The 112,168-nt window shown below is 65.5% G+C and carries 110 protein-coding genes, 1 tRNA gene and 1 riboswitch (2 of these 112 running past the window's edge); of the genes, 75 read left to right on the top strand and 36 right to left on the bottom strand.

Annotation, left to right across the window (positions count from 1 at the left end):
• The 5 genes from JLZ96_RS23385 to JLZ96_RS23365 all read left to right on the top strand — a co-directional run.
• Window positions 1-945 carry the 3' portion of an ABC transporter substrate-binding protein gene (locus tag JLZ96_RS23385; RefSeq protein ID WP_027494484.1) on the top strand. Its footprint begins 684 nt before the window's first position, so only the last 945 of its 1,629 coding nucleotides appear in the window; its start codon lies off the left edge, out of view; the stop codon is at window positions 943-945.
• Window positions 946-1,109: 164 nt separating this feature from the next.
• A complete protein-coding gene (locus tag JLZ96_RS23380; RefSeq protein WP_027494483.1) occupies window positions 1,110-2,036 on the top strand; it encodes an ABC transporter permease in 927 nt (308 codons plus the stop codon).
• The gene (locus tag JLZ96_RS23375; protein ID WP_032386012.1) at window positions 2,029-3,000 is read left to right on the top strand and encodes an ABC transporter permease; all 972 of its coding nucleotides are present in this window, start codon (window positions 2,029-2,031) and stop codon (window positions 2,998-3,000) included. The genes JLZ96_RS23380 and JLZ96_RS23375 overlap by 8 nt, the downstream gene beginning before the upstream one ends.
• Entirely contained in the window at window positions 2,997-4,718 is a 1,722-nt protein-coding gene (locus JLZ96_RS23370; protein ID WP_027494481.1) for an ABC transporter ATP-binding protein, read from the top strand. Before JLZ96_RS23375 ends, JLZ96_RS23370 begins: the two co-directional genes overlap by 4 nt.
• Before the next feature lie 31 nt (window positions 4,719-4,749).
• Window positions 4,750-5,496, top strand: coding sequence for an oxidoreductase (locus JLZ96_RS23365; protein WP_201011381.1), 747 nt, complete (start codon window positions 4,750-4,752; stop codon window positions 5,494-5,496).
• Between the two features lie 365 nt (window positions 5,497-5,861).
• On the opposite strand, the gene JLZ96_RS23360 is transcribed toward JLZ96_RS23365, so the two are convergent.
• Window positions 5,862-6,707: an HAD-IB family hydrolase gene (locus JLZ96_RS23360; RefSeq protein ID WP_205912680.1), complete on the bottom strand. Its 846-nt coding sequence runs from the start codon at window positions 6,705-6,707 to the stop codon at window positions 5,862-5,864.
• Window positions 6,708-7,042: 335 nt separating this feature from the next.
• Here JLZ96_RS23360 and ssd point away from each other — a divergent pair, with 335 nt between their 5' ends.
• From ssd to JLZ96_RS23325, 7 genes are all read left to right on the top strand, one after another.
• A complete protein-coding gene (gene ssd / locus JLZ96_RS23355; RefSeq protein ID WP_080736034.1) occupies window positions 7,043-8,158 on the top strand; it encodes a septum site-determining protein Ssd in 1,116 nt (371 codons plus the stop codon).
• Entirely contained in the window at window positions 8,155-9,339 is a 1,185-nt protein-coding gene (locus tag JLZ96_RS23350; RefSeq protein WP_174557198.1) for a TadA family conjugal transfer-associated ATPase, read from the top strand. The genes ssd and JLZ96_RS23350 overlap by 4 nt, the downstream gene beginning before the upstream one ends.
• Window positions 9,336-10,115 carry a type II secretion system F family protein gene (locus JLZ96_RS23345; RefSeq protein ID WP_201011380.1) on the top strand — a complete coding sequence of 260 codons (780 nt, stop codon included), beginning with the start codon at window positions 9,336-9,338 and terminating at the stop codon, window positions 10,113-10,115. The genes JLZ96_RS23350 and JLZ96_RS23345 overlap by 4 nt, the downstream gene beginning before the upstream one ends.
• Window positions 10,112-10,684, top strand: a complete 573-nt coding sequence (locus JLZ96_RS23340; protein ID WP_045841439.1) for a type II secretion system F family protein — start codon at window positions 10,112-10,114, stop codon at window positions 10,682-10,684. Before JLZ96_RS23345 ends, JLZ96_RS23340 begins: the two co-directional genes overlap by 4 nt.
• Window positions 10,685-10,747: 63 nt before the next feature.
• The gene (locus JLZ96_RS23335; protein WP_176456762.1) at window positions 10,748-10,951 is read left to right on the top strand and encodes a DUF4244 domain-containing protein; all 204 of its coding nucleotides are present in this window, start codon (window positions 10,748-10,750) and stop codon (window positions 10,949-10,951) included.
• 23 nt (window positions 10,952-10,974) lie between these two features.
• The gene (locus tag JLZ96_RS23330; RefSeq protein ID WP_032392769.1) at window positions 10,975-11,286 is read left to right on the top strand and encodes a TadE family type IV pilus minor pilin; all 312 of its coding nucleotides are present in this window, start codon (window positions 10,975-10,977) and stop codon (window positions 11,284-11,286) included.
• A complete protein-coding gene (locus tag JLZ96_RS23325) occupies window positions 11,283-11,636 on the top strand; it encodes an Rv3654c family TadE-like protein (RefSeq protein ID WP_201011379.1) in 354 nt (117 codons plus the stop codon). The genes JLZ96_RS23330 and JLZ96_RS23325 overlap by 4 nt, the downstream gene beginning before the upstream one ends.
• Before the next feature lie 227 nt (window positions 11,637-11,863).
• Here JLZ96_RS23325 and JLZ96_RS23320 read toward each other — a convergent pair whose 3' ends face one another.
• On the bottom strand, window positions 11,864-13,126 hold the full coding sequence (locus JLZ96_RS23320; RefSeq protein ID WP_037218820.1) for an alpha-hydroxy acid oxidase: 1,263 nt from the start codon (window positions 13,124-13,126) through the stop codon (window positions 11,864-11,866).
• 243 nt (window positions 13,127-13,369) lie between these two features.
• The gene (locus JLZ96_RS23315; protein WP_201011378.1) at window positions 13,370-15,739 is read right to left on the bottom strand and encodes a DEAD/DEAH box helicase; all 2,370 of its coding nucleotides are present in this window, start codon (window positions 15,737-15,739) and stop codon (window positions 13,370-13,372) included.
• Between the two features lie 436 nt (window positions 15,740-16,175).
• On the opposite strand from JLZ96_RS23315, the gene JLZ96_RS23310 reads away from it, so the two are divergent.
• From JLZ96_RS23310 to JLZ96_RS23295, 4 genes are all read left to right on the top strand, one after another.
• Window positions 16,176-16,379: a cold-shock protein gene (locus JLZ96_RS23310; protein WP_005248460.1), complete on the top strand. Its 204-nt coding sequence runs from the start codon at window positions 16,176-16,178 to the stop codon at window positions 16,377-16,379.
• Window positions 16,380-16,530: 151 nt separating this feature from the next.
• The gene (locus JLZ96_RS23305) at window positions 16,531-17,118 is read left to right on the top strand and encodes a hypothetical protein (protein WP_032364537.1); all 588 of its coding nucleotides are present in this window, start codon (window positions 16,531-16,533) and stop codon (window positions 17,116-17,118) included.
• A gap of 109 nt (window positions 17,119-17,227) precedes the next feature.
• The gene (gene topA / locus JLZ96_RS23300; RefSeq protein WP_027494469.1) at window positions 17,228-20,233 is read left to right on the top strand and encodes a type I DNA topoisomerase; all 3,006 of its coding nucleotides are present in this window, start codon (window positions 17,228-17,230) and stop codon (window positions 20,231-20,233) included.
• A 118-nt stretch (window positions 20,234-20,351) separates the two neighbouring features.
• A complete protein-coding gene (locus JLZ96_RS23295; protein ID WP_027494468.1) occupies window positions 20,352-21,539 on the top strand; it encodes a DNA polymerase III subunit delta' in 1,188 nt (395 codons plus the stop codon).
• On the opposite strand, the gene JLZ96_RS23290 is transcribed toward JLZ96_RS23295, so the two are convergent.
• Window positions 21,536-22,054 (bottom strand): CGNR zinc finger domain-containing protein, encoded by a 519-nt coding sequence (locus JLZ96_RS23290; RefSeq protein WP_201011377.1) that lies wholly within the window; start codon window positions 22,052-22,054, stop codon window positions 21,536-21,538. The genes JLZ96_RS23295 and JLZ96_RS23290 overlap by 4 nt on opposite strands.
• Before the next feature lie 87 nt (window positions 22,055-22,141).
• Between JLZ96_RS23290 and JLZ96_RS23285 the strand changes: the two genes are divergently transcribed.
• The 4 genes from JLZ96_RS23285 to JLZ96_RS23270 all read left to right on the top strand — a co-directional run bounded on the left by JLZ96_RS23285 (window position 22,142) and on the right by JLZ96_RS23270 (window position 24,184).
• Complete coding sequence (locus JLZ96_RS23285) at window positions 22,142-22,837, top strand: SDR family oxidoreductase (RefSeq protein WP_201011376.1); 696 nt, start codon at window positions 22,142-22,144, stop codon at window positions 22,835-22,837.
• 66 nt (window positions 22,838-22,903) lie between these two features.
• Window positions 22,904-22,976: transfer RNA gene (locus JLZ96_RS23280), tRNA-Thr, on the top strand.
• 127 nt (window positions 22,977-23,103) lie between these two features.
• Window positions 23,104-23,322 (top strand): hypothetical protein, encoded by a 219-nt coding sequence (locus tag JLZ96_RS23275; protein ID WP_032364533.1) that lies wholly within the window; start codon window positions 23,104-23,106, stop codon window positions 23,320-23,322.
• Window positions 23,323-23,374: 52 nt separating this feature from the next.
• Window positions 23,375-24,184, top strand: coding sequence for an alpha/beta fold hydrolase (locus tag JLZ96_RS23270; protein WP_201011375.1), 810 nt, complete (start codon window positions 23,375-23,377; stop codon window positions 24,182-24,184).
• On the opposite strand, the gene JLZ96_RS23265 is transcribed toward JLZ96_RS23270, so the two are convergent.
• From JLZ96_RS23265 to JLZ96_RS23250, 4 genes are read right to left on the bottom strand one after another with little or no spacing between them, the layout of a single operon-like run.
• Window positions 24,174-24,986 carry an ABC transporter permease gene (locus JLZ96_RS23265; RefSeq protein ID WP_201011374.1) on the bottom strand — a complete coding sequence of 271 codons (813 nt, stop codon included), beginning with the start codon at window positions 24,984-24,986 and terminating at the stop codon, window positions 24,174-24,176. The two genes, JLZ96_RS23270 and JLZ96_RS23265, sit on opposite strands and share 11 nt — an antisense overlap.
• Window positions 24,983-25,945, bottom strand: coding sequence for an ABC transporter ATP-binding protein (locus JLZ96_RS23260; RefSeq protein WP_201011373.1), 963 nt, complete (start codon window positions 25,943-25,945; stop codon window positions 24,983-24,985). The genes JLZ96_RS23265 and JLZ96_RS23260 overlap by 4 nt, the downstream gene beginning before the upstream one ends.
• Window positions 25,942-27,033 (bottom strand): hypothetical protein, encoded by a 1,092-nt coding sequence (locus JLZ96_RS23255; RefSeq protein WP_201011372.1) that lies wholly within the window; start codon window positions 27,031-27,033, stop codon window positions 25,942-25,944. Before JLZ96_RS23255 ends, JLZ96_RS23260 begins: the two co-directional genes overlap by 4 nt.
• A gap of 58 nt (window positions 27,034-27,091) precedes the next feature.
• The gene (locus JLZ96_RS23250; protein ID WP_201011371.1) at window positions 27,092-28,189 is read right to left on the bottom strand and encodes a DNA alkylation repair protein; all 1,098 of its coding nucleotides are present in this window, start codon (window positions 28,187-28,189) and stop codon (window positions 27,092-27,094) included.
• A gap of 303 nt (window positions 28,190-28,492) precedes the next feature.
• Between JLZ96_RS23250 and JLZ96_RS23245 the strand changes: the two genes are divergently transcribed.
• Together JLZ96_RS23245 and JLZ96_RS23240 are read left to right on the top strand one after the other, a co-directional pair.
• Window positions 28,493-30,979, top strand: a complete 2,487-nt coding sequence (locus JLZ96_RS23245) for a bifunctional diguanylate cyclase/phosphodiesterase (protein WP_201011370.1) — start codon at window positions 28,493-28,495, stop codon at window positions 30,977-30,979.
• Window positions 30,980-31,068: 89 nt separating this feature from the next.
• Window positions 31,069-32,160: a spore photoproduct lyase family protein gene (locus JLZ96_RS23240; RefSeq protein ID WP_201011369.1), complete on the top strand. Its 1,092-nt coding sequence runs from the start codon at window positions 31,069-31,071 to the stop codon at window positions 32,158-32,160.
• 4 nt (window positions 32,161-32,164) lie between these two features.
• On the opposite strand, the gene JLZ96_RS23235 is transcribed toward JLZ96_RS23240, so the two are convergent.
• On the bottom strand, window positions 32,165-32,533 hold the full coding sequence (locus tag JLZ96_RS23235; RefSeq protein ID WP_032364524.1) for a helix-turn-helix domain-containing protein: 369 nt from the start codon (window positions 32,531-32,533) through the stop codon (window positions 32,165-32,167).
• Between the two features lie 79 nt (window positions 32,534-32,612).
• Here JLZ96_RS23235 and JLZ96_RS23230 point away from each other — a divergent pair, with 79 nt between their 5' ends.
• From JLZ96_RS23230 to JLZ96_RS23210, 5 genes are all read left to right on the top strand, one after another.
• Entirely contained in the window at window positions 32,613-33,023 is a 411-nt protein-coding gene (locus JLZ96_RS23230) for a RidA family protein (RefSeq protein WP_201011368.1), read from the top strand.
• A gap of 75 nt (window positions 33,024-33,098) precedes the next feature.
• Window positions 33,099-33,656, top strand: coding sequence for a dihydrofolate reductase family protein (locus JLZ96_RS23225; protein WP_027494440.1), 558 nt, complete (start codon window positions 33,099-33,101; stop codon window positions 33,654-33,656).
• A gap of 39 nt (window positions 33,657-33,695) precedes the next feature.
• Window positions 33,696-34,931 carry an AGE family epimerase/isomerase gene (locus JLZ96_RS23220; protein WP_201011367.1) on the top strand — a complete coding sequence of 412 codons (1,236 nt, stop codon included), beginning with the start codon at window positions 33,696-33,698 and terminating at the stop codon, window positions 34,929-34,931.
• A gap of 48 nt (window positions 34,932-34,979) precedes the next feature.
• Window positions 34,980-36,335 carry a hypothetical protein gene (locus JLZ96_RS23215; RefSeq protein WP_201011366.1) on the top strand — a complete coding sequence of 452 codons (1,356 nt, stop codon included), beginning with the start codon at window positions 34,980-34,982 and terminating at the stop codon, window positions 36,333-36,335.
• On the top strand, window positions 36,332-37,441 hold the full coding sequence (locus JLZ96_RS23210; protein WP_201011365.1) for a hypothetical protein: 1,110 nt from the start codon (window positions 36,332-36,334) through the stop codon (window positions 37,439-37,441). Before JLZ96_RS23215 ends, JLZ96_RS23210 begins: the two co-directional genes overlap by 4 nt.
• Before the next feature lie 28 nt (window positions 37,442-37,469).
• Here the strand turns inward: JLZ96_RS23210 and JLZ96_RS23205 are convergent, their stop codons facing one another.
• A complete protein-coding gene (locus tag JLZ96_RS23205; protein ID WP_045841429.1) occupies window positions 37,470-37,781 on the bottom strand; it encodes a hypothetical protein in 312 nt (103 codons plus the stop codon).
• Window positions 37,782-37,848: 67 nt separating this feature from the next.
• Window positions 37,849-38,382, bottom strand: a complete 534-nt coding sequence (locus JLZ96_RS23200) for a CGNR zinc finger domain-containing protein (RefSeq protein WP_032386031.1) — start codon at window positions 38,380-38,382, stop codon at window positions 37,849-37,851.
• Between the two features lie 39 nt (window positions 38,383-38,421).
• Between JLZ96_RS23200 and JLZ96_RS23195 the strand changes: the two genes are divergently transcribed.
• Window positions 38,422-39,423, top strand: coding sequence for a DMT family transporter (locus JLZ96_RS23195; protein WP_032373824.1), 1,002 nt, complete (start codon window positions 38,422-38,424; stop codon window positions 39,421-39,423).
• 7 nt (window positions 39,424-39,430) lie between these two features.
• Here the strand turns inward: JLZ96_RS23195 and JLZ96_RS23190 are convergent, their stop codons facing one another.
• Window positions 39,431-40,075: a TetR/AcrR family transcriptional regulator gene (locus JLZ96_RS23190; RefSeq protein WP_201011364.1), complete on the bottom strand. Its 645-nt coding sequence runs from the start codon at window positions 40,073-40,075 to the stop codon at window positions 39,431-39,433.
• A gap of 72 nt (window positions 40,076-40,147) precedes the next feature.
• Here JLZ96_RS23190 and JLZ96_RS23185 point away from each other — a divergent pair, with 72 nt between their 5' ends.
• The 3 genes from JLZ96_RS23185 to JLZ96_RS23175 are packed head-to-tail and all read left to right on the top strand — an operon-like array spanning window position 40,148 to window position 43,260.
• Window positions 40,148-41,014 carry an SDR family oxidoreductase gene (locus JLZ96_RS23185; protein ID WP_032364730.1) on the top strand — a complete coding sequence of 289 codons (867 nt, stop codon included), beginning with the start codon at window positions 40,148-40,150 and terminating at the stop codon, window positions 41,012-41,014.
• Window positions 41,015-41,039: 25 nt separating this feature from the next.
• Window positions 41,040-42,563 (top strand): NAD(P)/FAD-dependent oxidoreductase, encoded by a 1,524-nt coding sequence (locus JLZ96_RS23180; RefSeq protein ID WP_201011363.1) that lies wholly within the window; start codon window positions 41,040-41,042, stop codon window positions 42,561-42,563.
• 37 nt (window positions 42,564-42,600) lie between these two features.
• A complete protein-coding gene (locus JLZ96_RS23175) occupies window positions 42,601-43,260 on the top strand; it encodes an NADPH-dependent F420 reductase (RefSeq protein WP_201011362.1) in 660 nt (219 codons plus the stop codon).
• A gap of 14 nt (window positions 43,261-43,274) precedes the next feature.
• Here the strand turns inward: JLZ96_RS23175 and JLZ96_RS23170 are convergent, their stop codons facing one another.
• The 5 genes from JLZ96_RS23170 to JLZ96_RS23150 all read right to left on the bottom strand — a co-directional run bounded on the left by JLZ96_RS23170 (window position 43,275) and on the right by JLZ96_RS23150 (window position 48,160).
• A complete protein-coding gene (locus tag JLZ96_RS23170) occupies window positions 43,275-43,556 on the bottom strand; it encodes a protealysin inhibitor emfourin (protein WP_027494430.1) in 282 nt (93 codons plus the stop codon).
• Window positions 43,557-43,565: 9 nt separating this feature from the next.
• On the bottom strand, window positions 43,566-44,639 hold the full coding sequence (locus JLZ96_RS23165) for a M4 family metallopeptidase (protein ID WP_048316658.1): 1,074 nt from the start codon (window positions 44,637-44,639) through the stop codon (window positions 43,566-43,568).
• 90 nt (window positions 44,640-44,729) lie between these two features.
• Window positions 44,730-45,479, bottom strand: coding sequence for a 5'/3'-nucleotidase SurE (gene surE / locus JLZ96_RS23160; protein ID WP_201011361.1), 750 nt, complete (start codon window positions 45,477-45,479; stop codon window positions 44,730-44,732).
• On the bottom strand, window positions 45,476-46,429 hold the full coding sequence (locus tag JLZ96_RS23155; protein WP_201011360.1) for a 1-phosphofructokinase family hexose kinase: 954 nt from the start codon (window positions 46,427-46,429) through the stop codon (window positions 45,476-45,478). The genes surE and JLZ96_RS23155 overlap by 4 nt, the downstream gene beginning before the upstream one ends.
• A gap of 57 nt (window positions 46,430-46,486) precedes the next feature.
• Complete coding sequence (locus tag JLZ96_RS23150; RefSeq protein ID WP_094715252.1) at window positions 46,487-48,160, bottom strand: phospholipase D-like domain-containing protein; 1,674 nt, start codon at window positions 48,158-48,160, stop codon at window positions 46,487-46,489.
• A gap of 54 nt (window positions 48,161-48,214) precedes the next feature.
• On the opposite strand from JLZ96_RS23150, the gene JLZ96_RS23145 reads away from it, so the two are divergent.
• Entirely contained in the window at window positions 48,215-49,063 is an 849-nt protein-coding gene (locus JLZ96_RS23145; RefSeq protein WP_201011359.1) for an aldo/keto reductase, read from the top strand.
• A gap of 72 nt (window positions 49,064-49,135) precedes the next feature.
• Here the strand turns inward: JLZ96_RS23145 and JLZ96_RS23140 are convergent, their stop codons facing one another.
• Together JLZ96_RS23140 and JLZ96_RS23135 are read right to left on the bottom strand one after the other, a co-directional pair.
• A complete protein-coding gene (locus JLZ96_RS23140; protein ID WP_032373830.1) occupies window positions 49,136-49,774 on the bottom strand; it encodes a 3-oxoacid CoA-transferase subunit B in 639 nt (212 codons plus the stop codon).
• Window positions 49,771-50,532, bottom strand: coding sequence for a CoA transferase subunit A (locus tag JLZ96_RS23135; RefSeq protein WP_032391321.1), 762 nt, complete (start codon window positions 50,530-50,532; stop codon window positions 49,771-49,773). The genes JLZ96_RS23140 and JLZ96_RS23135 overlap by 4 nt, the downstream gene beginning before the upstream one ends.
• 141 nt (window positions 50,533-50,673) lie before the next feature.
• On the opposite strand from JLZ96_RS23135, the gene JLZ96_RS23130 reads away from it, so the two are divergent.
• Window positions 50,674-51,456, top strand: a complete 783-nt coding sequence (locus JLZ96_RS23130) for an IclR family transcriptional regulator (RefSeq protein WP_032373878.1) — start codon at window positions 50,674-50,676, stop codon at window positions 51,454-51,456.
• Here JLZ96_RS23130 and JLZ96_RS23125 read toward each other — a convergent pair.
• Both JLZ96_RS23125 and JLZ96_RS23120 read right to left on the bottom strand, forming a co-directional pair.
• Window positions 51,453-51,707, bottom strand: a complete 255-nt coding sequence (locus tag JLZ96_RS23125) for a hypothetical protein (protein WP_032364511.1) — start codon at window positions 51,705-51,707, stop codon at window positions 51,453-51,455. The genes JLZ96_RS23130 and JLZ96_RS23125 overlap by 4 nt on opposite strands.
• Window positions 51,708-51,716: 9 nt before the next feature.
• The gene (locus JLZ96_RS23120; RefSeq protein ID WP_236254217.1) at window positions 51,717-52,682 is read right to left on the bottom strand and encodes an arsenic resistance protein; all 966 of its coding nucleotides are present in this window, start codon (window positions 52,680-52,682) and stop codon (window positions 51,717-51,719) included.
• A gap of 211 nt (window positions 52,683-52,893) precedes the next feature.
• Here JLZ96_RS23120 and JLZ96_RS23115 point away from each other — a divergent pair, with 211 nt between their 5' ends.
• A complete protein-coding gene (locus JLZ96_RS23115) occupies window positions 52,894-54,966 on the top strand; it encodes an HNH endonuclease signature motif containing protein (protein ID WP_201011358.1) in 2,073 nt (690 codons plus the stop codon).
• A 24-nt stretch (window positions 54,967-54,990) separates the two neighbouring features.
• Here JLZ96_RS23115 and JLZ96_RS23110 read toward each other — a convergent pair whose 3' ends face one another.
• Complete coding sequence (locus tag JLZ96_RS23110; protein ID WP_201011357.1) at window positions 54,991-56,811, bottom strand: pyridoxamine 5'-phosphate oxidase family protein; 1,821 nt, start codon at window positions 56,809-56,811, stop codon at window positions 54,991-54,993.
• Window positions 56,812-56,945: 134 nt separating this feature from the next.
• Window positions 56,946-57,827, bottom strand: a complete 882-nt coding sequence (locus JLZ96_RS23105; RefSeq protein WP_094664850.1) for an alpha/beta fold hydrolase — start codon at window positions 57,825-57,827, stop codon at window positions 56,946-56,948.
• A gap of 86 nt (window positions 57,828-57,913) precedes the next feature.
• On the opposite strand from JLZ96_RS23105, the gene JLZ96_RS23100 reads away from it, so the two are divergent.
• Window positions 57,914-58,429 carry a CGNR zinc finger domain-containing protein gene (locus JLZ96_RS23100; protein ID WP_094642896.1) on the top strand — a complete coding sequence of 172 codons (516 nt, stop codon included), beginning with the start codon at window positions 57,914-57,916 and terminating at the stop codon, window positions 58,427-58,429.
• A gap of 189 nt (window positions 58,430-58,618) precedes the next feature.
• Here the strand turns inward: JLZ96_RS23100 and JLZ96_RS23095 are convergent, their stop codons facing one another.
• The gene (locus tag JLZ96_RS23095) at window positions 58,619-59,764 is read right to left on the bottom strand and encodes an NADH:flavin oxidoreductase (protein WP_032388266.1); all 1,146 of its coding nucleotides are present in this window, start codon (window positions 59,762-59,764) and stop codon (window positions 58,619-58,621) included.
• Between the two features lie 65 nt (window positions 59,765-59,829).
• On the opposite strand from JLZ96_RS23095, the gene JLZ96_RS23090 reads away from it, so the two are divergent.
• From JLZ96_RS23090 to JLZ96_RS23075, 4 genes are all read left to right on the top strand, one after another.
• A complete protein-coding gene (locus tag JLZ96_RS23090) occupies window positions 59,830-60,651 on the top strand; it encodes a sulfurtransferase (protein WP_201011356.1) in 822 nt (273 codons plus the stop codon).
• 72 nt (window positions 60,652-60,723) lie between these two features.
• Window positions 60,724-61,551 carry an SDR family oxidoreductase gene (locus JLZ96_RS23085; RefSeq protein ID WP_032369358.1) on the top strand — a complete coding sequence of 276 codons (828 nt, stop codon included), beginning with the start codon at window positions 60,724-60,726 and terminating at the stop codon, window positions 61,549-61,551.
• A 62-nt stretch (window positions 61,552-61,613) separates the two neighbouring features.
• Complete coding sequence (locus tag JLZ96_RS23080) at window positions 61,614-62,759, top strand: acyl-CoA dehydrogenase family protein (RefSeq protein WP_239536539.1); 1,146 nt, start codon at window positions 61,614-61,616, stop codon at window positions 62,757-62,759.
• A gap of 44 nt (window positions 62,760-62,803) precedes the next feature.
• Entirely contained in the window at window positions 62,804-63,787 is a 984-nt protein-coding gene (locus JLZ96_RS23075; protein ID WP_201011355.1) for an ABC transporter substrate-binding protein, read from the top strand.
• On the opposite strand, the gene JLZ96_RS25175 is transcribed toward JLZ96_RS23075, so the two are convergent.
• On the bottom strand, window positions 63,784-64,812 hold the full coding sequence (locus tag JLZ96_RS25175; protein ID WP_201011354.1) for a TIGR03086 family metal-binding protein: 1,029 nt from the start codon (window positions 64,810-64,812) through the stop codon (window positions 63,784-63,786). The genes JLZ96_RS23075 and JLZ96_RS25175 overlap by 4 nt on opposite strands.
• Window positions 64,809-65,165: a helix-turn-helix transcriptional regulator gene (locus JLZ96_RS23065; RefSeq protein WP_032364507.1), complete on the bottom strand. Its 357-nt coding sequence runs from the start codon at window positions 65,163-65,165 to the stop codon at window positions 64,809-64,811. Before JLZ96_RS23065 ends, JLZ96_RS25175 begins: the two co-directional genes overlap by 4 nt.
• Before the next feature lie 149 nt (window positions 65,166-65,314).
• Between JLZ96_RS23065 and JLZ96_RS23060 the strand changes: the two genes are divergently transcribed.
• The 5 genes from JLZ96_RS23060 to JLZ96_RS23040 all read left to right on the top strand — a co-directional run bounded on the left by JLZ96_RS23060 (window position 65,315) and on the right by JLZ96_RS23040 (window position 70,088).
• Window positions 65,315-65,914 carry a DJ-1/PfpI family protein gene (locus tag JLZ96_RS23060; protein WP_201011353.1) on the top strand — a complete coding sequence of 200 codons (600 nt, stop codon included), beginning with the start codon at window positions 65,315-65,317 and terminating at the stop codon, window positions 65,912-65,914.
• Window positions 65,911-66,375 (top strand): MarR family winged helix-turn-helix transcriptional regulator, encoded by a 465-nt coding sequence (locus JLZ96_RS23055; RefSeq protein WP_201011352.1) that lies wholly within the window; start codon window positions 65,911-65,913, stop codon window positions 66,373-66,375. The genes JLZ96_RS23060 and JLZ96_RS23055 overlap by 4 nt, the downstream gene beginning before the upstream one ends.
• A 102-nt stretch (window positions 66,376-66,477) precedes the next feature.
• Window positions 66,478-67,635 carry a hypothetical protein gene (locus tag JLZ96_RS23050; protein ID WP_201011351.1) on the top strand — a complete coding sequence of 386 codons (1,158 nt, stop codon included), beginning with the start codon at window positions 66,478-66,480 and terminating at the stop codon, window positions 67,633-67,635.
• Between the two features lie 23 nt (window positions 67,636-67,658).
• Window positions 67,659-68,663, top strand: a complete 1,005-nt coding sequence (locus tag JLZ96_RS23045; protein WP_201011350.1) for an aldo/keto reductase family protein — start codon at window positions 67,659-67,661, stop codon at window positions 68,661-68,663.
• A gap of 63 nt (window positions 68,664-68,726) precedes the next feature.
• Complete coding sequence (locus tag JLZ96_RS23040) at window positions 68,727-70,088, top strand: NAD(P)/FAD-dependent oxidoreductase (protein WP_236254216.1); 1,362 nt, start codon at window positions 68,727-68,729, stop codon at window positions 70,086-70,088.
• 53 nt (window positions 70,089-70,141) lie between these two features.
• Here the strand turns inward: JLZ96_RS23040 and JLZ96_RS23035 are convergent, their stop codons facing one another.
• Both JLZ96_RS23035 and JLZ96_RS23030 read right to left on the bottom strand, forming a co-directional pair.
• On the bottom strand, window positions 70,142-71,983 hold the full coding sequence (locus JLZ96_RS23035; RefSeq protein WP_032382166.1) for an NAD(P)/FAD-dependent oxidoreductase: 1,842 nt from the start codon (window positions 71,981-71,983) through the stop codon (window positions 70,142-70,144).
• Between the two features lie 92 nt (window positions 71,984-72,075).
• Complete coding sequence (locus JLZ96_RS23030; RefSeq protein ID WP_201011349.1) at window positions 72,076-73,191, bottom strand: hypothetical protein; 1,116 nt, start codon at window positions 73,189-73,191, stop codon at window positions 72,076-72,078.
• A 180-nt stretch (window positions 73,192-73,371) separates the two neighbouring features.
• Between JLZ96_RS23030 and JLZ96_RS23025 the strand changes: the two genes are divergently transcribed.
• From JLZ96_RS23025 to JLZ96_RS22970, 12 genes are all read left to right on the top strand, one after another.
• Window positions 73,372-74,430, top strand: coding sequence for a 2,3-butanediol dehydrogenase (locus JLZ96_RS23025; protein WP_201011348.1), 1,059 nt, complete (start codon window positions 73,372-73,374; stop codon window positions 74,428-74,430).
• Window positions 74,427-75,194: an acetoin reductase gene (locus tag JLZ96_RS23020; RefSeq protein ID WP_201011347.1), complete on the top strand. Its 768-nt coding sequence runs from the start codon at window positions 74,427-74,429 to the stop codon at window positions 75,192-75,194. The genes JLZ96_RS23025 and JLZ96_RS23020 overlap by 4 nt, the downstream gene beginning before the upstream one ends.
• Before the next feature lie 44 nt (window positions 75,195-75,238).
• A complete protein-coding gene (locus tag JLZ96_RS23015; RefSeq protein ID WP_094693648.1) occupies window positions 75,239-76,567 on the top strand; it encodes a GAF domain-containing protein in 1,329 nt (442 codons plus the stop codon).
• A 21-nt stretch (window positions 76,568-76,588) separates the two neighbouring features.
• Window positions 76,589-78,646 carry an FUSC family protein gene (locus JLZ96_RS23010; RefSeq protein WP_201011346.1) on the top strand — a complete coding sequence of 686 codons (2,058 nt, stop codon included), beginning with the start codon at window positions 76,589-76,591 and terminating at the stop codon, window positions 78,644-78,646.
• Window positions 78,647-78,680: 34 nt separating this feature from the next.
• Entirely contained in the window at window positions 78,681-79,307 is a 627-nt protein-coding gene (locus JLZ96_RS23005; RefSeq protein WP_201011345.1) for a HEAT repeat domain-containing protein, read from the top strand.
• 9 nt (window positions 79,308-79,316) lie between these two features.
• A complete protein-coding gene (locus JLZ96_RS23000) occupies window positions 79,317-80,318 on the top strand; it encodes a HEAT repeat domain-containing protein (RefSeq protein WP_201011344.1) in 1,002 nt (333 codons plus the stop codon).
• Window positions 80,315-80,662 (top strand): plastocyanin/azurin family copper-binding protein, encoded by a 348-nt coding sequence (locus JLZ96_RS22995; RefSeq protein ID WP_027494396.1) that lies wholly within the window; start codon window positions 80,315-80,317, stop codon window positions 80,660-80,662. Before JLZ96_RS23000 ends, JLZ96_RS22995 begins: the two co-directional genes overlap by 4 nt.
• Window positions 80,663-80,675: 13 nt before the next feature.
• Entirely contained in the window at window positions 80,676-81,080 is a 405-nt protein-coding gene (locus tag JLZ96_RS22990) for a DUF2752 domain-containing protein (protein ID WP_201011343.1), read from the top strand.
• 113 nt (window positions 81,081-81,193) lie between these two features.
• A complete protein-coding gene (locus JLZ96_RS22985) occupies window positions 81,194-81,391 on the top strand; it encodes a hypothetical protein (protein WP_048316611.1) in 198 nt (65 codons plus the stop codon).
• A gap of 137 nt (window positions 81,392-81,528) precedes the next feature.
• Window positions 81,529-82,185, top strand: coding sequence for a GntR family transcriptional regulator (locus tag JLZ96_RS22980; protein WP_201011342.1), 657 nt, complete (start codon window positions 81,529-81,531; stop codon window positions 82,183-82,185).
• Entirely contained in the window at window positions 82,182-83,432 is a 1,251-nt protein-coding gene (locus JLZ96_RS22975) for an MFS transporter (protein WP_201011341.1), read from the top strand. Before JLZ96_RS22980 ends, JLZ96_RS22975 begins: the two co-directional genes overlap by 4 nt.
• 70 nt (window positions 83,433-83,502) lie before the next feature.
• Entirely contained in the window at window positions 83,503-84,222 is a 720-nt protein-coding gene (locus JLZ96_RS22970; protein ID WP_201011340.1) for a hypothetical protein, read from the top strand.
• Here JLZ96_RS22970 and JLZ96_RS22965 read toward each other — a convergent pair.
• Together JLZ96_RS22965 and JLZ96_RS22960 are read right to left on the bottom strand one after the other, a co-directional pair.
• Window positions 84,137-85,474, bottom strand: a complete 1,338-nt coding sequence (locus JLZ96_RS22965) for a M1 family metallopeptidase (RefSeq protein WP_032364488.1) — start codon at window positions 85,472-85,474, stop codon at window positions 84,137-84,139. The genes JLZ96_RS22970 and JLZ96_RS22965 overlap by 86 nt on opposite strands.
• A 6-nt stretch (window positions 85,475-85,480) precedes the next feature.
• Window positions 85,481-89,425: a Pls/PosA family non-ribosomal peptide synthetase gene (locus JLZ96_RS22960; RefSeq protein ID WP_236254220.1), complete on the bottom strand. Its 3,945-nt coding sequence runs from the start codon at window positions 89,423-89,425 to the stop codon at window positions 85,481-85,483.
• 195 nt (window positions 89,426-89,620) lie between these two features.
• Window positions 89,621-89,736: riboswitch (SAM riboswitch) on the top strand.
• 54 nt (window positions 89,737-89,790) lie between these two features.
• On the opposite strand from JLZ96_RS22960, the gene JLZ96_RS22955 reads away from it, so the two are divergent.
• Both JLZ96_RS22955 and JLZ96_RS22950 read left to right on the top strand, forming a co-directional pair.
• A complete protein-coding gene (locus JLZ96_RS22955) occupies window positions 89,791-91,122 on the top strand; it encodes an aminotransferase class V-fold PLP-dependent enzyme (RefSeq protein WP_201011339.1) in 1,332 nt (443 codons plus the stop codon).
• 154 nt (window positions 91,123-91,276) lie between these two features.
• The gene (locus tag JLZ96_RS22950) at window positions 91,277-91,780 is read left to right on the top strand and encodes a hypothetical protein (protein WP_201011338.1); all 504 of its coding nucleotides are present in this window, start codon (window positions 91,277-91,279) and stop codon (window positions 91,778-91,780) included.
• Between the two features lie 11 nt (window positions 91,781-91,791).
• Here the strand turns inward: JLZ96_RS22950 and JLZ96_RS22945 are convergent, their stop codons facing one another.
• The 3 genes from JLZ96_RS22945 to JLZ96_RS22935 are packed head-to-tail and all read right to left on the bottom strand — an operon-like array spanning window position 91,792 to window position 94,297.
• Window positions 91,792-92,265: a YbaK/EbsC family protein gene (locus tag JLZ96_RS22945; RefSeq protein ID WP_032364486.1), complete on the bottom strand. Its 474-nt coding sequence runs from the start codon at window positions 92,263-92,265 to the stop codon at window positions 91,792-91,794.
• 53 nt (window positions 92,266-92,318) lie between these two features.
• A complete protein-coding gene (gene alc / locus JLZ96_RS22940; RefSeq protein ID WP_201011337.1) occupies window positions 92,319-93,290 on the bottom strand; it encodes an allantoicase in 972 nt (323 codons plus the stop codon).
• Between the two features lie 11 nt (window positions 93,291-93,301).
• Window positions 93,302-94,297, bottom strand: a complete 996-nt coding sequence (locus tag JLZ96_RS22935) for a hypothetical protein (RefSeq protein ID WP_032373856.1) — start codon at window positions 94,295-94,297, stop codon at window positions 93,302-93,304.
• A 72-nt stretch (window positions 94,298-94,369) separates the two neighbouring features.
• On the opposite strand from JLZ96_RS22935, the gene JLZ96_RS22930 reads away from it, so the two are divergent.
• Both JLZ96_RS22930 and JLZ96_RS22925 read left to right on the top strand, forming a co-directional pair.
• Window positions 94,370-95,014, top strand: a complete 645-nt coding sequence (locus JLZ96_RS22930) for a TetR/AcrR family transcriptional regulator (RefSeq protein WP_179273890.1) — start codon at window positions 94,370-94,372, stop codon at window positions 95,012-95,014.
• A gap of 28 nt (window positions 95,015-95,042) precedes the next feature.
• Entirely contained in the window at window positions 95,043-95,267 is a 225-nt protein-coding gene (locus tag JLZ96_RS22925; RefSeq protein WP_027494384.1) for a DUF6480 family protein, read from the top strand.
• A gap of 10 nt (window positions 95,268-95,277) precedes the next feature.
• On the opposite strand, the gene JLZ96_RS22920 is transcribed toward JLZ96_RS22925, so the two are convergent.
• Complete coding sequence (locus JLZ96_RS22920) at window positions 95,278-95,775, bottom strand: 2-oxo-4-hydroxy-4-carboxy-5-ureidoimidazoline decarboxylase (protein WP_032386065.1); 498 nt, start codon at window positions 95,773-95,775, stop codon at window positions 95,278-95,280.
• 120 nt (window positions 95,776-95,895) lie between these two features.
• On the opposite strand from JLZ96_RS22920, the gene JLZ96_RS22915 reads away from it, so the two are divergent.
• The 3 genes from JLZ96_RS22915 (at window position 95,896) to JLZ96_RS22905 (ending at window position 98,396) form a co-directional block, all read left to right on the top strand.
• Window positions 95,896-96,723 carry a crotonase/enoyl-CoA hydratase family protein gene (locus tag JLZ96_RS22915; protein WP_032373857.1) on the top strand — a complete coding sequence of 276 codons (828 nt, stop codon included), beginning with the start codon at window positions 95,896-95,898 and terminating at the stop codon, window positions 96,721-96,723.
• Window position 96,724: 1 nt separating this feature from the next.
• Window positions 96,725-97,189 carry a MarR family winged helix-turn-helix transcriptional regulator gene (locus tag JLZ96_RS22910; RefSeq protein ID WP_032369382.1) on the top strand — a complete coding sequence of 155 codons (465 nt, stop codon included), beginning with the start codon at window positions 96,725-96,727 and terminating at the stop codon, window positions 97,187-97,189.
• 130 nt (window positions 97,190-97,319) lie between these two features.
• Window positions 97,320-98,396, top strand: a complete 1,077-nt coding sequence (locus JLZ96_RS22905) for a GGDEF domain-containing protein (RefSeq protein ID WP_032369418.1) — start codon at window positions 97,320-97,322, stop codon at window positions 98,394-98,396.
• 86 nt (window positions 98,397-98,482) lie between these two features.
• Here the strand turns inward: JLZ96_RS22905 and JLZ96_RS22900 are convergent, their stop codons facing one another.
• Together JLZ96_RS22900 and JLZ96_RS22895 are read right to left on the bottom strand one after the other, a co-directional pair.
• Window positions 98,483-98,941 (bottom strand): PAS domain-containing protein, encoded by a 459-nt coding sequence (locus JLZ96_RS22900; RefSeq protein WP_027494379.1) that lies wholly within the window; start codon window positions 98,939-98,941, stop codon window positions 98,483-98,485.
• A 64-nt stretch (window positions 98,942-99,005) separates the two neighbouring features.
• Window positions 99,006-99,497: an inorganic diphosphatase gene (locus tag JLZ96_RS22895; protein ID WP_201011335.1), complete on the bottom strand. Its 492-nt coding sequence runs from the start codon at window positions 99,495-99,497 to the stop codon at window positions 99,006-99,008.
• 178 nt (window positions 99,498-99,675) lie between these two features.
• On the opposite strand from JLZ96_RS22895, the gene dacB reads away from it, so the two are divergent.
• From dacB to JLZ96_RS22835, 12 genes are all read left to right on the top strand, one after another.
• Window positions 99,676-101,046, top strand: coding sequence for a D-alanyl-D-alanine carboxypeptidase/D-alanyl-D-alanine-endopeptidase (dacB, locus tag JLZ96_RS22890; protein ID WP_045841637.1), 1,371 nt, complete (start codon window positions 99,676-99,678; stop codon window positions 101,044-101,046).
• Window positions 101,043-102,119, top strand: a complete 1,077-nt coding sequence (locus tag JLZ96_RS22885; RefSeq protein WP_201011334.1) for a zinc-dependent metalloprotease — start codon at window positions 101,043-101,045, stop codon at window positions 102,117-102,119. The genes dacB and JLZ96_RS22885 overlap by 4 nt, the downstream gene beginning before the upstream one ends.
• A complete protein-coding gene (gene tilS / locus JLZ96_RS22880) occupies window positions 102,091-103,089 on the top strand; it encodes a tRNA lysidine(34) synthetase TilS (RefSeq protein ID WP_201011333.1) in 999 nt (332 codons plus the stop codon). Before JLZ96_RS22885 ends, tilS begins: the two co-directional genes overlap by 29 nt.
• Window positions 103,090-103,100: 11 nt before the next feature.
• Window positions 103,101-103,652, top strand: a complete 552-nt coding sequence (hpt, locus tag JLZ96_RS22875) for a hypoxanthine phosphoribosyltransferase (protein ID WP_027494374.1) — start codon at window positions 103,101-103,103, stop codon at window positions 103,650-103,652.
• Between the two features lie 307 nt (window positions 103,653-103,959).
• Window positions 103,960-106,800, top strand: a complete 2,841-nt coding sequence (gene ftsH / locus JLZ96_RS22870; RefSeq protein ID WP_236254214.1) for an ATP-dependent zinc metalloprotease FtsH — start codon at window positions 103,960-103,962, stop codon at window positions 106,798-106,800.
• Between the two features lie 207 nt (window positions 106,801-107,007).
• A complete protein-coding gene (gene folE / locus JLZ96_RS22865) occupies window positions 107,008-107,634 on the top strand; it encodes a GTP cyclohydrolase I FolE (protein WP_080735587.1) in 627 nt (208 codons plus the stop codon).
• A gap of 19 nt (window positions 107,635-107,653) precedes the next feature.
• Complete coding sequence (folP, locus tag JLZ96_RS22860) at window positions 107,654-108,502, top strand: dihydropteroate synthase (protein WP_230072956.1); 849 nt, start codon at window positions 107,654-107,656, stop codon at window positions 108,500-108,502.
• The gene (gene folB, locus JLZ96_RS22855; protein WP_045841635.1) at window positions 108,499-108,900 is read left to right on the top strand and encodes a dihydroneopterin aldolase; all 402 of its coding nucleotides are present in this window, start codon (window positions 108,499-108,501) and stop codon (window positions 108,898-108,900) included. The genes folP and folB overlap by 4 nt, the downstream gene beginning before the upstream one ends.
• Window positions 108,897-109,406, top strand: a complete 510-nt coding sequence (folK, locus tag JLZ96_RS22850) for a 2-amino-4-hydroxy-6-hydroxymethyldihydropteridine diphosphokinase (RefSeq protein WP_057472624.1) — start codon at window positions 108,897-108,899, stop codon at window positions 109,404-109,406. The genes folB and folK overlap by 4 nt, the downstream gene beginning before the upstream one ends.
• On the top strand, window positions 109,403-109,873 hold the full coding sequence (locus JLZ96_RS22845; RefSeq protein WP_156394446.1) for a DUF3180 domain-containing protein: 471 nt from the start codon (window positions 109,403-109,405) through the stop codon (window positions 109,871-109,873). The genes folK and JLZ96_RS22845 overlap by 4 nt, the downstream gene beginning before the upstream one ends.
• A 90-nt stretch (window positions 109,874-109,963) precedes the next feature.
• Complete coding sequence (locus JLZ96_RS22840) at window positions 109,964-111,196, top strand: DUF6779 domain-containing protein (protein WP_201011332.1); 1,233 nt, start codon at window positions 109,964-109,966, stop codon at window positions 111,194-111,196.
• Window positions 111,197-111,310: 114 nt separating this feature from the next.
• Window positions 111,311-112,168: the 5' portion of a Rossmann-like and DUF2520 domain-containing protein gene (locus tag JLZ96_RS22835; RefSeq protein ID WP_032391344.1), read on the top strand. Its footprint extends 57 nt past the window's final position; 858 of the gene's 915 nt are visible here — the first part of the coding sequence; its start codon is at window positions 111,311-111,313; its stop codon lies beyond the right edge, outside the window.

The raw sequence follows: 112,168 nt of genomic DNA, 5'->3' as shown, positions 1-112,168 counted from the left end.
CTGGTCACGAACCCCGACTACGCCGGTAACCGCAAGCCCGCCAACGGCGGCGTGAGCTTCATTCTGTACAGCAACCTCGACACCGCATACACGGACCTGCTGTCGAACAACGTCGACGTTCTCGACAACGTTCCGGCCTCGGCCGTCACCACCTTCGAGTCCGATCTTCCCGACCGCACGGTGAACCAGCCGTCCGCGTCGATCGAGACGTTCACGATTCCGGGCCGCCTCGCGCACTTCGGTGGCGAAGAGGGTGTGCTGCGTCGTCAGGCGATCTCCAAGGCGATCAACCGCGACCAGATCACCGAGCAGATCTTCAACAAGACCCGTACCCCGGCCAAGGACTTCACCAGCCCGGCCATCGACGGCTGGACCGGCGATCTCTCCGACGTCGGAAACGTCGAGTACGACCCCGAGGGTGCCAAGGCTCTGTGGGCCCAGGCCGATGCCATCGCGCCGTGGTCCGGAACGTTCTCCATCGCGTACAACTCCGACGGTGGACACCAGGAATGGGTGGATGCGGTCAGCAACAGCATCCGCAACACGCTCGGCATCGAGGCGCAGGGTGCGCCGTACCCGACGTTCGCTCAGCTGCGTACCGAAGCCACCAACCGCACCATCGCGACCGCCTTCCGGTCGGGCTGGCAGGGTGACTACCCGCAGCAGTACGGCTTCCTGGCACAGAACTACCAGACCGGTGGCAGCTCCAACGACGGTGAGTACTCCAACCCCGAGTTCGACCGCCTGCTCCGCGAGTCCGCAGGTGAGACCGACAAGACCAAGGCGCAGGAGCTGACCAACCAGGCTCAGGAAATCCTGCTCAACGACCTGCCCGCAGTGCCGACCTGGTACCGCAACGCAGCGAGTGGTTGGTCGGAGAACGTCACCAACGTCAAGATCGGTTGGGACGGAATCCCCATCTACAACCAGATCGAGAAGAACTGATCACGTTCGCTCCACTGCTGTAGAGACCGAGAAGGGCGGTAGGTCTTCCACCTACCGCCCTTCTCGTGTGCTCGCTCACTCCCGTATCTACGTTCGACGCCCCGCTGCAGCTGATCCTTGCGCCTCTGCGGTGACGTCCACCTTCCTCCAAAGGAGGTGATCCGATGCTCTGGTACATCGGACGCCGATTACTTCAGATGATCCCCGTGTTCATCGGGGCGACATTCTTGATCTATGCCATGGTCTTCTTGCTGCCAGGAGACCCCATCGCGGCATTGGCCGGAGACAAGGCGATCAGTCCCGCCGTCGCCGACCAACTGCGCGCCCGCTACAACCTCGACCAGCCGTTCATCGTGCAGTACCTGCTGTACCTCAAGGGCATTTTCACGTTCGACTTCGGCATGTCCTTCTCGGGCCGCCCGGTCAGTGAAGTTCTCGTACAAGCGTTTCCGATCACGGCCAAGCTCGCCTCGATGGCCCTCGTGATCGAGGCCGTGTTCGGTATCGGCTTCGGTCTCATCGCGGGTCTGCGCAAGGGCAAGCTGTTCGACTCGACGGTCCTCGTCGTCAGCCTCGTCATCATTGCCGTGCCGATCTTCGTCATCGGCTTTCTCGCGCAGTTCTTCATCGGTATCAAGTGGGGTTGGGTGCCGCCGACAGTGGGAGGCAACACCAGCTTCACCAACCTGTTGCTGCCGGCATTCGTACTCGGAGCCGTCTCGTTCGCCTACGTGGTGCGGTTGACGCGCACGTCGGTGGCCGAGAATCTCAGTGCGGACTTCGTGCGGACGGCGACGGCCAAGGGGCTCTCGCGTAACCGTGTCGTCAACGTGCACGTGTTGCGTAACTCGCTGATTCCCGTCGTGACGTTCCTCGGTGCAGATCTGGCCAGCCTCATGGGCGGCGCGATCATCACCGAAGGAATCTTCAACATCAACGGAGTCGGCGGCACCATCTACCAAGCCGTCATCCGCGGTGAGGCACCGACCGTCGTGTCTTTCGTGACCGTGCTGATCGTCGTCTATCTGGTCGCCAATCTCATTGTCGACCTTCTCTATGCCGCGCTCGACCCGAGGATTCGCTATGTCTGATCCCATCACCCCGAAGAGCGTCGACGCCGATCGCGCTACTCGCCAAGCACGTTTCGTCGAGGCCGACGAGGTCATCGACGTGTCGCAGACCGACGCTGTCGTCATCGACGACGCACCCGCCAGCATCTGGTCGGATGCGTGGCGGAACCTGCGCACGCGTCCGATGTTCATCGTCTCGGCCATCATCATCCTGGCCGTCATCGTGGTCGCAGCCGTGCCTGGCCTGTTCACCAGTACCGATCCGCGCTTCTGCGATCTGCAGTTCAGCATGCAGGGCCCGGGATCCGGACACTGGTTCGGTTACGACCGACAGGGCTGCGACATCTACTCCCGGGTGCTGTTCGGTGCTCGGGCGTCCGTGCTAACCGGAGTCGGGGTCACGTTCCTCGTGCTGGTCATCGGCGTCGTGTTCGGTGCTCTGGCCGGCTTCTACGGCGGCATCGCGGACTCGTTGCTCTCACGGATCACCGACATCTTCTTCGGCGTTCCGCTGATTCTGGCGGCCATCGTCCTCATGCAGCTGTTCACCGATCGCACGATCTTCACGGTGATTCTGGTGTTGGCGTTGTTCGGCTGGCCTCAGATGGCTCGCATCACTCGCGGTGCAGTGCTGTCGGCGAAGGGCAACGACTACGTAATGGCCTCGCAGGCTTTGGGTTTGACGCGACTGCGAACTCTGATGAGGCACGTACTGCCGAACGCGATGGCACCGATCATCGTCATCACGACGATTTCACTCGGTACGTTCATCGTGGCCGAGGCGACGCTGTCGTTCCTCGGCATCGGACTGCCTCCCACCGAGGTCTCCTGGGGCGGCGACATCAGTGCCGCTCAGGTCACCCTGCGACAGGGCTCGACCATTCTCTTCTATCCTGCTGCAGCGCTGGCAATCACGGTGCTCGGCTTCATCATGATGGGTGACGCCCTGCGCGACGCCCTCGACCCGAAGGCGAGGAAGCGATGACGGATCCAGCACGCATCGCAGTGGAGCAGCCCCTGCTCGACATCCAAGATCTTGAGGTCTCGTTCCGGTCCAACTCCGGTGCGGTCCCGGCTGTTCGCGGAGTATCGCTGACGGTCTACCCGGGGCAAACCGTTGCGATCGTGGGCGAATCCGGTTCCGGTAAGTCGACCACCGCGCACTCGATCATCAACCTGCTTCCCGGAACCGGCACGGTGACGGCGGGGCGCATCCTGTTCGAGGGCCGTGACTTGGCGCAGGCCAAGGAAAAGGACTTCGTCGACATCCGCGGCAGTCAGATCGGCCTGGTTCCGCAGGACCCGATGTCCAACTTGAACCCGGTGTGGAAGATCGGCTTCCAGATCGAGGAGGCCCTCGCTGCCAACGGCATCGCCAAGGGTAAGGCGGCGCGTGTTCGGGCAGCCGAGCTGCTCGAAGAAGCGGGCCTCAGCGATTCGGAGAAGCGGGTCAATCAGTACCCGCACGAGTTCTCGGGCGGTATGCGTCAGCGCGCGCTCATCGCGATCGGGCTTTCGGCACGACCGAAACTACTGATTGCCGACGAGCCGACGTCCGCTCTCGACGTGACCGTGCAGCGTCAGATTCTCGATCATCTCGAAGGTTTGACGAAGGAACTCGGCACCGCGGTTCTGCTGATCACCCACGATCTGGGCCTGGCTGCCGAACGAGCCGAGCACCTCGTCGTCATGAGCAAGGGACGGATCGTGGAATCCGGTCCGGCACTGGAGATCCTGCAGGACCCTCAGCATCCGTACACGCGCAAGCTCGTCTCCGCCGCGCCGTCTCTGGCGTCGCAGCGACTGAAGTCGTCGGTGGTGCGCAAGGACATCGTCGAGCATGCCAAGCAGGTGGCGGTCGAGGCCGTCACCGAGGAGACCGACTCGGCATTCGAGCCGGCCGCGGACACTGTGCTCGTGGTCGAGGGGCTGACCAAGGAATTCAAGCTCCGGGGCGGCAACCCGTTCAAGTCGTCCGTGTTCACGGCCGTCAAGGATGTGTCGTTCGGAGTCGCACGCGGTACCACCACTGCGATCGTCGGCGAATCGGGTTCTGGCAAGTCGACTGTGGCACAGATGGTTCTGGGACTTCTCGAGCCCACTGCGGGTTCGGTGAAGTTCGACGGGCGCGATGTGGCGGGGTTGAACAACAAGGACGCGTTCGCGTTTCGTCGTCGAGTGCAGCCGATCTTCCAGAATCCGTACGGGACGCTGGACCCGATGTATTCGATCTTCAGCACCATCGAGGAGCCTCTGCGCACCCACAAGGTGGGGTCGAAGTCCGAGCGGGAAGCCAGAGTCCGTGATCTGCTGGACAAGGTGGCACTGCCGTCGTCGGTGATGCGCAGGTTCCCCAACGAGCTGTCCGGCGGCCAGCGGCAACGTGTCGCAATCGCTCGTGCGTTGGCCCTCGAGCCCGAAATGGTCATCTGCGACGAGGCAGTGTCGGCTCTGGACGTGTTGGTGCAGGCGCAGATCCTGTCTCTGCTCAACGACCTGCAGGCCGAGCTCGGGTTGACGTACCTGTTCATCACGCACGACCTCGCGGTGGTCCGTCAGATTGCTGACGACGTGCTCGTGATGCGCAGCGGCGAGATCGTCGAGGCGGCGTCGACCGATGCCGTCTTCGACAACCCGCAGCAGGAGTACACCCAGAAGCTGCTCGCAGCAATTCCGGGTGGCTCGGTGCAGCTGGGCGCATAGCCGCGGTGGGTGAGGGGTACCGTCGTCTGTCGTGACGGACCCCCTCGCCCCGCTGCTGGAATTGCCCGGAGTTGTCGAATCCGCCGAACGGGCACGCGATGCCCTCGGTGCCGTGCATCGGCACAAGGCCAATCGTCGTGGGTGGCCGGCGACCGCGGCCGAGGCCGCTGTTCGGGCAGCTCGTTCGTCCTCCGCGCTCGAGGGCGGTTCGATGGATTTCCCTCGCGAAGGCGAGGAGGGTGACCCGATTCTGGCGGGTGCGCTGCGAGTGGCCGCTGCTCTCGACGGTGACGCCCTGCAGAACACGTTGTCGACGTGGAAGCGCGCACCACTGCAGACGCTGGCCCGCCTACATCTGTTGGCCGCCGCGGATCTCGTCGACGACGCGTCCTCGCTCGGTCGGCCGCGCGCGGACGCGGGCATCGGCGAGCGGCTCGATCTCCTTGCACAGTTGGTGACGGGTGGAACCTCCGCGCCGGCTCCGGTGATCGCGGCAGTCGTGCACGGTGAACTGGTGACGCTGCGGCCTTTCGGAACTGCCGACGGCATCGTCGCGCGTGCTGCATCGAGGTTGGTGGCTGCATCGTCGGGATTTGATCCGCACAACCTGGGCGTGCCCGAGGTGAGCTGGATGCGTCGAGCGAACGCGTACCGGGATGGAGCCGCCGGGTTCGCCGAGGGCACGGCAACGGGCGTCGGTAGTTGGGTGATCCTCTGCCTCGGAGCATTCGAAGCTGGTGCGGCAGAAGCGACTTCGATTGCCGAAGCTGCACAGTAGGAGTTGTGCACACGTAAAAGGGCGGCGATGCCGACTTGCGTCGACGTCGCCGCCCGTTAGCACGGAGCGCCTGGTTACCAAGCGTGCACAGGTGAGCTGTGATGGACTACCACGTGGCCTCGGCGAGAACTCGACGGTGATGAGGTCATCCCTGCAACCGGTGCAGGGTTCTTGCTGATCACCCACGAATATCGCAGGCCCACAGCGCTTCTGCCATTAGGTGGCAAGCTCCGCGTGGGTGCCGGTGTCCGTGCTGGGAATCGCGGTCGGGAGAAGCGAACCTTCTCTTCCGGTTCGTTCTTGGCCTTCCGTTCTTCCGTACGTCATTTGTACCCCGTGACGCCGCTCACATCAAGGGTTTGGGCTCATCGTTTTCTGCGGAGTAGTCCGTAGGTGATCGCGCCGGCCGCTATTGCGCTGAAACCTGCTGCAGCACTGGCTACTACGGTCTTCCCGGACGGATTCGGAATGCGGGAGCGCAGCGAAACGGGGTTCGAGAATGTCAGAATCGGCCAGCCGAGGGACGAGGCCTCTTTGCGGAGCGCGCGGTCTGGATTGACGGCGGTGGGGTGCCCGACCGCCCGCAGCATCGGCACGTCGGTGATCGAATCCGAGTAAGCGTAGCTCTTGGCCAGGTCGTAATCATGTTGTGCCGCCAGGGACTTCATGGCGTCGACCTTGCCTTCGCCGTAGCAGTAGAAGTCGACCTCGCCGATGTACTTGCCGTCGACAGTCACCATCGTCGTGGCCATGCTGTGGTCGGCACCCAGCAGTTCGGCGATGGGGTGCACGATCTCGTCACCCGACGCCGAGACGACCACCACGTCGTGTCCGCGGAGTTTGTGGTCCGCGATCAGATCGGCCGCTTCGGCGAAGACGAGGGGATCGACGATGTCGTGCAGGGTTTCGGCCACCACTGCTCGCACCTGTTCGACGTCCCACCCGGCGGTCATGCCGGCGATGTGCGCGCGCATGCGTTCCATCTGGTCGTGATCGGCACCGGAGAGCAGGAACAGGAACTGCGCATAGCTGCTCTTGAGTACCGCTCGCCGGTTGATCAGACCTTGGTCGAAGAACGGCTTGCTGAAGGCCAGAGTGCTGGACTTCGCGATGATCGTTTTGTCGAGGTCGAAGAAGGCGGCGACGCGCGCTGCGCGTCGGCCGGCGGGGGCGTCGTCGGTGTCTGCGCTGAGGGTCACGATTGTCACCATAGTGGCCGGTGGTGACCGTTGGATGTCGCGCAACTTCTCTTCTCGACTCGCTCCGAACAAGTCCACAAATTGAGACGGTTGAACTTGCAAACAAGGACGTCCACGGGTGTAGTATTTTCCACGAGCCCGGTTCATTCCGGGCGGTGTTCAGCCCGACCCCCCGGGGCTGAACCAGACGACCCTCGCCTCCTCCCCCCCTGGCGAGGGTCGTCCTCTTTTCCGGGGTAGGCCGAAAACTGGTACCGCGGTACCGGTATTCATCCACAGGGGCCGATTTATCCACATTTCCCCAAGTCGCGCGCCGCGCGAGCGGATTCTCGCGCACGCTTGGGTCCATGAAAACGGATTCGATTTCACGGCGGACGAACGCGAACGCGTCTATGTCGATCGAACATCACGGACTGCGTCAGGACGTGTATCGAATCGCCGCAGCCGCGGATTGTGTTGTGGAAGAGCAGAACTTACTGGTCGGTATCGGGTCGGCACGTCCGATTTGGGAATTCCCAGGAATGATTTTGATCGATTTTTCTTCTGCCGAGTCGGCGCTCGCAGCCGGATTTCCGCGACGGCCCGGCGTCGTTCTGGTCACGGCCGCGTCGCCGACACTCGACGATTGGCGGACGGCCACAGCGCTCGGTGCCGAACACGTGGTGTCGTTACCCTCGGACGAGGACACGCTCGTTCGCATCCTCGGTGAACCCGTCGTCACATCGCCGGGCGGCGGTGGCGTCATCGTGGTCGTCGGTGCCCGCGGAGGTGCGGGTGCGTCCACGTTCGCGGCGGCGCTGGGCCTGTGCAGCAGTCGCACGGGGCAACGCACGCTCGTAGTAGAAGCCGACCGGTACGGCAGCGGCCTCGATCTGCTGCTCGGCTGGGAGAACGCCCCAGGTTTGCGATGGTCCGGCCTCGTCGTCGAGGGCGGGCGAGTATCCGGGGACGCACTCCACGGCGCGCTGCCGTCGAAGAACGGATTGTCGGTACTGGCACTCGGGCGAACCGACGACCGGCGAACCGGACTCTCGGCCGTCGCCGCGGCGGCTGTGCTCGACGCAGGGCGCGCTGGAGGCGATCTCGTGGTGTGCGACGCCCCGCGCCAATCCGGTGACCTCTCGGACGCCCTGTACGCCGCAGCCGACCTCGTCGTACTGGTGCTGCCTGCGGAATTGCGGGCCGTGACGTCGGCAGAAGCAGTAGCGGACGAGATCTCGAGTCGCAATGCGAACGTCGGATTGGTCGTTCGTGGGCCGGCACCCGGGGGACTACGGGCCGCGGACATCGCCGCCGCCCTTGACCTGTCGCTGCTGACGTCCATGCGGGCCGAGCCTGGATTGGCCGAGCGTCTCGAGCGTGGCGGGCTTGCTCTCGGCCGCCGCTCACCGCTGGCGGCGGCGGCCACCGTGGTCCTCGATACCTTCGCGCACAAGCCCGGTGGTCAGCGGTGGGCCGCATGAACGCAGTCGTCACCGCCGAATTGCTCGACCGCGTACGAGAACGGCTCGCTGCTTCGGCACAGTCTCCGGTGCCCGCCACCGTTGCCGCGGCCATCCGCACCGAGGCAGGGGGAGTCATCGGTGACACCGATATGCTTGCGGCACTGCGTATTCTGCAGACAGAGCTCACCGGCGCAGGCCCGTTGGAGCCGCTTCTGTCCGAGCCAGGGGTGACCGATGTGCTGGTCACGGCGCCGGATCAGGTGTGGATCGATCGCGGTAGAGGCCTGGAACGCACCGGAGTCCAGTTCGCCGACGAAGCCGCGGTCAGGCGGCTGGCGCAACGGCTCGCTCTCTCGGCCGGTCGGCGATTGGACGATGCGCAGCCGTGGGTCGATGGCCGATTACCCGGCGTCGGACAGGGGGTCTTCGGGGTCCGTCTGCACGCGGTGCTGGCACCGGTGGCGAGCGGTGGAACCTGCCTGTCGTTGCGAGTGCTCCGCCCGGCCACCCAGGGACTCGCCGCGCTCCGGGCGTCCGGTGCGGTGACCGAGGAGGGCTACGATCTGCTCGCGCGGATTGTGCTCGCGCGCTTGGCGTTTCTGGTCGTCGGAGGTACCGGTGCCGGGAAGACCACTCTTCTGGCTGCTCTGCTGGGCGAGGTCGACCCAGCCGAACGAATCGTCTGTGTGGAGGATGCGGCCGAGTTGGCTCCGGCGCATCCCCATGTGGTGCGTCTGGTGGCCCGTGCTCCGAACGTCGAAGGTGTGGGCGAGGTGTCTGTTCGGCAATTGGTTCGCCAGGCACTACGGATGCGACCCGATCGGCTCGTCGTCGGTGAGGTGCGCGGGGCCGAGGTGATCGACCTGATGACGGCGCTCAACACCGGGCACGACGGCGGTGCCGGAACCATCCATGCCAATTCGCCCTCGGAAGTACCCGCTCGGCTCGAAGCCCTTGCCGCACTGGGCGGAATGGGTCGCGACGCCTTGCACAGTCAACTCGCGGCGGCCGTCCAGGTCGTCCTGCACGTCCACCGGAGCGCCGACGGCACGCGCAGATTGCGGGAGATCGGACTGGTGGAGGTGGATTCGACGGGTCGTGTTCATATCGTGCCGGCATGGTCCGCTGATTCCGACGCCGTGCCCGGGCAGCGCGGGCTGCACGAACTGCTCGCTCGGCGCTGTGGCGAGATGCGATGACGGCTGCACTGTGTGTCCTGGCCGCTGCATTTACGCTGTGGCCCAGACGCTCTCGCCGACTACCGCGCCGCGGTCGAGTTGCCGTCGGCGTTCCTGGGTGGGCGTTCCCTGTGGCTGTAGCGTCGGTGTTGGCCGTGGGCATGTTCTGGATCGGCGGTCCGTGGGGCGCGGCGGCTCTGTTCGTGGCGGGCGGTACCGGATGGTACCGACATGGCCGTCGCACCGTACGCGCCCGTCGGACGGCCGAATTGGATTGGTTGGCAACCGGAGTCGAAGTGGTCATCGGTGAACTGCGGGTCGGTGCGCACCCGGCGACGGCCGGCGAGGTGGCTGCGGACGAGTGCAGCGGGATCGCCTCGGAGGCGCTGCGCGGTGCTGCGTCCAGATCGCGACTCGGTGGACGCGCTGCCGACGGGATAGCCGCGTCGGATCCACTGTTGAACCCCGAACTGGACCGTTTGGCGGCGGCGTGGCGGGTGGCCGACGAACACGGCCTCGCACTCGCCGAGTTGCTCGACGCCGTGCGCGAGGACCTGCTCGGACGTCGGCGATTCCGGGAACGAACCGAGGCGTCGCTGGCAGGGGCCCGCGCTACTGCATTGGTGTTGGCTGGACTGCCCGTCCTCGGGGTCGCGCTCGGACAACTGATGGGGGCCGATCCGCTGCGCATACTGCTGGGCGGCGGGCTGGGCGGAATTCTGCTCCTCATCGGCACCGCTCTCGGCTGCGCAGGTCTGCTGTGGACCGATGCGATCACCGGCAAGGTGACGACATGACGTGGGCGATCGCACTATGTCTGGCAACGGCATTGGTCGTCGTCCCCGCTGCCCGTGGTGGTTTGTCGCGGGTGGAGGTTGCGGGGCTTTCGACGACCGATGCCGTCGACGACTCCGGACCCGATCCGCTCGCCGTGGCCACGACGTTCGACCTTCTCGCTGCGTGTCTGCGTTCCGGACTTCCGATCTCGACTGCCGCGGCGGCCGCAGCCCACTCCGCTCCGCCCGCATTCGGTATCGCTCTGCGCAAGGCCGCCGATCTACTCGAGCTGGGGGCCGATGCGGCTACGGCGTGGGACGCAGTGGCGAAGGATCCGGAGACCGAGGCGCTGTCACGGATGGCGCGACGATCCGCCCGGGCCGGGTCGTCCATGGCGTCGGCGATGACGGAACTGGCTGCCACCCAACGAACTCGGGCCGAGGACGCGTCGGCGGCTGCGGCCGAACGGGCCGGTGTGCTGATCAGCGGACCGCTGGGTCTGTGTTTTCTGCCCGCCTTCATTTGCCTGGGCATCGTCCCCGTGGTGATCGGCCTTGCGGGCAATGTTCTGGGCGGCGGTCTGATGTGACCGCCGAACAACGAATCGTCCGGTGCGGACACGCCGCGCCGGAATGCTGGGAGGGGAAGCGTCATGATGGGGAATGCACTGCAGGAGATCAAGACTCGAATCGCATTGTTCGGTGTGGAGGACGACGGTATGTCGACCGCGGAGTACGCGATCGGCACCATCGCCGCCGCGGCATTCGGCGCGGTGCTCTACACGGTGGTGACGGGGGACAGCATCGTGACCGCGCTGACGGGGATCATCGATCGAGCGCTCAACACAGCCGTCTGATTCCGGGCGGTGAGGACGGGGCTGTGACGGTGGAGGCGGCGATTGCCGTCGCGTCCATCGTCGCAGTGATCGTGGTGTGTATCGGTGCGATCGTGTCGGTGACGATGCACATCGGCTGTGTCGATGCTGCGCGGGAGGCGGCTCGGTTGGCGGCGAGAGGTGATGCGACCCGGGCGGTGTCGGTGGGGGAGCGGGTTGCGCCGGAGGGTGCTCGGATCACGGTGCGCGAAGACGGTGAATTCTTCGTTGCGCGGGTGGAGGTGGAGAGTCCGCTGCCTGGACTGACGTTGTCGGCGGAGGCCGTTGCTGCTGCGGAACCGGTTGCAGCGGAATGAAATCAGGTGTGCGCGATGACGAGGGCGGGGCGACGGTGTTGGCTGCGCTGGCGATGTCGGCGTTGATCGCCGTCGTGGTGATGGTGATGCACGTCGGGTCGGCGGTGGGTGCTCGTCATCAGGCGCAGTCGGCGGCAGATCTCGCTGCATTGGCCGGTGCGGGGGCCCTCGATCGTGGGGTGGCCGATGCGTGTGAGACGGCGCGGACATTGGCGGCGCGAATGGGAACGGAGTTGCGAGAGTGCATGATCGAGGAGTGGGATGTGATCGTGGCTGTGGGGCAGCCGGTGTTCCTCGGGCGCTTCGGGATGTCCGACGCCACCGCGACGGCGCGGGCGGGGCCGGAGTGACCGGACGCCCGCCCGCCGCCCGCCGCCCGCCGCCCGCCCGAATCCGCAAACGCGCGCGCGTTTGTCAGGTGCGAGCGGAATCGCCCCGTTCGAGCCGGCGAATTCGCGCGCGTTCAGCGAATGCGCGCGCGTTTGCGGTGAAACCCGGCCTCGACCCCCGCCCGAGGACCCGAACCCGTGGCCGAGAGTCTTGCCACGGCCTCGGCGGGTCGGGATGTCCGCAGCGGTCAGCGCGGCGTGAATGCGGCGGTACCGGACTGCAGAGGGGCCAACCGAGTGAGTTGCGTGACGTGTTCCGGGGTCAGTTCCGCGAGTGAATTGACCTGCAGCAGTTGCATGGTGCGGATGATCTCCTCCCTCAGAATTTCGATCATGCGGTCGACGCCCGCGCGGCCACCGGCCATCAGGCCGTACAGATACGCGCGGCCGACGAGCGTGAACGATGCTCCCATTGCGATGGAGGCGACGATGTCGGCACCGTGCATGATGCCGGTGTCGACGGCTACTTCGAAGTCGGAGCCGACTTCACGGACGACCTGCGGCAGCAGGTGGAAGGGAACGGGAGCCCGATCGAGTTGTCGGCCTCCGTGATTGGACAGAACGATGCCGTCCACACCCAGTTCGGCCAGGCGCGCCGAATCCGCCACCGACTGAACACCTTTGACGACCAACTTGCCGGGCCAGATCTCACGGATGACGTCGAGATCCTCGAACGAGATGGAGGGATCCATCGCTGAATCGACCAGCTCTCCGACCGTGCCGCCGGTAGAGGTCAGCGACGCGAACTCCAGCTTGGGCGTGGTGAGGAAGTCCCACCACCACCATGGACGCGGAATGGCGTTGGCGATGGTCGACGCGGTCAACTGCGGCGGAATGGAGAACCCGTTGCGTTTGTCTCGCAGGCGAGCCCCGGCGACCGGTGTGTCGACCGTGAACAGGAGGGTGTCGAAGCCAGCTTTCGCGGCGCGTTCGACCAGACCGAACGAGATGTCGCGGTTACGCATGACGTAGAGCTGGAACCAGTTTCGGCCGTTCGGGTTGGTGGCCTTCACGTCCTCGATCGACGTGGTGCCCAGCGTCGAGAGGGAGAATGGAATTCCAGCAGCGCCGGCGGCGGCAGAACCGGCGTACTCACCCTCGGTCTGCATCAGGCGCGTGAAGCCCGTCGGGGCGATACCGAACGGAAGCGCGGACGGTCCGCCGAACACCGTCGTCGAGGTGTCGACGTGGGAGACGTCTCGCAGGATCGAGGGGTGGAATTCGACGTCACGGAAGGCCTGCCGGGCTCGGGAGAGTGAGATCTCGGCGTCGGCCGCGCCGTCGGTGTAATCGAATGCCGCGCGCGGGGTACGGCGACGGGCGATGGTGCGGAGATCGTCGATGGTCAGTGCCGCGCTGAGGCGTCGTCGGCGCAGGTTCAGATCGGGCTTCTTGAACGAGAGCACCTCGCGCAAGTCGGTGGCTTTCGGTATCTGCCGGGCAATGGGCATGCGTCGTCTCGATTCTGTGGGCTGATCCTCTCCCCACCACACCACCCGAGGTGTCGGCAGCAACGAGCAGGGTGGCGCACCAGTTCGATCCAAGCCTTGAACGCGCGCGCGTTTGCGAAAAATGACTGGTAATCCCCGCGAAACCCTGGCAATTTTGCGCGCGCATGGCAAACGCGCGCGCGTTTGCGGTGAACCCCCACTCGGTCCCCAGCCACCAGGTTCCTGACTGCGAGATCGGCCGGCTCATCCCTCGCGAGTGACGGCCGCCAACACTGCGGTCAGCACTCGAACGGCACCCTCTTTGTCCAGTGGATCGTTGCCGTTTCCGCATTTGGGGGATTGCACGCATGACGGGCAACCGGTCTGACATTCGCAGGAGACGATGGCGTCCTTGGTGGCGGCGAGCCAGTCGGCGATGGCCACGTGTCCGCGGTCTGCGAAACCCGCTCCGCCGTCGTATCCGTCGTAAACGAAGACGGTCGGGAGCCCGGTGTCGGGGTGTAATGCCGTCGACACTCCGCCGATGTCCCATCGATCGCAGGTCGCGACCAACGGCAGCAAGCCGATGGCGGCGTGCTCGGCCGCGTGCAGCGATCCGGGGAATCGCTCGAACGGAACACCGCTGTGCTCCAACAACTCCGGGGTGATGGTGTACATGACGGCGCGGCTGTCGAGGGTCTGGGCCGGCATGTCGAGTTCGATGGAATCGAGGACCTCGCCCGAGGGGAGGCGTCGGAGATATCCCACCACCTGATGGGTGACGTTCACCTGCACCAGCGCGACGCGGACCTCGCCGTAGTCGACGGATTCGTGCACCGCGGTGATCGCGATGTCGGTGATCTCGCGCGCCGAGGTGTTCCACTCGGGTTGTTCGGCATGCACCAGCGCGAGGCCGGCCTCGAGATCGAGCTCGTCGACCACGAAGGATTCGCCCTGATGAATGTGCACCGCACCGGGATGTGCAGTGGCAGGGGCACGTCCGCCGTCGACGGTGCCGAGCATGCGGCCGGATTCGCCGTCGACGATGGCGACCTGCACGCCCGTGCCGCCGCGAATGTTGACCGCACCGTGCGGAGACAGCTGTTGCCCCTCGGGGGTGATGAACCACCCGTGAGGACGCTTACGCACGTAGCCCTTCAGCTCGAGCTCTTCGAGTACCGATTCCGCGCTCAACGCCTCGGCCTCGGCCAGGGTGATCGGTAGTTCGACTGCAGCACAAAGCAATTGGGGAGCAAGAATATACGGATTGGTCGGGTCGGTGACGGTTGCCTCGACCGGCTTGTCCAGCAGGGCTGCCGGGTGATGCACCAAGTAGGTATCCAATGGGTCGTCGCGCGCGACGAGTACCAGCAGTGAGCCCTCCCCGCGTCGTCCGGCGCGCCCACCCTGCTGCCAGAACGAGGCGACGGTACCGGGGAAACCGGCGACGATCACCGCGTCCAAACCGGCGATGTCGACGCCGAGTTCGAGGGCGTTGGTGGTGGCCACTCCCAGCAGGGTGCCGTCGGAGAGGTCCCGTTCGAGCTTTCGCCGATCCTCGGCCAAATAGCCTGCGCGATAAGCGGCGACGCGTCGGACCAACTGCGGATCGACGTCGGCGAGAATTCTCTGGGTCCCCAACGCAGTGACCTCGGCTCCGCGCCTGGACCGTACGAACGCGAGTGTCCGCGCACCCTCGATCAACAGATCCGCCATGATGCGCGACGCCTCGGCCCCCGCCGATTTGCGTACCGGCGCACCGTTCTCGCCGGTGATCTCCTTGAGCAGCGGCGGTTCCCAGAGTGCGACGGTACGCGCTCCGTGGGGCGAGCCGTCCTCGGTGATCTCCTCGCAGGGCGCTCCGATGAGTCGACTGGCTGCGCGTCCCGGCTCCGAGGTGGTGGCACTGGCGAGAACGAACACCGGAGACGCTCCGTAGCGCGCGCAGAGGCGTCGCAACCGACGGAGTACCAGGGCGACGTTGGAGCCGAAAACACCTCGGTAGTAATGGCATTCGTCGACCACCACGTACCGAAGGTTGCGCAGGAAACGCGACCATCGCTCGTGTGCGCCGAGGATGCCCAGGTGCAACATGTCGGGATTGGTGAAGATCCAGCGCGCATTGGTTCTGGCCCACTGCCGAATCTCGATCGGGGTATCGCCGTCGTACGAGCTGGGAAACACCTCGGCGAGATCGTCTGACAGCGAACGTAACTCGTCGGTGATCGAGATGGTGGTGCGTAGCTGATCGGCACCGAGGGCCTTGGTCGGTGCGAGATACAGAGCCGTCGCCCGGGCGTCGGCGGCCAGCGTCGTCAGAATGGGCAGTTGATAGGCCAACGATTTGCCCGACGCGGTACTCGTCGAGAGCACCACATGACTGCCCTCGGCGGCGAGCGTCGCGGCCCGGGCCTGATGCGTCCACGGTTGTGCGATGCCCCGAGAGGTGATCACCTGCACCACTTCCGGGCCGACCCACGACGGCCATGGTGCAAAACTGGACGATCGAGCCGGCATCTCGGCGACGTGCGTGACGGGGCCGTCGTCGGCGGGGGTACCGGCCAACACTCGATCCAGCAGCCGCTGCCCGTAACTCCGGACATCCGCACCGTCGTGCGGATGCTTCTCGCTCACTGCCGCTCTCCATGCATTCGTTCGATCTACTGGCCAGCCCTTCGGGCTTGCTGGGTCGTTCCGCAGGCTCCACTCCTGCCTAGGTGCGACCTGGGGTCCTCATGCTATCGCGGACCCGAAACGAGCGGCTCGAGCCCTGGTGAGAGCCGCATTCCACCCGTCCGGCGTTGTGTGTTGTTACAAGACGGGCAATTTGTTCGAAAAGGGTCGGTTTTCGACTGTTGCGAACGCGGAGTTCATGGTTCACTTGACGCGGTCGCAGCTTCTGTGTTCGTTCTACGCTTCGCAGGATCTTATGTTGCGGGCGCGGTACTGGGAGAGCTCGTCCATCAGGGGGAATCCTGAGGGGGATTCGTACAAGTGCAGCGGTCGGAACCGGCCCGATGGATCGAAAGTGCGCTCCATCGAATCCGGTGTTAGAAAGAGAAGGAAAAGCATGGCACAGGGAACTGTGAAGTGGTTCAACGCCGAAAAGGGCTTTGGATTCATCGCACCAGAAGACGGCTCCGCTGACGTTTTCGTTCACTACTCCGAGATCCAGGGCAGCGGCTTCCGCACCCTCGAGGAGAACCAGCGCGTCGAGTTCGAGGTCGGCCAGGGCACCAAGGGTCCTCAGGCAACGGGCGTTCGCGCAGTCTGATTCTTTTCTCTTCGGAGACGAGAACCTTCATCCCCCTTTCTCGATCGGCCGTGAAAAGCCGTTCGAGAAAGGGGGATGTTTCGTTCGTGGCGAACCACCAGGAAGAGTCGAAAGCAGTGTCTGCCGGTGTCGATGTCCTAATGTCCATGCTGTGAACCAGCTGTCCTTCTTCTCTGCCGAGTCGTTGCCGCCCGCGGTGACCGATCTCAGCGGACTGCTGGCTGCCACCGGCCATGTCGTCACATCCTCGGGATCGGCGCGTATCTCCGTCGTCGTCGACGCGCAGTGGCGGGCCGATGCCATTGCCGAGTTGATCGAACAATGTGGTCTGTCGGCAGAGCTGGGACGGTCCGAAGAAGACCGTCCTCTCGTCCGCACCGCGTCGGTTCCGGAACTGTCCGCCCTGGCGTCGTTGTGGACCAAGGGCGCGGTGAAGGCCGTGCCTCCCGGGTGGGTGCCCGGTTCTCGGGAGTTGCGGGCATGGGTGCTCGCGTCGGGGCGTCCCGAGGCGGAGGGGGAACGCTACGTACTCGGCCTCGATCCGCACGCGCCGGAGACTCATGCGGTCCTCGCTCAATCGTTGATGCGCGCGGGCATCGCGCCGACTCTGATCGGCACCCGCGGGTCCAATCCTGGCCTTCGAATCACCGGCCGACGTCGGCTGTTGCGCCTCACCGAGAACGTCGGCGAGGCTCCTGCGAATGTGGACGCACGTACCAATTGGCCCCACGCTGAGTAGGAAGATGAATGACTGATCTGCGAGTATTTGCTCGACGTATGTCAGTCTGTTAGGAGTGGGGCAGGCAAATCTGCTTGTGAAAACGCACTAGGGAAGGTTCGGCAGCAAGGTGGCAGCACGTAACAACGGCTCGGGGGACAGCTCCGCCGAGCCGCGTCGTCTGGTCATCGTCGAGTCTCCGACCAAGGCCAAAAAGATCGCTCCCTACCTCGGGAGCAACTATGTCGTCGAGGCCTCGGTCGGCCATATCCGCGACCTTCCTCGTGGGGCTGCCGACGTGCCCGCCAAATACAAGGGCGAGCCGTGGGCACGTCTGGGCGTGGACGTCGACCACGACTTCGAGGCCCTCTACGTCGTCTCGCCCGAGAAGAAGGGCAAGGTCGCAGAGCTCAAAAGCCTGCTCAAGGACGCCGACGAGCTGTATCTCGCCACTGACCCCGACCGCGAGGGCGAGGCCATCGCCTGGCATCTCCTCGAGACCCTGAACCCCAAAGTCCCGGTTCGACGCATGGTCTTCCACGAGATCACCAAGCCGGCGATCCTCGCGGCCGCCGCCGATACTCGCGACCTCGACCAAGACCTCGTCGACGCACAGGAAACCCGCCGCATCCTCGACCGTCTCTACGGCTACGAGGTCAGCCCGGTGCTGTGGAAGAAGGTCATGCCGAAGCTGTCGGCAGGCCGTGTGCAGTCCGTGGCCACCCGCATCATCGTCCAGCGTGAGCGCGAGCGGATGGCGTTCCGTAGCGCCGAGTACTGGGATATTTCTGCCACCCTCGACGCCGGGGCCGAGGCGAGCCCGCGCAGTTTCGGAGCTCGGCTGGTCAACGTCGACGGCAATCGCGTCGCCGCCGGCCGCGACTTCGGTCCCGACGGCAAGCTCAAGACCGAGTCGGTCACCGTTCTCGACGAACCGCATGCCCGACGCCTCGCCGACGCTCTCGAAGGCGTCGACCTCACCGTCGCGTCCGCCGAGGACAAGCCGTACACGCGCAAGCCGTACCCGCCGTTCATGACGTCGACGCTGCAGCAGGAGGCCGGCCGCAAGCTGCGGTTCAGTTCCGAGCGGACCATGCGCGTCGCGCAGCGTCTGTACGAGAACGGCTACATCACCTACATGCGTACCGACTCGACGTCGCTGTCCGCGTCTGCGGTCTCCGCGGCACGGGCGCAGGCGACCGAGCTGTACGGCCCGGAGTACGTGCACCCCACTCCGCGGCAGTACACCCGCAAGGTCAAGAACGCGCAGGAGGCGCACGAGGCCATCCGCCCCTCGGGTGACGTGTTCCAGACTCCCGGTCAGCTGCATTCGGCTCTACAGACCGACGAGTTCCGGCTCTACGAGCTGATCTGGCAGCGCACGGTGGCGTCGCAGATGGCAGATCTGCGCGGCACCACGCTGACCCTGCGCATCACCGGAACCGCCGGTACCGGCGAGGAGTGCACGTTCTCCGCGTCGGGTCGGACCATCACGTTCGCGGGCTTCCTCAAGGCCTACGTCGAGAGCGTCGACGACGAGGCAGGCGGTCAGACCGACGACGCCGAGTCGCGTCTGCCCGCGTTGAAGGCCGGCCAGGCGGTGACGGCCACCAAGCTCGATCCCGACGGTCACACCACCAACCCGCCGGCTCGATTCACCGAGGCGTCGCTGATCAAGACGCTCGAAGAGTTGGGAATCGGTCGGCCGTCGACGTATTCGTCGATCATCAAGACGATCCTCGACCGCGGTTACGTCTACAAGCGTGGCAGCGCTCTCGTGCCGTCGTGGGTGGCGTTCTCGGTGATTGCGTTGTTGGAAGCGCACTTCGGACGTCTGGTGGACTTCGACTTCACCGCCGGCATGGAAGACGATCTCGACGCGATCGCGGGAGGTCGTGAGCGGCGCGGAGATTGGCTGCAGAGCTTCTACTTCGGCGGCGAGACCGGTGCCGAGGGTTCGGTGGCGCGCTCGGGTGGCCTGAAGAAGATGGTGGGCCAGAACCTCGAAGACATCGATGCGCGCACCATCAACTCGATTCGTCTGTTCGACGACTCCGAGGGGCGCGAAATCCATGTGCGCGTGGGCCGTTACGGTCCGTACCTCGAGCGCATGGTCAAGAACGACGACGATCCGGACGGCGATCCGATCAGCCAGCGCGCCAACCTGCCCGACGACTTGCCGCCGGACGAGCTGACGATCGATTTCGCCGAAAAGCTGTTCGCCACACCACAAGAGGGCCGCAAGCTCGGTGTGGATCCGCTGACCGGTCACGACATCGTGGCGAAGGAAGGCCGTTTCGGGCCCTACGTCACCGAGATCCTGCCCGAGCCGGAACCTGAACCCACGCCCCCCGAGCCCGACATCGTCCCGGTGCCGTCCGGCAACGACGGTGATGGCGGCGGTGGCGTCAAGACTGCGGTGAAGAAGGCCGCGGCCAAGAAGGCCCCGGCCAAGAAGGCTGCAGCGAAGAAGGCCACCGGCCCCAAGCCGCGGACCGGTTCGTTGCTCAAGTCGATGGATCTGGCGACGATCACGCTCGAGGACGCGCTCAAGCTGCTGTCGTTGCCACGCGTCGTCGGTGTCGATCCCGAGTCCAAGGAAGAGATCACCGCGCAGAACGGCCGCTACGGCCCGTATCTGAAGAAGGGCACCGACTCTCGCTCGCTCGCCGACGAGGATCAGATGTTCACGGTCAGTCTCGAAGAGGCTCTGAAGATTTACGCCGAGCCCAAGCGTCGGGGCCGTCAGGGCGAGGCCAAGCCGCCGCTGCGGGAACTGGGCGTCGACCCGATCAGTGAGAAGCCGATGGTGATCAAGGACGGTCGATTCGGGCCGTACGTCACCGACGGCGAGACCAACGCAAGTCTGCGCAAGGACGACGAGGTCGAGACGATCACCGACGATCGCGCGTCGGAGTTGTTGGCGGACAGGCGTGCTCGTGGCCCGGTGAAGAAGAAGGCTCCGGCGAAGAAGGCCGCTGCGAAGAAGGCTCCGGCCAAGAAGGCTGCTGCGAAGAAGGCTCCGGCCAAGAAGGCTGCAGCCAAGAAGACCGCCACGAAGACGACGGCGGCCAAGACGACGACGAAGAAGGCTGCTGCCAAGAAGGCACCGGCGAAGAAGACCGACGGCGAGTAGCTCGCGAACTCGAAGTTGTGGATGGAATCGGCAGCGATCACGTCCACAGCTTCGAGTTCGGCACTGTCCGGGAACAGTGCGCCGGGACTAGTCGGTCCCAACCGTTAGGGTTGCCAGCATGGCGGGTGTGTTCGATCGTTTGGTCGGTCAGGAAGATGTCGAGGCCGATCTGACGGCTGCAGCAGTGGCTGCTCGTACGGGCGTCGACTCGTCGGCGATGACGCATTCGTGGCTCTTCACCGGCCCTCCCGGGTCCGGGCGTTCCATCGCCGCCCTGTGCTTCGCTGCGGCGTTGCAGTGCACCACCGAGGGCACTCCGGGGTGCGGACACTGTCAGGCGTGCTCGACGACGATGGCAGGCACTCACGGCGATGTGCGACGCGTCATCCCGGAGGGTCTGAGCATCAGCACCAAGGAGATGCGAGACATCGTCTCGGTCGCGTCGCGTCGGCCGAGCACCGGTCTGTGGCAGGTGGTCGTCGTCGAGGATGCCGATCGACTCACCGAGGGTGCCGGAAACGTACTGCTCAAGGTCGTCGAGGAGCCGCCCGCTCGGACGGTGTTCCTGTTGTGCGCTCCGTCGGTCGATCCGCAGGACATCTCGGTGACGCTGCGCTCGCGCTGCCGGCACGTCTCGTTGGTGACGCCCACCGTGCCGGCCATCGCGCAGGTGCTGCAGACCCGCGACAAGCTCGACGCCGAGACGGCGGAATGGGCCGCGTCGATCAGCGGCGGCCATGTGGGCAGAGCACGCCGACTCGCGACCGACGAGGACGCGCGGGCGCGACGCAAGCGGGCACTTGCCCTGGCGTCGGCTGCTGCTCGCCCCAATCAGGCGTACCTCGCAGCCGAGGAACTGGTGAAGGCCGCCGAGGACGAGGCCAAGGAAATGAGTGCCACTCGTGACGAGGCCGAGACCGAGGAGTTGCGCACGGCCCTCGGAGCCGGAGGCACAGGTAAGGGCGCTGCCGGAGCATTGCGCGGCTCGGCGGGCGTGCTCAAGGACCTGGAGAAGCGGCAGAAGTCTCGCGCCACCAGAACCGGCCGCGACTCGCTGGATCGGGCGTTGATGGACCTGGTGGGCCTGTACCGCGACGCGCTCGCACGTTCGTACGGCTCGACCGCGACGGCCACGCACCCCGACATGGCCGAGCAGGTCGAGCGAATGGCGAAAGCCGTGCCGCCCGAGGCTCTGCTGAAAAGCATCGAGGCGATCCTCGAATGCCGAGAGTCGTTGGCTGTCAACGCAAAACCCAAATTTGCGATCTATGCGATGGTCGCGACGCTCGGCGACGTGCTGCGTTAGTCCATCGCTTTTTTCCGCGCCCGCGAAGCGCGAAGATTGGCGACATTGCCGCACGTCTTCACGTCGTGCCAGACGCCGCTGTTGTTGCGGGAGCGGTCGTAGAAGGCAGATCCACATGCCTCGTTCTTGCATCGCTTGAGTCGACGCCACGTGTCCGCTTGTTGGGCGAGAAGCACTTCGGACCACATTTTCGACGCGATGTAGTCGGCCCCGGTGCCGGTCGGCATCAGTCGTACGGTGCCGTCGCCGCCCGGTAGAAGTTCCGCTCGGACGGCCGGACGCGTGGGCAGGTCGCCGGCAATGGCCGCTTCGACATCCGAGCGCAGAGCCCGCAGCGTGGCCGCATCGTCGTCCGACAGCGTGGTCTCCCACACGAGCGATGCTGCCTTCCCGTCCGCTAGGAGGTCGGGGAGGCCGTACGCGTCGATGGCTCGCGTGTTGAGCAGATTCTGAACCACCTGCAGTCCGTCGGGTGCCGGTGCGAGATGAAAGCGCTCCGTCGGCGACTGTGACATAAGTGAACAGTATTTGACTATGTCGAACTGGTCAACTACTACTGACAGAGTCAAAAGCATTTAACCTCTGTCGTAAGGGTGAGTTCGATGGTGTCTGTTTCGGGAGCAACGGTATTGGTGACCGGCGGTCAGCGCGGTCTGGGCAAGGCGACAGTCGACGCATTGCTCGAGCGTGGGGCAACGAAGGTGTACGCGACTGCGAGGAGCCCGCGAGAGGGCTCGGATCCTCGGGTGGTGCCCGTTGCTCTCGATGTCACCGACATGGATTCCGTTGCCGCACTTGCCGATATCGCGTCCGATGTGTCGATCGTCTTCAACAACGCCGGCGCTCCCGGAACGACACCGCTGCTGACGACGTCTATCGATGAGGTTCGCGCGGTATTCGAGACCAATGTCTTCGGCGCGCTGCGAATCGCGCAAGAATTCGCTCCGATACTGAAGGCAAACGGCGGCGGGGCGTTGGTCGACATTCACTCGGTGCTGTCGTGGCTCGGCGGTGCAGGTGCCTACGGGGCATCGAAGGCGGCGATTTGGTCGGCCACCAACTCGCTCCGGCTCGAGCTCGCACCGCAGGGAACCCTCGTTGTCGGGGTGCATCTCGGGTACACCGACACCGACATGATCGCCGAACTCGACGTCCCGAAGAACGACCCGCGCGACGTGGTGCGCCAGGTGCTCGACGCCCTGGAGGCCGGGGAGACCGAAGTGCTCGCCGACGACCTGACCAGGCACGTCAAGACGATCCTCAGCGGGCCTGCGGAAGGACTCGGCCTCGCGGGCTGACCGTCAGGGAGGGCGATTTTCGTTTCGACCCGATGCTCCGTTAGACTCACCAACGCCGAAAGGCACGCCGCCTTAGCTCAGTCGGTAGAGCATTTCACTCGTAATGAAAAGGTCAAGAGTTCGATTCTCTTAGGCGGCTCAGACTTAGAAGCCCCTCACCGGATATATCTGTGAGGGGCTTTTTCGTATTCCGCTCCGGTGAGCGTCGGACTCGTCAGCGTCGCGGACCCCGCGACATCCATCACCGAACGAACAGGAACACCCACATGATCGACGCCGTCATCTTCACCAACTACTCCGATACCGAAACCCCCGTCCGAATCAGCACCATCGACGGACACCAGCATGTCGGCAAGATCGGGGCCGTGGACAACAACGATGAGGACGGTGGCTTCATCACCGTCGCCCTCACCGAAGTCCCCACAGGGTCTCCCTACGTCACCGTCGTCATCGCTGTCGACGCGATCACCGCCATCGAAAGCTGAACCGCAGACACCCTGACCTTCCGCACCACCGTCGACGGGCACACTGGACGAGGTGTTCGCCTCCCTCGCCCCGGCTCGTCGTCACCTCGTGTACGTCGTACTCGCTCTCGTCCTGATCGGGCTCGTCGTAGCCGTGGCGGCCTTCGTCGCATCGCGGACCACGAACGACCCCGTCGCGAGCGTCGACCAGTCGGTTCCCGGCCCGGTGCTGCTGGTCCCCGGGTTCGGCGGATCCACCGATGCTCTCGAGGTGCTTGCGGCGGAACTACGGGAGAACGGCCGCGACGCCACCGTCGTGGCTCTGCCCGATGGTGGCGTCGGCGACCTGACCGCACAGGCGCAGACACTGCGCGACGCCGTCGACGCGGCACTGACTCGGACGGGAGCGACCTCGGTCGACGTCGTCGGGTACTCCGCCGGCGGGGTGGTGGCCCGGATCTGGGCCGCTGAGCTGGGCGGTGCCGAGCAGGCTCGACGCATCGTGACCCTCGGCTCCCCGCACCACGGCACCCAGGTGGCGGGTCTGGCTGCCCAGGTCCTGCCCGACCGGTGCCCGATCGCCTGCCAACAGCTGGCCCCGAACAGCTCCGTGCTGGCCGGCTTGAACTCGGGCGACGAGACGCCGGACGGGCCGCAGTGGGTGTCGATCTGGACCGAACTGGATCAGGTCGTGACCCCGCCGAACTCGGCCCGCCTCGACGGGGCACTCGACATCCCCGTCCAGAGCGTGTGCGCGGACTCGGCCGTCGACCACGGAAACCTGCCCCGTGATCCTCTCGTCGGCGCGATGGTCTCGGCCCAGTTGGACGGCAGCTCTACCGTCGAGCTCGGCGCAGCCGACTGCAGCCGTCTCAGCTCGTGATGTCCTTGGTCGTGAAGTTCGCCCACGCAGCCCCCAGGAGCACGACGACGTAGACGCCCTGCAATCCGACGCCGCGCACCAGGTCCCGCGTCGGCACCGGGTCGCGGAAGAGGTCGACGAAAGCCAGCCAGTACCGCGTCGGCAGGTACGGCGCGAGGGCGTCGGCCGCATCCAGGGTCAGCAGTAGCGAGCTGGCGATGAGGAAGGCCAACGCGCCCAGCGTCGCGGCGAGCGGGGAGTCGGTCAGGGTCGAGAGGAACAACCCCATGGCAGCGACTCCGAGCATCGACAGCGTCACGTAGAGCACCGCGATGACGGTGCGTACGGCGACCTGTTGATCGGTCAGCACCGTGCCCGAGACGCTGGCGACACCGGCCAACGACGTGGTGTCGAACAGCGTCGTGCCGACGAAGTACGCGACGGCTGCCACGATGACCACGGCCAGCAGCACGAACGCGGCCACCGAGATCAGCTTCGCCACCAGCAGCTTCGTTCGTCCCACCGGGCGAGCCAGCAGGTAGCGCAGGGTGCCGGCCTGGGCTTCCCCGGCGACGGAATCGCCGGCGATGACCGACACCGCGACGGGCAGGAACAGCGGGAGCACGATGGCGAGAGCGGCGAGTGGGAAGAGCTGGCCGTTCGTGGTCACCGCGGACAGGAAGGCAGGGCCGTCGCCGGGACGCGGACCGACGTCGGTGAGGGCCAGCAGGCCCGCGACGATGGTGGGCAGCAGGTTCAGCAGGAGGATGACGACCCAGGTGCGGGGTCGGCGAAGCATCGCGCGCAGTTCGACGCCGATCATGCGGTCACCTCCGATCGGACGGAACCGTCGCGAGGGCCAGCGGGACCGTCGACTCGGTCCGCGCTGGTGCCGGTGACCGCCAGTACCGACTGCTCGAGGCTCATCTGCTGCGGGCTCAACTCGCTCACCCGGACTCCGCCTTCGACGAGCAGTCGATTGAGCAAGGCCGGATCAGGGTGTTCGATCACGAGTTGCTGCCCGTCACGCTCGAGCACGGTGGCGTCCTCCACATCGGACAGGACCGTCACCGCGTCGGCGGGGTCGGGGGTACGCACGAGCACTCGGCCGGTGGGTTGCTGGAATGCAGAGAGCTGATCCTGCAGAACGAGGCGACCTCGATCGAGCACTCCCACTCGGTCGCACAATTGCTCCACTTCGGCCAGCAGGTGGCTCGAGAGGAACACGGTTGTGCCCCGGGAATGCAAGTCCAGCAACAACTCTCGAATCTCGAGGATCCCCTGTGGATCGAGGCCGTTGGTCGGCTCGTCGAGTATCAGCAGCTCGGGGGTGCGCATGAGCGCCGCGGCCAAACCGAGGCGTTGCCGCATGCCGAGCGAGTACTGCTTGACCGGCCTGCGTCCGACCCCGGCGAGGCCCACCTGCTCGAGGGCCTCGCCCACGCGGGCGGTTCGGGTGCGCCGAGAACCACCAGGGCCGGCCGCGTCGAGCAGCGTGAGGTTTCGTCGCCCAGAAAGATTGGGGTAGGCGGCGGGGTTCTCGATCAGTGCCCCCACCCGTGGCAGCACACTCCTGCGTCGTCGGGGCATCTCCTCGCCGAGCACCTGCATCTGCCCGGAGGTGGCCAGGACCAGCCCGAGCAGCATCCGCACGGTCGTCGTCTTGCCGGAGCCGTTCGCGCCCACGAAGCCGTAGATGTCGCCGGCGCGTACGTCGAGGTCGACGCCGTCGACGGCCCGCACCGATCCGTAACGCTTGGTGAGGCCGGTCGTGCGGATCATGTGGCTGCTCCTTCGAGCTGCTGGGCGGCGGTGGCCAAGGTTTCTGCGGTGACAGTGCCGGAGAGCAGATATCGGCGGCGGTCTCCGGCGGGCTCGGTGATCAGGACGTTCAGCGGTCCGATCGACAGTGCGACGCTGTCGCCGGTCACGACCGCGCCGGGAGCGGCCCGCAACTGGTCGACGAGCCCGCGCGCAGCGCGACGCGGCAGCGGAGCGACGATCAGCTCGGTCACTCCGCGGCCGTATATCCCGACGGCCCCCGGTCCGTCGCGGTCCCGCAGATTCAGTCCGGACAGAGTGGACGGAAGACGGGGAGAGTCGATCCCGTCGGCGAACGAGGCGATGTCGAGACCGTCCTGCTGGTGCACATCGGTTCCCGGGGGCGGGACGAAACGGACGGTGTCGGCGTCGGGCATCTCGGGTGAGAAGTCCAGGAACGCGGTGCTGACGACAGGGCGAGCGGCCCCGCCGGCGAGCACGTCGACCTGCAGTGGCAGCCCGCTGTCGGGGTCGGCCCACACGTCGACCTCGGTGATGGTGCTCTGCGGCTCGGCGGGGACGAGCCGCAGACCAGGGGCGTCCCGGCCGGCAATGCGGCGGGTCGGCAGCCGGGTGACCTCGTCGGTGGTCGCCTCACTGAGCAACCGCTGCCCGAGCTCCGGCGGCAGCAGATCGGCCTCGCGCGGCAGACGCAGGCTCGGTTCGGGGACCGGGGTTGCCACGGCCGTGTTCTGTTCGTAGTCCCATCTCCACAGCAGAGCCGAGGACCGGTAGAGACCGCGTTCACCGGCGAGGCGGACGGTGTCGACCCGAAAGCTGTACGGGGCGCGGTACCAGGCGCGCAGGGTCGTGGTGTCGCCCAACAGATCCGGTAGGCCGCCGAGTCCGTCGGTGACCGGCAGGGTGACGCCGCCAACGGCCTGGGCGTAGCCCGAATACGGTGTTGCGGTGGAGGACTGGACCCGAGACAGCAGTTCCGCCGCACCGATGTCCGACGCGGCGACGGGCAGGCGCTCGATCACCGAGGGCGCGGCGACGAGCACGGTGATGCCGAGCACCACCGCCAGCCACCGCCACTGTCCACGCACCTCATCGACCGTACGGACGTAGCCGATGTGCCGCATGTGCGTGGTACAAAACTCGCGGCTAGCGGACGAGCACGAACTCCGCGAGACCGTAACTCACACCGTTGATCTGGAGCTCGATCGAGTGCGGGCCGGGGTAGTACGTGCGTGTGGTCAACGTTCTGAACGAGTGTCGGCGCGCAACCTCGATGCTCTCTCCGGGCGCGACCGATTTGATCGTCAGCTTGAACGTTTTCCCGGTCACTCCGCCGTTCGCTTTGGTGTGGTGGACGACGTAGTCGATCGCGATCCTTGCGGGCTCGACGCCGACGTTGCGAATTTTCGCGGTGAATCCCAGGCTCTCGCCGATCTGCAACTCGGTCACGTCCACGGCAGGGCCCGTCACCTCGAGGTCGGCCGGGGCGAAACCCAATAACGCGAGCGCGTCGGTGTTCCCCTTCTTGATCACCGTCCGAAGCGCATGGCGCGCAAGCCGGTCGGTGTTGGCGTCCGGCTCGCCCAGCCACCGCGCCGCGGTCCCGACCACGACATCCGGGATGTCTCGGCTGAAGTCGTTGAGATGGTTGGCAACCGACCGCCGAACGTAGTCGCTGTCGTCTCGGTACAGCCTGTCCAGAATCGGTACGGTGACGCCGGGGCGCGCGAGTATTTCGGGCACTCTCACCGACCACGGCAAGTACGGTCGGGTGCCTTCCGACGCGAGGCGGCGTACGTGTTCGTCCGGTGATCGCGTCCACTCGGCCGCGATGGCGAGAGCCCGATCCAGATCGGTTCGGAGAAAGGTCCGGATGGCGAATTCGGAGGTCAGTCGGCCGGTGAGCTCGGCGAGCAAGGACATCCCGTCGTCGAACGCGGTCGCAGTGCGCTCGTCGACGGCCTTCGATGCGACAGCACTCGTCACGGGCCAGACCGACCAGCCTCGAAAGTCGGGATCCGCGGCGGCGAGCCGAATGGTCCGAGCGAACTGGGCGTAGTCGCCCGGCAGCCCTGTCAGTAGCGCGTCACGCAGCAGGTCGGCGCGGGCTCGGAGTGCGAGCGGACCCAACCCGTCCGACGACTCTCGAAGCAACGACAGATCCGCGTTCGGAGCAGCCGTGCGGATGGTCCGAAACAGCGTGTGGGCTGCGTCCGGACCGAGTAGTTCATCGGCGAAGGGCATGAGAGCTTCTTACCCGACGCATCGCGTTCGTTCGGCGGCGGACCGAAGGTGCGGATTATCCGGCGAAACGCCCGATTCTCGGCTGCCCGAACGGCAGCAGTGTAAAAAGAACTGCGATAATCTTCGCGAAACACAATGTGCTGAAACGCTGGTCAATGCGGGTTTTCGGTGGTGAAGTATCGAATTCCGGTCTCGGTCCGATCATTCTGTGCAACGCGCTACGAACCTGGGGGGTCGCATCGTGCTCGTCGTCGACTCGAACCGACTCGTGAGCCCGGTGTACCGAGCCGATGAGCGATCGCGGTGAGCGGGTGGCTCTGGGTGGTGATCCTCAACGGGATCACCGCTGCTGCGTACTCGGGGATCGTGCTGTTCATCGTCCGAGGGCTGTTGCGAACCGGGCAGTTTCGCGCCAACCGGCTCGCGGTCGCCACCGCCGCGATCTTCACGACGTGTGCCGCCCACCACTTGATCCATGCGTGGCATCTGACGGCCGGGCTCGGCACTCACGCAGCGCATCTCGGTACCGATTCCGGCATGGGAACCCTGGACGCGATGCGGGAGTCGATGGGCGGGACCGTCGATGTGATGGTGACGGCCTCGACGGCACTCGCCGGCGTCGTCTACCTGGGGATGCGCCGCTTCTACGGACCGTTGCTCCGCTCACCTGCGATGTTCGACGACGCGAGCGAGGCCCGGTATCGGCAGCTGGCGGCGAACCTCCCGCACACGTCGGTGCTGGTCGTCGATCGCGACCTGCGATTCATTCTCGTCGAAGGTGCCGGACTGCTGGCGGAAGGATACGACCCGCGGCGGATGGAGGGGCAGCTGCTGCAAGACACTGTGCCGCCGGAGGTCTATGCCCGGCTGAAGCCGTTCTACACAGCGGCCATCGATGGGGAGGAATCGTCCTTCGACTCCGTGGGTTCCCGGACGGGTGCGATCTTCGCCGTCAAGACCCGACCTCTGCGCGATGACACAGGTCGAATCGTCGGCGCGATGGTGCTGTCCGAGGACGTCACCGCCGAGCGTGAGGCGCGCGCCGAGCTCGAGCAGGCGCGCGCGTTCCGTGATGCGGTGCTGACGGCATCGCCGGACGTCACCATCGTCACCGATGTCGAGACCGGGACCGTGAAGTGGGCCTCGCGCAACGTCAGGTCGTTGTTGACCGGGCCGAACCAGGACGGCTCACCCGGCGACACCGCCGCCCCCGAGGACGGGTTGGAGTCGGTGGTGGCCGAGGACATCGACGTCGTCCGGGCAGCGGACCGGGACGCTGCCTCCCTTCCGGATGGGGAGAGCGTCAGCATCCGGTACCGGGTGCGTGCGGCGGACGGCTCGCTGAGGTGGCTTTCGCGGCGCACGACCCCGTTCCGACATGGACCGGCGGGTTCAGCGGCGGAGGTGCTCTCGGTGGTGCGGGAGGTGACCGATGTCGTCGAAGCCGAGCGCGCTCTCGAGCGTGCAGCCCTGCAAGATCCGTTGACGGGCCTGCCCAACCGTATGAAGCTGCTGGAGCGAATCGGATCGGCGATCGAGCGGGGTGCGCGCACCGGCGCTGCCGCGGCGGTGCTGTTCTGCGATCTGGACGGGTTCAAACGAATCAACGACACCGGTGGCCATGCGGCCGGAGACGCCGTGCTGGTCGAGGTCGCTCGCCGCTTGCGCTCGGTGCTGCGAGCCGAGGACTCGATCGCCCGCGTCGGCGGCGACGAGTTCGTTCTGGTCCTCGATGCGTTGCCTGCGGAGAACGGGACAGGCAAGCCTGCGGGCGGCGCGCTTGCCGCACAGGTCGCCGAACGAATCCGGACGGTACTCGCAGCGCCCATCGCGTACGGAGGCCGTGAGTACGTGGTGTCGGCAAGCGTCGGGATGGTGTTGGTCCGCCGGGGCGTCAGTGCCCAGGAAGCGCTGCGCGATGCGGACTCCGCGATGTACCGGGCGAAGCAATTGGGCAAGGACCGAATCGAACTGTTCGACGACGCGCTGCGGGTGCACGCGATCGAGCGTGCGTACATCGAACAGACCCTGAGGGACGCGCTCGATCCTGATCGCGGCGGTTCCGCGACGTTCGGTGTGGCCTACCAACCGGTCTACGATCTCGGCAGTCGGCGACTCGTCAGTTTCGAGGCGCTCGCTCGCCTGCGGGACAGCACGGGCACAGCGATTTCACCCGACAGATTCATCCCGGTGGCCGAGGACACGGGGCTCATTTCCGATCTGGGTGAGCGCGTGCTCGACGACGCTCTCGGCACCCTCGCGCGGTGGAAATCCGAGAACCCGCCTACCTCCGCGTCCGACGAGCCCGTCACGATGGCCGTGAATCTCAGTGCCCGACAGGCTCAACACGTCGACATTTGTGCGGCAGTGGACGCAGCCCTCGGTCGGCATCGCATGGCTCCGGGGGACCTCGTTCTCGAACTCACCGAGTCCGTGTTGCTCGATTCCGGCTCGTCGGTCCTGCGTCAGCTCGGCGAATTACGCACGCTGGGTGTAGGAATCGCCATCGACGACTTCGGAACGGGCTTCGCGAGCCTGCGATACCTCGCTACGCTGCCGGTGAGCGCAGTGAAGATAGACCGGTCGTTCACGTCCAGCATGACCAGTGACGCGACGAGCAGCAGCATCGTCGGAGCAATCATCAACTTGGCCCGCGATCTGAAACTGGGCTGCGTTGTCGAGGGCATCGAAACTCTCGATCAACTCGAAGCCCTGCCCAATTCTGTTCAGGGACAGGGCTATCTATTGGGCAGACCCGCCGAGATCGCGTCGGATACCTGGAACTCCTGAGTGGTACTGCTGCCAATGTTCGGCGGGTTCTTTTGTCGAGCTGCGGTAACCGGGAAGCATTGCGCGCTGCGACGCGTTGAACACGAGTAATGGATGATCTTCTGGTTGCCCCCACTCGACTCTGGACACCCTCGCGTGTCCTGGTCACCAAGTCTGCGTCCGAGCTACCGCACACCGCGGAAATTCTCCGTCGGTGCGAAGCAGCAGGCGTCGCCGACATCGACATTCTGTCCGGTGACCGCCTCACCGGACTGCGTGGTGAGTCCGAGCGCGAGACCTACGCACGAGCCAAGTCGACGATGGCCGTGGTGGTCGCCCCGCCGAGTGTGCTGAAACCGCAACCGATTCCGCCGAGCGCGGACTGGCGGATCGACCTGGCCAAGGGATGCCCGGCGCATTGCCAGTACTGCTATCTCGCCGGCTCGTTGTCCGGTCCGCCGATCACCAGGGTCTTCGCCAACCTCGACGACGTGCTGGCCGGTATCGGCACTCACGCAGGCCGCGGTTCCATCACCTCCGGCACCGATGAGCGCGGGCACGAAGGCACCACATTCGAGTTATCCTGCTACACCGATCCTTTGGGGATCGAACACGTGACGGGCTCTCTTGCCGAGGCCGTTCGCAGAGTGGGCGCGGGCGTGTACGGCGACGACGTATCGCTGCGTTTCACCACCAAGTTCGACGACGTCCGCGAGTTGGTGACGCTCGACCACGGCCGCCGAACGCGAGTTCGGCTGTCGGTCAACGCCGATGACATCGCTCACCGCTTCGAGGGCGGCACGGCACGTATGCCGGCTCGGATAGAAGCGCTGCGGCAGTTGGCACTGGCCGGTTATCGAGTGGGGTTGACGATCGCGCCGATCATGCCGATCCCGCAGTGGCGCGAGCAGTACGGTCGATTGCTCGCGAATGTCTCCGACGCGTTGCGCGATGTGCCCGATCTCGATCTGACCGCCGAAATCATCACTCACCGCTTCACGCCGTCGAGCAAGGATGTGTTGTTGAGCTGGTATCCGGGAACGAAACTGGAGATGGACGAGGGCGCGCGCACAGCGAAGAGAAACAAGTTCGGCGGCGTGAAATACGTCTATCCCAAGGACACGATGGCCGAGATGCGCAGCTGGTTCGTCGACGAACTTCGCGACGTTCTGCCCGACGCGCAGCTGCTGTACTGGACGTGAACCGTCACAGGGCATCGAATCGGTCTCGCGCTCGGTCGATGTCGTCCATGTGCGTGGTTGCCCACGCCAGCAGGACGTCGACGGGAGTTCGGAGCGTTTTGCCCAGGGGAGTGATTCGATATTCCACCGCCACCGGGCGGGTGCTCAGCACCGTGCGTTCGATGATTCCGTTGCGTTCGAGCTTGCGCAGCGTTGCGGTGAGGGACTTCTGAGTCACCTCGGGAATCCCGCGGCGGAGATCGTTGAATCGGCAGGGGCGCTCGCACAATTCGTTGAGTACTTGCAGTGACCATTTGTCGAGCACCTGATCCAACAGTTCGCGGTGCGGGGCAGTGATCGTGAGTTCTGCGGTGCCGTCGGCGGTATCGGTCATGAAACCAGGTTCCCTTGAAGTGTCCTTTGTGTACCAGGTATCAACGTTATACCTGAATTTCTACGACGAAGGACCAACCATGAGCGTCACTCGATTCACCCCGCCCGGAATGATGCAACCCACCCCGTATCACCACGTGGCGGTGGGTCAGGGTTCTCGACACGTCCACGTCAGCGGTCAGATCGCCCGGAACGAGGACGGGTCGGCCATCGATACCGACGACCTCGCCGGTCAGGTTGCGCAGGCGCTGCGCAATACCGCGATCGGATTGACCGGTGCAGGAGCAACATTCGAGGACGTACTGCGGCTGACGTTCTACGTCACGCACTGGGCTCCCGAGCTGATCGGTGAGTTCATGGACGGCGTCACGCGCGTCGCCGACGAGATCGGACTGCCGACTCCCATGCCGCCGGCGTCGTTGATCGGAGTGGATTACCTCTTCGAACCGGACGTGCGGGTAGAGGTGGAAGCAATCGCGATTCTGGACTGAATCCGCGGATAGGCCGGTGACTTCTCGGCGGTGCAGAGGTCGATACCGGCAAACCCACCCGACCTCTGGAGTGACATGGCGATTCTGACCTACAACCTGCATGTTTCCCTCGACGGCTACATCGAGGATCCCGACGGCAGCCTCGACTACTCGATGCCCGACGAGGAATCGCATCGGTTCTCGAATCGACAGACCGTGGAGACGAGCGTCTTTCTGTTCGGACGGCGGCTGTACGAGGCCATGGAGGACTACTGGACCGACCCGGAACGGGCGGCCGGCGATCCCGTCGAAGCCGAATTCGCCGAGCTGTACAAGGCAACTCCCCGGGTGGTCTTCTCGGACACCCTCACTTCCGTGCCCGACGGTTGCCGGCTGGTCCGTAGTGCCGACGCCGTCGCGGAGGTGGAGCGAATGAAACGGGAGACCGAGGGCACGTTGGCCGTCGCCGGCGCGTCGTTGGCCGCATCGTTGTTCGACTCGATCGACCAGTTCGAGCTCATTGTCGTCCCGACAATCCTGGGTGGTGGAAAGCCGTACTTCCCCGTGGGGCACCGACTGAACCTGGTGCTGGAAGAGCAGAGGCACTTCCCTACGTCGGGCTGGATGTATCTGCGGTACAGGGTGGTTCGGTAAGCAGACCTGTCGTCCGGCCCGATCGCGCAGAATGGGCTCATGACATCCGGTGATCGTCGTCAGTGGTGGACCTTGCCCGCGCACCAGCGGTGGCTCGACACAGAATCGGCTCGGCTCCTCCGGTTCGGTAGCTCGCTCGAGCATCCTGCCGGGGGAGCGGCGTGGTTGAACGACCGCGGACATCCGGACCTGAGCCATCCGGCCCTGACCTACATCACTGCTCGGATGGCGCACGTGCATTTCCTGGCCTCGATGCAGGGGTATCCGGGGTCTCGTAGGAAAGCCGATCGAGTGTTCGACGGTCTACTGACGACGTTGCGGGACAGCACGAACGGCGGGTGGTTCGAGTCCAGCGCCGACGCCTCGTCCCCCGACGCGACGAAGACGGCTTACACGCATGCCTTCGTGGTGTTGGCGGCAGCCGCAGCCGCAGCGGCGGGACACCCGAGTGGACGGGGGCTTCTCGACGAAGCCCTCGAGGTCGTGGATCGGCGATTCTGGGACGAGGACTACGGCATGTGCGCGGACACCTGGAACGTGGACTGGACTGCGCTCGACGGTTATCGCGGTATCAACGCCAACATGCACATGGTCGAGGCACTGCTGGCGGCGGCCGATGCGGGTGCGCCCGAGGTCTGGCGGAGCAGGGCAGTACGCATCTGCGACAACGTGATCGGCTGGTCACAGGCGAACGAGTATCGCATTCCCGAGCATTTCACTGCGGAATGGCAGCCGATGCTCGAGTACAACAGCGGCGACACAGCAAACCAGTTCAAGCCGTACGGAGCAACGGTGGGGCACGGTTTCGAGTGGGCTCGGCTGCTCGTGCAGGCGAATCTCGTGGGCGGCAGTCCTCGTGGCCACGATTACATTGCCGCCGCCGCGTCCCTGTATCACCGCGCGGCGCAGGACGGCTGGCAACCCGGCCCGTTGCCAGGCTTCGTCTACACCACCGACTGGACTGGGCGACCGGTAGTGACAGAGCGTCTGCACTGGGTGTTGTGCGAGGCGATCGCGGCGGCCGCGACACTGGGTCGTCGGACCGGAGAAGGCCGCTACGACAACGACTATCGCGCTTGGTGGGATGTCGCCGCCGACTCCTTCGTCGACCTCGTCGACGGCTCCTGGCATCACGAACTCGACGCGGACAACAGGCCCGCAGCCACGGTGTGGAGTGGAAAGCCGGACCTGTATCACGCGGTCCAGGCGACCTGGATCAGCCGATATGCGCCGAGCTCGAGTATGTTGGCGGCGCTGCTGGCGGACTCGGCCTGAATGGCCGCATCGGACCAAAACCGTCCGTTGGGTATGTAGTGTCGTCTCGTGCGCGAAGGTAGAAGACACAACGCCGTCATCGACGTATCGGTCATCGTCACGGTGGTCGCACTCGGTGTCGTTGCGGCCGGACTGCTGCATTCGCCGGAAAGTGAACTGCCGCCCGGAAATGCTGTGTCATCCGGAGAGGCCGCACGCGACGGTGACTACTCCATCGTGTCCGAGCCCGTCGAGTATCCGGTCGACATTCCGGGGTGCTCCGAGGTCGAGCCGCCCCCGCCCAGTGAGGATGGGCGCCTCATCTCGGTCATCGGGAGTCAGGCTCCGTCCTACGACAATCCTGCCTACCCGTGGTTGACCGCGAGCAAGGCAGGAGCGATGACCGACGCTCTCGTGGGCGCACTTCCAGCGGATGTCACCGTGAAGTTGGCCGCCCCATCCCAGTCGCTGACCTTCCAACCGGTGGACGACTTCGGCGGTAATGTGCCGGAGGGCCTCGAGGCAAGCACCAGTGCCCGCGGCGACCTGACTCGCGCGGGGGTGTCTGCGTTTGCCAGCGTCGATGCTCGACCGTCGTCGACGGGGATTCCGGCCTGTGTCGCAGGCGTTCTCGACGCCCGCACCACCGAGCCCGACGGAACGGTGGTCGATACCGACGACAGTTGGTACGAGATCGGCGGTGACCGCACGAACAGTCGCAGAGCGACGGCGTATCACCCGGACGGAACTCTGGTCACCGCGAATCTCAGTACTACCGGCGGTCCCGACTTTCCCTTGGACACATCCGATTTGACCCGAATCGCGGCGCTGCCGGGTCTCCGAGTCGGTTCGCCTGCGCCGGCGGGAAACGTTGCGCCGCGTCAGGATTGCTCGGTCTCGTTCGCCGGGGAGGCGACCGCCGTGGACATCGACGAGGAGTCCTTGAACGCCGCGAACGAGGCGTTGACGACAACGTGGCAGGCGCTATCCGACGCGCCCGTCCTGAACCGGCCGATCGGGTCACTGGTACCCGATCGCACGGGCAGGGGTGCCTGTACGGAGATCGACGTAGTGAACTCCGATGTAGCGCTGTCGATTTCCGTATCCTCCGGCGCGGCACTCCCGGTGGCGAGGGACCCCTACGATCCGGAGAATGCGTACGAACCGGTTGTGGAGCTGCGAACATTGCCCGACGGTTCGGTGCTCGAATCGTACGACGTCGATCTGTCGAGCAGCATGACCGCGGAGGACGGAACCATGCGGTTGGCGAGGTCGGTCACGCTGACGCGACCGTCCGGCGTGCAGGTGTCGGTTCGGTCGACGGCGGATTTCGTTCCTGGCGGGGGCCGTTCGACACGGCCGGAACCGCTGCCATTCGAGCTACTGGATGCAGTGGCCCAAGCTCCGATCACGGAGTGGCCGTGAAGGATTCGACGACACGCACTGTTCTCGCTGCAGCCGCGGTGATGGTGGCAGTGGTATCCGTCGCCGCGGCTGCGGTCGTGCTCGTGAATGTGGACGTGTCCGTAAAGCCGTCGATGGACGATGCAACGACGTCGGCGTTCGACGAGATGCCGACGTTCTCGGAGGAGACGGAGACAATTGAGGCACCGGCTGGGCCGGCGCTCGAGCCCAGCTGGCGGATCGACGCAGAGACCGTCTACGGCAGGCAATTCGCTGCATTCCGTTCGCCGACAGCAAGTTTGACGTTCGATCTCGGGGTCACGGGCGTGATCGACGCCGGCGATGTTCTCGTCACCGCAATGGGCCTGCCGAATCCGCGGTCGTCTTCGCTCGATGCAGTCGAGTTCGTGGCCCTCGATGCTGACGACGGCAGTGTGCGATGGAAGGCGTCGCCCGGCACAGTCGACGTATGCGCGAGTGTCCCCGTTCAGGGCGACATCGTCTGTCTGGACTCGTATTCCGATGTGCAGTCCCTCGTCACTATCGGTACGAACGACGGGGTGGTGAAGCGGATACCGGTCCCCGAGGACTGGTACGTCTACGCGATCGAGAGCGACGGGACATCGGTGCTGTTGTTGGAAGGCAGCCCTGAGGATGGCGAATCCGTGTTGCACGGCGGGTCGGTGAATGCACTCGACCGAATGTGGACGCTACCGATCACCACATCCATGGGGTGGGAGGGCCTGAGTGGCACGGTGATTCACACGGCCGACGGGCGAGGCGTCGTGACGATGGGCGGAGAGGCGACATTTTTCGATCCGACCACCGGAGCACCCGTCGAGGGTCTCGACATGACCTCGGATGACACCGTCGTCGACTCCACCGGCGCTTCTGTGTGGGAGTTGCCGGATCCGTTCGATACGGACAAGGTCATCGGCAACACTCGTTATTCGATCGACGGTCCGGCGTATGTCGCGACGACGGATTCCGGTGATGTGCGGTGGCATTGGACCATCCCGGCTGGATCCGATGGGTTCACCGACAGCGGCGCTATCGCCCAGACGCGGTCGGGTGTGTTCTTCCTCGGAACCGATTCGATGGTTCGTCTCGAATCGGTTCCGAGTTGACGCCGAGCAGCTCTACCGTGCGGCAGTGCTATTCCCGGTGCGGAGTGCGCTCACCGGTGTTCGGGTCCACGTCGAACAGTTGATCGGTGTTGTCGGGGGAGTAGACGACGGTGTCGACTTCCCGCGCGCGTCGTCGGGCACCGTCGCGAACGGCGAAGAACGCGGCTGCGAACAGTACGACCACGGTGATGCCGGCGACGATCGCCCATCCCTCGAAGCCGCCCGCCAGAGCCGCGATCAGACCGCCCGCGGAGGCGATTCCGGCGAAGATCAAGATGACGGCCAGCATGTTCTCGACTGCACGTGCCCAGCTCGTTTTCGAGGGCCTTTTCTCGACCATGGGGATGTTCCTCTCGCTAAGTTCCGTCGCCGAATACCCGAAACCCGGTCGTCTAAGCCCCGCGGTGCTACTGGGCCTTGCGTGCGCGGTACGCGGCGACCGCCGCGCGGTTGCCGCAGGTGGTGCTGCAGAAGCGGCGAGAGCGGTTTCGGGAGAGGTCGAGAACCAGCCCGTTGCAGTCCGGATCGGCGCAGACGTCGAAACGCGAGAGTTCGTCGGCCCGGATGACGTCGATCATGGCCATCGCTGTCTCGACGACGATGCGGGTTGCGAGCGGACTGTCGTCGGCGACGGCATGGATGTGCCAGTCGAGCGTGTCGTGCCGGACAAGTCGGGGCAGGGCCGAGGATTCGGCGAGCAAGCGGTTTACTTCGACCACGGCGTCGTCTCGACTGCTGGTGAGCAGTGATCGCAGGGTCGGACGCAGCGCCCGCACCGCCTCGAGCTCGGCGTCGTCGCCGTCGAACCGTCCGGAGTAGCCCTGGTCGGTGAAGAACTCGGCCAGCTCCTCACGGGTGGTCAGCGTGTCCGGGTTTTCGGCGGAATTGACCAATGCCACGGCGGACAGAAGCGACAGTTCTGCGTCATGAGCAAAAAGCATGTTGACACCTTACCAATTCACTCCCTACTGTCACATGTCATGACGGCTTACACTCATGACGCGCAGGTGGATCGCGCAGCTGCACACGACGCTGCGGCACGGTCGCGTCGACTCTCGGGGCTCGGGTTCGCGCTCCTGTCCGCGGCATCGTTCGGGCTCTCCGGCTCGTTGGCCAAAGGCCTGCTCGATGCCGGCTGGACCGCCGGTGCCGCCGTGACTGCGCGCATCCTGCTCGCGGCAGCGGTGTTGCTGATTCCGTCGATTCTCGCGCTGCGTGGACGCTGGGGCCTGTTGGCCAAGAATTGGAAGCTGCTCGTGGCCTACGGTGCCTTCGCGGTGGCCGGTTGTCAGCTCGCGTTCTTCAACGCCGTCGGCCGAATGGACGTGGGTGTCGCACTGCTCATCGAATTCACCTCGCCCGTAGCCGTCATCGGCTGGATGTGGTTTCGGCACCAGCAGCGTCCGGGTCGGCTGACGCTGGTCGGTGCGCTGTTGGCCGCAATGGGACTGGTGCTCGTGCTCGACCTGATCTCCGGCGCGGACGTCGACAGCGTCGGCGTGCTGTGGGCGCTCGGTGCGATGGCGGGGGCCGCCGTCTACTGGGTGCTCTCCGCCGACGAGAGCAACGGCTTGCCACCGATCGTGCTTGCCGGGGGCGGTCTGCTGGCGGGTGGACTCATTCTGCTCGCCGCCGGGCTGGTCGGTATCGTCCCGTTCGCGGCTCCGCTGACCGACGTCACGTTCGTCGATGCCGTTGTGCCGTGGTGGGTTCCGATCATCGGTCTGGGTGTGGTGACCGCCGCGTTGGCGTACGTGCTCGGAATTGCGGCCGGCCGACGCCTCGGCTCGCGGCTGGCGTCGTTCATGGGTCTGATGGAAGTTGTTGCAGCGCTTGTGTTTGCGTGGCTGCTGCTCGGCCAGGCTCCGGGACCGATCCAATTGGCCGGTGGCGCACTGATTCTGCTCGGTGTCGTCGTCGTCAAATCAGGTGAACGCGTCACCTCGGACGAACCGGTGGAGCCGCTGCAGAGCAGAGCATGACAGCTGCTCAGCCGTCGACGCGTCCGAACACGACGGCGGCCAGGATGGTGTGCGCGCTGGCGATCACGGAGTCGAGAGGTTCGCGTTCGGGGGACAGCAACCATTGCTGAGCAATGGTGAGTACCGCGCCCACCAGGCCCATCGCCAGCGTTTTACGGTTCGGCCCGGCCAGGCCTCGGCTGGACCCTACGGTGTCGGCGACCTGTAGCACCGTCGCCGAGAACGAGGTGGTGGTCTTGCGGTACAACGCGTCGACGGTGGGGGATACGCCGAGGATTTCGACGAAGGCGATACGAGCGGACTTCGGTTGCTCGGCGACGAACGTGAAGAAGCCGGTCAGGGCTCCACGGAGCACCTGTTCGCTGGACTCCGTTTCCGAGCCCGCTCCGGCGAGGATGCTCTCGCGCATAGCGTCGGTGGCGCGGGCGTAGGTGGCCATCAGGAGTTCTTCGCTGTTGGTGAATGACTCGTAGAAGTAGCGCTTGGTCAGCCCCGCTTCGCTGCAGACCTTCTCCACGGTCGCCGTCCGGTACCCGGTGGTGCCGAACACTTCGACGGCGGCATCGAGCAGCCGGGTTCGACGCTCCTGCTGCCGCTGCTGCGGGGGAGCTCCGCGATACGTCCTGCCGACGTCACTGTGATGGGTAGTCACAGACAGATCTTGACACCGCTCGGTATCAGATGCAAAGTGTTCGCAGGAATGCATCTCGATCGAGGGGGAGACATGGCGTCATCGACGCTCCGGAACAAGGTCGTTCTGATCACAGGCGCGGCACGAGGAATCGGTGCCGAGACCGCACGTGCGTTGGCAGGCCGTGGAGCCAAGTTGGTACTCGTCGACGTCGACGAGGCTCCGCTGCGGGAGGTCGCGACGCAGCTGAAGGCCGAGGCGTTCGTCGCCGACGTCCGAAATCTGGACGACATGCAGCGCGCCGTCGACGGCGGCATCGCGGCCTACGGAGGCATCGATCTGGTGCTCGCCAATGCGGGAATCGCCAGCTACGGATCGATCCTGCAGGTGGACCCGGCCACGTTCCAGCGCGTCATGGACATCAACGTGATGGGCGTGTTCAACACCGTCCGCGCTGCCTTGCCGTCGCTGATCGAACGCAACGGCTACATCCTCGTCGTCTCCTCGCTGGCCGCGTTCACCCCGTGCCCCGGCTTGGCCGCGTACAACGCCAGCAAGGCCGCTGCCGAGCATTTCGCCAATGCGCTTCGGCTGGAAGTGAACTACCGAGGAGTCGACGTCGGCTCGGCCCACATGGCCTGGATCGATACCCCGATGGTCCAGGACGCGAAGTCCGATCTCACGGCATTCCAGGATTTGCTCGCGGTACTGCCCGGCCCCCTCGGGAAGACGATGACCGTCGAGCAGTGCGTGGATGCGTTCGTCGACGGCCTGGCCAAGCGCAAGCGCCGCGTCTACGTACCGCGGTGGGTGGGTGCGGCGTCCTGGTTCAAGGCCGTCATCACCTCGCGCGTAGGCGATCGAAGCATGTTGGCGCACGTGCCGACGATCCTGCCCAAGATGGACGAAGAAGTAGCGCGTCTCGGTAGGTCCGAGAGCGCACGCAACAAAATCAGCTGACCCCCCACCGAAGGAATCGTTGCTCATGACTGCCGTACTGACCACCCCCGACGTCGATGTCCTCATCATCGGCGCCGGCCTGTCCGGGATCGGGGCCGCGCGTCACCTCGGGCACGATCTACCCGGGAAGACGTACACCATCCTCGAAAGCCGCGGGGCGATCGGTGGCACCTGGGATCTGTTCCGCTATCCCGGTATTCGCTCCGATTCCGACATGTACACCCTCGGGTACAGCTTCAAGCCGTGGACGGGAGAGAAGTCCATCGCCGACGGTTCCGACATCCGTAACTACATCGTCGAAACCGCACGAGAAGCGGGTGTGGACAAGCACATTCGATACCACCACAAGGTCGTCGCCCTCGAATGGTCGTCCGAGCAGCAGTTCTGGACAGTCACGGCGCAGCGCAGCGACACCGACAGGAGTGGAGCCCGCAGGAACGACCCAAATGAAGCGACCGTCACGATCACCGCGTCGTTCGTGTTCTCCTGCAGTGGTTACTACAACTACGACAAGGGTTTCAGCCCGGAGTTCGTCGGCCAGGAGAACTTCGGTGGGCAGGTGATCCACCCGCAGCACTGGCCCGAGGATCTGGATTACGCGGGCAAGAAGGTCGTCGTCATCGGCAGCGGTGCAACGGCGATCACGCTGGCTCCCAACCTCGCTCGTGAGGCCGAGCACGTGACGTTGCTGCAGCGCTCCCCGAGCTACATCCTCTCGCTCCCCTCGAAGGATCCGATTGCGCAGACACTGCGGAAGCGATTGCCGAAGAAGTTGGCGTACAGCGTGACTCGGCTCAAGAACGTGTCGATGGCCATGTTGATCTTCACGTTGAGCCAGAAGTACCCGGAATTCATGAAGAAGCGGATCCGGAAGATGCAGGAGGGATGGCTGCCGAAGGGGTACGACCTGGACACCCACTTCACCCCGTCGTACAACCCGTGGGATCAGCGCCTGTGCCTGGTGCCCGACAACGATCTGTTCCGCTCGATCCGCAAGGACGAGGTCTCGATCGTCACCGATCACATCGACAGCTTCACCGAGACCGGCCTGAAGTTGAAGTCCGGTCAGCACCTCGACGCCGATATCGTCGTCACTGCAACGGGATTGAACCTGTCCGCACTCGGTGGCGCGACCTTCCGCGTCGACGGTAGAGACGTGGATCTGCCCAGCACCATGGCGTACAAGGGCATGATGCTCACCGGCATCCCCAACTTCGCTTTTGTCGTCGGGTACACCAACGCGTCGTGGACGCTCAAAGCCGACATGGTCTCGAACTACGTCATGCGCCTGCTCGCCCACATGGACGAGAACGGATACAGCACCGTCGAGCTCGAACGCGACCCGACCGTGGACGAAGAGCCGTTCCTCGATTTCGCCGCCGGCTACGTGCTGCGGGCCGTGGACAACTTCCCGAGGCAGGGCAGCGAAACCCCATGGAAGCTGCGGATGAATTACTTCCGTGACCTGCCGGTTCTGCGGTACGGCAAGCTCGTGGACAAGGCGATGAAGTTCGGGCGGCCTCGATCGAAGGTCGCGGTCGCTCCCTGACGGGAATAGATCGAGTCCCTGATCGTTTGTTCCGGACATGAAAATTGGCATCATCGGAAGTGGATTCATCGGTGGAACGCTCGTGCGCCGGTTGACGGCGCTCGGTCACGAGATTCGATTCTCGAACTCACGCGACCCGGAGACTCTGGCGGAGCTGGCGTCGGAAACCGGAGCGACGGCGGTGTGGGCAGCGGACGCGGCGCAGGATGCGGACCTGGTCATCCTCAGCATCCCGCAGAAGAACGTGCCCGACCTCGCCGCCGGTATCGCCGGCTCACGCAAGCCCGGAGCGCCGATCATCGAAACGAACAACTACTACCCGCAGCAGCGCGACGGTCTGATCGAAGACATCGAAGGCGGCACACCCGAGAGCGTATGGGTGTCGCAGCAGCTCGGTGAGCCGGTGATCAAGGCGTTCAACGGAATTTGGTACAAGCACCTGCTCGAGAAGGGTGTTCCTGCCGGAACCGACAAGCGCATCGCGCTGCCGATCGCCGGGGACGACGCAGAGTCGAAGAAGCTGGTGTTCTCGGTGATCGACGAGCTCGGCTTCGATCCGGTCGATGCCGGTTCCCTGGCCGAGTCCTGGCGTCAGCAGCCGGGAACCCCGGTGTACGGCAAGGACTTCGGCGTCGACGACACGGTGAAGGCGTTGGCCGAGGCGTCCCCGGAACGCTCCGCGGAATGGAAAGCTTGAGCCGAGCTGCTGAACTACCTGACGCGACCCTCGCGGAGTGTGCGCTCCGCGAGGTCGCGTAGCGGCCCGGTCAGGGCCGAATCGCCGACCCGGCACGATTGCTCGCCCACCGACACGTTCCACACGAAGGTGTCGCGGGCCTGCGACTCGGCCGGCTCGGGTGGGGGCGGCTCAGCGAGGTACGGGCGCGCAGCCTCGACCAGCGACTGCCATTCCGGCTCGTCGGTCTCGACCACTCCGCGCTTGGACATCCCGGCGATCCCGCCGGTTCGCAGTACCTCGATGCGCAGGCTCATGCCCCTCGATCACACCCGATCGTCGCTCGGCTCCCGTGTTGACTGAACTCCCACGGTAGACCAACCGGTGGCCACGGCCCGTGCGACGTCGGAATCGGCACCGAATCGCTTCTGCGCTGCGAGCAGCGTCGCCGCGGAGAAACCCGCGAAGTCGACCGTCGGTGCCAGACCCCCGACAGTCATGGTGTCGAACCAGACCTGGCCGACGCGGTCCCACGCCGGGCCACCCAAAGTGGTTGCGGCGACGGCGAACGCGCGGTTGGGAATGCCCGAGTTGATGTGCACACCGCCGTCGTCCTCGGTGGTGACGACGAAGTCGTCCATGCTCGCCGGCTGTGGGTCCTTGCCGAGTACATCGTCGTCGTACGCGGTGCCGGGCTCGAGAAGCGAGCGCAGCGCCTTGCCCTGCACCGCGGGCAGGAACAGGCCTTCACCGATCAACCACGACGCGTCCTCGGCGTTCTGCTTCGCGGTGTACTGCTCCACGAGTGCACCGAACACGTCGGAGATGGACTCGTTCAGTGCGCCGGCCTGGTCCTTGTATTCGAGCGGGGTGGTGTACTGCGTGAAACCGTGCGCGAGCTCGTGTGCAATGACGCCCAGAGAAACGGTGAAGCGGGCGAACACCTCTCCGTCACCGTCGCCGAACACCATGCGAGAGCCGTCCCAGAACGCGTTGTCGTAGTCCCGGCCGTAATGCACCGTCGCATCGAGGGGCAGGCCGCTGCCGTCGAGACTCGAGTAGCCGTACACCTCGTCGAAGAACGCATACGTGGCACCGAGACCGTCGTATGCCTCGTCGGTCGCAGCATCGCCGGTGGGATCCTCACCCTCGGCGCGAACCTGCTTACCCGGGAGGTCGCGGGTCGCTTTCGCATCGGAGATGGTGCGTTCGAGGGTTCCGCCGGTCCGCGGTGCGATAGCGGTACGGGCCTGGACGACCTCTCGGCCCGCCCGCATCTCGCGGTCGGCCAGCAGAGTCGCGCGGGCACCGGCTCCCTGCAGACGCTCGAGCAGAAACGGTGGAACTACGCCATGCGAGTGGAGCCTGCGGAACGATCCGGAATCGGTATCTGTCGTCATGTGCGGTGACCCCCTAGGTCCGTGGCATGTGCGGTGATGGTTCCCAGTGTGCCCGAGGGCACCGACACATTCGGCTCCACCGCACCGAGCTCACTCACGCAGCGTCGACAGATCGATACTGTCCACCTCGCTCGGGGGACGCAGCGCGGTGACGGTCGCCCAGCTCCGGGCCAGTAGGGAGGCGTCGGAGTCGTCGTCCTCGGCGTGGATCTCGTCGAACCGGACGGTGACGAAATCTTCTCCGCGATCGCCTATTTCGGCCTGCACCGCGCCGTATCGAGCCAGCGAGGCCGGAACGATCCCGGCGAAATCCGACCGTGGAACGTCGGGAATGTTGACGTTGACGACGGCATCGACGGTCAGGTGCGAGATCATCCATGTCACCGCCAGATGCGCGACGTGTTCGGCGGTGTCCCAGTGCGAGGGCCGGGTGGCGAGCGACGACAGCGCCATGGCGGGAACCCCGTGCGTCAGGGCGGTCAGCGCCGCGCCCACCGTGCCCGAATGCAGTACGGCCGCACCGGTATTGGGGCCGTGATTGATACCGGAGAGGACCACGTCGGGTGGATCGCCGAAGGCCCCTCGGGTGGCGACGAACGCGATGAGGGCCGGTGAGGCCTGTACCGCATACACTTCGACACCGCGCAGCCCTGCGATCTCGGTTCGCTCGATACCGAGGTGGTCGTCGACGCCCATCCCCGTCAACGATGCACTGGCACCGCTGCGTTCCTCGTGGGGAGCGGCCACCACGACGTCGAGGCCGGCGTCGAGCGCGACCCGCGCCAGCAGCGCGATGCCTGCGCTGTCCACACCGTCGTCGTTGGTGATCAGCGCCCTCATTTCTTGCCCGCCTTGCCGTACGGACGCACGTCGACCGATTCGGTGAGTCCGAGAACCAGGTCTTTCCGGCCGCTACCGAGGCCGCGGCGGGTGACGTTGGCGGTGCCCGCGCCGCCGCCCAGGCGGAGCGCCTCCGGCATCGACATTCCCTGGGCGATTCCGGCGGCGATCCCGGCGCTCATCGAATCGCCTGCGCCGTGGTGGTCGACCATCTGTAGACCCGGGGTGACGATCTCGAGCACGTCCCCGTCGACCAACGCCAGGGCGGGGTCTCCCGCTCGGGAGATCACAACCACCTCGGCACCGTCGTCGTGCATCTTTCGCATCGCATCGATCAGGTGCTTCGGGTCCTCGGACTCGGCTCCGCCGTCGGCAATGAGGTCCTCGTGGCTGACCTTGAGCACCGTGAGACCGCCGGCGAGGGCGGCCAGCATGGTGGGTCCCGACAGATCGGCGACCACCGGGACTTTCAGTGCGCGCAGGTCGGCACTCAGCCGCTGGTAGACCTCCGGCGGCACGATGTCGTCGGCGTGCGGACCACCGAGAATTGCGACATCGCTGCGGGCACCGGTGGCCAAAGCTGCGCCGAACAGATCGTCGAGCGCGTGCCTGGCCAGCGGCGGCGGATCGACCGTGGCCAGCACCTCACGCTCTCCGCTACGCCGATCGTGCACGTAGGAACCACTTTCCTGGCCGATATCGACGGAGACGACGGAGATGCCCTCGCTCTCGACGATGCCCCGCAATACGGCACCGATCTCGCCGCCGAACACCCCGGCGAGGGTGACATCGAGACCCAGCACCGACGCCATCCTGGCGATCCAGTGACCCTGACCTCCCGCGTGTACGTGCAGTTCGGTACTGCCGTTGGGGGCAGCGTCGAGGGTCACCGTCAGCAGTGGGGACGGCGCGAAGACGAGCGCGCTCGGTGCGCGAGAGGAGGTGGACATCGTGAGCGAATGCCCGATATGTCAGGTCCGAAACAGCTACAACTCGAAAACGTGGACTCAGAATCGGCGACGCAGGCGCATCCCGATGGGGCGACCGTCGGGGTCGACGAACAACCGGTAGGCGAGTGCGGCAAGTCGCTGCTGCCAGACGGGCGGCACCGTGATCTCGTGCATTCGCAGACGGCCGACGGGCCGGGGCTTCGCGGACGGGTTGCGGTGCCAGTTGTCCAGGGCCGTCGCGCTCGCCGAGACCACGTCGAAGAACTGCTGAGGGTCGACGAGGTCGGCGTCGTCGCCGTCGGCCCGCCCGAGGTGTTCGCGGATCAGTTCGAGTCTCAGGTTGCGCGCGTGGGTTCTGGCGCCGTCGCCGAGGCCTGCTGGGTCGAGCGGTGCCCGATCGTCGCGCTGCTCGTCGACAATGGCCGCGGTCAGCTCCGAATCATGGGTCCAGGAGCGGCGATTGAAGTTGTCCGACCCCACTGCCGCCCACACGTCGTCGATGATGCAGACCTTCGAGTGCACGTATACCGGTATGCCACGGTCGTTCTCGATGTCGAGTACCAATACGCGGTCACCGCCGGCTGCGCGGATGACCCCGAGCGCCGCCGAGTGTCCCAGCAGCGCAGAGGGAATGGTCAAGTTGCTGTCGTCGTCGAGGTGCTTGGGGACCACCACCACCAGCCGCAGGTTCGGCTTGCGGCGCAGTGCCGCGGCGAACACGCGCGCGACGTCGACGGACCACAGATATTGGTCCTCGATGTAGATCAGCTCGGTCGCACGGTCGAGGGCTTTGGCGTATGCGCGGGCCGCGCTGCGCTCGCCTCTCGTCGCGAACGGGTAGGCGGGTCGTCGACGCGGGTAGGTACGCAGCAGCTGAACCGAGCACGTGCCCTGCGGCTCCGGGGCGGCGGCAGCGGGTGGCAACTCCGACGGTTCGCGCGTGACTCCGCGCAGGAAATCGGGAATGGCGTGCCACGGTAGACGCGAGAGCGCCGCGGGATCTTCCCACCGTTCGCGGAAGACGTCCTCCACATCCCGGACTGCGGGGCCCTCGATCTGCACCTGCACGTCGTGCCACGCCGGAATCTCGCCGTACTCGGGCGGGAAGGGGCGCGAGACGGGATCGCCGAAGTGATCGGCGTCGTCGCGTCGAGCACGGGCCAGATCGATACCGCCCACGAAAGCGACGTCGGGCAGATCTTTCCTGCCGTACCGCACGACCACGAACTTCTGATGGTGGCTTCCGGTGACCAGCACGCGCTGGTCCAGAATGACCTCGCCGCCCGCCTCCTCCAGCCGCAGCGCGAGCTTGCGGTTCTTCGGACCGGTGAAACCGAGGGTCTCCATGTGGGAGCGCCACACCATGCCCTTGACGACGCCACCGCGGTGCGCGACGGCGGCCAGCGCATCCTCGACGGTCACGCCGTCGTCGGTGAGCAGCTGCTCCGGGTCCCCGCGCCAATCGGTGAAGAGCACCAGATCGTCGCGCTCGGTCTGCTCGAGGGCCCGTGCGAGTGCCGCGAAGTACGTCTTGCCGTGCACGAGGTTCTCGACGCGATTGCCCTCGGTCCAGGCCGAAATTCGGGTGTCGTCGTTGCCCCGCTCGGGCGCGGTCAGGAACCATGGGTGCCCCGGATCGAAACTGCGCTCGGGAGCTGTCAGAGCAGAGGTGGACCGACCGAATTTCTCGGCAACTCCGTCTACGACGCGCCGGATGCGCTGCACTATCACGATGGCATTGTTCCACCCGGTTTGAAGGCCACAGTGGGCGGGCACCCCGGCGATATGACTCAGGTACCCAACGTCACGCTCAGAAACGGCAAGCAGATTCCCCAGCTCGGTTTCGGCGTCTTTCAGATCGACGCCGACGAGACCGCGAAGGCCGTAGAAACGGCGCTCGAGATCGGCTACCGACACATCGACACCGCGCAGATGTACGGCAACGAGAAGCAGGTCGGCGAGGGCATTCGTAACTCCGGCATCGACCGCGAATCGGTGTTCGTCACCAGCAAGCTCAACAACGGTTTCCACCGGCCCGACGACGCGCGCTCGGCGTTCGACAAGACGCTCAGCGACCTCGGGACCGACTACGTCGATCTCTTCCTCATTCACTGGCCGCTGCCCACCCGGTACGACGGCGACTTCGTCTCCACGTGGAAGACGTTGGAGGAGTTCGCCGCCGACGGCCGGGCCCGCAACATCGGCGTCTCGAACTTCCAGCCCGCTCACCTCGATCGCCTCGCCGAAGAGACCGAGACGGTCCCCGCGGTGAACCAGATCGAGGTGCACCCGTACTTCGTCAACCACGACGTGTGGGCCTACGGTCGCGAGCATGCCATCCCCACCGAGGCGTGGTCGCCGATCGCTCAGGGCAACGTTCTCGACGACGTGGAACTGAAGCGAATCGCCGACGCCACAGGCAAATCCGTCGCACAGGTGGTGCTGCGCTGGCACATTCAGCGTGGCAACATCATCTTCCCGAAGTCGGTGACTCCGGAGCGCGTGAAGGCCAACTTCGACATCTTCGACTTCGAGCTGAGCTCGGCCGACGTCGATGCGATCACTGCACTCGATAAGGGCGAGGAAGGCCGGAACGGTCCGAATCCGGACACGTTCGACATGATTCCGGACTAGAACGTAACACTGTGGGCCCGAACGTCTTCGGACGTTCGGGCCCACAGTGTTGTTCGAACGGCTGTCAGAGCTTCAGTGCTTCAGGGTTGATCCGGTGGCGGCGACGACCTGTTCGGTGGTCACCCCGGGTGCAAGTTCCACCAGCTTCAGCGTGCCGTCGCCGACGACATCGATGACGGCCAGGTTGGTGATGATGCGGTCGACGACGCCCTGGCCGGTCAGCGGCAGGGTGCACGCGTCGAGGATCTTCGGATTGCCGTCGCGGTCGGTGTGTTCCATGACCACTATGACGCGCCTGGCGCCGTGTACCAGGTCCATCGCGCCGCCCATGCCCTTGACCATCTTGCCGGGGACCATCCAGTTGGCGAGGTCGCCGTTACGGGAGACCTGCATGCCGCCGAGAACGGCTGTGTCGATGTGGCCGCCTCGGATCATGCCGAAGCTCAGCGACGAATCGAAGTACGACGCACCGGGATTGACGGTGACGGTCTCCTTGCCGGCATTGATGAGGTTGGCGTCGACCTCGTCCTCGGTGGGGTAGGGGCCGGTGCCGAGGATGCCGTTCTCCGAATGCAGAGTGACGTTCACCTTGTCGGTGAGGTAGCCCGGGATCAGCGTCGGCAAGCCGATGCCGAGGTTGACGTATTCGCCGTCGACCATCTCGGCCGCCGCACGCTCGGCCATCCGGTCTCGGGTCCATCCTGCGGTCATGCTCGAACTCCTGAACTGACGGTGCGCTTTTCGATGCGCTTGTCCTGTGGACCGGTATGTACGACACGTTGGACGAACACTCCGGGGAGATGCACCTGGGCCGGGTCGATTTCGCCGGGCTCGACGAGTTTCTCCACCTGAGCGATGGTGATCCTGCCCGCCATCGCTGCCAGCGGATTGAAGTTCATCGCTGTCTTGTCGAAAACGAGATTGCCTGCGGTGTCGCCGATCTCGGCGTGCACGAGAGCGAAGTCGGCGTTGATCGCCTCCTCTAGCACGTAGCGTTTGTTGCCGAACACCCGTGTTTCCTTGGGTGGTGACTCGATCGAGACGGAACCGTCGACGTTGTAGCGCCACGGCATTCCGCCGTCGGCGATGGGGCTGCCGACCCCGGCGGGGGTGAAGAAAGCGGGTATGCCGGTGCCACCGGCGCGGAGACGTTCGGCGAGCGTGCCCTGCGGTGTCAGCTCCACTTCGAGTTCGCCGGCGAGGTACTGCCGGGCGAACTCCTTGTTCTCGCCGACGTACGACGCAGTGACGCGGCGAATACGTCCGGCTGCCAACAGGATTCCCAATCCGTAGCCGTCGATGCCGCAGTTGTTGGAGAACACCTCCAATTCGTCCGCGTCGGTGTCAGCGATGGCCTCGATGAGGGCATCGGGGATGCCGCACAGGCCGAAGCCGCCGACCGCGATGGTCGCTCCTCTACCGATGTCCGCCACCGCGTCGGCTGCGGAGTCGTAGGTCTTTCCTGTCACGTGAACTCCTGATGTGTTCGTTGAGCAAACGATGGGTCCAGTGAACTCGACCAGCGGGCAACGTGGCTGGTTTGAGAAATTTTGCTCGATTGTCGAACATGAAGTGCGTTGGCGTTCACTCAGCGGACGTACAGTGGTGCGGTGACCGTACTCGATGCCAACGCAGGCGTCATCGCCAAAGTGTGTGCTCTGCTGCGTGCCGCCAGTGCGGCGGAGGCGGCCGGTACCTCGACCACCGAGTTGGCGAGGTCTGCTGGCGTTGCGCGCCCGACGGCGCATCGGCTGTTGACGGAACTGGCCGACGAAGGATTCGTCGACCGCGATACGGCGACCGGACGGTGGGCACTGGGACCGGAAATCTATCTCCTCGGTTCCATGGCCGCATTGCGCTACGACGTCACCGATCAGGCCCGAGATATCGTGCAGGACTTGGCAATGCGGAGCGGCGAGAGCGCGTTCCTGTCCGCGCGTCGAGGTGGCGAGACGGTGTGTCTGCTTCGGGTGGAGGGCAGCTTCCCGCTACGGTCGCATGTGCTGTACGAGGGCATCCGACTACCGCTGGGTGTGGCCTCCGCAGGCTTGGCCGTTCTCGCTCATCTCCCGGACCGCGAGGTCGACGACTACCTCGACGGAGTCGATCTGGTGCCCGAGTGGGGAGCCGATCATTCGGAAACGGCCATTCGCCACCGGATCGAGCTGACGCGGTCCTCGGGCTACGCCGTCAACCCGGCGTTGCTCGTGGAAGGCAGCTGGGGACTGGGAGCAGCGGTGTTCGACCGCGGCCGCAGGCCGGCATGGGCGTTGAGTCTGACCGGTGTGGAAACGAGGTTTCGAGAGGACAGACGTCGGGAGTTGGGAAAGATGCTGCTCGACGCCGCGCATCGGCTCACCCTGCAGGTGGGCACCCGTCCCGATCCGATCTAGCCGTCCAGTTCTTCGAGAATGTCTGCGGCATCCTGACTTCCGCCGGCTGCCAGTCGCTGCAGTTCGTCGCGGTCCTCGCGCTCTCCGGCGCGTTCGACGAGCATGTCGACGGCGTCGCTGTTGCCGGCTGCGGCAAGTGAACGCAGGTCGTCGACGGTGCCCTGCTCCACCAATTCGTCGATCGCGTCCTGGTCACCGCCCGCAGCCCGTGCACGTAGCGCGGTCAGGTCGGATGGCGTGGGTTCGGTCATGTTCGGAGTCTAGGTCGCCGGTGCGAGGCGAGGAACGATTCTGACGTACGCGATCATGCCGATCAGCTCCACCAACGTCTGCGTCACCACGACCACTGCGGCGAGGGAAAGAGCCGGCGGCAGCGCGAGCGCGAGAGGCAGCACCACCAGCGAGTTCCGGGTCGCCCCGGAGAAGATCAAAGCCCGGGTCGCGGGCACGTCCTGGCGGGTGACCCGAGCCGTCGCGAGTCCCACGACGGCCATGACGACCAGAAACGCCACGAAGATCGGCACTGCTGCGATCAGCTGAGATGCCTCGCTGCGGACTGCGTCGACTTGAGATGCGACGACGACTGCGAGGGTCGCCATCATGATCGGCACCATCGCCGCTGCCATGGCGTCCATGATGTGAGTGCCGAGGCGTGTGCGTCGTGCCAACCATTGCGTTGCCGCAGCCGATGTCATTGGCAGCGCGATCAGTAGGACGAACGCCTCGACGAACGGTGCGACGTCGATGATCTTCACCAGGTCGGGTCCGACGAACAACCAGAGATACAGCGGCAAGAACGCGATCTGCAGCAGCATCAGCAACGGAGCAGCGGCGAGAAGTCGTTCCGATGCCGCCCCGGCCAACCCGCTGAAAACGATGACGTAGTCGATGCACGGAGCCAACAGCACCAGAAGTATCCCGACGAGCACCGCTTCGTTACTCGCAACGAACCGGGTCAGTGCGAACACGACGATCGGAACGAGCACGAAATTGAGCACCACGACGCTGAGCAAGAAATTCGTGTCGCGCAGCGATACACCGATGGCGGAGAACGGAACCGCGAGGAACGTCGCGTAGAGCAAGACGATCAGCACCGGATTGATGGCGATCTCGAATGCGGGAGCCGATGCCGGTGCCGCCAACCCGACAACAACTCCGACGGCCAACGCCAGTAGGTACAGCGGGATCTGGAACTTCTCGAGCCACGCCACTGCCGAACCGGTCACGTGGTACTCGTCGATGAAGTGCAGAGGGTGGGCACGTACCGAGGATAGGCGTTGTCGAGTATTCGGGGGATGTGGCTCGGGTACGCGATCATCGCCGCGTCGGTCCGACGACCTGGGGTTCGACCGGTCCGGCGTTCTTGTCGGTGGGTCGGGATACTCTTCTTTCAGTTCGAACATGCGTTCTTGTTTCGATTCACTGGGGGGTGAAGAGATGGCGATACCGACGGTGTCGTTGGATGCGTTGACCGCTGCTGCGCGGGAAGAGAATCGGCTGGCGGCTCGCAAGATTTCCGCGTGCTACGACGTCCATCGGAGCTGGATCACTCTCGACACCAAGCACAAGCACTACAGCCGGTATGGGCGCACCGAGATGGCGGTGGCGTTGGGGTGTTCGGCGACGGTCGCCGAGGCGTATGTCTCGGTCGGGGTCGCCCTGCACACTCGACTGCCGCTGGTGAAGAAGGCATTCGAGGCTGGGGAGATCGACCTTCCGCGAGTGAGGGTGGTGTGCCGGATCCTCGACAACCTCTCGGACGACATCGTGAGGTCGGTCGAGGACGAGATCGTCGAGGCGGCCCGACGGTCGTCACCGGGGCCGTTGGAGAAGGAGATCTGGGACATTCTTCTGCGAGTCGCGCCAGAGGAAGCAGCTGCACTACGCGAGTTCGCGAAGAAGTTCCGCAATGTTTCCTACGCCCCGGCCGGCGAATTGGCCCGGATCCGAGCAGAATTGACCGCCCCCGAAGCGGCGGCCGCATGGCAGCTCCTGGAGGAAATGGCCGACACGCTCTGCCCGAAAGACCCACGCGGCAAACAAGATCGGCTGTGTGACGCCTTCATGGCGCGGATGCACGGAGAACCCCGGCTGGAATGCCTGTGTCAACGTGAGGACTGCCCGAAGAAAGATGCAGAGCTGCCGGACCGTCGGGTGCCGTTGACGATGGTCACTGTCGATATCGCGACGCTGATCGGATTGCTCGCGAACCCGGCGTACCTGGCCGGGCACGGATCCATCGATCCCGACCTCGCGCGGGAGTTGGCGCGCAACAGTCACTGGCAGGTCCTGCTCACCGAGGCGGTGACGCTGGCAGAAAAACTCGGACTGGCAGTGCAGAACCCGGAAACCGGGGAATGGGAACAACGCTTAGCAGAAACCACAGCCGAGCCGAGTGCGACAGAGCCCGAGCCGGCAGAGCCCGATACGGCAGAGCCTGACGCGGCAGAGCCTGACGCGACAGAGGCTGACGCGACAGAGGCTGACGCGGCAGAGCCCGACGCGACACAAACCAACGCGGAACCGGATACGCGAGTAACGCGGACTGGCACTGGCACTGGCACTGGCACTGGCACTGGCACTGGCACTGGCACTGGCACTGGCACTGGCACTGCAACGAACACAGCAGCGCCAGTACCGTCGATACCGCCACCTTCGGTACCGCCACCGTCCCTACCGGACCCAGGACCGCATCCCGGCGCAGGGCCGGGCCAGGGTTCAGGTTCGGTTGCCGCAGAATCGCATTCGAAGCCAACCCCGACACCGCCTGAGCCGACCGACTACAACGAGATCCAGTACCGGCAACGACGTCGGAATGCCTTGGCCTCCGCTGCAGCCCTGTTCTGTACTCACACACCCGTCGGCAGGGGCACACGGCATAGCTCTGCCCTCGACCTATCCTCGGCGGTCCACCCCGACAACCCGACGATCCGCCCCGCAGGCCGCACCGCACAGCGCACTTCCTCCGGCATCTATCTCGGCAACGCATCCCTGGCCGCAGCCCTCGAAGCCGCCATTGCCGCCGACCCCACCCTCGGCAAGTCCGTCGGGCGCGACCCCCTCACCGACCGAGCCCTGATCTACCGGCCCGACGCCCTCACCACCGCGGCAGTCCGGCTACGCGACCGCCATTGCCGTTTCCCCGGCTGCCACCGACCCGCGGCACGCTGCCAACTCGACCACATCATCGCCTTCGATCACGCCAATCCCCTCGGCGGCGGCTGGACGACGGTCAACAACCTCCAATGCCTCTGCGAATACCATCACAGCGTCAAAACCGCAGGCTACTGGACCGCCGTCATGCTCCCCGGCGGTGCCATCCTATGGACCTCCACCTCGAAGACAACCCGAATCACCCTGCCCGCCAACGGAACCGCGGTACCCATCCTCGGCAACGACCTCCGGCCCTGTATCCCCACCAAACCGCGACGATCCGGCATCATCGCCTACCCCGACCCACCGGACAACGAACAGCCGGAGACAGACGACACGGCAGCACCGCCCTTCTAGAGGCCGCGTTCTTGGATGCAACGTTCAGTAGTCGAACGCCTCGAACCTGACGTCCTCACCGGCCAACCACCCCAGAACTGCTGCGTGTAGAGGAGGCACAGCGCACACATAGAACTGCCTTCGCCCGACGTGGCCTACGGCTTTGACGTCGGACTCGGTCATTCGTCGTACGTATGTCCGGGCTCGGAGCTGTTCGAGAGTGCGTGCCTTGGCATGCCCGTCGGTGTCCAACTGTCCGGTGATGAACACCGCGATCGCCATCCCCAAGTGGCCGACCTGCTCGATGACGTCGACGGCGAGAGCCAGGTCCTCTGCGCGGATGCTCCACAGCAGGGTCAGCGCGAGTCCGGATTCGTGGGCAGCATGCGCCTGCGCCATGAAGGGCGTGATCCCGATCCCCGATGCCACGACCACTACGTCGTCGGTATCGGGTTGCGTATCGGCGTATCTGGTGTCGTCCTCGCCGCCGAAGCCCATGACATGGACGGCCAGGTCCGACCCTGGAGTCCACCGCGACAGCAGGCGGCTGACCGGTCCGTGCTCCCGAACGGTTATCTCTAATACATTGCTGCCCGAAGTGTTCGGTTCGCTGGACACCGTGAACGTTCTGATGAAGTCGTCGTTGAGGGAGCTCGGGTCATGATCGCGCATGTGCGACCAGCCACGATCGAGTCGATCCGAGAAGTCGAGGGTGACGTGTTGCCCTGCACTCCATCGCACCGGCGTCGACGACTCGCCCGGAGAAAGCCGGAATGTGTAGCGCGATATCGTCGGTGTGATCGGCAGCTTGTGGATCAGCGAGGCAAGCATTCTGTCCGCTGATCTGGGCCGCCGGCCCGAATCTCCGACCTCGCGGGCCAATCTTCGAACCGGCGGGTTGTACGGCGACGGGTCGAGCAGCGTGCCTCGGAATGCAAGGCCCTCTCTTACGAAGCGCACTGCCTCGATATCGATCCGTACAGCCATACTGCTATGTGGCAGAACGCTTTCAGCGGCATCTCCGATCAGTACCTCTGCGCGTCCCGTCAGGTAGAGGATGTCGCCGGTGTCGAAATCGGGAAAGGTGAGTCCCACTGCCCGGTCGGAAGTGATGTTTCCCAACGTCTGGTAGAGGCGGTTCCCCGAGTACTCCGGGTACACCAGGGTCACGCCCTCCGTGTCGGAGTTGCTGAATATCCGGACGAATCCTGGTGCCCCACCGCGGATGTTGGTGTCCATGCTGTGGGCACCGTGTCGGCTGGAGATGAGGAACGTGTCGGATCTGCCGATGAGGGCGAGGGCGTCGGCTGGTAGCGGGAGTGAATCGGTGATCAACTGCGGAGATGATGCGTAGGGTGTTATGGCCCGCTTGTTCAGATATTTGGGGCAGTTTCCGAGGGTTTCGTCGACTGCGACATTCACCTGTACGTCGATAGGTTCGCTGGTCTCCGAAGGCGTTGTGTTCGTTCGCCTTTCCATCACCATCCCGTCGTGCAGCCGTCCTGCGATCTTGACCCGGCCCCTTTGCTCGAGATCGATGACGAGGCCCGAGACCAGCCTTCCTCGTCCGTTCGTGGCTTCGTCGCCCACGAGACCCTCGAGCACTGGGTCGGTACCCGTCCAGTGAGCGCCCGGATCTGCGGGGCGAGGTTCGAGCCGGGTCCGAAACCTCACTCGGAGAACACTGTCCGCGGCCACGGTTGCTGTTCCCGGAGCGCCTCCGAGCAGCGTTGTCCACACACGGCCGTCGACGCCGATCGTCCCCAGCGCCACGAGTGGGCTCCGGCTCATCCAGGGTCCGTATGCGGCGGGCAGCCCTGGGACAGTGGGGTTGTCCTCGTACGGCACCTGCAGAAGACGGTGCATCGTCTCCTCCCCTGGATGCCACTGGCTCGGCATGTGGTCGTCATCTGCTCGCACGACGTCTGGCCTTTCTCCGAGGCTGTTGGCATACATGGCTATTGGGAACAACTGGTGCGGAATCGAGAACAAGTTCTCTATCAGGCTGCGTGTCGCGCCCCGGAAGATCGGTGCAGGAAGGTGGTGATCAGGGTGGCGACGTCGTCGAGGTGGCTTTCGAGGAGGAAGTGGCCCCCGTCCAGTAGATGAATTTCCGCGTCGGGGAGATCGCGCAGGAACGCGCGCGCGCCGTCGGGTCCGAAGATTTCGTCGTTCTTGCCCCAGACAGCAAGGAGTGGGGGACGACAATCGCGAAAGTAGCGCTGTACCGCGGGATACAGGCGGACGTTGGTCGGATAGTCGGCGAACAGCCGCAGTTGGATCTCGTCGATGCCGGGGCGGGTGAGTAGCGTGTGGTCGTGGATCCAAGCGTCGGGACTCAGGAGCGTCGAATCGGAGACACCGTGGACGTACTGCCATCGGACCGCGTCCAGTTCGAGCGCTTCGCGCAGCGGAGCCGCGGTTTCCGGTGTGCGGTTATTCGCGTAGGTCCATAGAGGAGCCCAGAACGAGTCGACGAACCCTTCCTCGTAGGCATTTCCGTTCTGAGTGACGATGGCGGTGATGCGATCGGGATGGCTGAGGGCGAGACGCCATCCGACGGGTGCGCCGTAGTCCTGGGTGTAGATCGCGTACCGGTCGAGACCCAGCTGCTCGAGGAGGTGATCGGTCACCGCGGTGAGCGTGTCGAAGGTGTAGTCGAAGTTGTCGACGGATGGAGCTGACGAGTATCCGAAGCCGATGAGGTCGGGTGCGATCACGTGAAAATGCTTGCCCAACAACGGGATGAGGTGGCGGAACATGAAAGAGCTCGAGGGTGTTCCGTGCAGCAGCACGATGGTGGGATCGGCGGGATTGCCGGCCTCGCGGTAGAAGACTTCGAGTCCGTCGACGGTGGTGGTGTGGTGATGAACGGCGACCATGAATAACCCCTATAGGTAGTTGATGTGGTTACTCCCATGACGGAACCACACTGGCCGTAACCTGTCAAGCGGTCTATGATGGTTACATGGACACCGCGGAAGCACGGGCGATCGACGAAGCGCTGCTGATCGACCTGCTCAACACCACACCGGTCGTGGATGATCAGCCGATCGATCTCTTGGCGGGCGACGCCGACGGCCGAGACTGGCTGAGTGCACGCGGCGGGACCGGAAGCGCCGAGGAGCTTCGGGTGTGTCGCGCTGTGCGTGACGACCTTCAGCGGGTGGTGCGGGGTGAGGCGTCACCGTCGTCGCTGAGAACGTACTTGGATGGCCTCTCGCGGGTGCCGGTGCTGACCGATGACGCGCTGGACTGGAATCTGCAGGTAGCCGAGGATCGCCGACTGGCTGCGCGAATAGTGCTGGCCTGGGCGGAGATTCGTGAGACTATTCCCGGCGCACTGCGTCCGTGTGCGAATGACGAGTGCCGCCTGTTTCTCCTGGATCGCTCCCGTGCGGGCACCGCGCGGTGGTGTTCGATGGCCACGTGTGGCAACAAGATGAAGGCCCGACGGCACCGTGCTCGGGCAGCGGGCGACTGATTGTCGCGCGCCGCAGCGGGCGCAGGGCGATCGCCCTCGTCGCGAACATTGTGCTGGCCGGCGCGGGGTGTGCCGTCTCCTGCTCGGGCGCAACACGCGAGCCCACGACCGACCGATCGTGGGCTCGTCGTGCAGGGGTGAGAGTCGCTCTCGGGCGCTAGGACCCGAGGGCGACCAGGGCTGGGGGCGTCAGACCAGGTTCCGAATGTGGTCGCGCGTGAATTCGATGCGCTCGTCGACGCGGCCGTCGCCGACCTTGTTCACCCACTCCGGATCGGAGAGCAGCGCGCGTCCGACAGCCACCAGATCGAACTCGCCGTCCTGGAACTGGCCCGCCAGCGCGTCCAATCCCGTCACACCGGAGGCCGCGTCCTCCGACCATGCCGAGGTGAACACCGAATCGAGGCCCACGGAGCCGACGGTGATGGTCGGAACGCCGGTGAGCTTGCGCGTCCAACCGGCCAGACCGAGCTTGCCGTCCACTCCGTCCAGTTCGGGGAATGCCGGATCCCAGTGCCGACGAGTCGAAGCATGCAGTACGTCCACGCCTGCTTCGACCAGCGGCGTGAGGACGCGATCGAGTTCGGCCGGGTTCTCTGCGAGTCGAGCGTCGAAGTGGTTGCTCTTCCACTGCGAGAAGCGGTAGACGATCGCGAAGTCCTCACCCACCGCGGCGCGGATCGCAGCGACAACCTGTGCGGGGAAGCGGGTACGGGCCTCGAGAGATCCGCCGAATTCGTCGTCACGCACATTGGTTGTTGCCCAGAGGAATTCGTCGAGAAGGTAACCGTGAGCACCGTGCAGTTCCAGGCCGTCGAAGCCGGTGTTCTTCGCGTTGACGGCAGCCTGAACCCAGTGCGAGGTCAGTTCGTCGAGATCGGCGTCGGTGAAGGCGCGACCGACCGAGGAGCCGTCGAGAGCGATGCCGGACGGGCTGACGGTGGTGACGTCGGGGAACAGGCGTGGCTCGGTGCCGCGCTCGACCCCCAGGTGCCACAGCTGGGGGATGATCGCGCTGCCCTCGGCGTGGACTGCATCGACGACGCCCTTCCATCCTTCGAGGCTGGCGTCGCCGTAGATCCGCGGTACGCGGGTGTGCGGTCCTGCGGCGGGGTCGGGGATATACGTGCCCTCGGTGATGATGAGGCCGGTGCCGCCTGCTGCACGTTTGCGGTAGTACTCCGCCACGTCCGGGCCGGGGATGCCGTCGGGCGAGAACGCCCTCGTCATCGGGGCCATCGCGAAGCGGTTACGCAGCTTCAGCGACTTGACCTCGAACGGCTCGAAGAGCCCGGCGGTGGACAGGTGCGGTGTTGTCGTTGCAGTTTCGGTCACGCCTGCGCACAACCTGGTCGGACTCCGAGCTATTCCCCCTCCCGGACTGTTAGCGTCGAAACACTATGAGCCAGTCGCCGCTGATATCAGCTTCCGAATTGCACGGTCTGTTCGAGATGGGTCGCGGCCCCGTGGTCCTGGACATTCGGTGGACCCTCCAAAACGGTAGCGACAGAGCAGGTTACGAGGCGGGGCACATCCCGACCGCGCAATTCGTCGATCTCGGTACGGAACTGGCCGCACCGCCGGACGATCGTGGTCGCCATCCGCTGCCCGACGCGGATACGTTCGTCGCGGCAATGCGGGGAGCCGGAGTCGGCGACGATTCCGCGGTGGTGGTCTACGACGCGGGGCCGGCAACTGCGGCTGCGCGGGCCTGGTGGTTGCTCCGCTACTTCGGCCACCGGAATGTGCGCGTCCTCGACGGCGGGTTCGCGCGATGGGTCGACGAGGGCTATTCCGTCGGCACCGAGCCCTCGATCGTGGCGGCCGGATCGTTCACGGCGCGGCCGCCGCTGGCTCGGGTCCTCGAGGTCGAGGACGTGCTGGCCTTCGCCCGCGAGAACGTCCTGCTCGACGCCCGCGCACCCGAGCGATTCCGCGGCGAGGTCGAGCCAGTCGATCCTGTGGCCGGCCACATCCCCGGGGCGGTCAACAGGCCGACGACCGACAATGTCGATTCCGACGGGCGCTTCCTGTCCCCGGAGGTACTCGATGGCGCATTCGGTGGACTCGTACCGAAGGGTAAGGACGTCGCCGTCTACTGCGGCTCGGGCGTGACCGCTGCACATCAGGTTCTCGCACTGGAGTTGGCAGGCATCGACGCGGCGTTGTATCCCGGCTCGTGGTCGGGTTGGATCACCGATCCGACGCGGCCGAGGGCATGACACACCGGCGCTGAGCTGGCAGTTCATCCAATCAGGGTTGAACTTGAATCTGACTTCAACTATACCTGGGGAATGAAGGTTGCAGGCAAGGTCGCCATCGTCACCGGAGGTGGTGGCGGAATCGGCGGAGCCATCGCCGCCAGACTCGCCGAACACGGCGCCCGCGTCGTCGTCTCCGATGTGGACGAGTCCACGGCCCGATCCGTGGTCGACGCCATCGAGCGAGACCGGCCGGGCACAGCCGTCGCTGCCGCGGCCGACGCGTCGGACATCGGGGATATCGAGCGGCTGATCGCGGTCGCCGAAGAGTCGTTCGGTCCGGTCGATCTGTATTTCGCAAACGCCGGCATCAGCGGTGCCCCCGGGCTCGACGCCAGCGAACAGGATTGGGACTTGTCCTTCGACGTCAACGTGCGCGCACACATCCGCGCTGCGCAGCTGTTGGTGCCGGGTTGGCTCGAACGTGGTGAGGGCTACTTCGTCAGTACGGCCTCGGCAGCCGGCTTGCTCACCCAGATCGGTTCCGCGACATACGCGACGACCAAGCATGCTGCGGTCGGGTTCGCCGAATGGCTCAACGTCACCTACGGCAATCGGGGCATTCGCGTCAGCTGCCTGTGCCCGATGGGCGTCAATACCAAGCTGCTCTACGAAGGCCGCGAATCGGGAGATGCCCTGGGAGCGGCCGCAACTGCCGCGGTACTGAGCGCGGGCGCTGTGCTGGAGCCGCTCGACGTCGCCGACGTGGTGCTCGACGCGATGGACCGGGAGCAGTTCCTGATCCTGCCCCACGAGAACGTACTGGACATGTACCGCAACAAAGGTGCCGATTACGACCGGTGGTTGCGCGGCATGCGCCGCTACCAGGACAGCTTGCTCGACAACCAACAGGGGAACTGAACGTGGCATTTTTCGAGACCAGCGACCGCGCAAAAAAGTACGAGTCGGATCTGTTGGAGTTCATGGACTCTCACGTCTATCCGGCGGAGGCGGTGTACGAGCAGCAGATGCTCGAAGCCGGGGACCCGCACTTCCATCCCCCGATTCTCGAGGACCTGAAGAAGGAAGCGCGCTCGCGTGGACTGTGGAATCTGTTCCATCCGCACCCCGAGTGGGGCCCCGGCCTGACCAACCTCGAATATGCCCCGCTGGCCGAGATCATGGGCCGCAGCCTGCTCGCCCCCGAAGCCTGCAACTGCAACGCACCCGATACCGGCAACATGGAGGTGTTCACCCTCTTCGGTACCGACGAGCACAAAGAGAAGTACCTGAAGCCGTTGCTGGACGGCAAGATTCGTTCGGCCTTCGCGATGACCGAGCCCGACGTCGCCAGTTCCGATGCCACCAACATCGCGATGAAGATGGACCGCGACGGCGACGACTTCATCCTGAACGGGCGCAAATGGTGGACGTCGAACGCGATGCACAAGAACTGCAAGGTTCTGATCGTCATGGGCAAGACCGACCCTGAGGCAGCAACGCACCGGCAGCAGTCGATGCTCGTCGTGCCCATCGATGCGCCCGGCGTCACCGTGCTGCGCAACCTGCCCGTCTTCGGCTACGTCGACCGAGAGGGCCACGCCGAGGTTCTCTTCGAGGACGTGCGGGTGCCGGCGAAGGACGTGCTGAAGGGGCCGGGTGAGGGGTTTGCTATCAGTCAGGCTCGGCTGGGGCCCGGCCGTATCCACCACGCGATGCGGACCATCGGTGTTGCGGAACGGGCGCTCGAATTACTTTGTCGCCGTGCGGTTTCACGGGTGACCTTCGGCAAGCCGGTCGCCATGCGTGCGAACATCCAGGACTGGATCGCCGAGGCGCGCATCGAGATCGAGAAGACGCGGCTGCTCACGTTCAAGGCCGCGTACCTGATGGACACCGTCGGAAACAAGGAAGCACGCACCGAGATCGCCGCGATCAAGGTCGCTGCGCCCGAGATGGCGCTGAAGATCATCGACCGCGCCATTCAGGTGCACGGCGGCGGCGGAGTCAGCAACGACTTCCCGCTGGCGATGATGTACGCACACGTGCGGACGCTGCGGCTCGCCGATGGTCCCGACGAGGTGCACAAGATGTCCATCGCGAAGATGGAGCTGCGCAAGTACATGTGAACGTAGCCCACCTCAGGAAGGCAAGGCTGTGCTAATTTCTGCCGATGACAAGGACCTTCCTGGGGTGCGCATTTGCCGTCGCCACGGCCCTGACGCTGGCATCGTGCAGCAGCAACACCGCTGACGACGCCGGCTCCGACACCCGCAGCGTCACCGTCGACACACTCGCCGGACCCACGCAGATCACGGGAACGCCACAGCGCATCGTCGCATTCGGGCAGCAGTGGGTGGACGCGCTGCTCGAATTCGACGTGCAACCCGTCGGGTATGTCTCCGCCGGATCGAACGGCGACGAACGCGGGCTCTACCCCTGGCAGTCCGCAGTGGGTGCGGATGCCCAGATGCTCGACTCGGCCGCCGTCGATCAGATGGGGGCTTCGGTGCCGACCGAGCAGATCGCGGCGCTACAGCCCGACCTGATCCTGCTGTCGGGGATACCGTCGATAGAGCCGTACAAGAGCTTGTCCGACGTCGCGCCCACGATATTTCCGAAGGCGGAGAAGGTCGAGACGTGGGAATCGCAGATCGAGACGCTCGGGCGGGTGCTCGATCGCGAGGACGATGCACAGAGCATCATCGACGAGGGGCATGCCGTAACCGATGGCATCCGTCAGCAGTACCCGGCGCTCGACGGTAAGTCGGCTGTGTTGTCGCAGTTCGTTTTCGACAGTCAGCAGCTTGCGGTCGTCGCCGACCCGGAGGACGGTGCCGCGAAGGTCTTCGACAGCATCGGACTCGACGTCCCGCAGGATTTGGTGAACTCGCCCGACATCTCTCACGGCCGGATCGTGCTGAGCCCCGAACGGCTGGACGTTCTCACCGCAGACCTCGTGGTCATTCTCCCCAACGGCGGCACGCGCGAAGACCTCGAACAACTTCCGGGGTTCACCAGCCTGCCCGCGGCGACCGACGGCGGAGTTGCCGTCGTCGACTACGCGACGGTGGTGGGATTCAATACACCATCGAAAGCGTCGGTCGAGTTCTCGCTGAACAAGATTCGTCCGCAGCTCGAGGCTGTGGGTACCTAACTCTCGGGTGACCAGGACGGGTCGCGTCCGATGAAGGCCATCAACCTGTCCTGGGCGGATGCGTTGTCGTCGACGTCGACGGCGGGGCCGAACTGCCCGCTCTCGCGGAGCACGCGGTCCATCGGTTTCATGGCGATCAGCGCTGCGGCGCAACGCTCTTCGCCGAGATCGGGTTCGCTTCCCAGGGCTTTGGCCAAGTCCCAGGTGTGCATCCACACATCAGCGGTATAGAACCGGTCGATCGCGTCTTCGACCGGCATGTCGCCGATGTGCGGATTGCTCAGGATGCGGCCCGCGGGGGCGTCGAGGATGGCTTGGATGTCGGCGACGTGTCGCGCCCACGCGGCGGCGGGGTCGGGCGCCACGTCGAGTTCGGTGAGCTCGACACCCTCGACACCGCCGAGGAAACCACGTGACCAACCGACGAGATGTTCGACGACACCCAGCGCGTTCCACTCCGGTACCGGACTGGGCCGAGACCACGCGTCCCCGGAAACGGATTCGACCAACGCCGTGAACGCGGCGGCGTCCCGTGCATGCTGCGCAGCCGGTCCCGTCAACAGTGCATCGAGTTTCTCGTAGCCCTCCCTGACTCCGACATCCATTCCGCTGGAGAGCATCCCGTCTCGGGTTGCGATGTCGGACAGGACGCTCAGCACCCTCAATCGCGTGCCGCCGTCGTCGCGGGCCTCGAAAGCCATGGTCTCGAGGGCGACCGAATCCGGATCGCCTTCGTAGGTGAAGGTCCACACGATCCGCTCGTTCGCGCGAACCTCGTGGAAGCTGCCGAAGAACGACGCGATCTCTTCGCCGTCGCGGTCGTTCGCGAACGACCATGCACCGCCGGTTCGTGCGTCCCACGCGATGATTCGCGTCGCCACCGACCGTGGGCCCACCCACCGCCGATACAGATCGGGGTCGACGTGTGCGCGGAACACCTGCTCGGGCGACGCGTCGAACTGCCGGATGATCTCGATGGTGGGTACTTTGTCGTCCGCTACTATCTCGGTTTCGTGCTCGGTCATGACACGTCCTTCTGAGAGTCGTCTTGTGTTACAACGTGATCCAGTAGGTCGTCGAGGCGTCGGTAGCGCTGCTCGGCCTCCTGGCGATAACGCTCGATCCACTTCGCCATCAGTCCGAACACCTCCGCATCCAAATGCACCGGTCTGCGCTGGGCGTCTTTGCTGCGCGTCACCAGCCCGGCGTCTTCGAGCACCTTCACGTGCTTGGAGACGGCCTGCAGGCTCATGTCGTACGGCTCGGCCAGTTCGCTGACGTTGGCGTCGGCACCCGCAAGCCGAGCAACCATGTCACGCCGAGTGGGGTCCGCCAACGCTGCAAAGGTTCGATTGAGCTGCTCGATACGGTCGTCCATGGTCACCCACCTCCTCGAATACAGCCAAGATATGCCCCTCGAGCTGTGTAGTCAACCGATTGGTTTACAAATCTCGCAGAAGGGTTGACAGCCTGCTGTCGTGCGCGCAATATTGACAGCATCCTGTCAATCGACGTGAGGACCGTTCCATGATCACCGTTGCGCTGTATGCCACCGACACCATGGCCGATTGGGAGTACGGCTACCTCATCGCCGGGCTCGCGATGGCCCGCGAGCAGAATCCCGACGCCAACCGGTTGCTCGTCGCATCGGAGTCGGGGGAGGCGGTGACGACGATGGGCGGCCTGAGGATTACCCCCGACGTTGCGTTGGCCGATCTTCCGCCCGTCGACGCGCTGATCCTGCCCGGTGCCGGCACGTGGGAATCCGCCAACGGGGCGGCGTTGGAACTGGCCGCCGAACTTGTTGCGGCGGGCACTCCGGTCGCAGCAATCTGCGGGGCAACCTACGGGCTGGCTCGGACCGGCCTGCTCGACGACCGGCCGCATACCTCGAATGCGGCCGAATTCCTCACTCAGGCTGCGGAATACCGCGGAGCGGAGCATTACCGTGAGGAGAAGGCAGTGTCCGACGGCACCGTCATCACCGCGGGAGCGACCGCACCGATCGAGTTCGCCAAGCTGGTGTTCGAGCGCCTGGAGGTGTTCCCGCAGCCCATCATCGACGCATGGTACGGGCTCTACACGACGGGGGAGCGCAGATTCTACGACCAGCTGACGGGCGCATGAGCCGACGAACGCCGGAGGGAGATGCGCTCACCGAGGTGGTCCTGCCGGTCTTCGAGCTCAACGGCGAATTCCTCGCTGCCGCACAGGACATCACCGAGCCAACAGGATTGACGCCGGCCTGGTGGCAGGTTCTCGGGGCCACTCTCGACGAGCCGCTCTCGGTGGCCGATATCGCGCGACGCGTCGGTCTGGGTTTGGCGCGGCAAAGTGTGCAACGGACCGCAAACCTGTTGGTGGACAAGGGCTGGGCCGTCTACATCGAGAATCCGAACCACAAGCGAGCGAAGCTCCTCGAGCCCACCCCGAAGGGACGCGAGACCGTAGCCGCTCTGCGAGATGCTCAACACGCGTGGTCGGACGCGGTGGGTGCCGCGGTGGGTGAGGACGAATTGCGTGCTTTTGCAGAGACTTTGGTGAAGATTGTTGCCGCATCCCGCGCCTACCGTGGTGGCCGTGCATAATTCGGGGATGTCAGCGCTCGCGATCGTTCTTTCCGGACTCCTGGCCGGTTTGCTCTCGCAATCCGACGGGGTCGATATGTCGGCGACACCAGCGTCGTGGGTGTGGTGTTCTCCAGCGGCGGAGGGGGAGTCGCCGTAGCAGTGATTCTGGCGTCGGGTCTGGCTATGCTCGTCCGTCGGCGCAGTATTCTGGCCGGCCTGTCCATCGCTGCGGCCATTGGCGCCGGGGTGACGGCCCTGATGATGCCCTCCGACCTCGCCGAGGTGGTGGCAGGCGGAGTTCTGTTGGGATGCACTGCAGTACGGGCGAACGGTGTACGAACTCGGCAAGCACTGTCGATCGGGTCGTTCCTCGTCGGACTACTCAGTGCAGGCGCGGTCGAGGCCTTGCAGCATCCGAGTATCCCGCGGCGCTACGCCGACTACCTCACCGAATCCGATATCGGCCCGCCGGTGGTCGTTCCTGTGCTGTGCGTACTGGTCGTAATTGCAGTGGCCTCGGCAGCTCGTGTCGACCGCAGCGACGACCATGTGCCACCGGAACGGAGCATCCGCACGGTCGGGGCGATACTACTGATCTCGATCGGTGGCTTGCTGCTCAATATGTTGTTCGTGCAGATGCTGTTTCGAGCTGAAGACGGCTTCGGTGGAAGCTGGTACTTCGGCCTCCTCGTCGTACCGGTGCTGTTCACTGCCGCCGCTCTGCTACCGGGTCGCGGAGGCATTCTTGTGCTCGCCGGGACAGCCGTGTTGCTCACCTCGACCACCACCTCTGGGGTGGGCATCGATGTGTCGGACGGTATCTGGGTGCTCGGGCTCGTGGCAATCACGGCAGTTGCGGTGACAGTGGGCGCGGCACTGGGGCTGCGATGGGGGCGACCCTTCGTCGGCTTCGCGACCCTGGCAGTGGTGTGTACGAGCGCGCTGTTCGAGCACCCGCCGTGGGACAACGTGCACTACGCGGCAAGTCTGGTGATCTTTCCGGCCGCTGCGGCCTACCTGTACGTTGCGTGCACGCCGGCTACTACCGCTCCCTCGACCCCCACGCCCTTGACCATCGGCCTCGCGGTACCGGTGGCGATCACGGTGCCGATGGTCGTCACCTACGGCTGGACTGCGTACACGCCGCTCACATCCGCCCTGCACAACTCCACGTGGCCCAGCATGGAACTGTGGCTCTCCACGGGCGCGGCAGTGGTAGCGGTGGTCCTCGCAGGCGTCGGGACGCGGTTCCTCGGCCGTCGGCCACTTGTGAATTGATCACCGGAGTACCGTTTTCTTACATGGCTTACAGATACCTCGGAAACAGTGGACTGAAGATTTCGGAGATCACGTACGGCAATTGGTTGACCCATGGTTCGCAGGTGGAGAACGACATCGCGACCCAGTGCGTGCGTGCGGCTCTCGATGCAGGCATCACCACATTCGATACCGCCGATGTCTACGCCAACGGGGCTGCGGAAACGGTCCTCGGTGACGCGTTGAAGGGCGAGCGTCGCGAATCGCTCGAGATCTTCACCAAGGTCTACTTCCCCGTCGGACCCAAGGGCCCCAACGACACCGGTCTGTCCCGCAAACACATCCTCGAAGGCATAGACGCGTCGCTGCGTCGGCTCGGTACCGACTACGTCGACCTCTACCAGGCGCATCGCTACGACGTCGAGACCCCGCTCGAAGAGACCATCGCCGCGTTCGGCGACGTCGTCCGTCAGGGCAAGGCCCTCTACATCGGCGTCTCGGAGTGGACGGCAGATCAGCTCCGCGCCGGCCAGGAACTGGCACGGCAGAACGGATTCTCGATCATCTCGAACCAGCCGCAGTACTCGGCCCTATGGCGCGTCATCGAGGATCAGGTGATCCCGGCGTCCAAGGAACTCGGCATCTCGCAGATCGTGTGGTCGCCCATCGCTCAGGGCGTTCTCACCGGCAAGTACCTACCCGGACAACCGCTGCCCGACGGTTCGCGCGCCAAGGACGACAAGGGCGGCGACAAGATGATCGCGCGCTACCTCGACGATCAGACGCTCACCCGGGTGCAGGCACTCAAGCCGATCGCCGACGATCTCGGAATCACCATGGCGCAGTTGGCTGTTGCCTGGGTTCTGGCCAACGACAACGTTTCCGCCGCGCTGGTCGGGGCATCGCGTCCCGAGCAGATCGCCGAGAACATCAAGGCGTCCGAGGTCACCCTGGACGCGGATGTACTCGCCAAGATCGACGGAGCCCTCGGCGACTCGGTCGAGCGTGATGCGGGCAAGACCGGCTCCCCGGAAGCCCGGTTGGTCTAGAAATTCGTCGACCGGTCCACGTTTGACGGGGCGGAGCTGCGGTACTCGGCGTTAATGTGGACCATGCGCTCACCACTCCGTAATCGCAGCACCGCCCCGGCTCCTGCATCCCCAGCCCGGGTGGTGGTGGTCGGCGGCGGGTTCGGCGGCTTCTACGCACTGCGCAAGATGCAGAAGTTGTTGGGCCCGGACCGCGCCTCGTTCACCCTGGTTGCGCCCAACGACTACCTGCTCTACAGTCCGCTGCTGCCCGAGGTCGCCACCGGTGTGCTGGACCCCAGAGACATCGCAGTGTCGACACGACAGACGTTGCGGCGCACCAAGTTGGTTCTGGGACACGTCACGTCCGTCGACTTCGAGAATCGACGCGTTCGTGTCGCCGGCCCCGACGGTGATTCGGAACTGGCCTGGGACAAGCTGATTCTGGCTCCGGGTTCGGTGACGAGGCAGTTCGACATCCCCGGTGTAGCCGAGCACGCACACGGTCTCAAGACCCTGAGCGAAGCGGTGTTCATTCGCAACCACGTGTTGAAGCAGTTGGATGCAGCCGACGAACTGCCCGACACGCCGGAGGGCCGCGCCGAACGCAAGGGACGGCTCACCGTCGTCGCTGTGGGAGCCGGCTATACGGGCACCGAATTCGTTGCGCAGATGCAGAATTGGATTCGCGGTATCGCTACCCGGTGGGCGACGGTCGACCCGTCGGACATCCGGTGGTTGCTCATCGACCTCGCGCCGGCGGTGCTGCCGGAACTGGGCGAGCGACTCGGCAAGGAAGCAATGGAAGTCCTCGCGGCGCGCGGCGTGGAGGTGCGTCTCGGGGTGTCGGTGGAATCGGCCACGGCGAACGCAGTGACGCTGACGGACGGCGACGTCGTACCGACACGCACCCTGGTGTGGGGAGCGGGCGTGGCTGCGAGCCCCCTCATCGCGCAACTCGACCTGCCGACCGAAAAGGGGCGGCTTGTGGTGAACCCCGACCTCACGGTCCCCGGCGTGGACGACGTCTGGGCCATCGGTGACGCGGCCGCGGTGCCCGATATCGCCGCCGACCCGTCGAAGCCGACGCCGCCCACCGCGCAGCACGCGCAGCGGCAGGGCACAGCGGTGGCCAAGAACGTCGCCGCGTCCCTCGGTGTCGGCACTGCTCGACCGTACCGACACAAGGATCTGGGACTGGTCGCCGACCTGGGCGGATTCGACGGTGTGGCAAAGCCTTTGGGTGTGCCCCTCACCGGACCCGTCGCGAAGTTCGTCGCCCGCGGTTATCACCTCTATGCCCTGCCCACCGCCTCCGCCCGGGTGCGCGTGGCCACCGATTGGCTGTACTCGACGGTGCTGTCCACCCGCGTGGTCAACCTCGATCAGGTGCGCTCCGAGGATGCGTTGATCGCCAAGGCGCAGGGGACCGGCGTGTACGACTAGACAGCCATGTGCGCGGAAACTCGTAGCCCACTACGAGTTTCCGCGCACGACCGTCACCGCAGGTGATGCACCTCCTGCAGCCCGTAGACCGGGGTGTCGATGCCCTCGTAACGCGCCTTGATCTGCAGCGCCAAGTACAGCGAATAGTGGCGTGACTGATGCAGATTGCCGCCGTGGAACCAGAAGTTCTCCTGCTGCGTCGGCTTCCACATGTTCCGCTGTTCGCCCTCCCACGGACCGGGATCCTTGGTGGTGTCCGAGCCCAGGCCCCAGCACTTGCCCACCTTGTCGGCGGTTTCCTGGTCGATGAGATCGGCGACCCAGCCGTTCATCGAGCCGTAGCCGGTGGCGTAGACGATGAGGTCCGCCGGTAGTTCGGTCCCGTCCTCGAGTACGACGCCGGTCTTGCTGATCCGCTCCACCTGTCCGGCAACGAGTTTGATCTTGCCGTCCGCGACGAGCTCGGATGCGCCGACGTCGATGTAATAGCCCGAGCCGCGGCGCAGGTACTTCATGAACAGGCCGGAACCGTCGTCACCGAAGTCGTGCTGGAAGCCTGCCTTCTCGAGACGGTCGTAGAAATCCTTGTCCTGCTCCGCGATCTGCTGATACACCGGGATCTGGAACTCGTGCATGATCCGGTACGGCAGCGACGCGAACGTGAGATCGGCTTTGGCCGTGGTCATTCCGGACTCCACCGCGCGCTCCGAGTACAGATCGCCGAGAGCGATCTCGCACAACGAATCCGACTTGACGATGTGCGTGGACGAGCGCTGCAGCATCGTGACGTCGACGCCCGTCTCGTAGAGCGCCTTGCAGATGTCGTGCGCCGAGTTGTTGGAACCGACGACCACCACGCGCTTGCCGACATAGGCGTCGGGACCGGGGTGTTCGCTGGAATGGTGCTGCTCGCCCTCGAATTCGTCCATGCCGGGGAAGTTCGGCACGTTCTTCTTGCCCGACATTCCGGTGGCCATCACCAACTGCTTGGGCCGCAGGATCACTTCCTCGCCGTCGCGGTCGACGACGACGGTCCACTCCTTCGCGGTCTCGTCGTAGGTCGCGGACTTCGCGGTCGTCTTGCTCCAGTACGGAACCTCCATGACCTTGGTGTACATCTCGAGCCAGTCGCCGATCTTGTCCTTCGGTGCGAACACCGGCCAGTTCGGCGGGAACGGCAGGTAGGGCAGATGGTCGTACCAGACCGGGTCGTGCAGGCACAGTGACTTGTATCGGCCACGCCACTGATCTCCGGGGCGCTCGGCACGGTCGACGACGATCGCCGGGACGCCGAGTTGACGGAACCGAGCACCGAGAGCGATGCCGCCCTGCCCGCCGCCGACGACGAGGACGTACGGCTGCACGCTGTAGCCGAGCTCCTTCTCCTCCATCTCCTTCTTCTCGGCCCAGTTCTGGGTATCGGCATTCGAGCCGTGCACGGCACCCTTGATGCGGGACTTGCCCTGCCGCTCCTCGTATCCCTTGAGCTCCTGCATCGTCGTCAGCAGCGTCCACGCCACGTCGTCACCGGTCTCGGCGTCCGTCGTCAAACGCAGATGTCCCTTGCCGCGGCTCGTCGCCGTCTCGAATGCGATCCACGCCGAGACGACGCCGTCTGCTTCGTCGGGGGTCTCGGTGGTGTGAAATCCCGTCGGGTCGGTATCGGCGAGCCTCTCGCCCAGCATGTCGGCGACGCCGTCCCGGCCCTCGACCGTCTTGAGGTTCCAGGTGAACGTGACGAGATCGCGCCAGAAGCTGCTGACGGCGAACATGCCGGCAACACGAGGAATGTCCCGGGCGACCAGGGCGTCCTCGAACTTCGACAACCAGGCGTCGACCCGTTCCTGCGGGGTGTGCGTGCGGGTGATCGAGTCGGGCTCGATGGTCTGGGTCATGAAAACTCCTTGCGATGAAGAGGTGCCGTGTATGTGACCCAGCACACTCTCTTCGGAGAGCCGGGTCGAGAGTTGCAATGCGTTGCAGCGGCTCATGCCGGTGACAGCTTCTTCAACCCCAACGACTGGAATCCGACGACGTAGATCAATGTCCACAGCACCAGCCAGTCGACGAAGCCCAGTGCGTTACCGGAGATCCCGGCAGCGACGACGGGTTCGTGGAGCACGTGCTGGGCAAGTACGTAGTAGTAGGCCAGGAACGTGCCGATGGCCAGCGCGAAAGTCAGTAGTGCGCGTCCCGCCGCCGGGAAGCGATTACCGAAGCCGTTCGCCCAAAAGATCATCCAGAATGCCCAGCAGACTCCGATCTGTGCCGGGAACTGGTTGATGACCGTGCCGAGTTCTGCGGTGGCTTCCGAGCCGACGAGTAGCTTCGCGAGCGGAACCATCAGGAAGTAGATCGCCGTGCCGAGCACCGCGTTGCCGACGGTGGCCGCCAGTGCGGTCCGTCCGCCGCCACCGGCCAATTTCCAGGGCCAGTTGTCGAGGGTCTGGCCGGTCAGGATCACCGAGACGACGATCGAGTAGAACCAGCCGAGTGCGGTGTCCACGGACATCAGGGGATCGGTGGCCGAGAGCGAGACCGACGGCAGTCCGAACACGAAGTACAACGCGAGGGTCGGGACGGCGACGAATGCGATCTCGCACAGCCCGATCAGCGGTTGCTTCATGCGCAGCACGGTCCACGGCCAGTGCTGCCAGTTGAGGACCACCATGACCCAGGTGCCGAATCCGAACAGCACGAACAGCGCTCCGGCGAAGTAGCCGAGCCCGCCGTCACGAGAACCGGCGAAATCCGGATACAACGCCCCGAGGCCGCTGCCGAGGATCCAGGTGACGGCAACGGCGAACACCGCCGTCGAAGTCAGGATCGCGAGCCCGCGCATCGGTTGCTTCAGAGAGTCGAATCCGGCGAATTCACAATCGAATCCGATGAACACGATGAAGAGAATGGCCCAGAACAGCGCGGCGTTGAACGGCAGGGGATAGAAGTTCCAGGGACTGGTGGTGGGATCGGCGAGCACATACCAGGTCACCAGCGACACGGCCGTGACCACGGCGAGGTTGGCCAGTCCGAATATGAGCCAGTTGCCCTGTGTTGACGCCGTTTTCGGCTCGTCGAGGGGTCGGTCTGCGGTTGCGGTCATGGGTTCTCTTCTCGGTGGGGCGACAGGGTCGCCGTCACTATGAGCTGAATCACAGCCCACCCGTCAGGGTTGCGGGAGGTTGCAGTGCGGCCGATTCGATGCAACGCACTGCAACCCTGTCGGAAGTGGTCGTCGTCACATAAACCTGTGTGCATCCAATTCAGTCAGGAGTGAGAACCGATGCGTGCAGCTGTGTATTACGGCCCGAACAAGGTGGAGATCACCGACGTACCCGAGCCGAATCCCGGTGCGGGGCAGGTCAAGGTCAAGATCGGGTTCAACGGAATCTGCGGAACCGACCTACACGAGTACTACGCCGGCCCCATCTTCATCCCCACCTCGCCGCATCCGCTGACCGGCCAGGAGATGCCCCTCGTGCTCGGACACGAGTTCTCGGGCACGGTCACCGAGCTCGGCACGGGTGTCACCGGCATCTCGGTCGGCGATCGCGTTGCCATCGAACCGCTCTACCGCTGTGGACACTGCGGACCCTGCCGGGCAGGTAACTACAACATCTGCGCGCAGATCGGCTTCCACGGACTGATGTCCGACGGCGGAATGGCCGAATACACCGTGGTCCCCACGGACATGATTCACGCCCTACCCGACAACGTCTCCCTCGAACTCGGTGCCCTCGTCGAACCGATGTCGGTTGCCTATCACGCTGCGACGCTGGGCGATCCGAAGCGCGAGGACACCGCGATGGTGTTCGGTGCCGGCCCCATCGGTATCGGCCTGTGGTTCGCGTTGCGCGGTAAGGGACTCGACAACGTCTACGTCGTCGAACCGTCGCCGACGCGTCGCGCCTCGATCGAAGCGCTCGGTGCCAAGACCCTCGACCCGACGGCAGTCGATGTCCCCGCGTTCATCGCCGATCTCACCGATGGCAACGGGGCCGACGCCATCTACGACGCGGCCGGTGTGCAACCGGCCGTCGAGACCGCGCTGGGCTGCATCGGTGCTCGCAAACCGCTCGTCAGCGTCGCAATTTACGAAAAGCCGCTCACCACACCGCTGCAGAAGCTCGTCATGAACGAATCCCGCATCCAGGGATCGCTCTGCTACACCTCCGCCGATTACGAGGCCGTCATCGATCTGATGAGCCAGGGCCACTACGACACGACGGGCTGGGTGGACAAGATCACGCTCGACGGCGTCATCGACGACGGATTCGAGGCGCTGCACGCAGGCACCAAGATGAAGGTTCTGGTCGACCCCTCGACGGGTGCACCCGCATGAGCGCGGTGTTGGTGACGGGAGCCGGTCAGGGAATCGGACGGGCGATCGCGTTGCGGTTGGCCAACGACGGGCACGACATCGCGCTGGTCGACCTGGCCGAGGACAAGATCGCCGACGTGGCCGACGAGGTGCGTCGAACAGGCTCGAAGGCAACGACATTCGTCGCCGACGTCAGTGATCGCGATCAAGTGTTCGCGGCCGTCGAACATACCCATCAAGCGCTCGGCGGCTTCGACGTCATCGTCAACAATGCCGGTATCGCACAGGTCGCGCCGCTCGACGACGTCCGCCCGGAAGACACGAAGAAGATCTGGGCCGTCAACGTCGACGGGGTGCTGTGGGGAATTCAAGCTGCGGCAGCCACATTCAAGGCGCTCGGCCAGAAGGGCAAGATCATCAACGCTTCCTCGATCGCAGGCCACGACGGGTTCGCGATGCTCGGGGTCTACAGCGCAACGAAATTCGCAGTCCGGGCATTGACCCAGGCTGCGGCCAAGGAGTACGCCTCGGACGGCATCACCGTCAACGCGTACTGCCCCGGCGTAGTCGGCACCGACATGTGGGTGACCATCGACAAGCGCTTCGCCGAGCTGACCGGTGCCGCGGAAGGCGAGACCTACGACAAGTTCGTCGGCGGTATCGCTCTCGGTCGGGCGCAGACTCCCGAGGACGTCGCCGCGTTCGTCTCGTATCTCGCCGGACCCGACTCGGATTACATGACCGGCCAAGCACCGTTGATCGATGGTGGTTTGGTCTACCGGTGACCCCGCATGAATCCGCTTTGTGAGCTGGAGCACAATTGACAGCGATGACGCAGTCGACAGGCCCTGAACCTGCGCTGGCGGCCGGCGAAGACCCGCGCCGCTACGCGCAGATTCTCACTGCCGTGTACGACGCGACCATGACCGGCGGGAAGTCTCCCGCGCGTCCCCGCGAGGTCATCGGCGACTCCTGGCGGCGGTTGCAGACCCTCGGTATCGACCCCGAACTGGGCAATCCTGCCGAGAGACAGATGGACGCGTCCGATCTCGAGTTCAGTCGACGGGAATCGGGGTTGTTCGACATTCTGGACGACCTCGCCCGTGGCCTGGAATCGGTGGTGCAGGACGGCGACAACATTCTCGTCGTCGCCGATCGGAACGGTCGAGTGCTGTGGCGCAGCGGATCGACGTCGGTGCTCGACCGCGCCGATGGTCTCGGATTCGTCGAAGGGGCCAACTGGGCCGAGGATTCGGTGGGCACCAATGCCATCGGGACAGCATTGGTCTCACGCCGCGCGGTGCAGATCTTCTCGGCCGAACACTATGTGCGCAGCCATCATTCGTGGACCTGCGCCGGAGCGCCCATTCGCGATCCGCGTACCGGCCAGGTGCTCGGAGCCATCGACGTCAGCGGGCCGGCCAAAACGGTGCACCCCACCACCATCGCCCTGGTCGACGCCGTGGCGAGGTTGGCGGAATCGCAGCTGCGCGAGATTCACCGAACCACCCTGGATCGACTGCGTTCGGTGGCCGCACCGATGCTGGCGCGCCTGCAGTCCCCGGCGCTGGCCGTCGACGCGAACGGGTGGGTCGCGGCCGTCGAATCGGTGGCACTGCGCAATCGCATCCTGCTGCCCGAGGACCTCGCGACGGGACGCTTCTGGCTGCCGAGCCTCGGCGTGTGCGACTTCGAACCCCTGCCCGGTGGATGGCTGGTCCGCCCGACTTCCTACGGTCGTTCCGCCGGCTCCACTCCTGGCGAATCGGCGGACTCGTTCGTCGCGGAGTCCGGTAACACGACGACGATTCGCATCGACCTGCGCGATTCGCAGAAGCCTCGTATCGAGGTGCGGAGCGAGGTGGGAGAGTGGACCCACGAGCCGACGCCCCGGCACGCCGAGATTCTCTACCTGCTGGCCATCCACCGGCAGGGACGCACCGCGTCGCAGATGGCTGCCGACCTCTTCGGCGACGACGGCCGCGCGATCACCGTGCGGGCCGAGATGTCCCGCCTGCGCAAACACCTCGCCGGCATCATCTCCACCCAGCCCTACCGGCTGGACGAGTCGGCGACGGTCGACGTGATCACGCCTGCGGACATGAACAGGCTGCTACCGCATTCGTCGGCCCCCGCTATCCGGGCCGCACGGGGCTGAGCCGTAGCGCAGAATCGGGGAATGAACCGCCTCGCCCGCATCCTCGACGCGTCGGATCCCGGGCAGTTACGGCTGCGCGGTGCCTCGGCGACGACGCTGACGGTGTTGCTCGCGATGGTGGTCCTGCTGCTCGGTACTCGCGCCATCGGCCAGCCGGTGACCGTGGCGATGCTCGGCACCGTGGTGGCGATGCAGGCGTCAGCGTCGGTCAAGGACAAAGACCAGCACAGCCGGCTCGTCACCACCGCCCTGATGGTGCTTCCCTCCTCGGCGGCAGTGACGGTCGCGGCGCTGCTCTCGCGGCTCGGCGCGGTGGCCGACGTCGGATTCATCGCGGTGTTGTTCGCGGCCGTATGGGTGCGCAGATTCGGACCCCGTGGCACCGCGCTCGGCATGGTCGCGTTCATCTCGTACTTCTTCGCGTTGTTCCTTCAGGCGACCCCGGGGCAAGTGCCGATGCTGATCGCGGCGATCGTCGGCGGAGTGCTCATCGCTCTGTTCGTACGGGCGGTGGTCTTTCCGGACCGACCGATCGTGGAGGTGCGGCGGCTGCTCTACGCCATGCGAGCGGTATCGGAATCGGTGCTCGCAGCGGCATCGGCGCGTGAGGACCGTGATCTGGAACTGTTGCGGCGCAGGCTCGATCGGCTCGGAAACACCGCCCTGATGATCGACGACTGGCTCGACCGTCACGACGCGGGACAACTGCTCAGCGTGACGAGTACCGATCTGTCGCTTCGTGTGTTCGACGCCCAGATCGCCACCGAACAACTCGTCAGCTCACTGTGGGCTCTCGATCCCGCCAAGCCGTGGCCGACCGCGCTGGGGCAAGCGACCACCGCGCTGGGATCGTGCCTGCAGAACGCCCCGTCCGCCGAGCAACTCAAGGCCGCCCGACGGTTGGCCGCCACGGCGGCCGAGCGCGCCGACCCGTCGACCCCCGCCGGTATCGCGACGGTGTCCGCGCAACGAGCGGTGCAGGCACACATCGCCATTCATCACATCACCACCAATGCGGTGGCTGTCACGTCGAGCCCTCGACAGGCTGCTGCCGAGCCGTCGGACAAGGACGAGCCTGCCGGCCTGAACCCCAGCACCAAGGCGGCAATCCAGGTTGCTGTCGCGACCAGCGCGGCAACGGTATTGGGGGAGCTGGTCTCACCGGATCGTTGGTACTGGGCCGTGCTGACGGCGTTCCTGGTGTTCACCGGGGCGTCGACGCGCGGCGAGATTCTGACCAGAGCCGGCCAACGCATCCTCGGCACGATGGCGGGAGTGCTTGCGGGAGTGGTGATCGCGGCACTCGTCGGCAATCACCAATCCGTTCAGCTGGTGCTCATCGTCGTCTGTGTGTTCTTCGCGTTCTACCTGGTGACCGTCGCGTATGCGCTGCTGTCGTTCTTCGTCACCATCCTGCTCGCGATGCTCTACGGGCTGCTCGGCACGTTCAGCATCGAGGTTCTCGAACTACGGATCATCGAGACTGCAGTGGGTGGAGCCGTCGGTATTGCGTCCGCCTACTTCATCTTCTCGACCGGGACGCGAAAGACATTGGTGGACAAAGTCGATACGTATCTCGACCAATTGGACGCCCTCATCGACACCAGCGTCGAATCGGTGATCACCCCAGGAAACGCCACCGACCTCGTGGCGTCGACGCGCACGCTCGACAACGCGCTGAAGGAGGTCGTGACGGCGGGGAAGCCGCTCGTGCTCGGGCCGACGACCCGCAGCCGGCGAGGGGCGAAGCGATTATTGCGGGTGCTGACCGTCAGCGGCCGATCCGCCCACGCACTCGCGCGAGCCGGAGTGCTGGCGTCGCGTGCCGAACCGGACTCGGCACCCTCGGCGGATACTGCCCACGCCCTGCGCGACGCCGCGGCGCTGGTGCGGGACACCGCTCGGCAGGTCGAGGCAGCGATTGCGGGAAAGCGGGTGGATCAGCCCGAGAAGGTCACCGACACAACGGTGTTGGACGTGTTGCTCACCAGCGCGAACTCGCCCGGCCCGGTGCGGGTCGCTGTGCGGGCGCTGAACATCATGAATCGGACGCTCGCGGACGTCCTGACCCGGGCTTGACCTTCACACGGTGACAAGGTCTTGGCTGACGGCCATGATCGACTCACTTCGGCACCAGAACTCTTCCGTGCGGCTACGGGCTGCGCTCGACATCGGAATATCGAAGAACCCAGAACTCCTCGACGCGCTGCTCGAGCGTTGCGCCGCCGAACCGGATTTTCAGGTTCGAGAGATGTTGACGTGGGCATTGATTCGTCTCCCCGCTGCGTCGACGGTGCCCAGGCTGATGCATGAAGTGCGCACCGGCGGCGCACAGGCTCGCAGTCAGGCGTTGCACACGTTGTCGAAGGTCAAGGACCGGTCGGCCTGGCCGGTGATCACCGAGCCGCTCATCTGCGACTCCGACGACGAGGTGGCCCGGAGCGCGTGGCGGGCGGCGGTCGTCCTGGTCCCCGACGGCAGCGAGCAGTGGTTGGCGACGATGCTGTCCACTCAGCTGGGGCGAGGCGGGCGGGAGTTGCAGCGCAGCCTCAGCCGCGCACTGGTGGTACTCGGGTCGGTGATCGAGCCGATGGTGCGCGAGGCCGCGTCGAGCAAGGATGTTGCTGTTCGCGCGCACGCGCTGGCGACGGAGTCGCTGCTGCGAGACCCCGACAGCGGATTTGCGTTGTTCGAGGCCCAGCGCGTCGATGCACTTGGCGCAGCCGACCCGACGGGGTGAGATAGGCAGATGTTGATCGGTGAGGTGGCGCGGCGGTCCGGGGTCAGCGCGCGCATGCTTCGGCACTACGACCGGCTCGGGCTCGTGCAGCCGACCTCGCGGACTGGCACCGGATACCGCGAATACTCTCCGGCCGACGTGCGTCGTCTGTTCCACGTCGAATCGCTCCGGTCGCTCGGGTTGTCCCTGCACGACGTCGGGCGTGCACTGGACGATCCGAGTTTCGAGGCGACGGGACTCGTCGACGAGCTGGCTACCCGAGCCGAAGAGCGCATCGCGCGAGATACCGAGCTGCTGACGCGGTTGCGTCGCATCGGAAGCGCCCGACCGGAGGATTGGGAGGACGTACTCGGTGTCATCGGCATGCTCGGAGACCTGGACTCGGTGAGCGCGGGGAAACGGCAGTCTGCGGCGTTGGCATCCGTCGGAGATCGCCCCATCCCGGCCGAGGCTCTGGCCGAGGCGGTGCTGCGCGAGCCCGCCACCAACGTCGCCGGCGCGCTGCGATGGGCACTCGCGCAGACCGGGAGCGACGCCGTCGCGGCGCTGCGGGAGGGCCTCGACTCACCGGATCCCGAGGTGCGTCGCCGCGCCGTCGATACCGTCGTCGAGATTCCGCATCCCGACGCCACCGACGTGCTGCGGGAGGCGCTGGGTCACGAGGACGGTCAGGTGCGACGACTCGCGGCGCTGGAACTGGGTGTCCGAGGAATCGTCGACGCGATTGCGGTGCTGATCGAGATGGTCCACGAGGGTACGAACGATGTGGACGCGGCAGACGTGCTCGGTGAGCTCGGATATGCAGACTCCACGGTCGCGGCCCTCATGGACGGCCCGAGAGAGATTCCGGCGCGCCTACGGGTGACCCAGGCGCTGGCCAGCATTCCGGGTTCGGCGGCGGCGCAGGCTCTGCGTGAGCTGACTCAGGATGAGGACCGCTCGATCGCGCTGACGGCGACGTACCTGCTGGATCGGAGAGAGCGAGCCGCTTCGGTACCGTCGGAGTCATGAAGGCACTCGGACTGCTCGCGGCACTGTCGATCACATTGGCCGCGACTGCCTGCTCCACCTCGACCACCCCGGCCGCACCCGCCGAGCCCGCTGCCGAGAATCAGGTGACCGTCGCCGATCGGATGTTCACACCGCAGACCCTGACGATCACTGCGGGCGAGACCGTGACGTGGGTGTTCGCCGACCGCGCGATGGCACACAACGTCGTCGCCGACGACAAGTCGTTCCGCAGCGAACTGATGCAGTCGGGGCAGTTCACCCATACCTTCGACACCGCGGGCACCTTCACCTACCACTGCACCCCGCACCCCGACATGACCGCGACGATCATCGTCGAACCGTGATGGACTGCTAGTCATGGCAACCCGGACGCGCGGCATCGCCGCACCTCTCGGCGTCGGCCTGGCCGCAGTCGGCGGTGCTGTGCTGCTGCACGTCCGCGATCCCCGAACCTCGACGTACCTGCCGTGCCCGTTCCACGCCCTCACCGGACTGTGGTGCCCGGGATGCGGCGCGACCAGGGCTTTCGGCGACCTCACTCGCGGAGACATCGCGGCTGCCGCGTCGAGCAACGTCGTGGCGTTAGTGCTCGGCATCGTCGCGGTCGGTATCTGGGCCGCGTGGCTGCGAGCACGATGGACGCAGACGCCACTGACGCTGCCTCGTCCCAATCGCCCGACCGTCGTCGTCGGGGTTGCCCTACTGGTCTTGTTCACCGTGGTGCGCAACACTGCGTGGGGCACCGCCCTCGCCCCGACCTGACATCCCTAGGAGGCTGCTGTGCTGCTGCAAATCTTCTCGATCATCGTGCTGCTGGGCGTGCTCATCGCGCTCATCCCCACGGCCCGACGCGTCTTCAAGAAGGGTGACGACGAATGAGCGACTCACTGCGAGATCGGGTGCGAGCGAAACTGCTCGCCCAGATCGCCGACGACGGGGGCACGGCCGCCGAGCAGGCAGAGGGCGACGACCCCCGCCTGAACGCACTGCGCGACGATCTCGAAGCACTCGACTCGGCCCCCGACGGAGACCCGGTGATCGACGACATCGCCGCCAGGCACTGGGTGCCCTGACCGCTGGCTTCTCGCGACTCCCCTCGGTGAGTCAATGTGACATGTGGTGGCCTTTTCGACGGTCAATGTCACGTTGAGTGGACCGTCTGGAGAGGTCGAGTTGGGTGGACTGCTGAGGCGCATCTAGTATCTATGTTGTGTCCGAGACGAGATCCGCAGCCGATACGGCGTACCTGACTGTCAAGGAGCTCATCATTTCGGGGGAACTTCCCGGTGGTGAGCTCGTCAGTGAAGGGGAGATCGCGACGCGGCTCGACATCAGCCGCACACCGGTCCGCGAGGCGTTCCTTCGCCTACAGGTCGAGGGATGGATGCGCCTGTATCCCAAGCGCGGGGCGCTGGTCGTCCCCATCGCGGTGGGTGAGGCGGAGAGCGTCGTCGACGCAAGGCGATTGGTCGAGGCCGGCAGTGTTCGCGCCTTCGTCGGCGATGCGGATGCCCGCGCACGAGTGGTCGAGGCGCTACGCGACAACCTGCGAATCCAGGACAAGCTGGCAGTCGACGGCACCGCAGCGGAGTTCAGTGCCGCCGACGCAGATTTCCATCGGACCGTCGTCCGCGCCGGCAACAACCCGTTGCTCGACGCGTTCTACGACGGACTTCGCGAGCGACAGCGACGGATGACAGCGGCATCCCTGACCCGTGACCCGGGTCAGATCTCGCGCATCGTCGACGACCACCGCAGACTCGCCGACCTGATCGAAGCCGGGGACGCAGACGAATTCGAGCGAGCCGTCGAACAACACATGCTCAGGGTGCACGGCTTGCGCACAGACAGAGGGGGAACACGATGACCGAGGCCATGATCGACGACGACGTCCGACAGACGACGGCCAAACGCTGGCTGTTGGTTGCCGTCGGCATGTTCGCCGTCGCCTGGGGCGGCAACGAATTCACACCGCTGCTGGTGATGTATCGACTCGACCACGGCTTCTCTGCCGTGGTGGTCGACACGTTCCTGTTCGCGTACGTTCTGGGCATCATTCCGGCGATGCTGATCTGTGGTCCGTTGTCCGATCGACTCGGCCGACGCCCGATCATGTTGCCCGCGCCCGCAATTGCCGCTGCCGGTTCCATTCTGATCGCCCTCGGACCCGACAACGCCTACATGCTCTTCGGTGGTCGTGTGCTCAGCGGTATCGCGCTCGGAATCGGCATGGCCGTCGGCGGCAGCTGGGTCAAGGAACTCTCCGGTCGCGACGCCACCGCCAAGCCCGGTGCCGGAGCGCGCCGCGCCGCGATGTCGTTGACGGCGGGCTTCGCCCTGGGAGCCGGAGTCGCCGGTGTGCTGGCGCAGTGGGCACCCTGGCCGACGCACCTCGCGTACAGCGTGCACGTGCTGATCTGCATCGCCGCGTTCGTCGGCATGCTGTCGGTCCCCGAGACACGCAGCGCCGCAGCATCATCGGGAAGGAAGAGCCTCGTCGACGATCTCAGAATTCCGTCGGCGTCGCATCGACGCTTCCTGTTCGTCGTGTTGCCCTTGGCCCCATGGGTTTTCGGTGCGGCCAGCGTCGCCTATGCGGTGCTGCCGTCTCTGATGGCCGACGCGTTGGCCGACGAGCCCGGTGGCGGTTACCCCGTCGCCCTGTCCGCGGCGATGGCGGTGATCGCCCTCGGCTCCGGTTTCGCGATCCAGGCAGTCGGGCGTCGGATCGACACACCCGCCAATGCGCGCGGCGCTCTGGTTGCGCTGTCTCTGTTGGTGGTCGGTATGGCTGTCGCGGCGTGGGCGGCGTCGGTGCTCACCATCGCCGCGGCATTGATCGCGGCAGCGGTGCTCGGTTGCGGATACGGCATGGCGCTGGTTTCGGGTCTGCAAGAGGTGCAACGCATTGCGGGCCCCGACGATCTCGCCGGCCTCACCGCTGTGTTCTATTCGCTGACGTATCTCGGCTTCGCGGTACCCGCTGTGCTGTCGGCGCTGACCGAGACCTGGCCAGGGGTGGTCACGTATCCGATCATCTTCGGATTCGGCGCGGTGATGGCGGCACTGTGTGGCCTGGTGGTGCGATCGAAAACGTCCGCTCACCTGCCCTAGGGGTCGTGCGCGTTGTGCGTACCTGGAGGGACGCACAACGCGCACGAAGGAGGCTAGGATCAGCGCCATCATGGTGCAGTCCTCGCGCACGGTCCCGCCGTATCGGGTGCCCCCGACAGCTTTGGTAGCTGCTGCCACGGTCTGGAATCGACGCGAAGCGTACTGGTTTCTCGTCGCGGTGATCGTGCCTGCCGCCTGCTGGTCGAGGTATCCCGCGCTGGTGCCGTACATGTTCGCGATCGTTCTGTTCGGGGCTCTGGTGTTTCGCTACCGACGGATCGCCTCGTGGGTGTCGATGCTGCGCTGGGGAGTGATCGCACACGTCGAGACCGTGGACACGGCACTACGCGGCGATCGCAACCTCCGACTCGCACACGCCACCGGGTGGAACGTCCAACGACGTTGGTACACAGGATCATTAACGGAATCCACGGTGCGCTATCGAGCGGGGGATGCGCGCGGGCACCTGTTCGTTCGGGGACTGCCGTTCACCACCGGTGTGGTGCTCGCGCACTCGAAACAACCGGCTTCAGCGATGGTCATCAGCGACTTCCCCTGCGATCTGCAACTGGACGGCAAGGGGCGCTGGGCGGCAACGTTCCCGCAAGGATTCTGGCGACAGGCATCTGCGACGGTCGCGCTGTACGGCTACGCCGTGGCAGGCCTCGCGGTCTCGCTCGGGTATAGCCGATTGCCCGCTGAATCTACGGCAACGACGGCAATTGCGTATCCACAAGCCATGCGTCCCACAGGGTTCGGGGGCAACCGAAGCGAGAGGCGAGGTCGGTGAAGTCGGCGGTCGCCACGGTGGAGTAGCGGTATTTGGAGGTCCATTCCTGGATCAGGCCGAAGAATCGTTCGTCGCCGATGGTGCGTCGCAGTGCGTGCAAGGCCAGCGCGCCCCGCTTGTAGACGCGGTCGTCGAAGATGCGGGCGGGCCCGGGATCGGTGAGCTGCAGATCCATCGCGAGCCCTCGCTGAATGGTGTGAGCTCGCTTGGCCTTGTCGTGAGCCGTTGCGCCGCCGGAGTTCTCGGCCCAGATCCACTCCGAGTAGCAGGCGAATCCTTCGTGCAGCCAGATGTCTGCCCACTTGCCGAGGGTGAGGGAATTGCCGAACCACTGGTGCGCCAATTCGTGTGCAACCAGGCGCTCGTAGTACCGGGAACCCGAACAGTGGTTCGCACCGAAGATGGACAGGCCCTGCGCCTCGACCGGGATTTCGAGATCGTCGTCGGTCACCACCACGGTGTACGCCGCGAAAGGGTAAGGGCCGTAGAGCCGTACGAAGGTGTCCATCATTTGCGGTTGACGGCCGAAGTCGTGATCGAACTGTGCTCGTAGCCGCGGGGGCGTGATCGCGTTCATCGGCACCGGTCCCGGGCTCACGACGCGATGCTCGTACGGCCCGATCTGGATGGTCGCGAGATAGCTGGCCATCGGCTCGGGCTGCTCGTACACCCACGTGGTCCGGCTGGCCCGGGTCTGCTTGCGTACCAACGTGCCGTTGGCCACCGCGTAGTACGGCGAATCGGTGGTGATGGTGATGCCGTAGCTGGCTTTGGACACCGGGTGGTCGTCACACGGAAACCACGACGCGGCACCGTTCGGCTGACTCGCGACGATCGATCCCTCGGTGAGCTCCTCCCAGCCGACCTCACCCCAGAAACCGTTGATGGGCTTGGGTGTTCCGCCGTACGCCACCGTGACCACCAGTGCCGCTCCGGACGCAATGGGCTTGGCGGGAGTGATCTTCAGCTTGCCCCGCTGGTGGCTGAACTTCACCGAACGTGACCCGTTGACCGACACCTTCGACACGTTCATCGCCGGGCCGAGATCCAACGCGAATTTCGAGACCGTCGCCGTGGTGACCGCGGTGATCTTCGCCTTGCCCGTCAATCGGTTGCTCTCGACCTTGTACTCGAGGTCGAGTTCGTAGCGCGAGACGCGATAGCCGCGATTGCCGTTCTGCGGAAGATACGTATCGATCGGATTGTCACTGGAGTCGACGTCGAACACCGGTGCCACGAGCCTGTCCGGCATTGAAGATCACCCCTCGTTTCGGTCGTCGCGAATCCGCGGAAAGGGATCACCCTTGGCCCACGGCGCGATCGGATTGCCCTGCCAACGAGTATGCGCGGGAACCGTATCGCCGCGCATCACCAGAGAGGCAGGCCCCACCGTCGCACCATCACCTATACCCGATGCAGGCAAAGCGACACAGTGCGGTCCCAGGGTTGCGCCTCTGCCGAGATCGACGGTGTCCATGGACATGATCCGATCATGGAACAGGTGCGTCTGCACAACGCACCCTCGGTTCACCGTCGCACCGTCGGCCAACGTCACGAGGTCTGCCTCGGGGAGCCAGTATGTCTCGCACCACACACCTCGACCGATGTCCGCCCCGAGCCACCGCAGCCACATGTTGAGCACCGCGGTGCCCTCGGCAGCGCGCGCGAACCACGGTGCGGCGACGGTCTCGACGAACGTGTCGGCCACCTCGTTGCGCCAGACGAACGAACTCCACAGCGGATGATCGGTCTTGCCGATCCGGCCGACCCACAGCCACTTCGCGGCCGCCGACACAGCTGCAGCCACGAAGCCGGCGACGAGCAACACGACACCGCTGAGCGCGGCAGCGAGCCAGTAGCCGATCGAGTCGGCAATCGCGGTCAGTCCGAACAACACGCCGAGCCCGATACCGAACGTCACGACGACGGGAATCAGCCGGCACGTCTCTACGAGTGAACGGGCGATCTTCAACTTCCGAGGCGGGTCGAACGTGCGCGACGAGTCGGCACTGCCGGCCGCGCGGCGCAACCGGACCGGTGGACTACCGAGCCATGACGAGCCCGACTTCGCCTTGTCCGGAGTTGCCGACAGCACCGCAACGAGACCGTTCTTCGGGACGGTCCGCCCCGGTCCCGTCATGCCGGAGTTTCCGAGGAACGCCCGCTTGCCCACCTTGGCGTCGCCCAGGTGCATCCAGCCGCCGCCGAGTTCGTAGCTCGCGACCATGGTGTCGTCGGCGAGGAACGCGCCGTCGGCGACCGTGGTGAACTTGGGAATCATCAGCACTGTCGACGCCTCGACGTCCTTGCCGATCTTCGCGCCCAGCAACCGGAGCCAATGCGGTGTCAGCAGCGACGCGTAGAGCGGGAACAGGAAGGTGCGCGCCGAATCCATCAGGCGTTCGGTGGCCCACACCTGCCAGCCGATGCGGCTGCGCACGGGGTGATAGCCGCCGACGAGCCCGATGCCGAGCAACCGGACCGCGACGACGGTGATCAGCGCGAACACTGCCAACGACACCAGAGTGGCGACGGGCAGCATCACCAAGCCGCGCTCGAAGGCCCCCAGCACGGAGTCCGCGGTGTGAATCCACCAGCCCATCAGCACCAGGCTGACGCCGATGGAGAGCAGGGCCATGCCGGAGAGGAACAGCGACGCGACGCCGTAGGCGAACACCCACTTGGTGGCGCGCGGCGGGGTCTCCGCCGGCCACGGATGATCGGCCTTGCCCACTTTCTGCGCGGGCGAGCCGGACCACATCTGGCCGGCCTTGACTCGTCCGACGACGGCGGAGCCGGCCGTCACGACCGCGTTCTTGCCGACCTTGGTGCCGGGCAGCAGCGTGGAGCGGGCACCGACAGTGGCACCCGCACCGATCTCGATGCCGCCGATGTAGACGAGGTCGCCGTCGATCCAATGACCGGACAGGTCGACTTCGGGTTCGATGGAGCAGCCGTCGCCGAGTTCGAGCATGCCGGTCACGGGCGGCAGGGTGTGCAGGTCGACGCCCTTGCCGATCTTCGAGCCGAGAGCGCGCGCGTAATAGACCATCCACGGTGCACCCGACAGGTTGGACGCGCCACTGGCATCGGTCAATCTCGTTGCCGCCCACAGCCTTATGTGCATGCTGCCGCCGCGTCGATATGCGCCGGGTTTCAACCCCGCCAGCAGTATTCGCGAGCCGATCACCGAGATGGCCATGCGCCCGACCGGGGTGATGAACAGGACGAACGCGAGAAGAATCCACCACCACGACAGCGTCGGAGCCCACGGCACGTCGTCGAACCGGGCCATGACGTTGAACAGCAGGCCGAGCCAGGTGACCCACTGCAACCCGGTCAGGGTCGTCAACGGCACGGTCGCCAGAATCTGCGCCCACTGCGCGGTGCGGGATGTCGGTGCCACGTCGCGGGGGATTGCCTCCACGACAGGCTTCAGGTCGTCCAAATACTGTGCCAGAGAACCCAATCGCGGGTGATCGTAGAGCTGCGCGACGGTGATTTCGGGGAACCGCTCGCGCAATGCCGTCACCAGCTGCGCGGCCGACAGCGAACCGCCGCCGTTGGCGAAGAAGTCGGCGTTCTCGTCGTTGACCTGAGCGCCGAGGATGTTGGTCCACAACTCGGCCACCCACCCCGCGGTACCACCGAGCGCCGACGCGCCCGCCATGCCGGGCAGCGGCCACGGGAGCGCATTGCGGTCGACCTTGCCCGAGGTACGTGTGGGCATCTCGTCGACCAGCGCGAGCCGCGGTACGAGCGCCGACGGCAACTGCTCGGCCAACAAGGCGCGCGCGGCCTCCAGGTCGAAGTCGGGATTGGTACTGGCGAGATATCCCACCAGAACCGAGTTGCCCGCAGCGGTCTTGCGGACTGCCGCGGCCGCGCCGCCGACGCCCGGAAGTGCTTGCAGCGCATTGTCTATCTCGCCCAGCTCGATGCGTCGGCCGCCGAGCTTGACCTGGTCGTCGGCGCGGCCCTGGAACAGCAGCCCTTCGAGCTCGAGCTTCACCAGATCGCCGCTGCGATACGCCCGGTCCCACCCGAGAGAGGGCATGGGCGCATACTTCTCGGCGTCCTTGGCCGGATCGAGATACCGGGCGAGGCCGACGCCGCCGATGACGAGCTCGCCCACTTCGCCGACCGCCACCGGAGTGCCCGAGGCGTCGACGACCGCCAGATCCCAACCGTCCAGCGGTAATCCGATGCGGACCGGACCTTTACCGTCCATGATGGACGCGCACGCGACGACCGTCGCCTCGGTGGGGCCGTAGGTGTTCCAGACTTCGCGGCCTTCGACGGCGAGCCGCTCGGCCAGCTCGGGTGGGCATGCTTCGCCGCCGAAGATCAACAGCCGCACCGCTTCCAGTGCCACGGCGGGCCACAGTGACGCCAGCGTGGGTACCGTCGAGACGACGCTGATGTCTCGGGAGACGAGCCACGGACCGAGGTCGAAGCCGGATCGCACCAGAGAGCGCGGGGCGGGTACCAGGCAGGCACCGTGCCGCCACGCCAGCCACATCTCCTCGCAGGAGGCGTCGAACGCGACCGACAGGCCGGCGAGCACTCGGTCTCCCGGCCCCAGCGGATCCTTCTGCAGGAACATCCGGGCCTCGGCATCGACGAATGCCGCGGCGTTACGGTGGCTGACTGCAACACCTTTGGGGGTTCCGGTCGAACCCGAGGTGAAGATCACCCACGCGTCGTCCTCGGGTGTGGGCAGCTCGGGCACCGGAGTACCGGCACCCAGTTCGGGCGCATTCTGTTTCGGCGCGGTGCCGGCAGCGATTCCGCCCGCAGTGACGATGGCCGTCACCTGCGCCTCACCGAAGACCAATTCGGCGCGCTCTTCCGGATCGTCGGCGTCGACGGGTACGTACGCAGCCCCGACATCGAGGATCGACAGAATCGCGACATAGAGCGAGAAGGACCCCGACGGCATCCTGATGCCGACGCGGTCGCCGCGCCGGACACCGGCGTCGGCGAGCCACTGGGCACCCTCGGCGATGTCGTCCAGCAGTTCGGCGTAGCTGACCGACACCGTCCCGTCGTCGATCGCGGGTGCATCCGGGAAGCGATCGGCGGTCTCCTGCAGTACGTCGATCAGTGTGCGGGCCGGCGGGGCAAGGGGCGAGCGGAGAAACGCGGCCGGAGCAGGTGCGATATCCGTGCTCGAACCCGGCAGATCGTTCTCTTGGTGCACAGGCAACCGGGTGTCCTTCTCGTTCGTTGGCAGATGACTCTTGTGGTGCTGGGGAAAGCAGCGCCGTTGGTTATCTCACGTTCTGTTTGCCAGCAGGTGAACGAGCGCGCCTTCCCACCGCGGAAATCCTACTGCTGTGTCGGAGCGATCCCCGGCTTGACAAAACCGTGGCGGGTTTGCCAGTGTCTTGACCACGGTCACGAGTACCAGCATCGAGCCCCGGCTTGCTGGTCGGCAACCCTCCTTCGCGGTGGGGTGCTCCGGGTGACGACCAGGCTGACACCGAAAAATCGGTGCGGCAAGCGCGGACTCGTTCACGAATATCTTCCGTTGCGGGTCCCTCGAACGTGAGGGCTTGATCTGTCATGACGTCTGTACTTTCCCGTCCCTGCACTCCTTTTGCCCCTGTTTCCGGCACGGAGTTGCAGGTTCCGTTGGTTCACGGCGGCACGTGCACCTACGCCAATTTCGATTACGCGGCCAGCGCGCCTGCGCTGTCCGCAGTGACCGATCGGATCGCGGAATTGCTGCCGTTCTATTCGAGCGTGCACCGCGGGGCCGGCTACGCGTCTCGGGTGTGCACCGCGGCGTACGAGAAGGCGCGCGAGACCGTAGCTGATTTCGTTGGTGCACAAACGAATTCAGTGGTCGTGTTCACACGCAACACCACCGATTCGCTCAATCTGCTGGCCGCGTGCGTGCCGGGGGACACCGTGGTGCTCGATATCGAACACCACGCCAACCTCCTGCCGTGGCGCAATCGCCGAGTGGTGGTCGCAGCGTCGACGCTGGCCGAAACGCTCGCCCGGCTCGACGCTGAACTGGCTGCGAAACCTGCTGCGCTACTGGCCATCACGGGTGCATCGAACGTCACCGGCGAAGTGCTCCCCATCGCGCAACTGGCCGATCTCGCGCATCGCCACGGTGCCCGGATCGTCGTCGACGGCGCACAACTCGTTCCGCACCGTCGAGTGGACATCGCCGCACTCGGTGTGGACTATCTGGCGTTCTCCGGTCACAAGCTCTACGCTCCGTTCGGCGCGGGTGTGCTTGTGGGAAGCCGTGATTGGCTCGACGCGGGCGAGCCCCACCTGGCCGGCGGCGGTGCCGTGCGCAGTGTGACGATCGAGCACACCGACTGGGCTCCCGCACCGCAGCGTCACGAGGCGGGAACACCCAACGTGCTCGGAGTCGCCGCGCTGGCGGCGGCGTGCGAGGCCATCGCGTCGTTCGACGAGGATGCCGCGACGGCGCACGAGCGGGAATTGTCCACCCGATTGCGGGACGGGTTGGCCGCACTGAAGGGTGTCGAACTGCTGCAGGTGTGGGCCGACGCGCCCGACGTCGTCGGCATCGTCACGTTCACTGTCGCCGGCCACGACCCCGGTGAAGTGGCGGCGTACCTGTCGGCCGAACACGGCATCGGAGTGCGCGACGGAAAGTTCTGCGCCCACCCGCTGCTGCGCCGGCTCGGTCATGCCGACGGTGCCGTGCGGGCCAGTATCGGTCTCGGCAGTTCCTCGGCCGACGTGGACCGACTCGTCGACGCGTTGGCAGCGTTCGTCGAGTCCGGGCCGACGTGGGCTTACGCCGAAGAAGCCGGGTGGTGGAACCCCGTACCGGACCCTCGTCCCTTCCCCGCCCTGGCCGACGGGGCCGCCGGGGTTGGATCCCCGTGCAGCCCCACAGGCAGTTAGCATGGCGTCATGACCGTGAGTGTCGTGTCGCGTGGCAATCGCCACTGGTGCAACAGGTATGTCGATCTGTGCCGCACTGCGTCCGGGTCGTGTTCGAGTTCGGCTCCGCTCCGACCACATGCGCATCCCGACCGACGAATCAGGACCACCACTCATGTCGCACAATCACACCCGCATAGCCATCGAATCCGCTGACGTCTGGACCGAGCTGACCGTCGGGCCCGAGGTGAACACCGTCAGAATCGTTGCCTCGGACCTGCGGGAAGCTCAGCAGCAACGCGCCCGGTTGCACGCGGAAGCCGTCGACCGCGGTGAATCGGCCGACAATCTCGCGGTCTTCCTCGATCTCGAGATCTACATCGCTGCCGACGCCAGGACGGCCCGTCGGGAATTCGCCGCACTCGACGCGCCGGCAAGCCCGTCGTCCATCCGCTACGTCGGTACCCCGTCGGGACTGGCGAGTTTGATCTCCGACGTCACCGCGGCCGACGTCGCCGACGGCGTGACGCTGCAGGTACACGGCGAGATCGAGCGGCAGTCGATGTTCCTGGCCGCGGGAGTGTTGCCGCTCCTCGAATCGCGCGGCACCCGCCTCGACACCGACGTCGTCGACGCGATCCTCGGCGCACCCCGAATTGCCCCGACCCTTGCTTCCTAGGTCGTTCGAGCTCAGGTGACGTCGATCGCCAGACCTGCGGTGATGCGCAGCAACTCGGTGTACGACGAGCGGAAGATCGTGTCGATGTGCCCGGCCGCGGCCCACAGTTCGGGGTGGGCCGCAAGGTCCTGATCGACGAACGTATCCAAATTCGTCGGATGGCCCACCGGAGCGATTCCCCCGATCGGCTGGCCGGTGGCGTGCTTGGCGGTACGCAGATCGGCCCGGGCGAGCGTGCCGCCGAGACGCTCACCGGTGTGCTCGAGATGAACATTGTGAGCCCCGGACACCAGGAGCAACACCGGCTCGTCGTCGAGCAGAAACACCATCGACTTCACGATCGCACCCACATCGACGCCCAACGCAGCTGCGGCGTCGGCGGCGGTGTGGGTGCCCTCGGGACTGTTCACCACCACCCCGTGATGACCACGAGAAATCAGGGTGTCGGCAACGTGGGCTGCATTCGGATGAAGTAGCCGGGACATGCCCCAACCCTATTGCCACACGACCGTTTACGCAGACAGCTTGCCCAACTGGGTCATTCCGCAGGCTCCACTCCCGCGAGGTCACCGAACAATCTCAATCGCGCCATCCCGCCGTCGGGGAAGATGTCCATTCGCACCTCCGACACCGGAGTGTCGTGGTCGAGAACGAAGCGATGCCGAGTGTCGGGCTGCAGTGTCGTTCGCGGCAGCAGTTCGATCCAGTCGCCGTCGCCCAGTCGCCCTTGCAGGGATGCCGCGCCGGGGGCGTTGCCCAGGAAGCAACTGGTGTCCAGCTCGGCCAGCCGGATTCGGCCCGTGCCGGCGAGCTGCACCTGCACCCAGTCGTTGGCGTCGTTGCGTCGACGCGAGGTCTCCCAGCCTTCGCCCATCGAGCGCGGCGGGCCGGGGAACAGCAGATTGTTGGGGGAGCTGTAGAACATGTTGGAGCAGGCCGAGACGTATGCGCCGTTCTCGAGCGCGGCCAGGTCGACGGGCCCGACGGCGAGGAACTTCGGGTCCGGGACGCCGCGGCCCAGTACTCGCAGCCGAGCGACGCCGCCGTCCGGGTAGATGGACAGCTTGACGTGCGTCCACCGGGCGTCGGACGCGACCTCGATTCGGTTCTCGCTGTCGCCATCGACGGCACTACGGGCGACGATGGTCGTCCATTCCGTCTCGTACAGCTCGGTCGGTGACGGGAATCCGGTCACCTCGGCGGCCTCGATCGAAACTTCCGGCGGATAGTTGCCGGTGAACCAGGACGTATCGACGATGACGGCCGACACGATGCCGGCAGCTCCGAGTCGCACGATCGCCTCGTCGTAGCCGGCCTCGCGTCGGCGCCGCGTCTCCCACCCGTCGTAGATCTGCCCCTTGTGCCCGAACGTCGCGGTCGAGTAGTCGGCTTTGCCCGGTGTGATCAGATTTTCCTTCTCGGCGAACGTCTCGTCGTTCGCCCACACCACTGCGCCACCGAGTGTGCGGACAGCGAGATCGGGCATCGGCAGAGGGAAGGTGGCAGTCATGGGATGCCACTTTACTGGCTCGGCATCGATTCACCGGCGCTGCGACGACGGCGCAGAACCGCTGCCGCAGCCATCAGCAGCACGCCGATCAGGATGTAGAGACCCAGTCCGAGTGCCGGCTGCCCGACCCCCGCACCCGAGAAGTACACGATGCTGCGCACTCCTTCGGTGCCGATGCCCGGGGTGATCCACCGGCCGATCGACGCGTACACATGCGGCAGTACGTTGGCCCCGAAAGCGCCTCCAGCGCTGGGATTTCCGAGGATGACGAACAGCACGATCGCCGCCGGTACCGCAGCCACTCCGATCAGGGCTCGCAGGCCCATCGTGAACAGTCCGGTGGCGAAGACGACCCCGGTGCCCAGCACGGTGAGCGGAAACCAGTGTCCGGCAAAGGTTCCGAGTACGTGGGTGGTCAGCAGTGCTCCCAGTGCGCCCGAGGCAATCGAGTACGCGGCGAGAATGCCGACGTGGACACAGGTTTCGCGTCGGGTCGTCGGTGCCCCGATGAGCAGACCGAAGGCGGCCGCGAGGAGGTAGCCGCCGACGACCCAGCCCACCGACAGGTAGAAGCCGGACAATCCTCGGTTGTCGTGCACGCCGACCGGGATCTCGTCACGCACCACGAATTGGCGTCCCTGAGCGGCATCGACCTCGGTGAAGATCGATTCGAGGGCGGTCGCCACCGAGCTGCCGGCAGCGCTCGCGGTGATCAGTGTGTCGGTGCCGCTCGAGCCGACGACGTAGGCACCGAGGATGTCCCGATCGCGGAGCAGAGTGCGAACCTCGGCGGTGTCCACTGCCGTACGCGCGTCGAGCGGCGCACCGTCGATGGCGTCGAGGCGGTCGGCGGTCTGCTGGTCCAGGCCGGCGGGAAGCCCGGCCTCGGTCACCACGGCGATCGGAATCGCGTGGGGAGTCGGCTGATGGAACGCCGACACGTAGCTGAGGATGAAGCCGAGTTGCAGCACCAGCACTGCGGCGGCGAGTAGTGACATCTTGCGCATGAAAAGTGCTCCTGAACATGTCGAGACTCGAAGACCTTGTCGATACCCGAGGTATTCAATACTCTAGGTATCGTGAATGCCGAGCAGCAAGAAGAGTGGCGATCGACACAGCCACAGCGCAGGCCGCAGCGCACCGATGTGCGAGAGAGACTGCTCGCCGCAGCGGCCGACGAGTTCACCGAGCGCGGATACGCGGCGGCCAAGCTCACCGACATAGCCGATCGGGCCGGCTTCACGAAGGGGGCCGTGTACTCCAACTTCGATTCCAAGCAAGGGCTGTTCGCCGAACTGCTGGCACAGCGCTCACTCGATCTCGCCGCCCGAGTACTCGCTCACGTGTCCGACCTGGACCCGCAGGCGGCTGCGGGAGCCGGCGGCGGCGAAATCGCGTCCTGGGTGGTCGCCGAGCCGCGGTGGCCACTACTGACCGTCGAATTCGGGATTCTTGCGGGCCGTGACCCGGTGGTTGCCGAGCGTTACCGCACCGACCGCCGTGCCCTCCGCTCCGAGCTCGAACGACTCATCGCCGATCGAGCGGTGCAATGGGGTGTGGGGGAGGCGTTCGATGCTCGACGCCTCGCGATGTCCTTGGCTGCGTTGATCTCCGGATTGGCCGTGGAACATTCGGTGGATCCGGAGGAGATCGACCGGTCCGTCATTGCCGATGCCGTGTCGGAACTGTTCGCCGGAGCGATAGCCAGAGCACAGCTCGATTGAGGGCTGCGCTACCGGGTACTCCGGGTTCATGACTGCTCAGAATCCAGAACCCGATGAGACTGCCGGCCTCGAAGCGGGCGGTAGCGTGACGCCGGGCGATACTCCTCCAGCCGAGACAGCAGTCGGTGGGCCCAACCACGAACCGCCGCAGCGCAGCCGAGTGATGCCGATCGTCGTCATCGTTCTGGTGGCATTGTTGGCGATCGTGATCGCCGGTGGCCTGATCGGCCGAGTCGTCGGCCTCTTCGGCTGACCTCGCGGTATCAGTACGGCGGCCAGCCGCCTTCGGGACCCAACAGTCGGCCGAGGCGACGGTGATCGATCTCGACCATCTCTCTGCGCATGACCAGCCGTTCGGTCGGTTCGTCGTTGTCGAGTCGATGGCCGAGCTCCATCAGCACGTCCCTGGGTTCGAAACCGTCGGGAGTCATCATCAGGTTCGAGACGTACCGCCAGCCGAATTTCGATTCGTACGCGCGCGCCGCGGTGCCCAGGGCGCTACGTGATTCTGCGTCCATGGCCGTGCACATCTTGTTCGGCTCGGGCAGCGTCGCGGCCAAGGCGTCGATGACGTTGTCGGACAACTCGTTCAACTCGGCGGCCGCCGCAGTGAACAACTCGTCCCGCGACCGGTACGGCCGGCCGTCGGCGAGACGTGAGGCCCAGGCAACCGAGCAACAGCACTCGTAGAGCGCGTGTACCGCCTTGCGACGCGGCAGATCGTTGAATGTCTCGAGACCCAACCCCTGATGCATCAACATGCATGAATGATGTGGGACCGGAGTCGGCCATTGCCATAGCTGAGCAGGCTCTTAGCGCAGACGTTACTCGGCGTAACACGCCCTGTGGGTACTGCTGCGTCTGCCGCTAGGCTCGCAGGCATGACCGAACGGAACTGGACCGCATTCTCTGTGGAGATCGCAGACCACATCGCGCACGTGACACTTCTCGGGCCGAACAAGGGCAACGCCATGGGCCCTGATTTCTGGAGCGAATGCCCAGAACTGTTCGACCGACTCGATGCCGATCCCGAGGTACGGGCCGTGGTTCTCGCGGGCTCCGGAAGGAACTTCACCTACGGTCTCGACCTGCCGGCCATGGCCGGAACGTTCGGACCGCTGATGGCCGACCAAGCACTCGCCGGACCCAGGACCACGTTCCACGACACCATCAAGACGATGCAGAAGGCCGTCAACGCCGTGGCGGACTGCCGCAAGCCCGTCGTCGCCGCAGTGCAGGGTTGGTGCATCGGTGGCGGCGTCGACCTCATCACCGCCGCCGACGTGCGATATGCCAGCGCCGACGCGAAGTTCAGCGTCCGCGAGGTGCGTGTCGCGATCGTCGCCGACATGGGATCTCTCGCTCGACTCCCCGCGATCATCGGCGACGGCCACATGCGTGAGCTCGCGTTGACCGGCAAGGACATCGACGCGGCGCGCGCCGAGAAGATCGGCCTGGTCAACGACGTGTTCGAGGACCACGATGCCGTCCTCGCGGCCGCCCGCGAGTGCGCCGCGGCCATTGCTGCGAACCCGCCCCTGGTGGTGCAGGGCATCAAGACCGTCCTCGACCATTCCCGGTCGGCGAGCGTCGACGACTCGCTGAGATTCGTCGCGGCCTGGAACGCGGCTTTCCTCGCCTCGCACGATCTCACCGAGGCCATCACCTCGGTGTTCGAGAAGCGTCCGGCCCAATTCACCGGTAGCTGACGTGGTCGAGTACGCCGAAGAGCTGGGTACACAGCTGGTTCGGCTGCAGCGGATTCGGGAGCGCAACATCGCACAGATCTCGTCCTCGGGCGGCGTCGACGGTGCCGCCTACGTATGCCTGTTCCGCCTGCTGCGCGACGGACCGATGCGGTCCAGCGAGCTCGCCGCGATGGTCAACTCGGACCCGTCCACGGTCAGCAGGCAGGTGGGCCAGCTGGTCGAGCGAGGACACGTCGCTCGGGTACCCGACGAACGTGACGGGCGGGCATTCGTTCTGGCCGTCACCCCGTCGGGCGAGGAAGCTGCAGCCGCCATCCAGCAACGCCGCACCGAGAACCTCGGACGAGTCATCGAAGGATGGGCCGAGGAGGATCGGGCGACGCTGGTCGGACTGCTGGACCGATTCTTGACCGATTACGAGACCATCAGACCGGACCTGCCCACTCAACGCCCGGGTAACGTCTGAGCCTCGGACTCCGAGAACTCGGTGCCGACGGTCGAGTCGTTTCGTACGCTCGAGCCCTGCCTCGACGGCCGGGGCGCGACGCCGTCGTACCCAGATGCTCGGACTGCTCGGAACGGACGGAGGGGACGCGGTGCCAACCGATCACGACCTACCCTCCCCGTCGTCCGAGATCGGACCCCGATCGGGCTCGATCCGGCTCGAGCGTCGCGTGGCCAGGGGTATCGCGGTGCTCGTCCCGTCGTTCGGCGTGATCGGCGCGATCATCATGCTGTCGGACGACGGTCCGGTGGGCACGACGGCCGTGCTGATCTGCACGATCGTGCTGCTCTCCACCCTGCCGGTGGGAGCGTGGTGGTGGTTACGGTCGGTGGACGCCTCGCACATGCCCGGATGGTTCGTGATCTATGCGGACGTGGGGGTGTCGGGGCTACTGCTGACCTTTGCGGACCGGGACCTGGCTCTGTACGGGGCTGCCCTGTTCTCGGTGATCGGCACCTACATCGCGTACTTCTCCCGCCGCAACGTACTGAAATTTCACACGGCGTTCGTCAACGCCGTCATTCTGCTGCTCGCGGTTCTGGCCGTCCTCGAACGCCCGGACGACCCGGCCTCGATCGTCGCGCGCGCTCTCGTCACGGTGCTCGTGGTCAACTCGGTGCTCGCCTTTCGCGCCGTCATCCAACGCCAGCTCGACCTCGCCAACACCGACTCTCTGACGGGCCTGCTCAATCGGCGCGGTCTGGAACTGCGGCTCGAGCGGATGCTGGGCAGATTGGCCGACACCGAATCCGTGGCGTTGATGGTGGTCGATCTGGACCAGTTCAAGCGGGTCAACGACACCTTCGGCCACGCGATGGGTGACCGGGTTCTTCGCCGGACAGCGCGGCGGCTGAGCGCTGTCACCGGTAGACGTCCGTGCGTGGCGCGGACCGGAGGTGAAGAGTTCACGATTGCCGTTCCGGTCGACGCCGACTCCGCGAAACACCTGGCCGACGACATTCGCGAGGCGGTGCACGATCCAGGCGACGACGTGCCGGTGACGGTCAGCATCGGGGTCGCGATACTCGATGCCGGCCGGTGGCGGTCGGCCGATTCGTCCTACGAGTCGGCCGAGTTGATGCACAACGGACTGCTCGACGCCGACGCAGCGATGTACGAGTCGAAACACGCGGGTGGAAACAAAGCAACGGTGTACACCGGCACCTGACATGCCGATGTACACCGTTGGTCGTTCCCGAGAAACGTTCTGGGGAGAACGATTCGAACCGTCAGCGCAGAGCGCTCATCGAAGTGTCAGCGCAGAGCGCTCTTCGGGTCGTTCCACAGCTGGTCGGTGAAATCCTCCAACGCGACGAGCACGATGGTGTCCTCGGTGCGCCGAAGAATCGACTTGCTGGCCCGCACCTGAACGATGTCGCCGGTCTTGTCGGTCATCCGCCAGAGGGAGTCCGCACGGGTGGCGACGGTGGTCAGGAACATCTCCGCGACGTTCACGCCCTCCGGAGCTCGATCCGGGAAGATGTCGTGCAGGTGAAAGTCCTCTCGTTCTGTCCGGTCGAGTCCGAACAGATCGTCGAAGGCCTCGTTCGCGAACACGATGGCACCGGTGGGATCGACAGCCAGAATCGGTACCGGGATCCGGTCGAGAACGACGGTCACCGGCAGATCGGGGAACTGGGTCGGGTCCGATATCGGCCGCGACTCCAGATTGCGCCGATCACCGGCGGTGCCGTTGGAAGTGCTGTCGGTCATACGTCTCCCCAAACTGTGGTTCGTCGGCACACGGCCGAAACGAGGTGTTGTGATGCCGAAAGGATCAGTGACCCGGATTGTCCGTCAAACGCTTGAAGGACGCAGCGATTTCGGCCTCGGCTTCTGCGCGACCCACCCAGTCTGCACCGGTGACGTGCTTGTTGGGTTCGAGATCCTTGTAATGGACGAAGAAATGCTTGATCGCGTCGAGCTCGAAGGTCGAGACGTCGCCCAGATCCTGGATGTGATCCCAGCGGGTGTCGCCGGCCGGCACGCACAGCACCTTGTCGTCGCCGCCTGCTTCGTCGACCATCTTGAACATGGCCACCGGGCGGGCCTCGACGATGACACCGGGGTACACCGACTCGGGCAGCAGCACCAGCGCGTCGAGCGGATCGCCGTCCTCGCCCAGGGTGTTCTCGATGAAGCCGTAGTCGGCCGGATACGCCATCGCGGTGTAGAGGTAGCGGTCGAGGCGAACACGTCCGGTGACGTGGTCGACCTCGTACTTGTTGCGCTGCCCCTTGGGGATCTCGATGGTGACGTCGAACGACACGTGCAGTCCTCACTGTCTTGGTTCGAGCCCGAGCGGGCTCGAGTGGTTTGCGAATGTCTCTATGGTGGCGGCGCAAGGCTACCGGACCCGAGGATACTGTTGACTCGATGATCATGGGTACGACCACGGCAATGACGGAGGAACGGTGGCGGGGCTGACACGGCGATTCCTCGGTCCCATGGCGGGGCGCAGACGCAGGAAGAAGCGGTTGATCCTCACGCTGTGCGCTGTGTTCGTCGTGGTCCTTGCCGTCACGACCGCCGCTCTGGTGCTGCCCAGGGTCTCCGAAAGTGTCGACGCCGCGATCGCACCCCCACCCGAGACGGTGCTGCCGAACCCGTCGATCACCGCGTTCCCGGACTCGGCCCCGGTGCCGAGCGCAGCCGGTCTCGCAGGCGCGCTCGCACCCGTCGTGGACGACGCCGCGCTCGGCACCTTCACCGGCACCGTGGCCGACGCGCAGACCGGCCAGATCCTGTGGTCGCAGAATCCCGACACGCCCATGACTCCCGCATCGACGACCAAGGTGCTCACGGCAGCGGCCGCGATGCTCGCGCTTCCGTCCGACCACCGCGTCGCGACCCGGGTGGTCCAGGGCAGCGGTGAGGGCAACATCGTGCTGATCGCCGGCGGCGACCCCACACTCACCGCCCTGCCGGTGGGTACGACCGGGTTCTATCCGGGAGCGGCACGCATCGACGACCTGGTGGAGCAGATCCGTCGCAGCGGAACCGCAGTACGCAGCATCAGCGTCGACACGTCCATCTACTCCGGCGACACGATGGCCCAGGGCTGGTTCCCGGCCGACATCGCCGCCGGATCCATCACCCCGATCGAACCGATCATGCTCGACGGCGGTCGCTCGAACCCCCTCGTCGACGAATCGCCGCGCAGCACCACGCCTGCCCTCGATGCCGGCCGCGCCCTCGCTGCGGGACTCGGCGTCGACCCCGCTGCGGTGACGACGGGCAAGGCGGCGGAGGGTGCCGATCAGATCGCATCGGTGCAGTCGGCCCCGTTGCGAGATCGGCTGCAGCAGATGATCTATCGGTCCGACAACGTGCTGGCCGAAGCGGTGGGCCGAGAACTCTCGCTCGAGATGAACACGGCGGCAAGCTTTTCCGGGGCGGTGGCGTCCATCGGCCAGACCCTGTTCTCGGCCGGCTTCGACATGGCCGGTCTGGCGTTGCAGGACGCGAGCGGACTGTCGGTCGACGGCAGGATTCCCGCGCGCCTGCTCGATCAGGTGCTGACGTCGGCAGCCGGGAGCGGCCAACCGGCACTGCGGCCCATGCTCGACTACCTACCGGTCGCCGGTGCCACCGGAACGCTGTCCGATCGGTACGCCTCGGGTGATCGTACCGGTGCCGGCTGGGTTCGCGCGAAGACCGGAACTCTCTCCGCTGCAAGCGCTTTGGCGGGATACGTCGTCGACGTCGACGGTCGGATCCTGACGTTCGCCCTGATGTCCAACGACCGGCCACCCGATGTCAGTCGACCCGCCCTCGATGCCGTCGCATCGACCCTGAGAATGTGTGGTTGCCGATGAGCACCGAAACAGCAACCGCCGACGACAACGACGCCACGTCCGGGTTCGCCGGCGCAGTCGACTGGGCGGTGGCCGCGAAGGCCGGAGCGAGATTGGCACGTCCGGGACCGGCCACCTCGCGATACACCGCCGCCGCAGCCGTGGAAGAGCTTGCCGCAGCATCGATTCGGGCCGAGGGGCCGGTGCGGGAGACGACAGGCCTGGCCGACGGTCTGCCGGTGCCCGACGCCCAGGTGGTCGATCGAGCAGGATGGATCGCAGCGGCGGCTGCGTCGATGAAGCACCTCACCGGGGACGAGAACGAGGCACCCCCGACCGGTCTGCTCGGTGGCAAGCCCGCCGGGTTGCAGGCCGGTGCCATGCTCGCGTTCCTGTCCAGTGCCATTCTGGGACAGTACGATCCGTTCACCGGTGAGAGTGGCACCCTACTGCTGGTCGCACCCAACGTGATCGCCGTCGAACGCGCACTTCGCGTCTCGCCCAGTGATTTTCGACTCTGGGTATGCCTGCACGAGGTGACCCACCGAGTGCAGTTCTCCTCCGCGCCGTGGCTCGGGCAGTACATGCGGGACAACGTCGGATTGCTCTCCGACGGCACCGACGAGCCGATGTCCGATGTCCTCACTCGGCTGAGCGGCGCTCTGAAGGCCAGGAAGAATCCCGGCGGATCCGCCGAGGACGCAGGCATCATCGGTCTGCTCCGCGCGACCCAGCCCGAGCCGCAGCGGCAGGCGATCGACCGGCTTCTCGTTCTCGGAACACTGCTCGAAGGTCACGCCGACCACGTCATGGACGCCGTCGGACCGGCCGTCGTGCCGTCGGTGGTGCAGATCCGCCGCGCATTCGATCGGCGACGCCAACGCAAGGTCAACCCCGTCCAACGCGTCGTCCGCACGCTGCTCGGGATGGACGCGAAGATGGCGCAATACGTACGCGGCAAGGCATTCGTCGATCACGTCGTCGGCTCGGTGGGAATGGAACGCTTCAACACGATATGGACCGGACCGGACACCCTGCCGTTGCTGTCGGAGATCGAGGACCCGGATGCGTGGGTCGCGCGAGTCCTTGGCTGAGCCTGCGGAACGACCCAAGCTGCCCGAGTCTCCGGCGTTGCTGGAAGTTCGGCGAGCGGTGCGGGGTTGGTTGGCGGCGCATCCCGGCCCGGTAGCGGTGGCGTTGTCCGGTGGTGCGGATTCACTGGCGCTCACTGCGGCGACCGCAGCCGAGGCTTCGAACGTGACGGCGCTGATTGTCGATCATGGACTTCAGGCGGGATCGGCCGAGGTGGCTGCCGTCGCCGCCGAGCGTGCCCGGTTGCTGGGCGTCGACGACGCCCGAGTGCTGACGGTGACCGTGGCCGGTTCGGGCGGGATGGAAGCTGCCGCTCGCCGAGCCCGATACGACGCATTGGACGGCGCGCGCGGTGATGCCTCGGTGCTGGTGGCGCACACTCTCGACGACCAGGCGGAGACGGTACTGCTGGGCCTCGGTCGCGGCTCGGGGCCTCGGTCCATCGCCGGAATGGCAGCGTTCGACGACCCGTGGGGTCGGCCGCTCCTCGGCGTCCGCCGTGCCGTGACGCGGGCCGCGTGCGCGGAGCTGGGGCTCGAACCGTTCGAGGATCCGCACAACACCGATCCCGACTTCACCCGGGTGCGACTACGCCACGAGGTGCTGCCGTTACTCGAAGACGTGCTCGGTGGGGGCGTCGCTCCGGCTCTGGCCCGCACGGCCGAGCAGCTGCAGGAGGACGGCCGGGCGCTCGACGCCATCGCCGCGGCCGTCGTCGATCCGAACACGCGCGAGCTGGACGTCTCGGCGATCGAATCGTCCGACCCTGCGATCCGCCGCCGAGTGGTGCGGCGCTGGCTCCTCGGCCGGGGTGTGACGTCGTTGTCGGACCGTCAGATCCGCGCTGTCGATGCGCTCGTCGTGCGCTGGACCGGGCAGGGCGGAGTTGCGCTGCCTGGGGGAACGCCGGAGGCGAGGTTGGTGTGCTCGCGTCGGCATGGCAGGCTGAGCGTCGGCCTGGAGAACGAATGAAGGGAAACCCCGTGTACGAGGGCGACATCGAATCGGTTCTCATTTCCGAGGAACAGATCAAAACACGGACCGCGGAACTCGCAGAGGAAATTGCCAAGCGGTATCCCGAGGGTGCTCCCGAAGGCGACTTGCTGCTGGTCGGCGTTCTCAAGGGCGCGATCATGTTCATGACCGACTTCGCGCGGGCCCTGCCCATCCCGGCGCAGCTCGAGTTCATGGCGGTGAGCTCCTACGGCTCGTCGACGTCGTCCTCCGGCGTCGTCCGGATTCTCAAGGACCTCGACCGCGACATCACCGGACGCCACGTGCTGATCGTCGAGGACATCATCGACTCCGGTCTGACGCTGAGCTGGCTCAAGCGCAACCTGGCGACCCGGTCGCCCGCCTCGCTGTCGGTGGTGACGTTGCTGCGTAAGCCCGACGCGATCAAGGTCGACGTCGAGGTCGCGAACGTGGGCTTCGACATCCCCAACGAGTTCGTCGTCGGCTACGGCCTCGATTACAACGAGCGATACCGCGATCTGCCGTACATCGGTCTGCTGGACCCGAAGGTGTACAGCTGATCCGAGTTCTTTCGGTTCCGCCCGTGTCGCTGCGCTGGACCGTCCGTCAATGGACCATCGCCGCGCCGAGACGTATGCAATGGTCCATCGATCCGGATAGTGTGCGGCGATACACGGGGAACTGCCGGGGGAGTGCAGTCGTTGGAGGGGAAGAAGCGTCGACGCCGACAGGCGCGTGGACGCAGAGCGCCAGGTAAGAGCGAGTCCGATGTCCGAGTCTCGCGGTAGCCTGGAGTATCCGGCGGGCAGGGAGCAGCCAGCGCGCGGGAGCGGACTGAAAGGACACGGCCGAGTCGGCTGAAGCTGTATGAATCGGAAGACAGTAATACGAAATCTCGCCATCGTTTTCGGCATTCTGTTGGTGATCTATGCCTTCAGCTACTTCGGTAACGACACGCGGAACTGGACGTCGGTCGACACCTCGGTGGCGATCGCCCAGCTCGACGACCGCAATGTCGAGTCCGCGCAGATCGACGACCGTGAGCAGCAGATTCGGCTGACCCTCAAAGAGGCCTCCGACGCCACGGAGAACGAGAAGCAGATCATCGCGAAGTATCCGGACTCGGCGTCCGAGCAGATCTTCGACAAGGTCGACTCGCAGGGCTTGAACAGCTACAACACCACCGTCACCCAGGAGAGCTGGTTCAGCTCGTTCCTGCTGCTCATCCTCCCGATGGTGTTGATCCTCGGCGTGATCATCTTCGTGATGAGCCGTATGCAGGGCGGCGGCCGCGGCGGTGTCATGGGCTTCGGCAAATCCAAGGCCAAGCAGCTGACGAAAGATATGCCGAAGACCACGTTCGCCGATGTCGCGGGCGCGGACGAGGCTGTCGAAGAGCTCTACGAAATCAAGGACTTTCTGCAGAACCCGGCGCGCTACCAGGCCCTCGGTGCCAAGATTCCGCGCGGCGTCCTGCTGTACGGCCCTCCCGGAACCGGCAAGACGCTGCTGGCGCGCGCCGTCGCAGGCGAGGCGGGCGTCCCGTTCTTCACCATCTCGGGCTCGGACTTCGTCGAGATGTTCGTCGGCGTCGGTGCATCCCGCGTGCGCGATCTGTTCGAGCAGGCCAAGCAGAACAGCCCCTGCATCATCTTCGTCGACGAGATCGACGCCGTCGGCCGCCAGCGCGGCGCAGGCATGGGCGGCGGACACGACGAGCGCGAGCAGACGCTCAACCAGCTGCTCGTCGAAATGGACGGCTTCGGTGAGCGCACCGGCGTTATCCTCATCGCCGCCACCAACCGGCCCGACATCCTCGACCCGGCCCTGCTGCGTCCGGGCCGCTTCGACCGTCAGATCCCCGTTGGTGCCCCCGACCTGGCAGGCCGTCGAGCGATCCTGAAGGTGCACTCGGCCGGAAAGCCCGTCGCGCAGGATGCGGACCTCGAAGGTCTGGCCAAGCGAACCGTCGGAATGTCGGGTGCAGACCTGGCCAACGTCATCAACGAAGCAGCACTGCTCACCGCTCGTGAGAACGGCACCGTCATCACCGAGGCGTCGCTCGAAGAATCCGTCGACCGCGTCGTCGGTGGTCCGCGCCGCAAGAGCCGCATCATCAGCGAGCACGAGCGCAAGATCACCGCGTACCACGAGGGTGGCCACACTCTCGCGGCATGGGCGATGCCCGACATCGAGCCCGTCTACAAGGTGACCATCCTCGCGCGCGGTCGCACCGGCGGCCACGCGATGACGGTCCCCGAGGACGACAAGGGCCTGATGACGCGGTCGGAGATGATCGCACGCCTGGTGATGGCCATGGGTGGACGCGCCGCGGAAGAGCTCGTGTTCCACGAGCCGACCACCGGAGCGTCCTCGGACATCGACCAGGCCACCAAGATCGCCCGCGCGATGGTCACCGAGTACGGCATGAGCAGCAAGCTCGGTGCCGTCCGCTACGGACAGGAACAGGGAGACCCGTTCCTCGGTCGTTCGATGGGACAGCAGTCCGACTTCTCGCACGAGGTCGCCCGCGAAATCGACGAGGAGGTGCGCAAGCTCATCGAAGCCGCGCACACCGAGGCGTGGGCCATCCTCAACGAGTACCGCGACCTGCTCGACACCCTTGCCTCCGAGCTGCTCGAACGTGAGACGCTGACTCGCAAGGACCTCGAGAAGATCTTCCACAGCGTCACCAAGCGCCCGCGCATCACACTGTTCAACGACTTCGGTGACCGTAAGCCGTCGGACAAGCCGCCGGTCAAGACTCCTCGCGAGCTCGCAGCCGAGCGCGGCGAGCCGTGGCCTCCGGTGCCGCCGGCACCGAAACAGCTTCCGCCACAACAGTTTCCGCAGCCCAGCTACGCCGGGTCGCCGCAGTTGACCAAGGGTGGGCAGCAGAACGGCAGCAACGGTTACAATGGCGCACCCAGCAACGGCGCACCCGGCACCGGCGAGCTCGGACCGAACACGGGTGCCGGTCGACGTAGCGCGCCTGCCCCCGGCGACTACAACGGCGGTAGCAACAACGGCGGCGGCTACAACGGGGCTACCAACGGTGGCGGCTACAACGGCGCTACCAACGGCGGTCCTGCCAACGGAAGCTACGGCGGGCCGACCACAGGCGGCGGATACTCCGAGGGCTATCGCCGGCCCGAGCCCCGATCGGGTCCCAATGGTTCGGGCCCCGATTACGGCGCTCCCGCCGGCTGGTCGGCACCCGGCTGGCCGCCGCGCGATCAGCCACAGGTGCCGCGCTACCAAGGCCCGTCCACGCCGCCGGCTCAGTACCAGCCTCCGCGTGAGCAGGACTCGGATCAGGGCTACCGTCAGCATCCGACGTATCAGCAGCCGCAGTCCTACCAACCGCCCCAGCCTCAGCAGTCGTACGACCCGCAGCAGCCGCAGCAGTCGTATCAGCCGCCGCAGTACCAGCCGGATCCGTTCCGGCCGGACGCCGGGGAGCACGGTCGCACGTCCCGGCACGAGCCTCCCTACGGCGAGAATTCCGAGGGCGCGCCGGAGTCGACTCCCACATGGGAGGTTCCGGAAAGCTCGCACAACTACCCGCTGCCCGGAGACGATCGACCCGCTCATGGTTCGTCGGAGGAGTCGCAGCAGGGTGAGCACGGCGACGGTCACGGAAACGACGACGGCGACGCCGGCCCACGCACCCAACGGTGGGAAGGACCGGGCGGCTCACACCGCTAGTCCGATCATTAGGCTGACTGGGTCGACCGTCACGGTCGACCCAGTGCGTCGTTTCGAACCCGTGCTGTTGTTCGTCGGCGAGCCGTTCACACCGAGCAGCACGCCCGCCCAGCTGCCACATTCGCGGAGCCCAACCGGAGGTACGTTCTCGTGTCAGTCAACAGGACCGACGAGTCGACAGGCGACTCGGCAGAAGTCCCAGCAGCCGTGCAATCCGCCGCCCCGCAGCAGGGAATCGCGGAGACGGTGGCCTTTGCCACGGGCGCGGTGTTCGACCAGCCCCGCGCGGAGGCTGCGGTACGCGAGTTGCTCATTGCCGTCGGTGAGGATCCCGACCGCCAGGGCCTGCTCGATACCCCGGCTCGTGTCGCCCGGTCCTACCGAGAGATCTTCGCCGGCCTCTACACCGATCCGGACACCGCGCTGAACACGACCTTCGACGAAGGCCATCAAGAACTGGTTCTGGTTCGCGACATCCCCATGTACTCCACGTGCGAGCACCACCTGGTCTCGTTCCACGGCGTCGCCCACGTGGGATACATCCCCGGCAAGAGCGGCAAGGTGACCGGTCTGTCGAAGCTGGCCCGCGTGGTGGACATGTACGCCAAGCGTCCCCAGGTGCAGGAGCGGTTGACCAGCCAGATCGCCGACGCGTTGATGCGCAAGCTCGACCCACGCGGCGCAATCGTCGTGATCGAGGCCGAGCACCTGTGCATGGCGATGCGCGGTATCCGCAAGCCCGGTGCCAGCACCACCACCTCGGCGGTCCGGGGTCTGCTGCAGTCCAGCGCGGCATCGCGTTCGGAAGCCTTGGACCTGATCCTCCGGAAATGACGGTTCCGGTCCGATCACGATGATTCTCGCGCGCTCCGTTCCCGCTGCGCCCATCGTCATGGGCGTTCTCAACGTGACGGCCGATTCGTTCTCCGACGGCGGTCGCTACCTCGACGTCGACGCGGCCGTCGAACACGGTCTGGCGATGCATCGGCTGGGAGTCGACATCGTCGACGTCGGCGGGGAGTCCACGCGCCCCGGGGCGGACCGCGTCGACCCGTCTGTCGAGGTGCAGCGCGTCGTACCGGTCATCTCGGCGTTGGCCGCCGAAGGCGTGAGCACCAGCGTCGACACGATGCGCGCACACGTCGCCGCTGCGGCGATCGAGGCCGGGGTGTCGATCGTCAACGACGTCTCGGGCGGTCGAGCCGACCCCGCGATGGCCGGCGTGGTCGCGCAAGGCGGGCTGCCGTGGATCCTGATGCACTGGCGGGCCGCCGACTCGACGTTCCGGCACACCGGTCCGGCCGATCACTACGACGACGTGGTCGCCGACGTTCGCCGCGAACTGCTCGAGCAGGTCGACCACGCAGTGAGCGCCGGGGTCGACGCGTCGCGGATCGTGCTGGACCCGGGCCTCGGATTCGCCAAGAACGCGGAGCACAACTGGCAGCTGCTGCGCGGACTGCCCACCCTGGTGGAATCCGGTTTCCCGGTTCTGGTGGGTGCGTCCCGCAAACGTTTTCTGGGCTCGCTCCTCGCCGAACCCGACGGTTCACCGCGTCCACCGGACGGCCGGGAGATCGCGACGGCCGTCGTCTCTGCTCTCGCCGTCGCCGGCGGCGCGTGGGGAGTGCGGGTGCACGACGTCCGGTCGTCACTCGACGCGGTGGCCGTCGTGCGGGCATGGCAGGGTGGTCGCGCATGAGCGAGATCAACAGTGCCGCTGCAGGGACTCGTCGCGGCGACCGCATCGAATTGCGCGGGCTGACCGTCCGCGGCAATCACGGTGTCTTCGACTTCGAGAAGCGAGACGGCCAGGACTTCGTCGTCGACATCACCGTCTGGATGGATCTCTCGCCCGCGGCCGAGACCGACGATCTGACTCGGACGTTGCACTACGGCGAGCTGGCCGAACATGCCGCGGCGGTCGTAGCGGGCCCGTCCCGGGATCTGATCGAGACGGTCTCCGCCGAGATCGCCGAGGTGGTGCTCGGTTACGACTCCCGAGTCGACGCGGTGGAGGTGGTGCTGCACAAGCCGTCGGCTCCCATTCCCCTGACGTTCGGCGACGTTGCCGTGGTGGCCTATCGGGAGCGAAAGTGAGCCGTGCAGTGCTGTCGATCGGCAGCAACATCGGCGACTCGATGAGCCACTTGCGTTCTGTCACAACGGAATTGGGTTCGCGCGTGGTGGCGTGCTCGGCCGTGCATCGATCTGCTCCGTGGGGTGGCGTCGAGCAACAGGACTTCCTCAACGCGATCGTGGTGGCCGAGGACGATGTCTACGGCCCGTGGGACTGGTTGCGTCTGGCGCAGCAACTCGAGGAGGCAGCGGACCGCGTTCGAGTGCAGCGTTGGGGACCCCGCAGCCTCGACGTCGACGTGATCGTGTGCGACGACGTCATCAGTGAGGACCCGCGCCTGATTCTTCCCCATCCCCGTGCGCACGAGCGCGCGTTCGTGCTGCTGCCGTGGCTGGACGTCGAGCCCGACGCCACACTTCGGGTCGGCGGGGTGGACGTGCCGGTCTCCGAGCTGCTCGAGCGACTGAGTGCCGACGAGCGAGTGGGAGTCGTCCGTCTCGACGACGACGGTGATCGACTGTGGTGACCAATCCCACCAAGCTCTGGGATGTCTTGGGTTTGTTTCTGATCGCCGCAGTGGGCACGTGGCTGCTGGTGCGGGTTTTCTACGGTTCGTTTCCGCCGATCCCGGTGTACGCCGGAGCGTCGCTGTATCTGGTCGCGGTGGTGGAAGTGGTGACCGCGGTGATCGTCCGCAATCGCATCGCCGAGCATCGAGTGGGTACCGGTCTGCACGACCTGCATCCGTTGACGGTCTTCCGGGCGCTGGTGTTGGCGAAGGCGTCGTTGCTGGTGGGAACCGCTCTGGTGGGGGTGTGCGTCGGCTTCTTGGTGTACGTATTGCCGCGAGCGGCAACGGTGCGAGCGGCGTCGGCGGACCGAGCCGGAGCGATCGTGGCCCTCGTCGCGGGCTTGGCCGTCGTCGCCGCCGCGGTGTGGCTGGAGCAGTGCTGCCGCACCCCGGAAGATCGGGACGACGAGCGCTCCCGATAACGTATCCGTCCCTCGATCGTTACCTTCGTTGTGTACGTGATCGGTCGGGGATGACCAGATGCGACCGACAGGCCGGTTACCCTTGAGAACATGACAGATCAGACTCGCGCCAAGAAGGGACGCCGAAAGCGGCGTAGTGCGAGCCAGCTGTTCCTCGCGGCGCTCGTCGTGTTCGGCATCGTCGCCAGTGTGCTGTTGTTGTTCAGCGAAAGCGTTCAGTGGATGCGCGTCGGGGTGCTCTCGGCGCTGTGGGCCGCGGTGATCGGTGCGTTCGCGATGACGAAGTACCGCAGGGAAGCGGCCGCGGATCAGACCAAGGCCAAGGACTTACAGACCGTCTACGAACTGCAGCTCGCCCGCGAGATCTCGGCCCGACGCGAGTACGAGATGAGCGTCGAAGCCCGGGTGCGCAACGAGACGCGGTTGGAATCGGACGAGGTCGCTGCGCTGCGTAACGAACTGGCCGCGCTGCGCCAGAACCTGCAGGTGCTCTTCGAGGGCAATCTGCCGACCGAACGGGTCGCACTGCGCGCCGAGGCGATGCGGATGCAGGAACTCGGCGGCCGTGGCTACGACAGCTATCAGCCCGCACCGTCCGGGTTGTACGTACGAGGTGGCGGCAACGGCAACGGACCCGGCTTTAACGGCGTGGGTACGCCCTACGACGAGCCGGTCACCGCCGAGACGTCGGTGGTCTATCCCGAGGATCCGGACGAAATGCCCCGCGCGACGGCGGCACCGGACCCCGATTCCCGGTACGCACAGGACGCGTCCGCCGAGCAGGGTTCTGCACCGGAGGGTTCCGACGACGTCACCGACGCCGGGCAGAACGACCGCACCGAGCCGCCGGCCGCGCAGTCCCGCCCCTACGGGGCACCGAGGCCGGCCGGTCGGGTGAGCCCGCCCACCTCGCCGTTCACCGCATACAACTTCGAGCAGACGCGTCGACCCGCGGCCGAATCCGAACCGGCCGAATCAGAACCTGTCGAGGACGCCGAACCTGTCGAGGAGGCCCAGCCCCAGCAGGCCCCCGAGCCCGAATCGGCCCAGGAAGCGGCGACGTACCCGGAGTCTCGCCGCTCGCTGCGCGATTCGGCCGATGCGTTCTTCGCAGCCGACCGCGTCGACGACACGCCTGCCGAGGAGACGGCGGATGCACCGCGACGCGGACGCAGGCGCGCCGAATCCCCCGAGGAGGCGTCCGGCGCGCATTCCAACGGCCGTTCCGTGGCCGAGATCATGGCCGGGCTGGCAGGCGGCGATTCGGCCGACACGACGACCACCGACGCAGGCACGCGTCGCCGTCGCCGTCGCGCAGACTGAGAACCAGATCACACCGGTTTCCCATGGCACGTTCGGTGCCGCTGTCGCTATTGTTCCCTGCAGGACGTCTGGTACCCGCCGAGCGGGACTGGAACGAACGAGAGGAAAATTTCGGTGACCTCATCAGGGTTCACTGGTGGTCTGTCTCCGGCTCGCTTGACCGTGGGTGTCGTCTCCGCCGGTCGGGTCGGTACGGCATTCGGTGAGGCGCTCGAACGCGTCGGACACGTTGTCGTCGGTGCCGCCGCGGTATCGGACGCATCCATCGCGCGAGTACGTGATCGATTGCCCGAGTCGCAGATTCTGCCTGTCGACGAGGTTGCCCGTCGCGCCGAACTCCTGATTCTGGCGGTACCGGACTACGAACTGGCCTCGATCGTCGCCGGTCTCGCCGCGACCGGGGCGGTCGCGCCGGGCAAGTTGGTGGCGCACACCTCCGGCGCGAACGGCGTCGCGGTACTGGAGCCGTTGGCTGCCCTTGGCGCGGTTCCGTTGGCGATACATCCGGCCATGACATTCAGCGGCGGACCCGAGGACACCGACCGGATGACGGCCGCGTGCTTCGGCATTACTGCGGGCGACGAGATCGGTTACGCGGTAGCCCAAGCCCTCGTCCTCGAGATCGGCGGCGAGCCGGTGCACGTGCCCGAGAACAACCGGGCGCTCTACCACGCGGCGCTGGCTCACGGCAGCAATCACCTCGTGACGTTGGTGGTCGACGCGGTCGAGGCACTGCGAGTTGCGTTGGCCGGTCCGGGTTTTCCTGGATCCGATGCCGAACGTGGTGTACCCGAGCGCGTTCTGGCTCCGCTGCTCGAAGCTGCACTGGACAATGCGCTGCGCAACGGACAATCCGCACTGACCGGCCCGGTGGCCCGAGGCGATACCGCGGCTGTCGGCAAACACCTCGAAGTGCTCGAGGCCGTCGATCCACGGATCGCCGCCGGTTACCGTGCGCTGTCGCTGCGGTCC

The organism is Rhodococcus sp. NKCM2511 (genome assembly GCF_014905595.1).
Classification (GTDB): domain Bacteria; phylum Actinomycetota; class Actinomycetes; order Mycobacteriales; family Mycobacteriaceae; genus Rhodococcoides; species Rhodococcoides fascians.
The sequence above is the reverse complement of the archived record's forward strand: the minus strand, read 5'-3'. Positions and strand labels throughout refer to the sequence as shown.

What these genes read in the sequence shown, in the direction of transcription:
- JLZ96_RS23380 (WP_027494483.1), top strand. Translation starts at nt 1,110, where the DNA reads ATGCTCTGGTACATCGGACGCCGATTACTTCAGATGATCCCCGTGTTC.
- JLZ96_RS23375 (WP_032386012.1), top strand. Translation starts at nt 2,029, where the DNA reads ATGTCTGATCCCATCACCCCGAAGAGCGTCGACGCCGATCGCGCTACT.
- JLZ96_RS23370 (WP_027494481.1), top strand. Translation starts at nt 2,997, where the DNA reads ATGACGGATCCAGCACGCATCGCAGTGGAGCAGCCCCTGCTCGACATC.
- JLZ96_RS23360 (WP_205912680.1), bottom strand. Translation starts at nt 6,707, where the DNA reads ATGGTGACAATCGTGACCCTCAGCGCAGACACCGACGACGCCCCCGCC.
- ssd (WP_080736034.1), top strand. Translation starts at nt 7,043, where the DNA reads ATGAAAACGGATTCGATTTCACGGCGGACGAACGCGAACGCGTCTATG.
- JLZ96_RS23350 (WP_174557198.1), top strand. Translation starts at nt 8,155, where the DNA reads ATGAACGCAGTCGTCACCGCCGAATTGCTCGACCGCGTACGAGAACGG.
- JLZ96_RS23345 (WP_201011380.1), top strand. Translation starts at nt 9,336, where the DNA reads ATGACGGCTGCACTGTGTGTCCTGGCCGCTGCATTTACGCTGTGGCCC.
- JLZ96_RS23340 (WP_045841439.1), top strand. Translation starts at nt 10,112, where the DNA reads ATGACGTGGGCGATCGCACTATGTCTGGCAACGGCATTGGTCGTCGTC.
- JLZ96_RS23335 (WP_176456762.1), top strand. Translation starts at nt 10,748, where the DNA reads ATGATGGGGAATGCACTGCAGGAGATCAAGACTCGAATCGCATTGTTC.
- JLZ96_RS23325 (WP_201011379.1), top strand. Translation starts at nt 11,283, where the DNA reads ATGAAATCAGGTGTGCGCGATGACGAGGGCGGGGCGACGGTGTTGGCT.
- JLZ96_RS23320 (WP_037218820.1), bottom strand. Translation starts at nt 13,126, where the DNA reads ATGCCCATTGCCCGGCAGATACCGAAAGCCACCGACTTGCGCGAGGTG.
- JLZ96_RS23310 (WP_005248460.1), top strand. Translation starts at nt 16,176, where the DNA reads ATGGCACAGGGAACTGTGAAGTGGTTCAACGCCGAAAAGGGCTTTGGA.
- JLZ96_RS23295 (WP_027494468.1), top strand. Translation starts at nt 20,352, where the DNA reads ATGGCGGGTGTGTTCGATCGTTTGGTCGGTCAGGAAGATGTCGAGGCC.
- JLZ96_RS23290 (WP_201011377.1), bottom strand. Translation starts at nt 22,054, where the DNA reads ATGTCACAGTCGCCGACGGAGCGCTTTCATCTCGCACCGGCACCCGAC.
- JLZ96_RS23285 (WP_201011376.1), top strand. Translation starts at nt 22,142, where the DNA reads ATGGTGTCTGTTTCGGGAGCAACGGTATTGGTGACCGGCGGTCAGCGC.
- JLZ96_RS23275 (WP_032364533.1), top strand. Translation starts at nt 23,104, where the DNA reads ATGATCGACGCCGTCATCTTCACCAACTACTCCGATACCGAAACCCCC.
- JLZ96_RS23265 (WP_201011374.1), bottom strand. Translation starts at nt 24,986, where the DNA reads ATGATCGGCGTCGAACTGCGCGCGATGCTTCGCCGACCCCGCACCTGG.
- JLZ96_RS23260 (WP_201011373.1), bottom strand. Translation starts at nt 25,945, where the DNA reads ATGATCCGCACGACCGGCCTCACCAAGCGTTACGGATCGGTGCGGGCC.
- JLZ96_RS23250 (WP_201011371.1), bottom strand. Translation starts at nt 28,189, where the DNA reads ATGCCCTTCGCCGATGAACTACTCGGTCCGGACGCAGCCCACACGCTG.
- JLZ96_RS23240 (WP_201011369.1), top strand. Translation starts at nt 31,069, where the DNA reads ATGGATGATCTTCTGGTTGCCCCCACTCGACTCTGGACACCCTCGCGT.
- JLZ96_RS23235 (WP_032364524.1), bottom strand. Translation starts at nt 32,533, where the DNA reads ATGACCGATACCGCCGACGGCACCGCAGAACTCACGATCACTGCCCCG.
- JLZ96_RS23230 (WP_201011368.1), top strand. Translation starts at nt 32,613, where the DNA reads ATGAGCGTCACTCGATTCACCCCGCCCGGAATGATGCAACCCACCCCG.
- JLZ96_RS23225 (WP_027494440.1), top strand. Translation starts at nt 33,099, where the DNA reads ATGGCGATTCTGACCTACAACCTGCATGTTTCCCTCGACGGCTACATC.
- JLZ96_RS23220 (WP_201011367.1), top strand. Translation starts at nt 33,696, where the DNA reads ATGACATCCGGTGATCGTCGTCAGTGGTGGACCTTGCCCGCGCACCAG.
- JLZ96_RS23205 (WP_045841429.1), bottom strand. Translation starts at nt 37,781, where the DNA reads ATGGTCGAGAAAAGGCCCTCGAAAACGAGCTGGGCACGTGCAGTCGAG.
- JLZ96_RS23200 (WP_032386031.1), bottom strand. Translation starts at nt 38,382, where the DNA reads ATGCTTTTTGCTCATGACGCAGAACTGTCGCTTCTGTCCGCCGTGGCA.
- JLZ96_RS23195 (WP_032373824.1), top strand. Translation starts at nt 38,422, where the DNA reads ATGACGGCTTACACTCATGACGCGCAGGTGGATCGCGCAGCTGCACAC.
- JLZ96_RS23185 (WP_032364730.1), top strand. Translation starts at nt 40,148, where the DNA reads ATGGCGTCATCGACGCTCCGGAACAAGGTCGTTCTGATCACAGGCGCG.
- JLZ96_RS23180 (WP_201011363.1), top strand. Translation starts at nt 41,040, where the DNA reads ATGACTGCCGTACTGACCACCCCCGACGTCGATGTCCTCATCATCGGC.
- JLZ96_RS23175 (WP_201011362.1), top strand. Translation starts at nt 42,601, where the DNA reads ATGAAAATTGGCATCATCGGAAGTGGATTCATCGGTGGAACGCTCGTG.
- JLZ96_RS23170 (WP_027494430.1), bottom strand. Translation starts at nt 43,556, where the DNA reads ATGAGCCTGCGCATCGAGGTACTGCGAACCGGCGGGATCGCCGGGATG.
- JLZ96_RS23165 (WP_048316658.1), bottom strand. Translation starts at nt 44,639, where the DNA reads ATGACGACAGATACCGATTCCGGATCGTTCCGCAGGCTCCACTCGCAT.
- surE (WP_201011361.1), bottom strand. Translation starts at nt 45,479, where the DNA reads ATGAGGGCGCTGATCACCAACGACGACGGTGTGGACAGCGCAGGCATC.
- JLZ96_RS23155 (WP_201011360.1), bottom strand. Translation starts at nt 46,429, where the DNA reads ATGTCCACCTCCTCTCGCGCACCGAGCGCGCTCGTCTTCGCGCCGTCC.
- JLZ96_RS23145 (WP_201011359.1), top strand. Translation starts at nt 48,215, where the DNA reads ATGACTCAGGTACCCAACGTCACGCTCAGAAACGGCAAGCAGATTCCC.
- JLZ96_RS23140 (WP_032373830.1), bottom strand. Translation starts at nt 49,774, where the DNA reads ATGACCGCAGGATGGACCCGAGACCGGATGGCCGAGCGTGCGGCGGCC.
- JLZ96_RS23125 (WP_032364511.1), bottom strand. Translation starts at nt 51,707, where the DNA reads ATGACCGAACCCACGCCATCCGACCTGACCGCGCTACGTGCACGGGCT.
- JLZ96_RS23115 (WP_201011358.1), top strand. Translation starts at nt 52,894, where the DNA reads ATGGCGATACCGACGGTGTCGTTGGATGCGTTGACCGCTGCTGCGCGG.
- JLZ96_RS23110 (WP_201011357.1), bottom strand. Translation starts at nt 56,811, where the DNA reads ATGCACCGTCTTCTGCAGGTGCCGTACGAGGACAACCCCACTGTCCCA.
- JLZ96_RS23105 (WP_094664850.1), bottom strand. Translation starts at nt 57,827, where the DNA reads ATGGTCGCCGTTCATCACCACACCACCACCGTCGACGGACTCGAAGTC.
- JLZ96_RS23100 (WP_094642896.1), top strand. Translation starts at nt 57,914, where the DNA reads ATGGACACCGCGGAAGCACGGGCGATCGACGAAGCGCTGCTGATCGAC.
- JLZ96_RS23090 (WP_201011356.1), top strand. Translation starts at nt 59,830, where the DNA reads ATGAGCCAGTCGCCGCTGATATCAGCTTCCGAATTGCACGGTCTGTTC.
- JLZ96_RS23085 (WP_032369358.1), top strand. Translation starts at nt 60,724, where the DNA reads ATGAAGGTTGCAGGCAAGGTCGCCATCGTCACCGGAGGTGGTGGCGGA.
- JLZ96_RS23080 (WP_239536539.1), top strand. Translation starts at nt 61,614, where the DNA reads ATGGACTCTCACGTCTATCCGGCGGAGGCGGTGTACGAGCAGCAGATG.
- JLZ96_RS23075 (WP_201011355.1), top strand. Translation starts at nt 62,804, where the DNA reads ATGACAAGGACCTTCCTGGGGTGCGCATTTGCCGTCGCCACGGCCCTG.
- JLZ96_RS25175 (WP_201011354.1), bottom strand. Translation starts at nt 64,812, where the DNA reads ATGACCGAGCACGAAACCGAGATAGTAGCGGACGACAAAGTACCCACC.
- JLZ96_RS23065 (WP_032364507.1), bottom strand. Translation starts at nt 65,165, where the DNA reads ATGGACGACCGTATCGAGCAGCTCAATCGAACCTTTGCAGCGTTGGCG.
- JLZ96_RS23060 (WP_201011353.1), top strand. Translation starts at nt 65,315, where the DNA reads ATGATCACCGTTGCGCTGTATGCCACCGACACCATGGCCGATTGGGAG.
- JLZ96_RS23055 (WP_201011352.1), top strand. Translation starts at nt 65,911, where the DNA reads ATGAGCCGACGAACGCCGGAGGGAGATGCGCTCACCGAGGTGGTCCTG.
- JLZ96_RS23045 (WP_201011350.1), top strand. Translation starts at nt 67,659, where the DNA reads ATGGCTTACAGATACCTCGGAAACAGTGGACTGAAGATTTCGGAGATC.
- JLZ96_RS23040 (WP_236254216.1), top strand. Translation starts at nt 68,727, where the DNA reads ATGCGCTCACCACTCCGTAATCGCAGCACCGCCCCGGCTCCTGCATCC.
- JLZ96_RS23035 (WP_032382166.1), bottom strand. Translation starts at nt 71,983, where the DNA reads ATGACCCAGACCATCGAGCCCGACTCGATCACCCGCACGCACACCCCG.
- JLZ96_RS23030 (WP_201011349.1), bottom strand. Translation starts at nt 73,191, where the DNA reads ATGACCGCAACCGCAGACCGACCCCTCGACGAGCCGAAAACGGCGTCA.
- JLZ96_RS23025 (WP_201011348.1), top strand. Translation starts at nt 73,372, where the DNA reads ATGCGTGCAGCTGTGTATTACGGCCCGAACAAGGTGGAGATCACCGAC.
- JLZ96_RS23020 (WP_201011347.1), top strand. Translation starts at nt 74,427, where the DNA reads ATGAGCGCGGTGTTGGTGACGGGAGCCGGTCAGGGAATCGGACGGGCG.
- JLZ96_RS23015 (WP_094693648.1), top strand. Translation starts at nt 75,239, where the DNA reads ATGACGCAGTCGACAGGCCCTGAACCTGCGCTGGCGGCCGGCGAAGAC.
- JLZ96_RS23010 (WP_201011346.1), top strand. Translation starts at nt 76,589, where the DNA reads ATGAACCGCCTCGCCCGCATCCTCGACGCGTCGGATCCCGGGCAGTTA.
- JLZ96_RS23005 (WP_201011345.1), top strand. Translation starts at nt 78,681, where the DNA reads ATGATCGACTCACTTCGGCACCAGAACTCTTCCGTGCGGCTACGGGCT.
- JLZ96_RS23000 (WP_201011344.1), top strand. Translation starts at nt 79,317, where the DNA reads ATGTTGATCGGTGAGGTGGCGCGGCGGTCCGGGGTCAGCGCGCGCATG.
- JLZ96_RS22995 (WP_027494396.1), top strand. Translation starts at nt 80,315, where the DNA reads ATGAAGGCACTCGGACTGCTCGCGGCACTGTCGATCACATTGGCCGCG.
- JLZ96_RS22990 (WP_201011343.1), top strand. Translation starts at nt 80,676, where the DNA reads ATGGCAACCCGGACGCGCGGCATCGCCGCACCTCTCGGCGTCGGCCTG.
- JLZ96_RS22985 (WP_048316611.1), top strand. Translation starts at nt 81,194, where the DNA reads ATGAGCGACTCACTGCGAGATCGGGTGCGAGCGAAACTGCTCGCCCAG.
- JLZ96_RS22975 (WP_201011341.1), top strand. Translation starts at nt 82,182, where the DNA reads ATGACCGAGGCCATGATCGACGACGACGTCCGACAGACGACGGCCAAA.
- JLZ96_RS22970 (WP_201011340.1), top strand. Translation starts at nt 83,503, where the DNA reads ATGGTGCAGTCCTCGCGCACGGTCCCGCCGTATCGGGTGCCCCCGACA.
- JLZ96_RS22965 (WP_032364488.1), bottom strand. Translation starts at nt 85,474, where the DNA reads ATGCCGGACAGGCTCGTGGCACCGGTGTTCGACGTCGACTCCAGTGAC.
- JLZ96_RS22955 (WP_201011339.1), top strand. Translation starts at nt 89,791, where the DNA reads ATGACGTCTGTACTTTCCCGTCCCTGCACTCCTTTTGCCCCTGTTTCC.
- JLZ96_RS22950 (WP_201011338.1), top strand. Translation starts at nt 91,277, where the DNA reads ATGTCGCACAATCACACCCGCATAGCCATCGAATCCGCTGACGTCTGG.
- JLZ96_RS22945 (WP_032364486.1), bottom strand. Translation starts at nt 92,265, where the DNA reads ATGTCCCGGCTACTTCATCCGAATGCAGCCCACGTTGCCGACACCCTG.
- alc (WP_201011337.1), bottom strand. Translation starts at nt 93,290, where the DNA reads ATGACTGCCACCTTCCCTCTGCCGATGCCCGATCTCGCTGTCCGCACA.
- JLZ96_RS22935 (WP_032373856.1), bottom strand. Translation starts at nt 94,297, where the DNA reads ATGCGCAAGATGTCACTACTCGCCGCCGCAGTGCTGGTGCTGCAACTC.
- JLZ96_RS22925 (WP_027494384.1), top strand. Translation starts at nt 95,043, where the DNA reads ATGACTGCTCAGAATCCAGAACCCGATGAGACTGCCGGCCTCGAAGCG.
- JLZ96_RS22920 (WP_032386065.1), bottom strand. Translation starts at nt 95,775, where the DNA reads ATGTTGATGCATCAGGGGTTGGGTCTCGAGACATTCAACGATCTGCCG.
- JLZ96_RS22915 (WP_032373857.1), top strand. Translation starts at nt 95,896, where the DNA reads ATGACCGAACGGAACTGGACCGCATTCTCTGTGGAGATCGCAGACCAC.
- JLZ96_RS22900 (WP_027494379.1), bottom strand. Translation starts at nt 98,941, where the DNA reads ATGACCGACAGCACTTCCAACGGCACCGCCGGTGATCGGCGCAATCTG.
- dacB (WP_045841637.1), top strand. Translation starts at nt 99,676, where the DNA reads ATGGCGGGGCGCAGACGCAGGAAGAAGCGGTTGATCCTCACGCTGTGC.
- JLZ96_RS22885 (WP_201011334.1), top strand. Translation starts at nt 101,043, where the DNA reads ATGAGCACCGAAACAGCAACCGCCGACGACAACGACGCCACGTCCGGG.
- tilS (WP_201011333.1), top strand. Translation starts at nt 102,091, where the DNA reads ATGCGTGGGTCGCGCGAGTCCTTGGCTGAGCCTGCGGAACGACCCAAG.
- ftsH (WP_236254214.1), top strand. Translation starts at nt 103,960, where the DNA reads ATGAATCGGAAGACAGTAATACGAAATCTCGCCATCGTTTTCGGCATT.
- folP (WP_230072956.1), top strand. Translation starts at nt 107,654, where the DNA reads ATGATTCTCGCGCGCTCCGTTCCCGCTGCGCCCATCGTCATGGGCGTT.
- folB (WP_045841635.1), top strand. Translation starts at nt 108,499, where the DNA reads ATGAGCGAGATCAACAGTGCCGCTGCAGGGACTCGTCGCGGCGACCGC.
- JLZ96_RS22840 (WP_201011332.1), top strand. Translation starts at nt 109,964, where the DNA reads ATGACAGATCAGACTCGCGCCAAGAAGGGACGCCGAAAGCGGCGTAGT.